This is a genomic window from Bdellovibrionota bacterium, assembly GCA_040386775.1.
In the GTDB taxonomy this organism is placed as follows: domain Bacteria; phylum Bdellovibrionota; class Bdellovibrionia; order Bdellovibrionales; family JAEYZS01; genus JAEYZS01.
This window is the reverse complement of the sequence record JAZKEU010000009.1, coordinates 113,453-194,567: the sequence shown is the minus strand read 5'-3', so window position 1 is coordinate 194,567 and position 81,115 is coordinate 113,453. Positions and strand designations below refer to the sequence as shown.

Annotated in this window: 91 protein-coding genes; 57 read left to right on the top strand and 34 right to left on the bottom strand. The window is 39.0% G+C overall.

Features of this window, described 5'->3' with window-relative positions; genetic code table 11:
• Positions 1–133: 133 nt before the first annotated feature.
• The 8 genes from V4596_05350 to V4596_05315 are packed head-to-tail and all read left to right on the top strand — an operon-like array spanning position 134 to position 4,741.
• Complete coding sequence (locus V4596_05350; protein MES2768555.1) at positions 134–322, top strand: hypothetical protein; 189 nt, start codon at positions 134–136, stop codon at positions 320–322.
• A 30-nt stretch (positions 323–352) separates the two neighbouring features.
• Entirely contained in the window at positions 353–550 is a 198-nt protein-coding gene (locus V4596_05345) for a hypothetical protein (protein MES2768554.1), read from the top strand.
• Positions 551–560: 10 nt separating this feature from the next.
• A complete protein-coding gene (locus V4596_05340; GenBank protein MES2768553.1) occupies positions 561–1,043 on the top strand; it encodes a prepilin peptidase in 483 nt (160 codons plus the stop codon).
• Positions 1,040–1,300, top strand: coding sequence for a hypothetical protein (locus tag V4596_05335; GenBank protein ID MES2768552.1), 261 nt, complete (start codon positions 1,040–1,042; stop codon positions 1,298–1,300). Before V4596_05340 ends, V4596_05335 begins: the two co-directional genes overlap by 4 nt.
• On the top strand, positions 1,297–1,869 hold the full coding sequence (locus V4596_05330) for a hypothetical protein (protein ID MES2768551.1): 573 nt from the start codon (positions 1,297–1,299) through the stop codon (positions 1,867–1,869). Before V4596_05335 ends, V4596_05330 begins: the two co-directional genes overlap by 4 nt.
• A complete protein-coding gene (locus V4596_05325; GenBank protein ID MES2768550.1) occupies positions 1,870–2,355 on the top strand; it encodes a hypothetical protein in 486 nt (161 codons plus the stop codon).
• The gene (cpaB, locus tag V4596_05320) at positions 2,352–3,254 is read left to right on the top strand and encodes a Flp pilus assembly protein CpaB (protein MES2768549.1); all 903 of its coding nucleotides are present in this window, start codon (positions 2,352–2,354) and stop codon (positions 3,252–3,254) included. Before V4596_05325 ends, cpaB begins: the two co-directional genes overlap by 4 nt.
• Entirely contained in the window at positions 3,254–4,741 is a 1,488-nt protein-coding gene (locus V4596_05315) for a pilus assembly protein (protein ID MES2768548.1), read from the top strand. Before cpaB ends, V4596_05315 begins: the two co-directional genes overlap by 1 nt.
• A 37-nt stretch (positions 4,742–4,778) precedes the next feature.
• On the opposite strand, the gene V4596_05310 is transcribed toward V4596_05315, so the two are convergent.
• From V4596_05310 to V4596_05295, 4 genes are all read right to left on the bottom strand, one after another.
• Positions 4,779–5,399: a hypothetical protein gene (locus V4596_05310; GenBank protein MES2768547.1), complete on the bottom strand. Its 621-nt coding sequence runs from the start codon at positions 5,397–5,399 to the stop codon at positions 4,779–4,781.
• Positions 5,400–5,466: 67 nt separating this feature from the next.
• Positions 5,467–5,742: a hypothetical protein gene (locus V4596_05305; protein MES2768546.1), complete on the bottom strand. Its 276-nt coding sequence runs from the start codon at positions 5,740–5,742 to the stop codon at positions 5,467–5,469.
• Between the two features lie 93 nt (positions 5,743–5,835).
• Complete coding sequence (locus tag V4596_05300; GenBank protein MES2768545.1) at positions 5,836–6,015, bottom strand: DUF1328 domain-containing protein; 180 nt, start codon at positions 6,013–6,015, stop codon at positions 5,836–5,838.
• A 17-nt stretch (positions 6,016–6,032) separates the two neighbouring features.
• The gene (locus V4596_05295) at positions 6,033–6,434 is read right to left on the bottom strand and encodes a hypothetical protein (GenBank protein MES2768544.1); all 402 of its coding nucleotides are present in this window, start codon (positions 6,432–6,434) and stop codon (positions 6,033–6,035) included.
• Between the two features lie 311 nt (positions 6,435–6,745).
• Between V4596_05295 and V4596_05290 the strand changes: the two genes are divergently transcribed.
• From V4596_05290 to V4596_05260, 7 genes are all read left to right on the top strand, one after another.
• Complete coding sequence (locus V4596_05290; protein MES2768543.1) at positions 6,746–8,161, top strand: sigma-54 dependent transcriptional regulator; 1,416 nt, start codon at positions 6,746–6,748, stop codon at positions 8,159–8,161.
• Between the two features lie 190 nt (positions 8,162–8,351).
• Complete coding sequence (locus V4596_05285) at positions 8,352–8,591, top strand: CsbD family protein (protein MES2768542.1); 240 nt, start codon at positions 8,352–8,354, stop codon at positions 8,589–8,591.
• 209 nt (positions 8,592–8,800) lie between these two features.
• A complete protein-coding gene (locus V4596_05280) occupies positions 8,801–10,963 on the top strand; it encodes an ATPase, T2SS/T4P/T4SS family (GenBank protein MES2768541.1) in 2,163 nt (720 codons plus the stop codon).
• Positions 10,960–11,835, top strand: a complete 876-nt coding sequence (locus V4596_05275; protein MES2768540.1) for a type II secretion system F family protein — start codon at positions 10,960–10,962, stop codon at positions 11,833–11,835. The genes V4596_05280 and V4596_05275 overlap by 4 nt, the downstream gene beginning before the upstream one ends.
• An 87-nt stretch (positions 11,836–11,922) precedes the next feature.
• A complete protein-coding gene (locus V4596_05270) occupies positions 11,923–13,545 on the top strand; it encodes a DUF6531 domain-containing protein (protein ID MES2768539.1) in 1,623 nt (540 codons plus the stop codon).
• An 8-nt stretch (positions 13,546–13,553) separates the two neighbouring features.
• Positions 13,554–13,778 (top strand): hypothetical protein, encoded by a 225-nt coding sequence (locus V4596_05265; protein ID MES2768538.1) that lies wholly within the window; start codon positions 13,554–13,556, stop codon positions 13,776–13,778.
• Between the two features lie 139 nt (positions 13,779–13,917).
• On the top strand, positions 13,918–14,076 hold the full coding sequence (locus V4596_05260) for a hypothetical protein (protein ID MES2768537.1): 159 nt from the start codon (positions 13,918–13,920) through the stop codon (positions 14,074–14,076).
• A 43-nt stretch (positions 14,077–14,119) separates the two neighbouring features.
• Here the strand turns inward: V4596_05260 and V4596_05255 are convergent, their stop codons facing one another.
• Both V4596_05255 and V4596_05250 read right to left on the bottom strand, forming a co-directional pair.
• Positions 14,120–14,473, bottom strand: coding sequence for a hypothetical protein (locus tag V4596_05255; protein MES2768536.1), 354 nt, complete (start codon positions 14,471–14,473; stop codon positions 14,120–14,122).
• 18 nt (positions 14,474–14,491) lie between these two features.
• Positions 14,492–14,887, bottom strand: coding sequence for a response regulator (locus V4596_05250; protein MES2768535.1), 396 nt, complete (start codon positions 14,885–14,887; stop codon positions 14,492–14,494).
• Positions 14,888–15,046: 159 nt separating this feature from the next.
• On the opposite strand from V4596_05250, the gene V4596_05245 reads away from it, so the two are divergent.
• The 4 genes from V4596_05245 to V4596_05230 all read left to right on the top strand — a co-directional run bounded on the left by V4596_05245 (position 15,047) and on the right by V4596_05230 (position 18,462).
• Complete coding sequence (locus V4596_05245) at positions 15,047–15,574, top strand: DedA family protein (GenBank protein ID MES2768534.1); 528 nt, start codon at positions 15,047–15,049, stop codon at positions 15,572–15,574.
• A gap of 66 nt (positions 15,575–15,640) precedes the next feature.
• A complete protein-coding gene (locus V4596_05240; GenBank protein MES2768533.1) occupies positions 15,641–17,248 on the top strand; it encodes a hypothetical protein in 1,608 nt (535 codons plus the stop codon).
• A gap of 184 nt (positions 17,249–17,432) precedes the next feature.
• A complete protein-coding gene (locus V4596_05235) occupies positions 17,433–17,711 on the top strand; it encodes a helix-turn-helix transcriptional regulator (GenBank protein ID MES2768532.1) in 279 nt (92 codons plus the stop codon).
• A 37-nt stretch (positions 17,712–17,748) separates the two neighbouring features.
• A complete protein-coding gene (locus V4596_05230) occupies positions 17,749–18,462 on the top strand; it encodes a hypothetical protein (protein ID MES2768531.1) in 714 nt (237 codons plus the stop codon).
• Here V4596_05230 and V4596_05225 read toward each other — a convergent pair.
• The gene (locus V4596_05225; protein ID MES2768530.1) at positions 18,459–19,451 is read right to left on the bottom strand and encodes a fatty acid desaturase; all 993 of its coding nucleotides are present in this window, start codon (positions 19,449–19,451) and stop codon (positions 18,459–18,461) included. The two genes, V4596_05230 and V4596_05225, sit on opposite strands and share 4 nt — an antisense overlap.
• Before the next feature lie 106 nt (positions 19,452–19,557).
• Here V4596_05225 and V4596_05220 point away from each other — a divergent pair, with 106 nt between their 5' ends.
• The gene (locus V4596_05220; GenBank protein MES2768529.1) at positions 19,558–20,286 is read left to right on the top strand and encodes a hypothetical protein; all 729 of its coding nucleotides are present in this window, start codon (positions 19,558–19,560) and stop codon (positions 20,284–20,286) included.
• A 58-nt stretch (positions 20,287–20,344) separates the two neighbouring features.
• Here the strand turns inward: V4596_05220 and groL are convergent, their stop codons facing one another.
• The 3 genes from groL to V4596_05205 form a co-directional block, all read right to left on the bottom strand.
• The gene (gene groL / locus V4596_05215) at positions 20,345–21,991 is read right to left on the bottom strand and encodes a chaperonin GroEL (GenBank protein ID MES2768528.1); all 1,647 of its coding nucleotides are present in this window, start codon (positions 21,989–21,991) and stop codon (positions 20,345–20,347) included.
• Positions 21,992–22,052: 61 nt separating this feature from the next.
• On the bottom strand, positions 22,053–22,352 hold the full coding sequence (gene groES / locus V4596_05210; GenBank protein MES2768527.1) for a co-chaperone GroES: 300 nt from the start codon (positions 22,350–22,352) through the stop codon (positions 22,053–22,055).
• Positions 22,353–22,534: 182 nt separating this feature from the next.
• On the bottom strand, positions 22,535–23,005 hold the full coding sequence (locus tag V4596_05205) for a hypothetical protein (protein ID MES2768526.1): 471 nt from the start codon (positions 23,003–23,005) through the stop codon (positions 22,535–22,537).
• 258 nt (positions 23,006–23,263) lie between these two features.
• On the opposite strand from V4596_05205, the gene galU reads away from it, so the two are divergent.
• From galU to V4596_05125, 16 genes are all read left to right on the top strand, one after another.
• Positions 23,264–24,163 (top strand): UTP--glucose-1-phosphate uridylyltransferase GalU, encoded by a 900-nt coding sequence (galU, locus tag V4596_05200; GenBank protein ID MES2768525.1) that lies wholly within the window; start codon positions 23,264–23,266, stop codon positions 24,161–24,163.
• 19 nt (positions 24,164–24,182) lie between these two features.
• Entirely contained in the window at positions 24,183–25,022 is an 840-nt protein-coding gene (locus V4596_05195; protein ID MES2768524.1) for a hypothetical protein, read from the top strand.
• A complete protein-coding gene (priA, locus tag V4596_05190) occupies positions 25,019–27,028 on the top strand; it encodes a primosomal protein N' (protein MES2768523.1) in 2,010 nt (669 codons plus the stop codon). Before V4596_05195 ends, priA begins: the two co-directional genes overlap by 4 nt.
• Positions 27,029–27,101: 73 nt before the next feature.
• Positions 27,102–27,974, top strand: a complete 873-nt coding sequence (locus tag V4596_05185) for a CFI-box-CTERM domain-containing protein (GenBank protein MES2768522.1) — start codon at positions 27,102–27,104, stop codon at positions 27,972–27,974.
• 21 nt (positions 27,975–27,995) lie between these two features.
• The gene (locus V4596_05180; GenBank protein MES2768521.1) at positions 27,996–29,117 is read left to right on the top strand and encodes a hypothetical protein; all 1,122 of its coding nucleotides are present in this window, start codon (positions 27,996–27,998) and stop codon (positions 29,115–29,117) included.
• Positions 29,118–29,325: 208 nt separating this feature from the next.
• Complete coding sequence (gene rpsB, locus V4596_05175; GenBank protein ID MES2768520.1) at positions 29,326–30,210, top strand: 30S ribosomal protein S2; 885 nt, start codon at positions 29,326–29,328, stop codon at positions 30,208–30,210.
• A gap of 53 nt (positions 30,211–30,263) precedes the next feature.
• Positions 30,264–30,917, top strand: coding sequence for a translation elongation factor Ts (gene tsf / locus V4596_05170; GenBank protein MES2768519.1), 654 nt, complete (start codon positions 30,264–30,266; stop codon positions 30,915–30,917).
• A gap of 4 nt (positions 30,918–30,921) precedes the next feature.
• The gene (pyrH, locus tag V4596_05165) at positions 30,922–31,638 is read left to right on the top strand and encodes a UMP kinase (GenBank protein MES2768518.1); all 717 of its coding nucleotides are present in this window, start codon (positions 30,922–30,924) and stop codon (positions 31,636–31,638) included.
• A gap of 25 nt (positions 31,639–31,663) precedes the next feature.
• On the top strand, positions 31,664–32,221 hold the full coding sequence (gene frr, locus V4596_05160; GenBank protein ID MES2768517.1) for a ribosome recycling factor: 558 nt from the start codon (positions 31,664–31,666) through the stop codon (positions 32,219–32,221).
• 11 nt (positions 32,222–32,232) lie between these two features.
• Entirely contained in the window at positions 32,233–32,958 is a 726-nt protein-coding gene (locus V4596_05155) for an isoprenyl transferase (GenBank protein MES2768516.1), read from the top strand.
• Positions 32,959–32,989: 31 nt separating this feature from the next.
• Entirely contained in the window at positions 32,990–33,784 is a 795-nt protein-coding gene (locus V4596_05150; GenBank protein MES2768515.1) for a phosphatidate cytidylyltransferase, read from the top strand.
• 70 nt (positions 33,785–33,854) lie between these two features.
• Positions 33,855–35,516: an RIP metalloprotease RseP gene (rseP, locus tag V4596_05145; protein MES2768514.1), complete on the top strand. Its 1,662-nt coding sequence runs from the start codon at positions 33,855–33,857 to the stop codon at positions 35,514–35,516.
• The gene (gene tsaB, locus V4596_05140) at positions 35,516–36,205 is read left to right on the top strand and encodes a tRNA (adenosine(37)-N6)-threonylcarbamoyltransferase complex dimerization subunit type 1 TsaB (GenBank protein MES2768513.1); all 690 of its coding nucleotides are present in this window, start codon (positions 35,516–35,518) and stop codon (positions 36,203–36,205) included. Before rseP ends, tsaB begins: the two co-directional genes overlap by 1 nt.
• A 179-nt stretch (positions 36,206–36,384) precedes the next feature.
• Positions 36,385–36,963, top strand: coding sequence for a helix-turn-helix domain-containing protein (locus tag V4596_05135; GenBank protein MES2768512.1), 579 nt, complete (start codon positions 36,385–36,387; stop codon positions 36,961–36,963).
• Complete coding sequence (locus V4596_05130) at positions 36,950–37,960, top strand: RluA family pseudouridine synthase (GenBank protein ID MES2768511.1); 1,011 nt, start codon at positions 36,950–36,952, stop codon at positions 37,958–37,960. Before V4596_05135 ends, V4596_05130 begins: the two co-directional genes overlap by 14 nt.
• Positions 37,944–38,636, top strand: coding sequence for a polyphenol oxidase family protein (locus V4596_05125; protein ID MES2768510.1), 693 nt, complete (start codon positions 37,944–37,946; stop codon positions 38,634–38,636). Before V4596_05130 ends, V4596_05125 begins: the two co-directional genes overlap by 17 nt.
• Positions 38,637–39,028: 392 nt before the next feature.
• On the opposite strand, the gene V4596_05120 is transcribed toward V4596_05125, so the two are convergent.
• The 3 genes from V4596_05120 to V4596_05110 form a co-directional block, all read right to left on the bottom strand.
• Positions 39,029–39,376 (bottom strand): hypothetical protein, encoded by a 348-nt coding sequence (locus V4596_05120; protein ID MES2768509.1) that lies wholly within the window; start codon positions 39,374–39,376, stop codon positions 39,029–39,031.
• Between the two features lie 200 nt (positions 39,377–39,576).
• Positions 39,577–40,431 carry a hypothetical protein gene (locus V4596_05115; GenBank protein ID MES2768508.1) on the bottom strand — a complete coding sequence of 285 codons (855 nt, stop codon included), beginning with the start codon at positions 40,429–40,431 and terminating at the stop codon, positions 39,577–39,579.
• Positions 40,432–40,545: 114 nt separating this feature from the next.
• Positions 40,546–40,878, bottom strand: a complete 333-nt coding sequence (locus V4596_05110; GenBank protein MES2768507.1) for a hypothetical protein — start codon at positions 40,876–40,878, stop codon at positions 40,546–40,548.
• A gap of 147 nt (positions 40,879–41,025) precedes the next feature.
• On the opposite strand from V4596_05110, the gene V4596_05105 reads away from it, so the two are divergent.
• Positions 41,026–41,889, top strand: coding sequence for a LysR family transcriptional regulator (locus tag V4596_05105; protein ID MES2768506.1), 864 nt, complete (start codon positions 41,026–41,028; stop codon positions 41,887–41,889).
• Between the two features lie 81 nt (positions 41,890–41,970).
• Entirely contained in the window at positions 41,971–42,417 is a 447-nt protein-coding gene (locus tag V4596_05100; protein MES2768505.1) for a hypothetical protein, read from the top strand.
• A gap of 345 nt (positions 42,418–42,762) precedes the next feature.
• On the opposite strand, the gene V4596_05095 is transcribed toward V4596_05100, so the two are convergent.
• Positions 42,763–43,305 (bottom strand): peptidylprolyl isomerase, encoded by a 543-nt coding sequence (locus V4596_05095; GenBank protein ID MES2768504.1) that lies wholly within the window; start codon positions 43,303–43,305, stop codon positions 42,763–42,765.
• Between the two features lie 146 nt (positions 43,306–43,451).
• Between V4596_05095 and V4596_05090 the strand changes: the two genes are divergently transcribed.
• Complete coding sequence (locus V4596_05090; GenBank protein ID MES2768503.1) at positions 43,452–43,811, top strand: hypothetical protein; 360 nt, start codon at positions 43,452–43,454, stop codon at positions 43,809–43,811.
• On the opposite strand, the gene V4596_05085 is transcribed toward V4596_05090, so the two are convergent.
• Positions 43,803–44,402, bottom strand: a complete 600-nt coding sequence (locus tag V4596_05085; GenBank protein MES2768502.1) for a nitroreductase family protein — start codon at positions 44,400–44,402, stop codon at positions 43,803–43,805. The genes V4596_05090 and V4596_05085 overlap by 9 nt on opposite strands.
• A 40-nt stretch (positions 44,403–44,442) precedes the next feature.
• Between V4596_05085 and V4596_05080 the strand changes: the two genes are divergently transcribed.
• Together V4596_05080 and V4596_05075 are read left to right on the top strand one after the other, a co-directional pair.
• Entirely contained in the window at positions 44,443–44,943 is a 501-nt protein-coding gene (locus tag V4596_05080) for a hypothetical protein (protein MES2768501.1), read from the top strand.
• Between the two features lie 50 nt (positions 44,944–44,993).
• On the top strand, positions 44,994–45,362 hold the full coding sequence (locus V4596_05075) for a hypothetical protein (protein ID MES2768500.1): 369 nt from the start codon (positions 44,994–44,996) through the stop codon (positions 45,360–45,362).
• 17 nt (positions 45,363–45,379) lie between these two features.
• Here V4596_05075 and mltG read toward each other — a convergent pair whose 3' ends face one another.
• The 4 genes from mltG to V4596_05055 form a co-directional block, all read right to left on the bottom strand.
• Positions 45,380–46,417 (bottom strand): endolytic transglycosylase MltG, encoded by a 1,038-nt coding sequence (gene mltG, locus V4596_05070; GenBank protein ID MES2768499.1) that lies wholly within the window; start codon positions 46,415–46,417, stop codon positions 45,380–45,382.
• Positions 46,414–47,916: a succinylglutamate-semialdehyde dehydrogenase gene (locus V4596_05065; protein MES2768498.1), complete on the bottom strand. Its 1,503-nt coding sequence runs from the start codon at positions 47,914–47,916 to the stop codon at positions 46,414–46,416. The genes mltG and V4596_05065 overlap by 4 nt, the downstream gene beginning before the upstream one ends.
• A gap of 8 nt (positions 47,917–47,924) precedes the next feature.
• Positions 47,925–48,944 carry an arginine N-succinyltransferase gene (locus V4596_05060; protein ID MES2768497.1) on the bottom strand — a complete coding sequence of 340 codons (1,020 nt, stop codon included), beginning with the start codon at positions 48,942–48,944 and terminating at the stop codon, positions 47,925–47,927.
• A 77-nt stretch (positions 48,945–49,021) separates the two neighbouring features.
• Entirely contained in the window at positions 49,022–50,419 is a 1,398-nt protein-coding gene (locus V4596_05055; protein ID MES2768496.1) for an aminotransferase class III-fold pyridoxal phosphate-dependent enzyme, read from the bottom strand.
• 89 nt (positions 50,420–50,508) lie between these two features.
• Here V4596_05055 and V4596_05050 point away from each other — a divergent pair, with 89 nt between their 5' ends.
• The 6 genes from V4596_05050 to hpt all read left to right on the top strand — a co-directional run bounded on the left by V4596_05050 (position 50,509) and on the right by hpt (position 55,083).
• Positions 50,509–51,321 carry an SH3 domain-containing protein gene (locus V4596_05050; GenBank protein ID MES2768495.1) on the top strand — a complete coding sequence of 271 codons (813 nt, stop codon included), beginning with the start codon at positions 50,509–50,511 and terminating at the stop codon, positions 51,319–51,321.
• A gap of 12 nt (positions 51,322–51,333) precedes the next feature.
• Positions 51,334–51,924: a cyclic nucleotide-binding domain-containing protein gene (locus tag V4596_05045; protein MES2768494.1), complete on the top strand. Its 591-nt coding sequence runs from the start codon at positions 51,334–51,336 to the stop codon at positions 51,922–51,924.
• Positions 51,893–52,945: an AI-2E family transporter gene (locus V4596_05040; GenBank protein ID MES2768493.1), complete on the top strand. Its 1,053-nt coding sequence runs from the start codon at positions 51,893–51,895 to the stop codon at positions 52,943–52,945. The genes V4596_05045 and V4596_05040 overlap by 32 nt, the downstream gene beginning before the upstream one ends.
• 69 nt (positions 52,946–53,014) lie before the next feature.
• On the top strand, positions 53,015–53,773 hold the full coding sequence (bamD, locus tag V4596_05035; GenBank protein ID MES2768492.1) for an outer membrane protein assembly factor BamD: 759 nt from the start codon (positions 53,015–53,017) through the stop codon (positions 53,771–53,773).
• Positions 53,763–54,536 carry a tetratricopeptide repeat protein gene (locus V4596_05030; GenBank protein MES2768491.1) on the top strand — a complete coding sequence of 258 codons (774 nt, stop codon included), beginning with the start codon at positions 53,763–53,765 and terminating at the stop codon, positions 54,534–54,536. The genes bamD and V4596_05030 overlap by 11 nt, the downstream gene beginning before the upstream one ends.
• A gap of 19 nt (positions 54,537–54,555) precedes the next feature.
• A complete protein-coding gene (gene hpt, locus V4596_05025) occupies positions 54,556–55,083 on the top strand; it encodes a hypoxanthine phosphoribosyltransferase (protein ID MES2768490.1) in 528 nt (175 codons plus the stop codon).
• 500 nt (positions 55,084–55,583) lie between these two features.
• Here the strand turns inward: hpt and rimO are convergent, their stop codons facing one another.
• The 10 genes from rimO to V4596_04975 form a co-directional block, all read right to left on the bottom strand.
• A complete protein-coding gene (rimO, locus tag V4596_05020; protein ID MES2768489.1) occupies positions 55,584–56,993 on the bottom strand; it encodes a 30S ribosomal protein S12 methylthiotransferase RimO in 1,410 nt (469 codons plus the stop codon).
• 15 nt (positions 56,994–57,008) lie between these two features.
• Entirely contained in the window at positions 57,009–58,352 is a 1,344-nt protein-coding gene (locus V4596_05015; GenBank protein MES2768488.1) for an outer membrane lipoprotein carrier protein LolA, read from the bottom strand.
• 25 nt (positions 58,353–58,377) lie between these two features.
• Positions 58,378–59,031, bottom strand: coding sequence for a hypothetical protein (locus tag V4596_05010; protein MES2768487.1), 654 nt, complete (start codon positions 59,029–59,031; stop codon positions 58,378–58,380).
• A gap of 37 nt (positions 59,032–59,068) precedes the next feature.
• On the bottom strand, positions 59,069–60,574 hold the full coding sequence (gpmI, locus tag V4596_05005; protein ID MES2768486.1) for a 2,3-bisphosphoglycerate-independent phosphoglycerate mutase: 1,506 nt from the start codon (positions 60,572–60,574) through the stop codon (positions 59,069–59,071).
• Positions 60,575–60,648: 74 nt separating this feature from the next.
• A complete protein-coding gene (locus tag V4596_05000) occupies positions 60,649–61,119 on the bottom strand; it encodes a 23S rRNA (pseudouridine(1915)-N(3))-methyltransferase RlmH (GenBank protein ID MES2768485.1) in 471 nt (156 codons plus the stop codon).
• Between the two features lie 2 nt (positions 61,120–61,121).
• Complete coding sequence (gene nadD / locus V4596_04995; GenBank protein MES2768484.1) at positions 61,122–62,156, bottom strand: nicotinate (nicotinamide) nucleotide adenylyltransferase; 1,035 nt, start codon at positions 62,154–62,156, stop codon at positions 61,122–61,124.
• A gap of 1 nt (position 62,157) precedes the next feature.
• Positions 62,158–63,192 carry a GTPase ObgE gene (obgE, locus tag V4596_04990; GenBank protein ID MES2768483.1) on the bottom strand — a complete coding sequence of 345 codons (1,035 nt, stop codon included), beginning with the start codon at positions 63,190–63,192 and terminating at the stop codon, positions 62,158–62,160.
• Positions 63,193–63,274: 82 nt separating this feature from the next.
• Positions 63,275–63,553 (bottom strand): 50S ribosomal protein L27, encoded by a 279-nt coding sequence (gene rpmA, locus V4596_04985; protein ID MES2768482.1) that lies wholly within the window; start codon positions 63,551–63,553, stop codon positions 63,275–63,277.
• A 32-nt stretch (positions 63,554–63,585) separates the two neighbouring features.
• Positions 63,586–64,131, bottom strand: coding sequence for a 50S ribosomal protein L21 (gene rplU, locus V4596_04980; protein ID MES2768481.1), 546 nt, complete (start codon positions 64,129–64,131; stop codon positions 63,586–63,588).
• Positions 64,132–64,250: 119 nt separating this feature from the next.
• Positions 64,251–65,792: an Rne/Rng family ribonuclease gene (locus tag V4596_04975; GenBank protein MES2768480.1), complete on the bottom strand. Its 1,542-nt coding sequence runs from the start codon at positions 65,790–65,792 to the stop codon at positions 64,251–64,253.
• A 61-nt stretch (positions 65,793–65,853) separates the two neighbouring features.
• On the opposite strand from V4596_04975, the gene V4596_04970 reads away from it, so the two are divergent.
• Positions 65,854–66,969 carry a type IV pilus twitching motility protein PilT gene (locus tag V4596_04970; protein MES2768479.1) on the top strand — a complete coding sequence of 372 codons (1,116 nt, stop codon included), beginning with the start codon at positions 65,854–65,856 and terminating at the stop codon, positions 66,967–66,969.
• On the opposite strand, the gene V4596_04965 is transcribed toward V4596_04970, so the two are convergent.
• The 3 genes from V4596_04965 to V4596_04955 all read right to left on the bottom strand — a co-directional run bounded on the left by V4596_04965 (position 66,966) and on the right by V4596_04955 (position 68,241).
• Positions 66,966–67,415, bottom strand: coding sequence for a hypothetical protein (locus V4596_04965; protein ID MES2768478.1), 450 nt, complete (start codon positions 67,413–67,415; stop codon positions 66,966–66,968). The genes V4596_04970 and V4596_04965 overlap by 4 nt on opposite strands.
• Positions 67,416–67,565: 150 nt before the next feature.
• The gene (locus tag V4596_04960) at positions 67,566–67,949 is read right to left on the bottom strand and encodes a hypothetical protein (GenBank protein MES2768477.1); all 384 of its coding nucleotides are present in this window, start codon (positions 67,947–67,949) and stop codon (positions 67,566–67,568) included.
• Between the two features lie 4 nt (positions 67,950–67,953).
• Entirely contained in the window at positions 67,954–68,241 is a 288-nt protein-coding gene (locus tag V4596_04955) for an acylphosphatase (GenBank protein ID MES2768476.1), read from the bottom strand.
• 27 nt (positions 68,242–68,268) lie between these two features.
• Between V4596_04955 and deoC the strand changes: the two genes are divergently transcribed.
• Entirely contained in the window at positions 68,269–69,057 is a 789-nt protein-coding gene (gene deoC / locus V4596_04950) for a deoxyribose-phosphate aldolase (protein MES2768475.1), read from the top strand.
• Entirely contained in the window at positions 69,057–70,349 is a 1,293-nt protein-coding gene (locus V4596_04945; GenBank protein MES2768474.1) for a thymidine phosphorylase, read from the top strand. The genes deoC and V4596_04945 overlap by 1 nt, the downstream gene beginning before the upstream one ends.
• A gap of 20 nt (positions 70,350–70,369) precedes the next feature.
• On the opposite strand, the gene V4596_04940 is transcribed toward V4596_04945, so the two are convergent.
• Complete coding sequence (locus V4596_04940) at positions 70,370–71,494, bottom strand: hypothetical protein (GenBank protein MES2768473.1); 1,125 nt, start codon at positions 71,492–71,494, stop codon at positions 70,370–70,372.
• Positions 71,495–71,683: 189 nt separating this feature from the next.
• On the opposite strand from V4596_04940, the gene V4596_04935 reads away from it, so the two are divergent.
• Both V4596_04935 and V4596_04930 read left to right on the top strand, forming a co-directional pair.
• Positions 71,684–72,505, top strand: a complete 822-nt coding sequence (locus V4596_04935) for a purine-nucleoside phosphorylase (protein MES2768472.1) — start codon at positions 71,684–71,686, stop codon at positions 72,503–72,505.
• Between the two features lie 134 nt (positions 72,506–72,639).
• Positions 72,640–73,866 carry a S8 family peptidase gene (locus tag V4596_04930; protein MES2768471.1) on the top strand — a complete coding sequence of 409 codons (1,227 nt, stop codon included), beginning with the start codon at positions 72,640–72,642 and terminating at the stop codon, positions 73,864–73,866.
• Here V4596_04930 and V4596_04925 read toward each other — a convergent pair.
• Positions 73,863–74,420 (bottom strand): GNAT family N-acetyltransferase, encoded by a 558-nt coding sequence (locus V4596_04925; GenBank protein ID MES2768470.1) that lies wholly within the window; start codon positions 74,418–74,420, stop codon positions 73,863–73,865. The genes V4596_04930 and V4596_04925 overlap by 4 nt on opposite strands.
• A 175-nt stretch (positions 74,421–74,595) precedes the next feature.
• On the opposite strand from V4596_04925, the gene asnS reads away from it, so the two are divergent.
• The 5 genes from asnS to V4596_04900 all read left to right on the top strand — a co-directional run.
• On the top strand, positions 74,596–75,885 hold the full coding sequence (gene asnS / locus V4596_04920) for an asparagine--tRNA ligase (GenBank protein ID MES2768469.1): 1,290 nt from the start codon (positions 74,596–74,598) through the stop codon (positions 75,883–75,885).
• A 62-nt stretch (positions 75,886–75,947) separates the two neighbouring features.
• Positions 75,948–77,504, top strand: a complete 1,557-nt coding sequence (locus V4596_04915; GenBank protein ID MES2768468.1) for an acyl-CoA carboxylase subunit beta — start codon at positions 75,948–75,950, stop codon at positions 77,502–77,504.
• An 11-nt stretch (positions 77,505–77,515) separates the two neighbouring features.
• Positions 77,516–79,012: an acetyl-CoA carboxylase biotin carboxylase subunit gene (accC, locus tag V4596_04910; GenBank protein ID MES2768467.1), complete on the top strand. Its 1,497-nt coding sequence runs from the start codon at positions 77,516–77,518 to the stop codon at positions 79,010–79,012.
• Between the two features lie 17 nt (positions 79,013–79,029).
• Positions 79,030–79,554, top strand: a complete 525-nt coding sequence (locus V4596_04905; GenBank protein ID MES2768466.1) for an acetyl-CoA carboxylase biotin carboxyl carrier protein subunit — start codon at positions 79,030–79,032, stop codon at positions 79,552–79,554.
• 16 nt (positions 79,555–79,570) lie between these two features.
• Positions 79,571–81,115: methylmalonyl-CoA mutase family protein (locus tag V4596_04900; GenBank protein ID MES2768465.1), on the top strand; the 1,545-nt coding region annotated here is incomplete at its 3' end.

The following is an 81,115-nucleotide window of genomic DNA, read 5'->3' as shown; positions in this document are numbered from 1 at the left end:
GGTGCGGCTCACCTTTGCAGCTTTTTTACTAAGGTCTAGTTAAGTGGGCTTAAAGTTTAAGAAATCAATGTCTTATTCCGATAAATTAGATGGGAAATAGTATGTAAATTGAATTTAAAGGGAGGATACATCTATGAAAAAACTAATTAATTTCTCTAAGCGTTTACGCAAAAGTGAATCTGGTCAAGGCGCTACTGAATACATTTTGCTTTTGGTGGTGATCGTTGGATTAGTGCTTATGTTTGGACCAAAAATTAAATCCATCGTGAGTGCAAAAGTTGATGCCTTACAAGGTGATATCAACTCTGTAACTTCGAAATAACCTGATCAGTAAAAGGATCCAGAGGATTTTATGACTACGGAACTTGTAATTTTATTGACGCTTTTTATGGTGGTTGTTGTGGGGATTTTTAAAACTCCCGCGCAATCATTTGAAAAATCAGGTCCACGCTTGGGCCTGAGAATCGAAAAGCATCTTGAAACTGGTTCCGGATTCGCAAGTAGAACTCAAGAATCTCCGAATGCTATTCCATGGGCTATAAAACCATAATGGGGAAGAAATGATGCCAACTGCTTTGTTATTGGCCGCGTGCCTAACAGACATAAAGTACAAGAAAATACTCAACTGGTTTGTTGTAATCAGTTTTCTTGTAGTGCTTGGTTATCATCTTGCCTTTGGCCACAAAGAAATTCTTTTCGAAGGATTTACAGGTTTAGGTATGGCGATCGTTTTAACTTTACCAATGTATCTCATGAGAGCCATGAGTAGTGGTGACTTAAAAATATTTGCTGTATTTGGATTTTCGACAAATGTGGATGCTGTGATATTTACTTTTATTGCCTCACTAGTTTGGGGAAGTGTTTTGGGAGTTGTAAGAGCTATCTTTAACAAACAAGGCAATGTGCTGTGGAGTAATTTTATAAAAATCGTAAAATTACAAAAACCAGAACCGCACACATTACATCAAATTCCATTCACTGTAGCGCTGCTCGCTGGATGGTTCACGTATGTTTTGTACACAGGTTATGGGAGAGCACTATGAAGCTCACCCACATCAACAACGAATCAGGCCAAGTCGCAATTGAGTACATACTCCTTATGGTGGTTGTACTTGGAGCGTTCTTAGGAGCAAGAAACTTACTAATCTCCACAAATGCAGTTGGTAACTTTGTACAAAAACCTTGGCAGCTTGTAGCCGGAATGATCGAAACAGGAGTTTGGGGAGAGCCTAAAAAAACCAGAGCCCAACACCCTGGACTACTCTCTAGACACCGAAGCTTTAAGGGAGATGGCGAATGATAAAAAACCAATCAGGAGCCATTGCATTGGATTTTATTTTCGCACTGGTGCTCGTGCTATCTATGACATTGCTACTTGGTGTATTTTCATTCTCGCTTTCGATAATCGAGAGTGTGCAGTATCTGACTTTTAGTAGCTCTCGAGCGTACTTTGCTGGGCACATTAGCCAGGCCGAGCAAAAAAAAGCTGCGGAGAAAAAATTTAAAGAACTTTCCGCAACGGGCTCTTACCAAAAATTACTCAAGAAGGATTGGTTCAACGTAACTTTAGATGAGGTTGGGGATTCGAGAAAAGAATACGATGCAACGGATGAGCGCGATATCCTTGAAGGGGTTAGGACAAAAATTGTAGTTGGTCTTTTGGAATTACAAATTCCTCTCTTCGGATCAACCAAGGGTGATAATCCTTATGAAACTTTTGTGACCTCTTTTTTGGGGAGAGAGTCTTCGACGGAAGAGTGTATGGAAATGGTAAATAGACGATTTAAAGAGATATTGAACTTAGGACCATATAGCGCTGGAACAGTAAATCCCACGGCTTATGTTTCCTTTGATGATAATGGGTGTTGAGTGAAAAATGTAATGAAGACTGAACATTTGAATAATGAAAAAGGAATTGCAACTCTAGAGTCTGCTCTTCTGCTTTCTATATTTGTAGTCTTCATGACTTATTGTGTAGGTACATTTGGCGTCATTCATACAGGAATTTTAAGTTCTATTTCAGCTAGAGCATATGCCTTTGAAACTTTTAGAAATAGAACAAACGTAACTTATTTTAGAGATACAGTAACTGCAGATAAAGATCACACTTTTAAATACGGAGTAAGAGCTCACGGTATAGTTTCAGAAAAAGAGCCTACGGGAAATCAATGGGATTCCACTCCGCGAACACTTTCACAAGGTCGCGAAGTGGCTTCAAGTACAGAGAGAAGTAAACTCACTGTGGAGATGATGAATAAATTAGATAATAAAAGAGAAACGACTGGAGTTAATCCGGTCCATATTAAAGTTTTATACGGCATTTGCCTAAATTACGATTGTGGGGATGAACAATGAATCCAAATCCAACGAGAACATTATGGATATCCATCGGACTTGGCGTTTTCGCTATGTTCTTAATTTATAGTTATTCGCAAGAAAAGAAAGCGGAATACGATAAACGTTATGGAACATCTAAGCGAGTTCTTATCGCTGCTAAAGATATTTTAGAGATGAGCACAATCGATGAAACGATGATTGAATATCAAGAAGTTCCCGTGGACTTCATTCAACCAGGAGCTGTGGAAGATCCAGATTTAGCAATTAACAAAGTTGCGGCTGCTCCATTTAAAAAAGGTGAACAAATTCTTAACACTAAACTTTTAAGCTTAGGCGCGAACACAGGTTTATCGAGTCAGGTAGCTCCCGGTAAAAGAGCTGTATCTATTCAAATTGATGAAGCCAGAAGCGTTTCAAAACTTGTACAACCAGGTGATCGCATCGATATCTTAGCAAGCGTTGAGATTGGAAGAGGCGCAAATAAAGAGAGCGAAGTAAGAACTCTGATGCAAGATGTGGTGATTTTGGCGACGGGTCCAAAGATCACTAATAATATTCCTAGATTATTAGAAAAAAATAATTTTAATAATGAGGCTGTTTATAGAAATTTAAACGGAGATACATCCTTCCAAACAATTACGGTAGAAGCTTCTCCACAGGAAGCTCAAAATCTAGTTTATCTAATGACATCTTCTCCAGGAAGCATCTTTTTTACTCTAAGAAATCCTAACGATAGGATCGTCACTCCAGTTGCGGGAGCAGATGCAAACTCTATATTAGGAAGATCTAATCCACAGTTTCTAAGAACTATGGAACCGCTCGCGCAAGTACCAGCGCCTGTTGTTGCTCCGGTAAAACCAAGACAGCCCTCTTCGCTCCCTCCAAAGCGCAAGGGTCAATTCATAGAGGTTAACTAATGAAATACAGAGTTTACTTTAAAAAATTATCGGAAATAGTCTTATTGATTTCATTGGTAATTCCTGGAGCCCAGGCTCAGGAAAAATCTCCAAAGAAATTCATCAACCTCACCGTGGGTCTGACCTTCGATGAAAAAATGGCGTATGTACCAGAAGGTCCCATATTCAAAGGCGACTTCAAAAAAACGACAAAGCTTTCCTTATCTCAAGAAACAAAAACTCTAAGATTTGAACCTACAACAGAAGGTGTTAGTACCTTGACTGTTATGGACACTAGAGGCCGCGTGATCCAAGAATACGTGATCACCGTTAAAAAAAGCCGTCTTGAAAACGTGGCTCGTGAAATCAAAACCCTACTTGGAGAAATCGAAGGAATTTCCATTAAAATCATCAATAACAAAGTTGTCGTTGATGGCGAAATTTTATTACCAAGAGATATGAATAGAATCATGAGCGTTGTTGGACAATATGGTGAACAAGCTTCGGCGATTGTTACCCTCTCCCCTATTGCGCAAAAGAAAATTTCTGAAATTATCGAAAAAGATGTCAACAATCCAGAGATCACATGTCGCGCGGTGAATGGAAAATTCATTCTTGAAGGTATGGCAAACTCTAAGGAAGAAAAGGACAGAGCCTATGTTATCGCGCAAACCTATGTTCCCGACTATGTAGTTGGTGCGGCTGAAAAATCTGGAGACTTAAAAACTCAAAGGGCAACTCCGGTAATCAATTTGATCGATATCAAACCACCAGGAGAGGCCCCTCCAAAGAAAATTGTGCAAATGATTGTGCATTATGTGGAGTTAAACAAAGACTACAATAGATCTTTCAGATTTCAATTCACGCCTGATATCGCAGACGGTGGTAAATTAGAATTTCAAACTGGTAACAGAGCACCAGGTGGCGTAATTTCATCCATCTCCGGTATCGTTAGTAACTTATTGCCAAAATTAAATTGGGCCAAAGAACACGGACACGCCAGAATTCTTCAAAGCACGAGTATCATCGTACAAGAAGGTCAAACTGGTAAGATCCAATCTATCAGCAAAGTCCCATATTCTACTTCGGGCCCACAAGGACTTGGAGAAACAAGATTTGCAGACGTTGGTATCATTTCTGATATTACGCCTACAATTCCAAATCCAAATTCGGATGCCATAAACTTGTCTATTAACTTTAAGATCAGTTCACTTGTAGGAACAAACTCTAAAGGTGAACCCACAACCGCGGAAAATTCTCTACAAACAGCCGTGGCCGTGAGATCTACGCAGAGTGCAGCAATTGGCGGTCTTGTGAGTAACTCTAGCATGACCAATTATAATAAACTTCCAAAGGATGCGAGTACAAATCCATTGATTTCACTTTATACCTCTAAAGGCTTTACCCGTAACCAATCGCAATTTGTAGTATTTGTTACTCCGGTGATTAAGAACTCAGCTTCTGCCGGATCCGAAAAGATCAAAGCGAAATTTAGACTTCGCGAGTAGAGACTGTCACCCATCATGGCTGACAGTCCTCAATTTATTAAAGTGCGAGTGGAAAGCTAACGCTAGCAATCCAAGATTCACGATCAGCTTCCTGACTGTAAGTTCCTGTAATTGGGCCCGCGTTTCTAATATTTAATTTTTCATAAGTCCCAGTGAGATATTCTAAATTCAGGCTCACTATACCTACTCTAAAACCTGCACCAAGTTTCCACATGTCTGGATCCTTGTAAGTAACGTTAGATTGATTCGAACCACGTCCATCAAGTTCAATTTCTCCGAATGGAATGTATCCGCCCCATACTCTTAAACCAACAACTGGAGTTTGTAGGCCTACCGTAAGACCTGCCGTCCAAGATTTAAGATCATAGTCAAAGTCACCATTTTCATCTGTAAATTCTGGCTCAGAATAGTTAGCGTCTAAGGCAAGAAAGAAAATATCAGACACATGTCCGCCAAATCTCAATCCTACGCCAAAGCCTTCAAGATCACCATCAGGTTTTCCTGCAGCTCCGAAATCCATTTCACCTTTACCCATTTCATAAGTCACAGCGGGTTCTAAAAATAATCCACCACTATCAACACTGTCTTGTGCAGAAGCCTTCTGCCCTATGACTGAGAATGTGAGTAGAACCATTGAGGTCGTTAATAGTTTTTTCATTTTGCTTCCTTCAAAAGATCAGAGGGAAATATTCCCTCTGATCTTTAATTGATTTGATTTGATTTTATTAGTTTACTTTTTTCTTAACATCGTCAGCTTTATCACCGATTTCATCGCCGGCATTTTGCACTTTGTGTTTAGCTTTTTGAGCAGCGCACTCAACATCGCCCTTCATACAAACGGCATCTTTAGTTGCTCTAACACCTTTTTTTGCAACCTTTGCTGTGTCTTGACCTACCTCTTGCACTTTTTCGGTTGTCGTCGTCTCGGCGAAAGATTTCAGAGACACACCTGTCATAATTAAAGATGCGGCTAAAAAAATTGTCGTTAATAATGTTTTCATTTTATACTCCTTGAATTCTGTTCTGTTACTCTGTTTAACCAAGAACTTTCGCTCTTGGTTTTATTATTCCGATTATAATTATACTCTAGTACTCTAGGGCAATGGTCTCGAGCGGCCAGTTAGAAGGCTCACTACGAAACTGATAACTGCCAAAGCCAAGAATACGAATAATAATATTTTTCCAATCTCCATTGATAATCCTGCTAAGTTATTAGCTCCCAAAATAATTGAGATTAATGCTAATACGAAGAAGGCAATTGCTGCTCTTAACATAAGTTACTCCTTTGTTGTTATTGTAAGCGTTCGCTTACTTTATCTATGTTCTTTTCAATTTCGCTTTTGATTTTGTCTACACCAGACATTATTCCTGATCGAATAGAAGATTCTGGTGATCTATTTCTGCCGAGTAAGAAGCCGGCAACAAATCCTACAACTGCTGCGCCACCAACAAATGTCCAAGGCTTCTCTTTAATTGTTTTATTCAGAGAATTGTAGGAAGTTGTTACAGTTTGAAGTATTTTTTCTTTTGAGCCACTCATACTATCCAAAACGTTTTTTCCAAATTCTGTAACTGTAGCCAAAACTTCTGGAGCCGTTTCCAGAGCATTCTCTACCGTGCTCTTAGCATTCTTACCTGCACTGTTAGCTTTAGATTTAAAATCTGACTTCATTTCTGTCGTTGTTTGTTTCATATTTTTTTCTCCTGTTGTTGTTTGCAAACTTAATAAAGCAACTCGCAGGCCAGTTATTTTTCGCATCTAACTTGATTTAATTTGATTTGAAGAAATCAATCGAGGCATTAAGGTTTTTTTAAGGGTAAATGTGCCCCGCAAAATATATGATCGTGAAGATTTCTTCACAAATTTTTAGAGCAGTTAGACCTTAACGTTCTGATATTGCTGACAATTATATTAAAAAACCAAAAAAATTTTAGATGTTAAGAGTCAGTAACATACCAAGGAATAATTGGACATGGGCATTTTATCTTCTGTATATATACTGTATGCAAAAGAAAAAAATTAAATTACTAATCATTGAAGACGATGTTGAATTAATTGAACTCTTGCACCACTATTTCGGCCCACGTGGGTACGAAGTGTCTGGCTTCACGGATCCGATGATTCCTCTAGATCTTCTAGAGAAGCAAAACAACTCTCATTGCTACGAGGTTGCACTCGTGGACTTAAATCTTCCTAATATGTCAGGATTAGATTTTATTAAAAAGATGAGAATGGTTTGTCCAGACATGCCAATTCTACTTATGACGGCCGACAATAGTATTGAAACAGCAATGGAAGCTGTAGAAGCCGGAGCCTATGACTATGTAGTTAAACCGCTCCACTTCACTCAATTGAATTTGACTCTGCAAAGAGCCGTTAGACTCAAGACGATCACTGATGAAAATAAAATTTTAAGAAATTCTGCAGAGCCAAAAAATATTTTAGAAAAATTTGTTTTTAAGAGCCAGAAGATGCTTAATCTCTTGGATGTTGCAAGACGTGTATCAGATAGCACAGCAACGGTTTTAATCCACGGTGAGAGCGGGACAGGCAAAGAAGTTATCGCGAGAGCAATTCACCAACTTGGCAAATATAAGGATAAGCCTTTTATTGCTATCAATTGTTCTGCCATTCCAGAAAATTTATTGGAATCTGAGCTTTTTGGTCACGCAAAAGGTTCATTCACAGGCGCAATTGATAAAAAAATTGGTTTATTTGAAGAGGCCGGAGATGGAATACTTTTCTTAGACGAAATCGGTGATCTTAGTCAGTCTTTACAATCAAAGCTATTAAGAGTTTTACAAGAAAAGAAAATTAAACGTGTGGGTGAAAATGACTATATTGATATTCATACACGCGTTCTCGCTGCAACTCATAAAGATCTAAAGAAGGCCGTTGAAGATGGAAGCTTTAGAGAAGATTTGTACTTTAGATTGAATGTAATTCCTATGACTGTTCCATCTTTAAGAGAAAGACCTGAGGACATCCTCCCGCTTGCTCAACTCTTTTTAAGAAAGTTTGGTAGAGAAAACGGTAGGAATTTAATTTTCTCTAAAACTGCAGTTGATCATATGATGAATTTCCCATGGCAAGGCAACGTTCGTGAATTGGAAAATGCAGTTGAGAGAGCGGTAGTTCTTGCTACCGGAAATGAAATTTCTTCGCAGGAATTACCACAAATTGAAGATACGTTTTCGAACAAAAATAGCGTTGAAAGTCTTTTTCAACCTCTATTGACTAGAACCGAGCTTCCGAGATTGGAAGAAATTTCTAATTCATATATTCAATTTGTAGCAAAAAATATGAAGAGCACCAAAGAACACATTGCAGGAATTCTGGGCATTGACAGAAAAACTTTGTATAGAAGAATGCAAACAAATCCAAATCAACGTGAAAATTCAGAATCACCTCTAATTTAATTTTTTCTATTTAATCTTTTAAAGTCTTTTGCGACATTTTGTCTTTTTGACCGAGGCATTTGTCCTCGAGAAAATGTCGTAAAATTCTCCTTTCTAGTTTATTTACATTTAGAATTCATTTTGGCCGTGGCACTGCCTTTGCTTATATATTTGTATAACGCTATGACAACTAACTATGAAGGAGAATTTTATGAATGAAAATCTTGTTTCAGGAAAATGGAAAGAAATTAAAGGTGATATTTTAAAAACCTGGGGAAAGCTAACAGACGACGAAGTTGAAGAAGCAAAAGGAAATGTGCTTGGATTAGCCGGAACCATTCAGAAGAGATTTGGTCTTGCACAAGAAGAGGCCGCTTCAAAATTAAATAGAATTATAGATAGATACAAAGAAGAAAATAAAAACAATGTCAGCCCCACTGACACTATGTAACGGGAAGCCGTTACCAAATGTTACCTAGACTCAAACTCTATCTCAGAGTTAAGCCCAATTGATTCTGAGCTCTCAACCCAATCCCATACAATCCCCGCTGGACTTTTGTCTTTGCGGGGATTTCTTTTTGGGCTAGCTTACTCTTCATTTCTCTGTAACTAGACCTATCCTTGTCTTCAAAAAAACAACAATCTTTCCGATAGTTATACATGAATTTTCATATTATTTCAATTCTTGGTGGTAAAGGCGGCGTAGGGAAAAGTGTTTTCACCGCAAATCTTGCGCTCGCATTTATGAAGGAATTAAAAACCAGAGTTTTGTTAATCGATCTTGATGCCGAATCTTGCGGAGATCAAAACGTAATTCTTGGATTAAAACCATTAAAAACAATGTCCGAGATTGCATCTTTCACAGGACAAATCAATCCAACGACTGTTTCAACTCTTGTGACAAAGCACTCTTCCGGATTGGGCTTCATCGGCGCTGTAAAATCTGCGATGGAAAAATTAAGCGTTCAACCTGAACTTATGGAAAAACCTCTTTCTGCACTTGGACAAATCTTTCCCTACATCATTGTAGATCTTGGTTGTCATATTGGTGATTTACAAATGAAAGTTTTAGAAAAAAGCTCAGCGGTTATCGTTGTTTCTACCCCTGAAGTTTTAGCTGCTAACCAATCTCTAAAGCTAATGAACCAATTGATCGCAAGTACTTTGCCTACAGATCTTTTTCAAATTGCATTGAACAAATTCGGACCAGGGGCGCTTTCTCCTCAGGCACTTGCACAGACTTTTAAAAAAAATATTATTGGAATCATTCCACAAGACGACACAGCATCTAGTACAGCATTGCAATCAGGAAACCCCGTCGTATTGGCGCAACCTCAATCTGCTATTGCACAAGCTTATCATGAACTCACAAGAAAGCTGACTTCAAACAACTTCTTGAATCGCTTACAGCAAATGCATCGTCCGACAGGAATAAAATCGCCTCAGGCAATAACAGCCGCTCCTGCATCAGTAAATAGCGGTGGAGGTAATACTCAGCCAGATAGAAAAAATAGTCCCAGAAATTTATTTAAAGAACAAATTCACAGAGAGCTCATCAACACAATGAACCTTAAGAAAGGCATAACCGAAACTAAAGGCGATGTTGAAAAAGAAAGACAACTCTTTGCAAAGACTCAACAAACAATTTCCCAACTCGTTGATAAAATGCAACCAGGAATGTCACGCGATGATAGATCACAAATCATCAAAGAAGTTTTAGACGAAGCTTTGGGTCTTGGACCACTTGAAACATTACTAGCCGAAGACTCTGTAACGGAAATCATGGTGAATGGCGCTGATAGAATTTTTGTGGAAAGAGCGGGTAAAATTTCTCTTAGCCCCGTAACTTTCACATCTAATGTTCACTTAAGAAACGTTATCGAAAGAATTGTTACACCACTCGGAAGAAGAATCGACGAAAAAACTCCATACGTGGATGCAAGACTAAAAGATGGAAGTCGCGTGAACGCCGTGATCGAACCCATCGCCATTGACGGCCCATCGCTCACCATCAGAAAATTTGCGAAGAAGCCTATTGTTGCAGAAAATTATGTGCAATGGGGTTCGATGACAGAACCAATGATCGACTTTATGAGAATCTGTGTTGAAAACGGACTCAACGTAATTATTTCTGGTGGTACTGGTTCCGGTAAAACTACTTTGTTAAATGTTATGTCGAGCTTTATTCCATCTACAGAAAGAATTGTTACCGTAGAGGATGCTGCCGAACTCCAACTGAAACAGGAACACGTTGTAAGACTTGAAACTCGCCCAGCAAATATGGAGGGCACCGGCTCTATCACAATTAGAGATTTAGTGAGAAACTCATTGAGAATGAGACCAGATAGAATCGTAGTCGGTGAATGTCGCGGTGGCGAAGCTCTAGATATGTTATCTGCAATGAACACTGGTCACGATGGATCGATGACAACTGTTCACGCCAACTCACCTCGCGAAGCAATCGGAAGACTTGAGACCCTTTGTATGATGGCTGGGATGGATTTACCTGCAAAAGCAATTCGAGAACAAATTGCTGGCGCCGTAGATCTTATTGTTCAAATTTCTCGGTTATCCGATGGGTCAAGAAAAGTGATCAGCATTACAGAAGTCGCAGGCATGCAGGGCGAAACCGTCACATTACAAGAAATTTTTAAATATAAAGAAGAAGGTTTTGATAAAAATAGAAAAATCTTAGGTCAGTTCTTAGCAACTGGTCTAATCCCAACTTTTATTGAAGAATTTGAAAGAAAAGGATTAAAAATTCCTAGAACGTTATTCAGCAATGAAGCAGCCTTCAAGAAAGTTCCTGGAGGCAAACCATGAGTTTCCTCGGAAATGACTTTGTATTTATTGTCTTGATGGGAATTTGCATCTTTGCCGCTTCTTTTTTCTTCTCAGATAAAATTCTAAACTTCCTCTACGAAAAAAGCTTAGGCAGCAGACAATATGTTTTAGATAAATTGGAATTGATGTTTGTGGAAACAAATCCAAAGAAAATCACCATGACGATGCTTTCCTTGAGCTTTGGACTTGGTTTTTTGGTATTCATCGCGGTATTTCCGAACTTGATTACAGGATTTATTCTAGGCGGATTTGTTACCATCGCGGGCTGGCAAGCACCTAAATATTTAGTGGATTATCTTTTTGAAAAAAGATGTAACAAACTTGTAGATCAAATGGTTGATGGTTTAACGATCATGTCCAATGGTATTCGTGCAGGCCTAGGAATTACGCAATCCATGGAAAGAGTTGTAGACAATATGCCCAGTCCAATCAAACAAGAGTTTGGACTCGTGCTTTCACAAATCAAACTTGGTCTAAGCGTTGAAGAAGCTCTTTCTAATTTTGGAAATAGAATTCCGGTGGCCGATGTACAAATGTTTGTTACCGCTATCAATATCTTAAAAGAAACTGGCGGTAATTTGGCTGAGACATTTACGACCATGGTTGAGGTTTTGCGTGAGAGACAAAAGATCCACAAAAAAATCGAAGCCCTTACCGCCCAAGGTGTTACTCAAGGAATTATCATCACGATGGTTCCTTTTATATTGTTAATAGTCTTTACCGTTGTAGATCCAGGATTTGTGAAGCCCTTATTCACAACCACAATGGGAGTTATTTTTTTGATTTTGATGTTAACTCTCCAAGCAATTGGCGGATTTATGATTAGAAAGATCGTGAAAATAAAAGTTTAAGCTTCTAGCCTTTGGTCGAATGGTCAAGATGACTACTAGATGTGTATTATATAAATAAGGACGTCTAAGTATTGGGAGAATAGTGAAATGAAGAATATATTTGCAACACTCATTATGATTTTGTCGACGCAGGCTTTTGCATTAGTAGATATGCAAAACGCCAACTTCACAGAAACATGGGTCGATCTAGAAATTCCTGATACGGGATACAATTTAAAAGTTGAGAGATCATACAACTCAAGAACTTTACACAATGGTTTGTTTGGTTTTGGATGGTGTTCAAATTTTGAAACATCTCTAGAAATTTTGGCTGATGGCAGAGTGAAGAGAGTGGAATGTGGCGCAGGCCAAGAGATCACTTACGCACCAAAGTCATTTGATCAGGGTGACGTACAGGCTGGAATTCAAAAGATTATTGCTGGAATCAAAAAAGAAAATACTAAAATCTCTGCTCGTGAAATTCAAATTCTGACACAAAAATTAAAGGAAGACACTGGTTACAGAGACAGAGAAGCTGCAAGACTTGGAGTTCAAAAAGAAGCAAAAGACGGAACTGTCTTCTACAGTGAGGGCACCAATACAGACAAAGTTGTATTGAAAAAAGGTTTTTACGTTAGAGATCTTGCTGATGGCTCATCAGAGAGATTCAACACCGAAGGGCAATTGGTTTACCTTTATGACAAGAATCAAAACTATTTGAAATTAGATTACAATAAAAAAACTTTAACAAGTATGACAACAAGCTCTGGAAGAAGGTTGTCTTTTGATTATACTCAAAATGGAAAGATCAAACAAATCAGAGGTCCAAACGGTCTGAACTGCGAATATGAATATGAGAAATTAAATGATTTGATCTCTGCTAAAAATGGCAAAAGCGAAGTGACTAAGTATTCTTACGACACCCTTCATAACGTAACCAAAATCACTTACGCCGATAAATCTACAAAAGGGTTAAAATACAACCAAGATAAAGACTGGGTCACTGAACTCACTGATAGAAATAGCTGTTCTGAAAAATATGATTACACACTTTCAAAAGAAGATCCCAAAAATCACTACTGGTCGACAGTTGAAAAGAAGTGCGACGGAAAAATCGTAAACAAAAGTAGATATGGTTTCTGGTTCAAACCAAGATCAAATGGTTCTGGAGTATTCTTAACTAAGCTTCATATAGATAACAACGGCGTGAAATCAGACATCGAATATCACAATATTTTTGAAAAACCGACTTCCATCAAAAAAGACAAGGAACTCACTCAATATTCCTATTACCCGAATGGGTTGCTAAAAACCAAGAAAGTGAATTCTCAAGTTATTAACTTCAAATACAATAACCAGAACAAGGTTGCTGAGGTGTCTGAAGGTAAGGGATCCACTAAGTTCACATATGATAAACTGGGAAATCTAACGTTTGCTTCAAATTCAAGCGGACAGAACGTAAAACTTGAATACGACGTTAAAGGAAGAATCGTTAAGATCTTTGACCAAGCAAAAAGACTTATAAACATCGAATACGATGAGCGCTTTGGAAAACCCAAAACTGTAGAGCGTCCAGGAGTTGGAAAGATCTTTGTCAGTTACAACGCTGAAGGTGTTATTACCAAAGTGGATAGCAAAAACGACGACCCAACGGTGGCTGTTCAGGTGGCGAGTGCTTTTAACAATTTGGTTGAAATCATCACTCCAGCCGGCGTAAACATAGGTTTATAGGAAACTTTATGAAGATAATTCTATTTATAGCTCTCTTATTAGGACCCTTAGCATTCGCCAACGATAGCGAAGCCGATTACTCTGTGAACAACTGGGGAGCCCAATTGGACTGCGACACGAGCGTACCTGGAGCGGTTTGCCCAAGTAAGCCTTCTCCTAATAATCTAACCCTTACGAACGACACGCTTCCCACAGAACAAAGCGACGGGACTCCGGTAAAAGCCAACAAATAAGGTTTTTCACGTGTCAAATGTATAGACAATCTCAATATGAGACCTATACTTAAGTTATTGATTTTACTTGTTTTATTTTTATGCTGCTCTGGATTTTGATGGCATAGGCGTTGCTCTAATAACTGGTATGGAGGCTTATATGAAAAAAGCTGTGATTGTTATGATGGTAGTTCTATTTAGCGGTAACGTTTTTGCTGGCAGTGCTTGTTCTAAGAAAGTTAACGCTGGTTTGGTGAGTTCAACCAATCCGGATGTTTCTTCTTCGTCTGGTTCATCTAGCACAAAAGGTACTAGATAATTCGAGATCAATAAAATTTGAAAAACTAAAGAACAGAAGATCTTTATTGATCTTCTGCTTCTTCATTTTCTTCTGATTGCTCTATCTTTTTTTCCTGATCTTTTTGGTAGGCAAGGCTTCTTTTGATTTCCAAAAGCTTTCTCTGACCCGGAGAATTTTCTGCCCTAAATTGTTTCGTTACAAAAGAATCTACTGTTTTAATACTTGCACGATAGATATTCTTGGAAGCGATAAATGCACCTTCGGCAATTTGTCTGATGGGCTCTAAAATACTCGATTTTCTAATAAAGCCTTCTGCATGATTTTCAATTGATCTATGGCCCACTTCAATTTGCATCACAAGAACAAATAAAAAAGTAACAATTGCTATTTTTAATATATAAAAAATATGACTCATCTCTTTAAATCTCCTTACCTAAAGTTGTTTTATTTTTTCTTGTGCCCGATCTTTTCTTAAGGCACTTTTTATTGTCGCAATTAAATTATCAATTTGAAAAGGCTTCACCACAAAATCCACACAGCCTGCACCGATAGCTCTTGATATCATTGCCTCACTGCCTTCAGTTGAACACGCGATGATCGGCATTTTAGGATTTGTTTTTAAAATTTCTTCAGTGGCTTGAATTCCGCTTTTTACCGGCATTACGATATCCATTAAGATCAAATCCGGTTTTAATGAAGCAGCCATTTCTACGGCTTCGGTTCCATTCTGGGCCTCGCCTATAACTTCAAAACCATGTTTTTGTAGAATCTGAGTTAGTACTTCACGCACGAACGCAGCGTCATCGACGATTAAAACTTTCTGTGACATGTAATCAGTATATTACTGCTTATCAAAAAAGCCCAAATGGTTTATAAATTTTAAATGGAGAACTCGTCCTCGCTTATTCATAAAATTATTGAATTTCTATCTGCTCTAAGCGGCTTTCACGCCTATGGACTAATCCTCGGAGTATTATTCGTATGCGGGATGGGAGTGCCTATTCCAGAGGATATTACCCTCATCACAGCTGGACTTCTGGCGGGTCAAGGCAAAATTTCTTTTGCTGGCGCAATGATTGTTGGATTTTTTGGTGTACTCGTAGGCGATACAATTCTTTTCTTAGTTGGACAAAGGTTTGGGAGAAGAGTTTTTACGTGGCCTGTTTTCAATAAAATTTTTACGGAGGCAAGAATTGTAAAGGCTGAACTTCAAATCATGACTCATGCAAAAAAAATCTGCTTCACCGCTCGCTTTATGCCTGGATTAAGGGCTCCAATTTTTTTAACTGCCGGGATCATGAAGGTTCCATTCAAAACATTTTTCTTTCAAGATGGACTTGCTGCTCTTCTTAGCGTCCCTGTTTGGATTTACTTAGGATATTGGTTCAGCGATAACATTGATGCTGCTCTTGATTTTGCAAAAGATATCAACACCGTTATCATTGCGGTTCTCGTGATTGGTATTGCTGGGTTTTTCTATTACCAATATAAGAAAAAGAACATTCAAGCTCCATAATAGCCTCATGCTTTCCGAGTCTGGCCTAGACTTGTGCTCGATATCAAAAAGTGTGAAAATCTAAGAATGAAAAACACCATCAGAAGAAGTAGCAACGTTTACATTATCTTAGCTCTGTTTTTTTCATTGAATTTGCAAGCTCAACAAGAACAGAAAGTGCAAACTGCTGCGATCTACAAATCCGATATCGATGAGTTACTCACAATTAAAAGTGTTTCTATTTTGCCAACAACAGACAACGTTGGCGGAATCTACTCTCGCGCAGTTGAGGAGGAGTTAAAAAATTATATAGATAAAAACTTTAGATTCAAACTTGTAGACAGTCAGTTTGCTGGAACGCTCATTAGTCCCGACGATCTTGAAGCCAATCCTCAACAAGTAAAAGATGTTTCGCAAAATATAAAGGCCGATGCTGTTGTTGCCTCTAGGATAACAAAAGGTCCCGATGGAATTACAATTCAAATTAGTTTATTTTTAAAAGCTGATGGAAAATTAATTTCAAAAGAAGTTCAAAAAGAAAAAAGCTCATTTGATATCAAACAAATAAAGGCAGCAACTTCAGAAATGTTTGGGAAAGTGATTAGACAAATTCCATACGACGGAATGATTCTTAGTAGGAACAATGCTTTGGTAACGATCAACTTAGGCAAGAAGAATGGATTAGCCCCCGGACAAATGGTTTCCGCAGCTCTTCTTATAAAAGTCAACAGGCATCCAAAACTTAATTTCATTATCAGTTCTGACAAGGAAGTTCTCGGAAAAATAAGATTGGACAAAGTAGATGATACAATTTCTTTCGGACAAATCCTAACTGAAAAGAGCGTCGGCGCTATTCACAAGGATATAAAAATTTCTGGAATTGATTTTGTTCAATACTCAAATAGTCCGCTTGATGAAGCGTTCAAAGAATCTTCTCGTGACAAATTAGAAAAAAATACGACATTCGGAGAAAATCCAAAAGAATGGAGGCCTTCTGATCCACCTGCATTTGGTAAAGTGGGCGTAAGTCTTGGTCTTGGACAAATGAGATACAACACCAATAGACCAACAGGCGGTGGATCTTTAAATGCAGACACGAATCTTTATCCTTCTGTAAAACTCATGGCAGAGCTGTGGTTCACCTCTGAGTGGATCGGAAATTTCCAAATTGAGCAGGGTGTGATGAGCGTTGACAACCCTGGTACAGGCGCTCCGAGCGATCTTTCAATTAACCAATCCAATTATCTTTTGTCTTTCGGCTATAACTTTATGATTCAAGATGATTTTTTTGGACCAAGCATTTTGCTCTCTCTGGGATTTGCAAGTTACAGTCTCGATGTGGATTCTAGCACTCCAATAACATTATCATCTACTAAGTATTCTGGATTTTTCTTTGGACTAAAAGGAACCGTCCCCGTTTCTGATGATAAAAAATGGAATATGGGCGGGTCACTTCAGTACTTTCTGAAATCTGATCTTTCAGAAAGCCCAGAGGATTCCGGCAGTAGCGATAACACCATGACTAGATTTTCAATCCTAGGCTTCTACCAACAGAATACTAAATTGCGATTTACCGGATCCCTAGACTTCTCTTTATTTTCTACAAAGTTCAGTGGGGGCGCCGATGCCAGCGACGCAATTGATGCTTCTCAAAAGTTTACAACTCTCACTGGTGGGGTTGAATATCTCTTTTAACGGTTATAAATTACCGTTATTTTGGGCCATTTATAATTAAATTTTGTACATTTATGCCATGCTGAGGCACACATTGAGACAAAATAGCTGCGCAAATAAGCATTAAAACGCCTAATATAATAAAAAATTTATGCATTTAGTCTTCCTCATTGTATTTTTAATCAGAATTATTTAACATTGGGGCATGGATCAACAAGCTTTTTATGAATTAGGCCAGTATTTAAGACAAAGAAGACTCGACAAGGAGCTTTCACAAGTGGAAGTTGCTAAGAAGTTGGGTTATAGCTCTCAGTTTATTGCAAACTGGGAACGTGGAGTTTCTTCCCCGCCATTGCAAGCACTCAAGAAGATAGTTGATATTTACGGAATCAACCAAAAGGAATTTCTAGAAAGAATCGAGACTATCCAAAAAAGCTATTGGAAAAGAAGTCTGTTCTCAAAGAAGTCATCTGCTGCTATCTAAACAAATAGCGCAGTAACCTTTAGCAATGGGTTTATCTATGGAAAATACAGTTCTTAAGTTAGAATCTGATGGTAGAAAAAATCTTATCAATCAACTCTATGCTCAAATAGATATTGTTGCAGTCCTTGGATCTTTACAAAATATTACAATTAGAACAACCTCTGAAGAAGGAATCAAAAAAATTGATTCTTTAGACTCAGAATCCCTTGTGACGCGCATTACAGATTTAAAAAAACACATCATTGGTATGCAAAATGCAATTTTAGGTAAAGGTCGAGTTTCTAATCAAGAAATGACAAAAAATATTTTAGAGTTCATGAAGTATCGAACTAATACAGATATAATTGATAGCATCTCTGAAGATGATATCGTAGAAATTTATAATCTTGATTGCATTCAAATCTTCAGAAACTTCAAGTTTTATGAAACAACAACGTATAGTCTTTCAGATCTTATTTCTTTTGACTGGAGTGAATTGTACTATCGACCGTCTCAAGTTTCTCAAAAAATTCAAAAACATATCACCGCTGTTTTACAAAATTCAGATGATTCCATTACTTATGATATGAGCGATGTTCCCACTCATATGATAAAAGAAATCAAAGCAAGTCCTATTCAATTGTGTGAGATTCGTTTTAAAAAAATAGCACCTATCACAAACAATATTGGAAAAAGAACTGGTCTCATTGTAACTTGTGAAGCAAAGAGCATGCTTTCTGACTTATCCCACGAAGGAATTGATTTTATTTAAGCCACTTCTCTCTGTGTATCAGATAAGTCTGATTTTTTATTTTCAACTTTGTAAATTAACAATTGTTCTAGATTTTTTCTTCTGTTTTTTAGAATCCATTCATTATTGTTTGAATGGTTATACTTATTCATTAATGCCATTCTTACTTCACTTTGAATTTGATCCAATTTATACCAAGGAGCTTTTGGGAAGATATGATGCTCTGTATGTAGGTTGAAATTATTAAGCACCCACCGAGAAAACCATCGCGGATATGAGCACGATCTACTTATCAAATGCTGCTCCCATACAGGCAGAGTTTCATCTCCACGGTTTTGAGGAAGTTCAAGATGATGAGGAAAGTTAATCACCTCTACCATAATTAAATACATTAAAATGCCTGGCCCTACATTTGAAAAAGTAAATAATCCCATTTTATAAAACCCATAGTAAGTCACAAATGGGACTAAGTAGGACAAAAACCAACTTAATTTTGCTCCGCTTGTCTTAGCTTCTTTTACAAATGCTAGTCCAGCTATCCAAAAAACCGTATGCTGAAGAATCGACAAGAGCGGTATCCAGCTTTTCCATGCAAAACCTATAAAATTATTTTTTAATTTATTATTTGGATCGTGATCTTTTATGAGTTTCATCACGGGATCTTTCTCTACATTTCCTGCCCAGTAGTGGTGCTGCAAATGCATTTTTTTCCACGGATAGTAGGGTAAAAAGCAAAAGCCCCCAGCCAAATAACCAACAAAATTATTCAGTTTAATTTTCTTAACTACCGACGAATGAACTGCCTCGTGCATAAGCGCAAAGAATCTAAAGAATAAAACTGGCCATAGAAGTTGCGCCAAGAAATAAGAAAATATTTTTTCTTGCTGCAATAGAAAATATATTCCAGCTAATATTATACCATCTACAAAGAGATGCAAAAGCAATTGATATACTGATGGATTAAAATCTGTCTTTTTGAGTATAGACTTATAATATTCTGGAGCTGCCATGGCTCTTTATCGACTTGATACAAAATATTTTAAGACTAGTTAATAGTATTAAACTTTATTTGTTGGAGCCTATTAATTTCTTAATTAATTTTACGATGAGTAGTTAATGAGTACTTTAACAAATTTGATTCAAGAAGAAAACTTCAAGTTCGTTTCACTGCCTGGATCTGACCCAGATCCTAAATACTTGGAATACTATAATAGTGCTTATGAATGCTGGTACAAAGTATGGTCAGAGGCCTATAAAGAACTAGATGTAAATAAACGCCTGCACTCTGATGATTTCACTAGGCAAACAGAAATCAATTGCGTTTTTTACGGTTCAAAATGCATTGCTCTTTTGTTTTTAAAATGGGCAGATTTCAAAGCTGATGCAACAAAAAATGATTCTTATTTTAAACTTTGGACGGACAATGAATTCGAACAGCTTACGAAGTATGGCCCAGAAGTTATTATTATTTCCAACACTACTGTTGCAAAAGAATGGAGAGGCACGCAGTCCAAATTGTCCATAAAAGATTTGGTTTTATATTTTACAATAAGAAGATTTTTAACTTCTAGTTCACCGGCGATGACCGCTGTTACAAGAAATGCCCGGGGGGTAGACAAGCTGATCGAAAGATTTGGTGCTGTTATGTTCAAAGAGAACGTGCCCAACTTCAATGATAAAGATCTTGTGAATCTAGGTGCTTTCTACAAAAAAGACATGACAGATGGAACAGATCCCGTTGTAGCAGAAATTGGAAAAAGACTTTGGGATAAAATGATTGTTGTTCCTAGAACTAAATTTGTTATTCCCGCTGAGGAAGAAACTCTCCAAAAAATCGCAGTATAAAAAAACCCGACATTTTCATGTCGGGTCTTACTAATATCGATTTATTTTGGAAATCAAATTACATCATTCCCATTCCGTCCATGCCGCCCATTCCGCCGCCTGGAGGCATTCTGCCGCCGCCATCGTCTTTCTTCGGAGCTTCAGCAATCATCGTCTCAGTAGTTAACATGAGTGATGATACGCTCACCGCGTTTTGAAGAGCAGATCTCACAACTTTAACCGGATCAATAACACCAGACTTGATTAAGTCTTCGTAGACTTCAGTTAATGCGTTGAAACCCCAGCCGTTTGTCTTGCCAGAAAGAACTCTGTCTAAAACGATCGAACCATCTAGACCTGCGTTAGCAGAGATTTGTCTGATTGGTTCTTCACATGCGCGCTTAATAATTTTTAATCCATGTAACTCTTCATCAGAGAAATCTGCTTTTGCCAAGGCTTGAGCAGCTTTTACCAATGCAGTACCCCCGCCAGGAACAATTCCTTCCTCAACAGCTGCTCTTGTAGCATTAAGAGCATCTTCCACTCTTGCTTTCTTTTCTTTCATTTCAACTTCAGAAGGAGCTCCAACATGAATAACTGCTACTCCACCAGCAAGTTTTGCTAGTCTTTCTTTAAGTTTTTCAGTGTCGTAATCAGAAGTAGTTTCTGCGATTTGAGCTTTAATTTGTTTTACGCGATTAGAGATGTCTGCTTTTTTACCAGCGCCATCAATAACTGTAGTGTTGTCTTTGTCGATAACGATTCTTTTCGCTCTACCCAACTCTTCAGCTGTTGTAGTTTCAAGTTTGTTACCCATGTCTTCAGAGATAACTGTTGCGCCAGTCAATACCGCGATGTCTTCAAGCATAGCTTTTCTTCTGTCGCCAAATCCTGGAGCTTTTACTGCACATACATGAAGTGTTCCGCGTAATTTGTTAACAACAAGAGTTGCAAGAGCTTCACCATCAACATCTTCAGCGATGATTAAAAGTGGACGACCTTGTTTTGCTACAGTTTCAAGAATTCCAAGCATGTCCTTCATTGAAGAGATTTTCTTGTCGTAAACAAGAACATAAGCATCTTCAAGAACCGCTTCCATTCTTTCAGAATTTGTAATGAAGTATGGAGATAAATAACCTCTATCAAATTGCATACCTTCAACTACATCGAGTTCTGTCTCAGCAGTTTTGGATTCTTCGATAGTGATAACGCCTTCTCTTCCAACTTTTTCCATAGCTTCAGCGATAAGATCACCGATAACTCTGTCGTTGTTAGCTGAGATAGTTCCAACTTGCGCGATTTCGTTTTTTTCTTTGATTGGCTTAGATTGTTTTTTTAGAGATTCAACTACGATTGCTACAGCTTTATCCATTCCTCTTTTTAGAGACATTGGATTGTGACCAGCAGTAACGAGTTTTGCACCTTCTCTGTAAATAGCTTGAGCGAGTACCGTAGCAGTTGTTGTTCCATCACCAGCATCATCGTTTGTTTTGCTAGCAACTTCTTTTACCATTTGCGCGCCCATGTTTTCGAATTTGTTTTCTAATTCGATTTCTTTAGCAACAGTAACACCGTCCTTAGTGATAAGTGGTGAACCAAAAGATTTTTCGATTACAACGTTACGACCCTTTGGGCCTAGTGTAACTTTCACTGCGTTTGCGAGTGCGTTTACACCACGAAGAATAGATCCTCTTGCATTTTCATGAAATAATAATTCTTTAGACATTGAAACTCCTCTGATTGCAGCGCTTGCCTGAGCAAGCCCTACCATTAATTAATTTATAAATTTAGTTAAGAACGCCAAGAATAGAACTCTCATCCATGATGATGTATTCTTCGCCTTCAAGTTTGATTTCTGTTCCAGAATATTTTTGGAAAAGTACGCTGTCGCCTTTTTTAACTTCAAATGGAATTGTTTTTCCATCATCAGTCACGCGGCCAGTTCCGATGGCTACAACTTTACCTTTTTGTGGTTTTTCTTTAGCTGTGTCAGGGATAAATAATCCACCTGCAGTTTTTGTTTCTTCTTCTAATCTTTTGATAAGAATTTTGTCGCGTAATGGACGAACTCCTAGAGTCGCTGCCATAAAATATCCTCCGAAATAGTTAATTGGGTCAGCAAAATAGCTAACCATTGATGTGCGCACAATATTGATTCGGAGGGCATATAAGTCAAGAGCATACCGGCGAAAAAAATAAGCAGTCGATAATGCCCTACATATGTAAGTATTTAATTTTATTGAAATTTAATAAGTGATGTATTTTTCGATTATTTGTCTATTAAAGACAGAACTTGTGAGGGTTCCATTTTTTTAGGAGTATTGAAACCAAATTTTGCACTATCGAGGGGCAAAAGGTTCTTCTTTCTACGCTCTTCTATCACGCGGTCATAGCCCATAAGGATTTGGGCAATTTCATCTGCTGACATCATTTGTACGGCTTTGGTGTACGCTTGTTGATCATTTTGAAACCTTGGAGATAAGTATAAAACGAAGTAATCCTGAGCATTTAGATCTTTGGTGATTTCAAGGTTGGTTCTCGCCTGCTTAAGCTTTGATTGTGCCTCTGGCCCAAACTGTGCTGGGGAACCCTTCTCCAGAGTTTCTAGTTGTGCAATCACCGTCTGAGACTCAAGGGTTTTTGCTTTTTTCCACTCTTTAAAAGATACAACTTCCTGAGCTAGAGCCGTCTGCGCTAACATCCAAGAAATTCCTAATATTACGAGTAGTATTTTCTTCATAAACAAAACCTTCCTGCACTTCATACACTACAATCTAGGTGCCAGGCCCTACCCTCGTTTAATTCGATTTCAAAATGCCTACCTTATAAAAAAGAAAATATCCCTGCCCCTTTAGGTCCATCCGGAGGCAAAAGGTGAGCCGCACCTTTTCTGAAGATTTGCGTTATATGACGCCGACCTGTGAAAAAGGTGCGGCTCACCTTTTGCTGCTTAACCCAATCAATTGCATTTATTGTATGAGTGCATAATTCTAGTTGGATGAAAAAGGTCACAAAGGCAATTATTCCAGCGGCAGGATTAGGAACAAGATTTCTGCCCGCTACAAAAACAATTCCAAAAGAGATGCTCCCCATCGTGGACAAACCAACAATACTTTACGTTGTGGAAGAAGCTGTTCGCGCAGGTATCGAGGATATTATTCTGATTTCTGGAAGAGGCAAATCTGCTATCGAAGATTTTTTTGATAACTCATATGAGGTAGAAGACATATTAACGAAAGCTGGAAAGACCGATTTGTTGGAAAGACTCGAAAAAGCAAAAGGCCTAGCCAATATTATTTCTATCCGACAAAAAGAAGCTTTGGGCCTAGGTCACGCCGTACTTTGTGGGCAACCTATTATTGGGGATGAGCCTTTCGCGGTTTTACTCGCTGATGAAATCATGATCGGAACACCGACGGTCACTGAGGAACTTGCGAACCAATTTAACATCACAGGTATTTCTACAATTGGTTTAATGGAAGTTCAAAGAAAAGAAGTTGTAAAATACGGAATGGTGAAGGCCAAGCCACTGGAAAATAACCTGCAACATAACAAGCCGAACGGAAAGCTTTTTGATATTTCAGACGTGGTGGAAAAGCCTTCGGAGAAAGATACTCCGAGTACTTTGGCAATACCCGGAAGATATGTTTTTGAAAATGCTTTGTTCAATGAACTTAGAAATTTAAAGCCCGGTAAGAATGGCGAAATACAACTGACCGATGCGATGACAAAACTTGCAATCAAAGGTCGCATGCACGGAATGACTTTCTCCGCAAAAAGATACGATGCGGGAGATAAGCTTGGATTTTTAACAGCGAATATCGAGCTTGGACTTATTCACCCTGAAACAGGTGAAGGTTTAAGGCAGTACATTAAAACCCTAGCTCAAAGACTTTAGACATCAAAAGAGGACACACATGAAAGCTCTATTTTTATTTATAACATTAATTATTTTAAGTGTTTCCACATCTGCTTACATTCCTTCGGCAGATTTTATTTTTACAAAAGTAGTTAAGAACGCAGGCTCTGGCGTTTATCAAGTAAAGCAAGAAGTGAACTTCCCGACGGCTACCAGGAACATCACCGTGACAGAAACTTGGTGGATTCAAAACGATGACCTTATGTTTTTAAAAGCAGAAGGTCCACTCTTCACTCAGTATTTCCTATATAAAAAAGGTAAAAAATATTCTTTTGGTGCAAATGGCGGCCTTCAAGCCTCCTCTATCCCTGCGGACTTTCATGAGGGACTCTTCTTCAAAAGATCTTCTCAAGATTTAAAAGATTCTTTAATTCAAAGAAAAATTATGCCAGCACAAACTCTAAAAAAACGTCCCCTGATTAAATCAGCTAAGGAAATTAAAGATGTTACGCTCATTAACGAACCTTACTTAAAACTCGCAAGACTGGGCGGAACCGTAAACTACGTTCTTGGTTACGCCGCTCAAGAAGAAGGGGCTCCTGGAATCTGGGTGGAACAAGATCACTTTACAATTAAAAAAATCAAGTTCGCTTCAAAATCAGAAATGACCGCCGATACTTTTGCCGAGCTCTCCAGAAGTTTAATATATCCAAAGTCACAAAAGATTTCCTGGGATACTCAGTATGTTCAGATCGAACTGTCTCGCGCCGATGCTTTAAATAAAGGCGTTGAGTTTTTTGATGAAAATCAGTTTGCAAAGTTAGAAAATCAAAATAAAGCGCTTCCACCAGAGTGGGCTCAAAGCGTGGTGGGAGATTTTTACAAGAGGTTTAGATGACGGAAAAGCTGACCGAAAAATTTTTCGAAGTTGCCGTCAATTCACCTCTCGACCAAACTTACACTTACAAACTTCTCACTTCACAAAATGAAGCAAAAGATTATGCCGGCCACTTTGTTAAAGTACCCTTAAGGCGTCAAGTCGCAGAGGGCGTAATCTTAAAAGAAGTTCAAAAGCCTGATGTAAAATACGAAATTAAAGAAATTCATGAGCTCTCCACGGATGCTCAGCCTATTTCCAAAAAATATTTGGATTGGCTCATATGGATTTCTGAATACTATATGTATCCACTCGGACAAACTTTACCGTTGATGTTTCCTCCTCTCAAAAAAGAAGGCGGAAAAACCAGAAAATCTTCACCCCTTCCCGATGTACAAAGAAAAGACTTCGTAAAATTATCTGATGAGCAAAATGAAGCCTTCGAAAAGATCTCAGCACTCGATGGCTTTCAAACTCATTTGCTTTGGGGAATTACAGGTTCCGGCAAAACTGAAGTTTATTTGGAGCTCTTAAAAAAAATTATTGCCGATGGAAAGCAAGCCTTGGTGCTTGTCCCAGAAATTTCTTTAACTCCCCAGCTCTTAAGAAGATTCGTTGAACGCTTTGGGGATGAGGTTGCTGTTATTCATTCTCATTTGACCGAGAGAGAGAAAACAAATCAATGGTGGTCTGTCGTTGATGGAAAAAAGAAAATTCTGATTGGTGCAAGATCTGCTCTCTTTTGTCCATTTCCTAACTTAGGAATCATCATCGTCGATGAAGAGCATGAATCCAGTTTTAAACAAGATGAAAAATTAAAGTATCACGCAAGAGACTGTGCAATTATGCTTGCAAAAAATCTGGGTATTCCAATTATTCTGGGCTCGGCCACTCCCGCACTTGAAAGCTGGAAGAACGTAAAAGATGGAAAATATCATCTTCATCATTTGAAAAATAGAATCTCTAAGGCTCAGCTTCCTGACATTAAAATTTTAGACATGAGAGAAAAAGATAAGGAAAAACATCCAAATCTTCCTCAATGGATGACTCAAGATCTTTATGATAAAATCCAAGAAAGACTTTCTGACAAAGAACAAGTAGCGCTTTTTTTAAATCGCCGAGGCCTTTCTCAAATTGTAATGTGTAGAGAATGCGGGGATACGCGCGGCTGCCCAAACTGTGATGTATCTTTGAGTCTTCATGCTAAGATTCATTTGGTCTGCCACTACTGTGGATATGATGAGGATTTAAAACCAGTTTGCAGTACTTGCAAGCAAGGTGAGCCCAAAGCAATTGGTATCGGCACAGAAAAAATCGAGGAAGAAATAAAAAATTTATTTCCGCGAGCTAGAACTATTCGTCTTGATCGAGATGAAATTTACAATCGAGAAACTTTAGAGCAAGCCATCGAGGCTGTTGAATCTGGTGAAGCGGATATTCTGATTGGTACACAAATGATTGCAAAAGGTTTGGATTTTCCAAAACTCACTCTTGTGGGAATTTTACTGGCCGATATTGGATTTAATTTTCCAGATTTTAGAACTCCGGAAAAAAACTTTCAACTTCTCTCTCAAGTGAGCGGAAGACCTGGAAGACACACCATGAACGGTGAAGTGATCATTCAGACCTACAATCCAGAATACACCAGTCTCGTTTATGCACAAAAAAATGATTTCGCAGGGTTTGCAGATCAAGAATTGAAAAACCGAGAAGAGCTCAACTATCCACCCTATGGACGTTTGGCGAGTGTGAGAATCCAAGGACTGGATGCGAAAAAAGTAAAACAAGCCGCTTCTTTATTGGAAAAAAATTCTATGATCTTGCAAAAAAAATTCCCTAATCTTATGGTCCTTGGGCCTGTTACATCACCTATTTTTAAACTAAAAAACAAATATCGCTACCAAATGCTGATCAAATCAAAGACCTCAAAATCCATTCGAGATTTTTGCAAATATCTTTTCAAAAATACAGACCTTCCCTCCGGAGTTCAGGTCCATATCGACATTGATCCAATGAACACCTTCTAGTCTAGCTTCTCTCCTCGCCGGTAAAGAAATCTCCAATGAAATCCGATTCTTAAAGGAGAGGATTTTTTAAAAAATGGCAGATGCAGCAAGAAAACTTTTACCTTGTCCAAAGTGCAAAAACGAGGTTGAAGATCTTTTAAGAATTGATGCCGGCATGAAGGTTTCGTTGGAGTCCAACGGAAGACCCGAAGCCGCGCTCGCTCAAGTGTGCCCGAAGTGTTACACCGAGATGTCGTCGCTTGTTTCACAAGGCGCAAAGCTTCGCGCTCAAAAAAATACAGTTGAGCACAATAAAAAAGTTCTCTGGAAAAATCGCGTCGACTTTTTAAAACAAGCTAGAAATTTAATGTCTATCAGAGCGTATCCTGAGTCTGCTATTATGTATGAAAAATACATGAAAAGCGTGGCTATAGGATTTGAAATAAAACCAACAGAAATTACTCCTGAAACCTTCAAAGATCCTCGTCATAAAAAAGAACTCACCGTGATGTCTTATGTAATGTGGGATTTATATAAAATTTATGACACGAATACAAAATACGCCGATCGCCAAAAAATGATCGCCCAAAAACTCATTGCCTTTGCGAGATCAAATTCTAACATCCAATCCGACCTAGCTAGAAAACTTGTAAACTACACCAAGTATACGAAAAACAGAGCACTTACAAACGAAGTGCTGAAAAGCGTGGATAAAAACTTAGTAAGATGTTTTATTGCGACGGCGGCCTTTAACACAAACCTCGCGCCAGAAGTGCAAATTCTTTGCGCATTCCGAGATAATTTCTTGAGACGTTATTTCTTAGGCAACCTATTTATTGAAACTTACTACAAAATTTCGCCTCCCATCGCTCGTGCCCTAGATCGCTCACCCACAGCTAAAAAACCTGTGAGATTTGTCTTATCAATAATTGCAACGCGTCTTAATGCGTGGTTGAAACTCTTATAATCTCTCTGCAATACTGACTTTATGAAACAATTCGAATTCATCATTTACGGTGCAACTTTAGAAGGTTTACTTACAGGTTACTACTTACATCAAAAAGGTTTCAAAACCCTTATTCTTGAAAGTACAGACAAAGCTGGCAAATATTTTGCCTCCATTGATCATGCCCAAGCTTCGATCCACAGCTTGTTCACCACTCCATCTTACGATGACAATTCTTTGAGAGTTGCAGAATGGATCAAAAAAAATTTCTTCAATATCGAGGCCGTTAAAAAATCTTTGCCACCCACTACTTTTGAAAAAGGACACTTTGAACCTTTCGTAGGATTTGGAGAACACGCTCCAAAAGAATCCGAATTTTTACAGGATTTCCTCTTCGCAGACAGAATGGAATTCACTCCCAGCGTCAGTGAGTGGATCAAAACCATTTTGACTTCTGGATTAGAAATTCGCTACAACTCTACTCTGACAGCAATCAATGTTGCTGAAGGAAAAATCACCGACATCACAATCAACGACAAAGACACTTTGATACCTAGAAACTTTATCTTTGCAGAAAATCCATCCGACTTAATCGAATTTTTGGATTTAGAAACAACAGCCGGCAAGGCGGTTTCGGCAAAAGCTCTTGCTAGATTATCAAAAGGGAATTTCTGGTCAACGCTGCAACTGAGTATCGCTCATAAAACTCCGATCACAGACAAAGAAGAAATTCATGTGCTTTACGGAACTCAAAAAAATCCCGTTGTAAGTGTTGGTAAATTCCAAGGATCAACTTCTCAATGGATAAGCTTTATCAATTCCGATGTTCCAGACATCAATGAAGAAGGCGTCCACATCCTAAAAGAATTAAAAAGGCAGCTTAAAAGAGCTTATCCTGAAGCCTTAAATGATCATGAATTTGATAAAATCGCTCTATGGCCGAAAACTCATGGCTATATCGATCTTAAATCAAAACGCTTTGGCCAACTTGAGGGTATTGAAAATATTGGACTTTGTTCGAATCACCTGGTGGAACATACCAACCCATTCATTGGCGCCCTAACAGCTGCCCAATACACGACTGAAATCATCAATAACCTCATATCTAATCAATCGAAGGTTCATACGGAAGATCTACCGGCAATCGATCTTGTTAACGCGTAGCACTATTAGATCTCCAATGCATGTATTTTCGTCAATGAATTTGCACCGGTGCGCCCTCCCATGCTACATCTTTTGGACCTTAAAAATTAATAAGGACAATTTTTGGAGTTACTCCAAGAAAATAAACACTTCTCAACACACCTGGTGCTGATCGTTGATAGCGATAAAGTAATCCAGTTGAGAAGGAAGATTAACCAGGGAGGCTATAATGGCTCAAGTTACTATCAAAGAAATGCTTTCGTGCGGTGTTCATTTCGGACATCAAACACACAGATGGAATCCAAAAATGAAAAATTACGTGTTCGGTACACGTTCTGGGATTCATATTATCGATCTACAAAAATCAGTTTTGATGGCACAAAAAGCGGCTGATTTCGTAAAAACAGTTTCTGCTCAAGGCGGAAAAATGGTTTTTGTTGGTACAAAGAAACAAGCTTCAACAGTTGTAAAAGAAGCGGCGGAAAAATGTGGTCAGTACTACATTACAAAAAGATGGTTGGGTGGAACACTTACTAACTTTGTAACTATCAAAGCTTCAATCGATCGTTTGAAAAAATTAGAATTAATGAAAGAAAAAGGCGAGTTCCAATACTTTAGCAAAAAAGAACAGTCTAGAATGGACAAAGAACAAGAAAAATTGACTGAGTATCTTGAAGGTATCAAAGATATGAAAGATCTTCCAAAGGCGATCTTCATCGTGGATTTAAAGAAAGAACACATTGCTGTTCATGAAGCAAAAGTTCTTGGAATTCCTGTTGTAGGCATCTCTGACACCAACGCGGATCCAGATGTGATTCAATATCCAATTCCTGGAAACGACGATGCAATCAGATCAATTCAACTTTTCGCTAACCTTATCGCTGATAGCTACTTAGAAGGTGCTAAGCTTTATCAAGATAAAATCAGATCTAGTACGGATAAAGGTGACGAAGCTCAAGGAACTGCAACTAAAAAAGATTCTAAAGCTGAAGCTGCTGCAAAAGCCGCTGCTGCTCGTAAGCTAGTTGCTGTAGGAACAGCGGACGATGTTGAAATCGCAGCTGAACTTGAACAAGCTGAGACTGAAACAACAACTGACGAAGAAACTAACTAAGAAAGAAGGATAGTGCTTGCCCAAGCAAGCGCTGAAACCGGAGGAGCATTCAAATGAGTATCACTGCTGCTGATGTTAAAAATTTAAGAGAGCGCACAGGCGCTGGTATGATGGACTGTAAAAAAGCTCTAGAAGAAAACTCTGGAGATTTTGATAAGTCTGTTGATTGGTTAAGACAAAAAGGTCTTTCTAAAGCTGCAAAAAAATCTGGTCGTGTGGCCTCAGAAGGTCTTGTTTATTCTTATATCCATGGTGAGGGAAGAATCGGCGTTCTTCTTGAAGTGAATTCAGAAACTGACTTCGCCGCAAAGAACGAAAAATTCCAACAATTTGCTAGAGACGTAGCTATGCACATCGCAGCTATGAATCCACAATATGTTAGTTCAACTGAAATTCCAAAAGAAGATATCGATCGCGAAAGATCAGTTCTTCGCGCTAAGGCGATCGAAGAAGGCAAAAAAGCAGACTTCGTTGACAAGATCGTAGACGGTCAAATCAACAAGTGGATGTCTGAGGTTTGTTTATTGGATCAAAAATTCGTAAAGAACCCAGATCTTTCTATCCAACAATTATTGACTGAGCTAATTGCTACAATCGGTGAAAATATTGTTGTTAGAAGATTCACACGTTTTGAACTTGGTGAAGGTATCGCTAAGGAATCAAAAGATTTTGCTGCTGAAGTAGCGGAACAATTGAACAAAGGATAACATCTTGTCACGTCCAGTTTATAAAAGAATATTACTCAAATTGAGTGGTGAAGCTCTTGCCGGTCCTCAGGGTTATGGAATTGATCCAGAGACGATTCAGCAAATCGCCCTTGATGTGGGAGAGGTCTTTAAAGCTGGATATGAAATCGGAATCGTTATTGGTGGCGGCAATATCTTTAGAGGAATTGCCGCTTCTGCGCATGGTATGGATAGAGCTAGTTCTGATTATATGGGCATGCTTGCCACATGTATCAATGCTCTCGCCTTACAGGATGCCTTAGAAAAAATCGAAGTGGACACAAGAGTGCAATCAGCCATTGAAATGGCGGAGATTGCAGAATCTTACATTCGTCGAAGAGCAATCCGACATCTTGAGAAAGGCCGAATCGTTATCTTTGCTGGCGGAACGGGAAATCCCTTCTTTACCACAGATACGGCTGCCTCACTCCGAGCTATGGAAATCGGAGCAGACGTTATCTTTAAAGCTACAAAAGTTGACGGCATCTATGACAAAGATCCAAAAAAACATTCCGACGCTGTGATGTGGGATGAGTTGACGTACATCGACGTTTTGAACAAACGTTTAGAAGTTATGGATTCTACGGCGATCAGTCTTTGTATGGACAACAAACTTCCAATCTTAACTTTCAATCTCAAAACTAGAGGAAATATTTTGAGAGCTGCGAAAGGTGATAAGATCGGAACTCTTATAAAAACTTAAATATAAATATTTCGAGGAATTTAATATGGTAAAAGAAATCAAATCAAAAGCTGAAGAAAAAATGAAGTTGGGTCTTGATTCTCTAAAAAGAGAATTAGGGAAAGTTCGTACTGGTAAAGCACACACATCAATGCTCGATTCTATTAAAGTAGTCTACTACGGAACTGTAACTCCACTCTCGCAAGTTTCAGCTTTGAGCTGCCCAGATGCAAAAACATTTATGATTGCACCTTGGGAAGTGAGCACATTAAAAGAAATCGAAGCCGCTATCGTAAAAAGTGATTTGGGCATGACTCCAATAAACGATGGCAAAAAAATTCTATTAAAGCTTCCAGAAATTACAGAACAAAGACGTAAAGAACTAGTTAAGCAAATCGGTAAAGTTGTTGAAGACGCAAGAGTTGCGGTAAGACACGCGCGCCGTGATGCTAACGAAGAGGTAAAAGCTGCTCTTAAAGACAAAGCAATCAGCGAAGACGAAAGCAAAAAATCCCAAGAAGAAATTCAAAAATTGACAGATGATTATATTGCAAAAGTGGATCAAACTGCTGGCGACAAAGAAAAAGAATTGATGACCGTATAGGAGCTCGAAGTTTGAAAACTCTCAACCATATAGCCATCATTATGGACGGCAATGGCAGATGGGCGCAGAACAAAGGGCGCCATCGTGCTTTTGGTCATATTCAAGGCGTAAGAGTCGCGAAGAAGATCATCACTGCTGTGAGAGAAGTCGGCGTTCCTCATTTGACTCTTTATGCATTCAGCACTGAAAATTGGAATAGACCGAGACAAGAAGTTGAACTTCTCATGAAACTTCTTTTTAAATATCTCGTGCGCGAAAGAGCACTCCTTGTAAAACAAAATATTAGATTTAGAGTGCTTGGACAAATTGAACGCCTTCCACAAGAAATCGTAAAAGAAATCATTAAAACTGTGGATGCGACAGCCGGCTGCACGGGAATGACTCTCAATATGGCGATCAGTTATGGTGGACGAGAAGATATTGTTCAAGCTTTCAAAAAAGCTCATGAACTTATTCTTTTAGGAAAACTACAACCCAATAATGTGACGGAAGAAACTATTTCTGGCTTGCTAGAAACCGCAGAGCTTCCAGATCCTGATCTTCTCATTCGTACAAGTGGCGAACAAAGACTTTCAAACTTCCTTTTGTGGCAATCTGCCTACACGGAATTGATGTTTACGGATTCTCTATGGCCGGATTTTACAAAAAACGATTTACTTCGTGCCATTGAAGATTACAATAAACGTGAAAGAAGATTTGGAAGAACCTCAGAACAAATGACTTCCAATAATATTTGAACGTTTTATTTGAACCTTTAGAGAGTGGTTAATGGGTCAGACTTTAAAAAGAACAATCACTGCTATTATACTATTGGCCATTGCTATGGGCTGCGCTTTTTTAGGTGCTCAGTATTTTATTTATCTGGTTCATGCACTTGTTCTCTTTATGCAATATGAGACCGCGAAGCTGCTTTTTAAAACTCTGGCTCCAAAGCTAGTTTATCCTTTTATTGTTCAAACATTTGTTTCTACATTAGTGTTCAACTATCTGCCCGCACACTTCTTACCCTTTTTGTTTTTGATCACGGCTCTTTCAATGGCTCTTATCTTGGTTCTTTATTCTGATAAGGAAAACGCAGAACATCTAAAAATTATTTCTTTATATTCTCTGGGCTTTGCTTATGTCGGACTTTTGCCTGCACTAACCACCAAATTATTGATGCTTTATAATGGTGCTTATTGGTTTATCGTTTGTTTGGGTGTCGTATTTGCAGGCGATGTCGCAGCGTATTTTGTTGGTAGGAAATTCGGAAAAAATAAATTAATACCTGCAATTTCTCCTAATAAAACTCTCGAAGGCGCTCTTGGGGGTCTTGCGGCATCAATTATTTTAGGCGCAGGACTTGGTTCATATTTCTTCCCAGAAGCGAATCTAGCTACATTAGGTGTGAGTTGCGCCGTTGCAGGCATTTTAGCCCAGTCCGGCGACTTCTTTGAATCGCTTATTAAACGCGTAGCCGGAGCAAAAGACTCTGGCTCTCTACTCCCTGGCCATGGCGGATTTTTAGATCGTTTTGATGGCATCTTGTTTGCCCTTCCTGTGTTTTATTATATTGCGATTTAGCTCTCAAAATTATAAAATTAAATTCTAGTTTACTTTAGATTATTAATTCAAATCTTGAAGAAGGTATTTCATGGAAGTTCTCATCGGTTATGTACAGCAAGGATTTTCTTTCATCGTTCCCTTGATCATCCTTTTAGGTCTTTTGATTTTTGTTCACGAACTAGGACATTTCCTAGTGGCAAAATATTATGGTGTTCGCGTAGAGACATTCAGCCTTGGTTTTGGTAAAAAATTATTCAAATACAAAAAGGGTGATACGGAATATTGCATTTCTCTTTTCCCACTGGGTGGATACGTAAAGATGTTTGGAGATGATCCAACGGCCGAGGTTCCAGAAAGTGAAAAGCAATTTGCATTCAATCATAAGCCCGTTGGTCAAAGAATCGCAGTGGTCCTTGCTGGTCCATTGATGAACTTCTTCTTTGCCATCGTTCTTTTCACGCTGATCTCTCTTGTCGGCGAAGAAACTATTCAACCAACTCTTGGTGATGTTCCAACGAACTCTCAGGCTTATACTGATGGTTTTAGATCTGGCGATAAGGTTTTAAAGGTGAACGACGCTCCTGTTGCAACCTGGGAGCAAGTCCAAACAACAGTGGAAGACAACGCAGATAAAAATTTAAATTTTGAAGTTCAAAGGTTTAATTCGGAAGAAATTTCCAAATTTTCTTCGCGCGCAAAACTGGCTCCAAATAAAAATATTCTTTCTAGCGAAGATTTTGTTGGTGAGATTGAGGGACTTGGCTTTGCTTCATCTGCAACCACTATAGGTATTATCAGCGAAGATAGTGCTGCTTACAAAGCTGGCTTGAGACTTGGTGATCAAATTACTCATGTAGATGGAAAAGAAGTTTTAAGATTTAAGGAATTGGTTTCTGCAATTCAAGCTTCTACAAATACAAATATTTCTTTAAAAATTCAACCAGTTGAAGAAAAGAAGGAGCCTTACTCAATCGAAATCAGCAAGACTGGCTCGAGCCCTCTGGAGCTTTTAAAGTCGTTTGGTATTGAGAGTTCAGACTTATATGTTTCAAAAGTAATGGAAGATAGCGCAGCTGCCAAAGCAGGAATGAAAGAAGGCGACCGCATTGTTTCTGTGAATGGCAACACTGTTTCTTCGTGGCAAGAGATTGTAAATAACATTCAATCTTACAAGCCTGAAGATAAACCCTTAGCAATCGTAGTGACAAGAGGTGGAAAGAATGAATCTCTTGTGGTAACTCCGGAATTGATCGATCAGACAACGCCGACAGGTAAAGAGAAAAAAGTTTATGCTCTTGGCGTGATCACAGCGATGGCTATTGCTCCTCCATTCACATTTGTGGAGAGAACTTCAAACCCGGTGAAAGCAATCAAAAATGGATTTGTAAAATCTGTGTATTGGACAAAGGCAACAATTATGTCTTTCGTAAGACTCATTCAGAACAAAGTTTCTGCAAAGTCTATCGGTGGACCCATCATGATTGGACAGCTGGCTTCAAAGACTTTTGAAATAGGCATTAGCCCTTTCATGAAAATCATGGCGATCATTTCGATTAATTTGTTTGTATTGAATCTACTTCCGATTCCGATTCTTGATGGTGGACACTTGGTGTTCTACACCATTGAAGCTATCAAGGGTGCGCCACTTTCCATGAGAAAAATGGAAATCGCGCAACAAGTTGGATTGGTTCTATTGTTAGCGTTGATGGTGTTTGCTTTTGTAAATGACGTCACTCGTCTTTTGCAGTAATGCTACTTCTCGGTCTTGAATCCAGCCACTCCGAAGGATCTCTCTCGTTGCAGAGAGATTCTCAAATTCTCGAAACTTTCAGTTGGAAGCAAGAAAAGTCCCACGCAGAACTTCTCGCAGGATTTCTAGTCAAAGCTCTAAAAAATCATAATCTCAAGCAATCAGATATCGATGCCTACGCGGTGAATGTTGGGCCTGGCAGCTTTACGGGAATTCGAATCTCTATCAATACGATAAAGACCCTAGGGTTTTTTACTCATAAACCGATCTACACTTTTAATTCTTTAGAAACCATTGCTCAGGGCGCCTCCCTCGATGATCAAAAGCTTCTTGTCGCAATCAATGCACACAGTGAGCTTTGTTATGTGGGTAAGTTTGTGAGTGCTGGGAATAACTGGATGCCGGCGGGTGAAATCGAAGTGGCTTCTGCTCTCAAGCTCAATGACCTATTAAAACAACCGAACACTCTATTTGTGGGTGATGCCTTTGAATATTACAAAGATAAAATTGATTCCTCTCTAGAAATCAAAAGACCTAAGACTTTTAACGATATTCCCTCTGCCGTTCACCTCAATCAGCTTGCTCTACTCAGCAAAGATTCCAAAAAACCGATCAGCTGGGAAGCCCTAGAGCCTCTTTACGTACGACTTTCTTCCCCAGAAGAAAAACTAAAACCAAAAGGCGCTTAGTCGCTTTTGGTTCTGGACTAGACTATGGTCTTGGCTGGACTTTGGTTCAAAGAGTAAAGTAGTTGTTTTCATTCGTTTTTATAGTGTTAGAATATATCAAGCCCAAGGATTAGGGGCTATAGGTCATGTATAGCAGGCAAAAAAGATTCAGATAAACATGGAATAGTGGGGAAGTAGCTATGAATCAAAGACTCGATTTACAATATTATGAAATTTTAGGTGTTACTCCGTCGGCATCGCTTGAAGAAATTGAACAAGCCTACAAGAAGGCTTGTCAGATCTATTCACCTGAAAATCCGGAGTTCGCAAATTCATTCGGATCCGAAGAAGCCGTAGAATTAAGAGGATGGGTCGAAGAGGCTTACAACATTCTGGTTAAAAAAATGAAAAGCCAAACTCAATTTATCCATTCACTGAAAACTGATGCTCCTAAAGAAAAATTTCAGTTTGAAACAGATGATAGTTTTGATATCGGAGCAGAACTTGAGAACGAACTTCTCAACACTAACTTCTTTGATGGCTTATTGATCAAGAAAATCAGGCTTAAGAAAAATGTTTCCTTAAACTACATCGCCAACAAAACCTGCATTGGGGTTCATCATTTGATCGCGATTGAGGCCAATGACTTTGACGCACTCCCTGCGGCTGTATTCGTACGTAGCTATGTGAAGCAAATTGCACAAATCTTAGAATTAAACACAAAAGAAGTGTGTGAATCATATATGAAGCTATATACTGAATCCCGTGGAGAATTCTAATTCGTTCGAAATCATCATTGGTGAAGATAAAATCAATCAAAGAATAGATAAGGTTTTATCTTCTCACCCACTCATTGGCTCAAGATCCAAGGCTGCACAACTTATCGATAAAGATAAAGTGAAATTGATTGATTCTGCAGGCAGAGAAAAAAATGTTAAATCCTCATACCAAACTCAAAGCGGAGATAAATTTTTAATCTCTCTTCCGCAAGAACGAGTTGAGACAGGCTTAATTCCTTTTGAATTAAATCTGGAAATTCTTTTTGAAGATAAAGATTTGTTGGTTCTGAATAAACCTGCAAATCTTGTTGTTCATCCAGCTCACGGACATGCGCAAGACACACTGGTGAACGCGCTCATCCACCATACAAAAGATTTATCTATGGGCTTTGGCGAGAACAGGCCCGGCATTGTACATAGGCTAGATAAAGAAACGAGTGGATTACTCGTCGTCGCAAAAAACAATCAAACTCATGAAGCCTTAGCAAAACAATTCAAAGACAGAAGCATTCACAGAATCTATTGGGCTTTAGTATTTGGCGAAGTAAAAGACAAAGAAGGGAAAATCACGACTTACCTTGCGAGACATCCTAATGACAGAAAAAGATACGCTTCTGTGAAACACCAAAATCCAGATAACTCTCTAGGAAAAATTGCCATCACTAACTTTAAAAAAATTGAATACTCTCCTCGTGGCTTCACTTTGCTAGAAGTAAAGTTAGAAACCGGAAGAACTCATCAAATCCGTGTTCACATTTCAGAGAAACAACATCCGATCGTTGGCGATATTTCTTATGGCTCAAAGAACAGACAAAGAAATGTAAAATCTCATGCCGTGAAGAGTTTTATCGATAGCATGACCAGGATTGCTCTCCACGCAAAAGAATTGGGATTCGTACATCCCACTACCCAAGAAAAAATGTATTTCACTTCACCTGTTCCGAGCGACTTAGTGCCGCTCTACGAAGAGGCAGGAATCAATGCTCATAAGTCTTAAGACATTTGATAAGAATGGTAAGGTTTACGGACAATACTACGAAAATGATCAAGTTTTCTTATTCTTTGGAAATAAACATTTCGAAAAGGAACACTTTTCTTTTTTCCCAAGCATTCAATTCCAATTCTTAAAGCAAGTCCATGGAAATAAAGTTGTTCATTTTGATAGGTATACCGATGAACTGCACCAAGCCGACGGTCACTATACTGCTACAAAGAACTTGGGCTTGGTGATCCAAACCGCAGACTGCTTACCTATCTTAGCCTATGACCAGCACAATAAATGGATTATGGGACTTCATGCCGGATGGCGAGGGGTTGAGAATAAAATTACAAAGATCGGCCTTGAGCAATTTACCAAAGAGTCTCGTTCACCTTTAATTTCAGTTTATGTTGGGCCACATATTCAATATAAAAGCTTTGAAGTTGATGAAGATGTCGCGATGAAGTTAATAAAATGCACCGAGATCGATCATGGCCAATACATTCACGATGAAGATACTCATAAATATTTTTTCAATTTAAAAAAAATTGTTCATGCGCAGATGCTTGAACTGCCAATTCAAATTCAAGAACTTTATTTTTCGAATATCGATACAATGACAAACGAAGAGTATTCTTCGTTTAGAAGACAGAAGGCCTCTTGTCGTAATTATAGTTTTATTTATTTAAAGTAATAATATTATAAAAACTATCCAAAGGACAGATTTAATAATCCCTAAAATATGCCGAAGAATAACCAACAGTTGTTTTTGTCGTTTATTCATCCGGACCTCCTTTGTTTGTGGAACAAATGAGGTTCATCCAAGGAGGGAACTTGCTAAGCAGGTTTCCTTCTTGCATTTTAAGAGCCTAGGTATAAATCAATGGATTGTTTATGAGAATGAACTGTGTCCGAATAACGAATCAAAATCCGAAAATAAGCAATCCAACAAACTCTTTGTGAAAATAAAAATGATTTCTAAATTCCGAATTATAGAGGAAGCATAGCAACACCACGAAGGTGTTGCTATGCTTAGGAAAAAATAATGTCTTCTTCATAATTTTATCCTAGATCCATAAAAAATTCTTAGTTATTAAAATCAACTCCAACCAAATTTACAGACTGATCATCTGACTTGATCACTATATTTTTTCCGGAATTCGCTTGCTTAGACGATAACTTTATTTTTACTGAATCAGACACTTGTCTCTTGTCAAAGCATCCTTTTTTCGTAAACTCTGTTACTTCGATATATACCTGAATTTCGTCTGCAGTCTCTGTAATTTCCCCATTCATCCCAGTAAAATTGCATGTGGCTAGAGCTTCGAGTTTTAAAGTCAAAGCGCTTGTGCTTTCGGGAAGAGCCAGGTTATTCGCCATTGCAGACAAAGGTAATAATAAAGAAAAGAGAGAGGATAAGATTAAAGTTTTCACATTAGTCTCCTTATAAAAAGTAATCTTTGTTAAAAAACTAGATACTTGGTGATTACAGCTCCCAAGAATCCTATTAAACTTGAGCGAACATAAACTAGTATTTAGTTTTTTCCAAATTTTCATGAAACATATTGGGACAAAAATTGCCCCATAAGAGCTATTTTTACAAAATCAAAATGTCGTTTATTTATATAAAACAACTATAGACATAGATAACAAAGGCTCTTAATAAAATTATCGTATGCCTCGCCAGGCTCAGCATTAAATTTATTATCCCTTAGGACTGAAACGAGGGCGTGAAATGATGGCGGAAGAGAAAGGTCTGCTTTGTCTGAAGAAAATTTTTCTAAGTTTTCAAAATTATTTAATGCTTTTTTCAGAGTTTGATAATGTTTTTCTGAATTATACCAAATGGGTTGAGCCATATCGTCAAGTATCACGCCCATGAGGTAAGCCAAAACCCGCATGATGTTTGGTCTAGAGTGCTCCTGTAAAAGAGCTTTTTCCATTTTGTCATGAATGAGGGCGTAAAAGCTTTGGTTGCGCTCTAACCCAAATCGATTTGCCCCCAAGAGATGATCCGCTAAATCATGTGTACCTTGGAAGGCCAGCTGATTGGTGGCCATGAGTTGAGCCTGAATTAAAGGCGTACCATTGGTCATCTCAAGTTCATTAGTCAGTAGATAGTTGGTTGTATTTTTTGCTTCTGCAAGAAAAGAACTTAAGGCCCATTTTTTGACGATAACCAAATTGATGCCAAGTTTTCTATAATGTTGAGCAATAAGATTTGGAAAAATAATTAAACGACTGAGTTTGTGATTTTCGTCAAGTGAGAGAGGATGAAGAATATATTTAAGATCAATATGGTCAGGTTTAAATTCATCAATCTCAGAAGACCATAAACAAAGACCAATCTCATCTTTAAAACTAATTAGTTTGGATTTCCATAAATTAGAAGCTCCCCCAATTTTTACATTGAGGGGAGCGCTCAACCGGTCCCAATCTTTTTTACCAAGATCAAATTGTATTCCAAGACAGGCTATTAAAGAAGCCAAGAGCGGATCTGACTCAAAAGTGAAGATCTCAGGCTTTCTTTCAAGCTTAGAAATCACCCTTTGATAAGCGGACTCTGACAAATCAAAATCTTCCGATTCTTGGATAACCATTTTTTATTCTTCTCCTAAGATCTCATTTTTGAAATGTTCTAAACAATAAGCGACTTTTTCTTCTTCACCTAAACTGACTTTTTTCAAAACTCCTTCACTGCTCATGTATTGCTTAATTACAGCTAAACATTTCTCGCCGTCCGTAAGTACAGCACAATGTGCGTTGTATGGTCCTGCTTTATCCGTCTGCGGAAATGGCCCAATGGCACAGTTACCAGCCATTGGCTGAATGTCGTGAGCTCGCGGTACCGGCAAATTCTCGGCAAACACCGAAGCGGCACCTAATGTTGTTAGCATAGTGACCCCCACATTCAAAATCGTTTGGCTTTTCTTCATATATCCCCCTTATTGTTATAGTCGATGATCACTCACCGACTTAAACCATTGTTATTTGAATGCGCATTATGAGTAAATTGCAAATAATGCATAACTTTATTGCGATTTTCACAAAATCTAGTACTTTGAGATTTATTAGGGGGCCTCATGCAAAAAAATCGTTTTCCACTTTCCTCTTCCGACTGTGAGCTTCTTTTGGAGCTAGAAGAGGCATTAACTATTGAGGCGACGGCACAGGCTTTCCGCAAAGATGCCTCAGGTGTATCCCGGCAGTTGGCTCGCATCAGCGAGAAATATCCAGCCATAGAAAAAAGAAATGGACGATGGGTACTCACAGAAATTGGCCGAAGACTCAATAGTCAAACACGAGACTCCATCCGCGTTCAAACTCAGCTTGCAGAACTTCAATCTGTTTTAAGAATTGGAACGAACCGTGAGTTTGCAGCCAGAGTCATGGCGCCACAGTTCACGACACTTGTTGAACTCTTTCCAAATACAAAACTCTCTCTTTACACTTTTGAAAACGGAACTGAGGAAGCACTTTTGAATGGCAAGATTGATATTGGAATTGATTGCGACAGACCCTCTGATCCGCAATTAGCTTACAAGCAACTCATTTCAGAACCAATTGTTGCCGTCGCTTCAAAATCGTTTCTTAAAAAATATAAAACTATGATTGAAAACCACGGGCTCTACCAAACCCCTCACTTGGCCTGTGAGCGTCTTTATCCTGACAAGATTTTTTCAGAGTCAGAGAATGAAAATAAACTTAATATTGCAGCGTACTTTAATGACATATCTACTGCTCGCGCCGCCTGCTTAAGTGGTTTCGGTTGGTGCTTGCTACCTCGTTATGTCGTCAAAGACGAAGTGGAGACTAAGCAACTCTACATCATTCGCGAAAAACCAGGAGGCCAGAGTAAATATGGCATTTGGTGGTCACGAAGCCGATTCACGAATAAAGATATTATTTCTAGAATGTCCGATTGGTTGAAAAAACAAATCTTATGATCGCGGGAGCGAGCGGAGGACATTCGTTATGATACTGCAATTTCAAAAAATAAAAAATAATTGAAAGTGGTAAGGGTATACATGCAAACTCCGGATTTCTCCGCATTGAAAGAAATTTCTTCTCGCTTAAAGAAGGCGGGCATTAAGCATGCTTTGGGAGGCAGCGGATTGATGGCTTGCTTAGGGTTGGTAAAAGATGTGCGCGATTGGGACCTTACGACAGACGCAGAATGGGAAACTGTTGAGCCTTTGCTTAAAGGTCTCAATTATGAAGTAAAGCCTCCAACAGAATTATTTCCTTCAAAATATTTATGCGTAATCAAAATAGAAAATACATCGATTGATCTCATCGGCGGCTTTGCGATCCGCACAAGCTCAGGAGTTTTCAACGTCCCAACACTAGTCATAAAAGAATGGGAAGAAGTTCCAGTTGGCAGCCCCGCAGTTTGGGCCAAGGCATACCATCTGATGGGAAGAGTTGAAAAATCAAATCTACTTTTAGAATATTTAAAGCAAAATTTAAAATAATCCAATTACTGCCATCGCAGAGCTTCGCCGCGGGCGAAATGTAACGTCATAAAAAACGCCGATCAATGACCAGCTCTTTTTCAAACAAGTTTTGATCATTGAACAAGTGGCTTTAATCAATACTGTTCTTATATACTTCAGTTAATTTGCAATTAATATGCTAGAAAGTGGAAGTTGTCAGATGTTGTTTAGCCCACAATTAGCTCAGTATCCATGGGGAATGTCTTGGAATTAGGACCGAGTCATTAAAGTTCAGAAAAAATGATCGATTTGATTTCCAAAGACCAAAGACACATAGCAACACCGCCGCGGTGTTGCTATGTGTATAAGAAAAAGTATACGCATTTACTTTCTCTTCATGCTCTCTATAACAATTGCTTCTTGAGGGACATCATCGTATCCATCCACGGAATGAACCGGAGAATTTTCGATGACCTCAATCACTTCGTAACCGCTGATCACTTTTCCAAAGACTGTGTATCCTGCTTTTGTTGAAGAGTAATCCAGTCCCGTGTTGTCTTTAGTGTTTACGTAGAATTGTGAAGTGGCGCTATTAATGTCTGCTGTTCTTGCCATTCCTAATGTGCCCTTAAGATTACTTAAACCATTCTTGGCTTCGCTTGGGATAGGAGCTAATGTTTCTTTCTCCTGCATGTCCGAGGTTAATCCTCCCGCTTGCACGACGAAATTTTTGACTGCTCTGTGGAAGATTGTGCCGTTATAAAAACCTGAGTCTACATACTTTAAAAAATTCTCTGATGAAACTGGAGCTTTCTCATCATTCAATTCGATTTCGAAATTTCCCTTATTTGTCTCTACCAAAACGATGGTTCCCCCAACTGAAAATTGTGCAAAAAACGTTACCGTAAGAACTAAAATATATTTCATAAATCCCCCTTAATGGACTCATTAGAGCGTATATTGATTTACACCACAAGGAACTCTGTAAAGAAATTTGACGTACCTATCCAATTTACAACTCTCGCTATGGAGTCTTTAATTTTTGATATAATAATTTTTAGATGGTGGTGTTTATGAAATATATTTTAATCATTATGATTTCTTTCGGTTCCTTAGCTCAGAGCAAGGAATGTACACTTCCTCTCAAAAGTGAAGTGGGTTCCTTTAACATATTCAAAGCCTCTTCTAATCTAAAGCTCGAGGTTCCAAATGGAAAATGCAAGTTGGTAAATCAAGATTTTTTTCGAGAAAATAATTTCAACTGCGAGCGCGCCCAGGAGACCCTAATTTTAAACAAAAATCTTTCTACAAAATACAACTGCCATCAAACCGCCTCAGGACATTACCGCGGCGTTAGAGATGATGGCGTGCCCTTTTCTTCGTTCTACACGATTTGTTACGTCTGTAAGACCGAAGCGGAAGAATTACCCTAAGTAAGTTACTCTTCCCTCAACCTGTCTTGGGGCCTTCGGTGGTTCATGATCGGGATAACCCAAAACAAGTCCACACAAAAGTTCCAATTCCGCTCCCGCAGGAACAGCAATGTCTTTAATTCCTAAAAATTTATCCACATCATCTTTAATCTCAAGTGGTGCTCCCATGGGACAAGTTCCAAGTCCCTCACTCACCGCCGCTAAAATCATGTTTTCCACAGCCATATAGACACTACCAATACTTGTGTAGTGACGCTCTTCTGGATCATTCAATGAGTAACAAAAGATGTGTACGGGCGCATCTCCAAGAGTATAGAAGAATCTTTCTGTGAATTCATATAGAGAAGGCTTAAGTGTCTTTTGAAGAATATCTTTTATACCTAACCAGCTTTTTTGCGAATATTTCAGGTATTCGTCTTTTTTCTTCCCTTGAACCACAAAGAATCTCCAGTTCTGCTTGTTCTTTCCAGATGGGGCATGCATTCCGGCGTTGAGGATTCTCTCTAGTACATCTTGAGGTACGGGATCTTTTTTGTACTTTCGAATGGATTTTCTAGATTCAATCAGCTTGTAAAGGTCTTGTGGTTTCATATGTCATACAATAAACTTAAGGTACTAAGTGAGACAAGTGATGATTTTACTAAAAATGCTGAAGACAAATATTTTAAAGCTAACCGCTTATAAAAAAACATTCTTTTTTATTGTGGGCTTCTTAATACTTGCTGTTTACATTCTGTCACTCAATTCCGCTTTGATATTTCCGTCACTACAACTGGACAGAAAAGTTCTCTCTATTCTTGTATTCACTCCAGACACCAATTCTGAGCCTTACCAAATTATGAAGGTAAAAATCAGTAATAAAATTATGGTGGAAATCTATAAAATCATTAATCAATACAATTATGAACTTGTGTCTCAAATTGATACTGGCAGTAAATACGAAGGTTATTTTTTACTGGGCGGGAACGCCACTAATCTTGCTTACATCAATATCGATGACGATCCTATGAGTGAAATTATAGTTCCAGGCTTTGATAATAATCTTAGCGCACACTTAAATGTCATAAAGTTCGACAGCAATACAAAGAGCTTTACTCTCGTAAATCAGAAGATTTCTCTCGAAAATCTCTAAAGGTGCTTGAAATCTCTAAAGGTCCTAAGACCTTTGTCCGATCAATATTCATGAAAAACGCTGCTGAACAAAACAAGATCACTATGTTACTTTTTATTGTATCAGTTCTGGGCGTTTATAAATTCTATGAGGTCGGGAAATCCACAGAAGTCGAGAGAGGAATTGCCTCTGTCTCTGCAGCAACCGTTGAAGTTACTCCTGAAGAAATCGCAGAGGGACAATTGGATTTAGAACTTCTCTCTCTTCATCAAAAATTCGGTGGAAACCAAGTTAAAAAATGCTACGACAATAGACTTTCTTGCGGTGGAATTAGAAACCACTCAAAGTGCCTAAGCGATAAAGTATCGCACTTCTTACATTGCTCAAACCTAGACAAAGTAGAAGTCGCCCAAATCAAACAAAAGATGAATATCGAATAACCAAATTTTCTAAAGATTTACTTCTTGAGATTGCGCCAAGATTTGCCTTCGCGCATTCTGCGGTCTTTTTGATATTTTTTTACGGCGTCATCATGCTCTTGGTAGGTTCTCGAGAAATAATGTCTACCTTCGTTCATGCTCACAAAAAATAAATACTCTGTCTTTTCCGGCTTAAGCGCTGCCAAGATCGCATCTTTTCCTGGGTTTGCGATGGGACCAATAGGAAGAGCTGGAACTGTGTACGTGTTGTATGGAGTCTTAGCAAGAATATCAGATTTTCTAATGTTGTTCGACATAAAGCCCTTTTGAACGGCAATGCCATACATGATTGTAGGATCAGACTGAAACTTCATATTTTTTTTCATGCGATTATAAAATACCGATGAAATAGTGGGACGCTCTTCCGGAGCTCCGGTTTCTTTTTCAATCATGCTCGCCAATATTACCATTTTGTGGCGCAAAGCTTTATCTTCTTGAAGTTGTGGCGCAATCTCGGACACAACATTATTGAAATGATCCACCATCATGCGAATGATTTTATCTAGACTCATCCCCTTAGTATAAAAATACGTATTTGGATATAAGTAACCCTCTAGCGATGAAGCTTTGAATCCAATCAATTGCTCTGTGTACTTGGGATCTCTAACCAGTTTTAAAAATTGCTTTGCCGTAGTGATTTTGTTGAGCTCAAAAGTTTGCGCAATTTCAAAGATGTTTAACCCTTCTTGAACTGTAAAAGATCTTTGAACACTCTTTCCACTAACAAGGATGGTTAAAATTTCGTGAGGCCACATATCTGTTGTGATTTCGTACTCACCCATTTTGATTTTTTGGTCCGCTTTTGTAAAAGTCGCAATGATTGAGAACAGGCGTTTATTTTGAATCACATTCTTTTCGTGAAGATCATCGATCACATTTTTGAAAGGACCGGGCTCTACTTCGATAAGAATTTTTTCGGACTGACCCGATCTTGGTTTCAGCTGAAAATACAGATAAGTCGTTACAAACAACGCACCTACAAATACCGTGGCTAACAAAATTTTGATAAACTTCAAGAAATCACCTCTAAGCCCGGAGGAAGCTTAGACGCATCAAATGGAGTTGGGTCCTCCAGATTTGCTACCGGTACCGTGCAATACTGAACGGCAAAGTGAGCCGACGGTCTATCGTTTCCAGACTTGTCCATTCCACCAAACGGTAGGCGTGAGCTTGCACCAATAGTTCCTCTATTCCAGTTCACTAAACCTACACGAGCTTGCTGATTTAATTTATCATAAAGTTCTTTTTGTTTAGTGAAAATCGAAGTCACTAATCCATAGCCCGTAGAGTTGATCAGTTCTAACGATTGATCAAAATCATCGGTTTTATAAACTGCTAAGTTTGGGCCAAAAATTTCTGTTTTTTGATAAACTGATTTTTCAGAAGGCTTATCAATTAGATATATACTTGGTGTCACGTAAGATCCATTAAGCTCTTTATCGAGAGCCTTCCCTCGCATCAAGCATTCTGCTCCTTCTCTAACTGCAATCCCTTGAAATCTTAAATAATTTTCTACTGCAGTATCATTGATGAGTGGCCCCATGAAAGTGTTGTCCTTCCAGTGACCGATCGTTAATTTTTTTGCCGCTTTATAGAACTTATCCATAAATTGATCATAAATATTTTTATGAAGGATCAAACGACTTGTACAAGAACATCTTTGTCCCGTAGTTAAGAACGAAGCTTGAAGATTCTCATAAATTGCCTTATCAAGATCCGTATCATCCCAAACTAATGAAGCATTTTTCCCGCCCATCTCAAGAGCTAAAATCTTCCAGTAATGAGTCATGGTTTCTTGTTTGATTTTTAATCCTGTATCGTAGGAACCGGTAAAGAGAATTCCATCCACAAGTTCATGCGCCACCAATCTTCGGCCAGTTTCTCCCAAACCTTGTACCATATTGAAAACACCATGCGGAAAATCTGCCTGGTGAAACATTTCTGCCATAATCTGGCCAACAAAAGGAGTTTGTTCGGAAGGTTTGAATACAACTGTATTTCCCGTAATCAATGCTGGAATAATGTGTCCATTAGGTAAATGTCCTGGAAAATTAAAGGGCCCAAGAACCGCCATCACTCCGCGAGGTTTAAAACGAACAACACCTTTTACTCCAGGTAGGGCATTTTCAAATTCTTGAGTCGCTACAAGCTTCATAGACTCATTCAGCGTAATATCAATTTTCCCAATCATAGCTTGAGCTTCCGTCAGCGCTTCCCATAATGGTTTTCCCATGTCTCTTGAAATAGCTTCTGCTAAATCATTTTTTCTAGCTGTGTAAACTTCTTTTAGTCTTGTTAGATAGTGCGTGCGCTCTTGAAGCGAAAGCCCTGCCCAATGCGGGAAAGCTTTCTTCGCTGCCTCTACAGCTTTATTCACATGATCAAAAGCATATTCGAATGTCATGATCAGGTCTTTTTTATCAGACGGAGAAATGTCTTTCACTTCGCCATCAGGCTTAGCCGGAATCATAAATTCTTTGTTAATGTAATCGCCGCGGTAAAGATTCTCTGACATAACTCTTCCTATACTATTTCAGTTAAACAAACTTTATCATTTGCGCTAAGTTTTAAAATTTCTTTGGTTGTTCCTGGTAACACAATACGATCACCATCTAGATGATAAGCGGTATGCTTAGCCAAAAATTTCCCGTCTCTCATAAATCCAACTAAGCCATAATTTTTAAATTCCGCTTGATCACGAGAAGACACTTCCAAATGTTTTGCATTTTTAATGAGTGGAACCTCATTGGTAACCACTCCAAAATGCGGACCCCCATCAAATGGATCGACTTCGTTTAAATATTTAAATCCTAGTTTTTCCAATAGATGCTGGGCAGGTCTTGTCTCATCACCCACTCTGCCTAAAACAAATCTTGCAGCAGATGAAAGAACACACGTGTAGATTTCTTCTTTCGGAAACAAGCTATGAATAAATTCTTTATATCTATGACTGAGTTTATCCGCCTCTTGGTATGGCAGCCCAGTAAATCTTCTTCCCATCGCTTCCCAGAATTCACTTTTACCTTGGGCCATTTGTGGCGGAGAGAGTTCACATAAAATTTTTGATTCGAATCTTTCAGGATACATTGCCATAAACAAAAATCTCACCAGAGAAATTTGTTTACCAATTTTTTCGGGATCCCTCCGGTACTCACTGTCCACCAAAAGACCGCCGATCTCCGTAGGTCCGTTGGCTTCCTCTTCGAGTTTTAGAACTTGATGCACAAATCCGATTCCTAAGTCACTCGAGAAATGTTCTTTCTTTGTCACTTTAAAATAAAAGTGTGGCTCCTCTTTGGTTCCATGCTTTGCAAGAATTAATGAACTCCCAACAACTCTTTCTGTTTCTGTGTCTTCTACCACAAAAATATATTCTGCTTCCGCATTATTTTTAATAAGTCCCGCAAAAGAATTTTGGCTCTTTTCGATTTTTCTCGCCAACACCTTTGCATCATTTGGAAGATTGATCATCGTAAATTGCGAACTCAACACTTGCAAATCACGAACGTCGCGCTCTTCTACGCTTCTTAGGATATAGGACATAAACACCTCGATCAGTTATCGTCTCACGACGAGTTATTATTACCGGCCACCTAGCGCCGCCCACGAACGACAATGTATTAGGAGGAGGAGGAGGCACACTCTAAGATGGATTTTTCTAGAATTTTCTTTGCTACCTCGATGTCCTTATCTTGCATTACCGCAGGAATTAGGAACCTCAATCTCAATGGATCTTTTCCACACCCAAAACTCATAAGACCGTTTTTGTAGAGAACTTGAAGTAGTTTTCCTACTCTATCTTTATTGCCATCAAGCGGCGTCACAGCAATCATCAACCCTAAACCACCTGCATCTCGCAATAATCCTTTGCACGTTGTTTGATTTAAATCATTCAACATCGCTATAAATTTCTTGTGGATGCTTGCAATCTTCCCGTTTGGTCCTAAATAATTTTCTTCTGTTAAAATTCTTAAGATTTCATTTCCTGCTGCTAGAGATCCCGAGCTAGAAGCAAACGTTCCCGCTATCAAACCCGGTTGCGGATTGTATTCCGCCGTGTAAAGTGTTGCCGCCACTTGTGCAGTCTTTGCGATTGTACACAGATCTATATATTTCCCGATGCCTAAAGTTTCGTAAGCGAATAATTCTCCTGTTCTCGTGAAGGTTTGAACTTCATCAGCCCAGATTGCAATTTTCTTTTCTTTTAAGAATTCAAAAATTGGAATGAGGAATTCTTTTGGAGCGTAAATATATCCGCCCTCACCCAGCATGGGTTCAAAGCTAAATACAGAAATGTTTTTTTCATGCTTTGCTACGTGATCTTTTACGACTCTCAGTGCCTCTTCAGAACTTTCTTTTGGGTTTTTTGCATCGTAGTAAGGAACTCTTAGAACTTCATTGTAATCCGGAAGACCTTGCTTGTAGGCCGGGTTATCCGTAAGTTCTGCCATCAATGTCGATCTTCCAGCAAATGCATTTTTAAATCCTAAGATCATTCTCGCTGGAGAATTTTTTTGGCGAGCCATCTTGAGAGCATTTTCATTGGCCATTGTTCCGCATGTTGTAATCCAAGCGTGCTTAAGATTTGAATTTTTTGCGGCTAGCTTTGTGATTCGATCATGGAATTCCACGTATTCACGATTTGGCTCTAAATGACCTTGCATAACGATATCGCTCAAAGCTCCTTTAAGTGTGGCTTTGATTACGCCTGGATGCGAATGTCCCATCAGATGAATCCCAATACCATTGATCAAATCCAGCTTAACGCTTCCGTCTTCAACTTCTGTGTAAGGACCTCTTCCAATCCCGCTTCCAATGTAGGGATAAAATAATGGACGGCCTCTCATTTGGCCTACGGTATCCATAGTTTTTTTTGCGCTCTCTGTAAATTTGGGATTAGGTTCTCTGACGCCATCAATCTTTTCGCTGATAGCAGAAACTTCCTTCACTGCTTGATTCAATAAATCGTCAATTTTTTTTGATTCCCATAAATCATTCCCTAATAAACCGCCCGACATAGCCTCTGTCCTTTCCGATAAAAATTCATTTATTTTTCTGTACCTAATACTTCTTGATCACAGAGCCGAAGCCCTTTTAAAATGTGTGAATGATGAAAACAACTTTGATGAAAATTGCGTTCGTATTATTTTATCTGACAACATCAGCAGGCACTTCCAATATTTGTTTTGCAGCAGAGGGTGATCCAAGTTCTGCTTTCAATAATTATCAGAAAAGTTATCAAAGTAATGACTTTGAAGCTGCTCGAACCACAATCGAGGAGGCTCTCAAATCCCACACTCACAACAGTTATCTAATATACAATTTAGGTCTGACCGAGTACAAGCTGGGAAAAACAGGTCTAGCAATAGGTCTTTGGCGCAAGGCGCTATCGATTAATCCGCAATTAAATGAGGCTAGGCAAGCAGTTGATTTTGCTGTGAGTCAAATGTCTGCAAAGCCTTTAGCAAAAACTACTGATTCTACTTGGGTCTGGTTGGAAAAGCTCATCGTGGACCACCTTTCATTCAACATGATTTGGCCGTTCTTTTTGCTCAGTCTTTTTGTTTCTGGGTTTATGTTTATTAAGTTTTTGGGCGCAAAAAGGAAGGCCTTCGCAAACGACGAGGCTACTCCTATTTTAGGAACAAAGCCGATTCTATTTTTGGTGATTACTGTTTGTTTGGGCGTTGTGAGTTTCTTTAGTTTTAAGGATCTTGTTACAACAAAGGCAACCACAATTGTAAAGCTCGCTGAAGTTAAAACGGGTCCTAATGCAGAATATGGAACTCTATTTGAAATCCCAGAGGGAACAGAAGTGTTGATTCGTGACAAAGAAGCTGAATGGTATAAGATAGAAGATCCAACGGGACGCGTGGGATGGGCTGCACGCGATCAACTTTTTGTGACAAATACATTTTGAGGCAAACGCTTTATGATCAATCTCCTTTGGGAAAATATTTTTAAGAAAGAAGAGAAATCTCAAAAAATTTCCAATCTTCTTCATCAAAATAAAATTTTTAGCTCTTTAACTAAAAAAGAAATTCGCATTGTCGAAGAACTAATTCATGAAAGACACTACAGAGCGGGTGAAACTGTTTTCAGACAAAGTGAAATCGGGATCGGAATGTACATCATCGCAAAGGGTGCCGTAGATATTTCGGTCGTGGAACTTGAAGATGTTACAGCAAGTGCTAATGATAAATTCAGTGAAGTTCTGATTACAAAACTAAAAAAAGGCGATTTTTTTGGAGAGCTTTCTCTGGTGGAAGATCACGGAAAAAGAACCGCTCATGCGACGGCATCGGAAGATTCCGTATTGATTGGTTTCTTTAAGCCTGACCTCAATGTTATCTTGCAAGGTCATCCTTCCATCGGCGCTAAAATCACAATGAGTCTCGCTGAGGTCGTAGGAAAAAGACTTAAATCTACAACAGAGAAAATTTCGCAACTTAGAAATGAAATGAAGATGCTTACGGAGCTACATAGAGGAAATGAAAGCACTACCCACACTAATAAAGCGTGAGCGCCTACTAAGGCTTGCCGCTGTCTTATTCACATTGGTTTTACTTTCTACAGTTGTTTTAATTGTTGAGAACATGCTTATTTCTTTTGTGCTGGCTTTTGGTGCGACCTATCTCATCACTCCGATCGTAAGATATCTTGAGCGCATGGGGATGAGCAGAAATTCTGCTATTCTTATTCCCTATTTTACTTTATTGGCTTTAACGACGGCACTTGTTTTCATTACGATTCCTCTCGTTGTAGAACAAATTCGTGAACTACGATTGGAAATGCCTAAGTATGTTGAGGGTGTGACTTTTCTTATTCAAAAATGGGAAAATCAACTGAAGGACTTTATCCCTTACGTTTTCAAATATGATATTGGTGAAAATATCGCAAGGCTTGCCGAAAGTGGTGTCACTGGATTTTTACAAAATGCTCCAAAGTTTGCTCAACAATTTTTGACTGTTTGTTTACTAGGTCCGATTTTTTGCTACTTCATGCTTAAAGACGGCAGAAAAATCTCTAGAAATTTACTCTCTCTATTTCCAAATAATGTTTTCGAAATGGCGCTTTCTCTGAGTCATAAAATTAACCTTCAACTTGGAGATTTTATTCGCGCAAGATTGGTGGAAGCCTTTATTGTGGGAATTGTTGTTTGGATTGGCTTAACGATACTTCAATTTCCTTATGCCTTATTCTTGGCAATCTTTGCCACGGTGATGAACCTCATTCCTTACGTGGGCCCATTCATTGGTGCGGTTCCTGCTTTTATTATTGCCATTATCAATCAAGAACCTTCCTTGAATGTACTTTTGATGTCGATGGTTTATTTTATCGCGCAACTAGTAGATATCGTATTTATCATCCCACTTGTGGTAGCTAGAACTGTGAATTTACACCCAGTAACTGTGATTGTTGTGTTCATTATTGGAGCAAATGTCATGGGTGTTTTGGGCATGATCATCTCTGTTCCTGTAGCTAGCGTTCTCAAACTCATCTTCTATACAATTTATGATCAATTGATCAAATTTAGGGCATAAGATTTGACATTAAAAACTCATCGCGTATAAAATCGTTACGTCGAATCGGTACCGAACAATTGGAGTTTTATGCGACTGAACTTTTTCAAAGTATTTTTAACAACATTATTGTTATCGCTAGCAGTAGTTTCCTGCTCAACTCCAGATCCCATCGATGTGAATTCAGCAGAAAAAGCTTTCAAAGAAGCCAAAGAGTATGAAGACGATGAACGCTACGAAGAAGCTCTTAGACGTTACGACGAAATTAAAAATAAATTCCCTTACTCACAATATTCAAAAGAATCAGATTTAAGAATCGCTGATATTTATTTTAAAAAAGAAGAGTTTGCATCAGCGGCGCTTTCTTATTCGAACTTTAAATACTTATATCCGAATCATCCGCAAATTCCTTACGTGAGTTTGCAATTGGCACTTTCTTACTTCAATCAATTGCCAACGACGATTGATCGCGATTTGTCTAAAGGTGTTCAAGCTATCCAAGAGTTCAATATAGTTCTTGATAAGTATCCGGGAACTGATTTTGCAAAAACTGCGGCTGAAAAGAAAAAAGCCACCCAAGATATGCTTGCTAAAAAAGAATCGTACATTGCCAATTGGTATTTTAAAAAAGAAAAGTACTTAAGTGCGATGAGACGCTTTGAGAATCTCACGAAGATGCCTGCTCCTGCAGAATTGACTTCGGAAGCTTACCTCAAAGGTGCCATCAGTGCTTTGGAAATTGGTGAAGTGGGAAAAGGAAAGAGCTTATTGGAACAACTTTCTAAAAAGTTCCCAACGAGCGATAACAACGACCAGATTAGCGATGTGAAGAGTAAATATGGCATATAGTGATAACCGCACCGGATATCGCGAGATGATGGCGCAAGCTAAAGAAAGCTTTATTGAGGGCGACTATAGAACCGCAGAACCTCTTTTGCAGCAAGCTATTCTTCAAAACAACAAAGACCCAGAAGTTTACCAGATGCTTGCGACTCTTTTCTATGACAAGGGCCAATTCAATAAAGCCATCAAGTCTTTCAAAAAAGCTTTAGAAATCGATCCCTCTTATACGGATGCGAGTGTTGGTTTATCAATCATTTTAAATGATTTGGGCAGATATGAAGAAGCAAAAGAAGTCTTTGAAGAAGCCCAAGAACGTTTAAACGAAACAAAGATGCAATCGGATCCATTCATCGAAGACAGGATCACCCAAAAACACATGGAACTGGGAGATTTGTACCTTCAAATCGAGAAGTTTGAAGATGCTTTAGAACAATTCATGAAGGCTAAGAAGTTATCGAACAATCCTGGATTATTGATCCTAAAAATTGCCGAATGCTTTATGAAGATCCATAAGGAACAAAGAGCAATTCAAGAGCTTCAACTTTTCCTAAGAGACTACCCTCAAAATATCGAGGCTAGAGTTCGCCTTGGGGTTTACTTATACCAAATGAACCGCGTTTATGAAGCCGTCGAAGAGTGGGAAAAGGTTCAGATGAGAGATTCTCAGAATGCTGATGCAAAACACTATTTGCAGTTGGCTCGCGAGACACGCTTGACAGAAATAGCCTTAGACAGTCATTTATCACATAATAACGATCAAGAATATTAGACCTCATCCAGGAGACCATATGTCACAAATTAAAGACGACATGATTCCATACCTAAAAGCTGATGAAATCGACGAAATCGTCGGAAGAATCGCAGAAGAAATCGAGCATGACTACAAAGGCAGACCGATTGTACTTGTTGGGGTTCTGAAGGGGTCCTTACCATTCATCGCAGACCTTTCCCGTAAGATCAATTTGGCTCAAAGAATAGATTTTGTATCCCTCAGTAGCCAAAAAAGCAAAAGCGGGGAGTACGTTATCACTATCAATCAAGACATCACGACTCAAATCAAAGACAAACACGTAATTATCGTTGAAGAAGTTATCGATGCCGGCAGAAAACTGACTTTCTTGAAGAATAGAATCCTGTCTTCCGATCCTGCATCTCTGAAAATTGTTACCTTGTTGGATAAGCCCGCAAGAAGAGTTATCAACATCAAAGCCGACTACATCGGAAAAACCATCGAAGACAGATATGTGGTTGGTTACGGATTAGATGATAATGGGCTTGGCAGAAACTATCCGGACATATACTATCTAAGACATTGATACATTTTAAAGACACACAGCTAGATTTATAGGACAACAACAATGATTTTCTCTGCTCGCGCAACCATGATGTTTATTTTTTCGGTGCTTCTTTTTTTCGTATTCCAAGCGCTTGTAAGATAGTAGTGCTTTAAGACGAAGACCCACGTTTTTTTAAAACAACCAGTGGTCTAGGGTTTAAGCCCAATCCTTTGTCTTTGAATACGCTAGGACTTCTCTTTTAAATTTCTAAAATTGATTCAAAATCTGTAACAAAAGCCACAAAATTCTTAAAACGATTAAAGTAAAACTCAAAATCTGACGAATTAATACCTGTGTAGAGGTTTTCATTCGTGTTGCTCCTTGGTTTCTAAGACCTAGGAGTTTCATCCAAATAGGATCTTCGCTTAAAGCAAAGATCCTATTTGCATTTTTAGAATCATATTCATGTTTTATTTATTTCGTTTAGAGTCTAAATAATATTCGAAATTCGAATTTAATCCGGTAATTCAACGTGGGGATTAATTTTCGGAAATAATTTTTCCAATCAAATCGTATTCCATGGCGTCGGTGATTTCTACTTTTACGAGGTCACCGATTTTTGCGTCACCTTCGTTAATGTAAACAATGCCATCGATGTCTGGGGCTTGTTGTGATGATCTTCCTTTTAATAAAAGTTCTGATTCTTCACTCACGCCTTCTACGATCACGTCTATTACAGATCCGATCATTGATTTGTGTTTCTTTTTGGAAATTGGAAGCTGGAGTGACATCAATCTGTGAAAGCGATCTTCTTTGATATCTTCATCAATTTGATCTGTCATTTTGCCGCCGGCAGTGCTTTCTTCGGGAGAATATTTAAAGCAGCCAACGCGGTCGAATTTTTGTTCTTTAACAAAGTCTAATAATTCTTGGAAATACTCTTCTGTTTCACCTGGGAATCCAACGATGAATTGAGTTCTGATCACAGCATCTGGAATTTCAGTTCTGATATTTGTGATCGCTTGTTGAATTTCTTCTCTAGTCATTTTGCGATTCATTCTCTTCAACATTTCATTGTTGATGTGCTGAAGAGGCATATCGAAATACTTAACCAAATTATTTTTTTCTTTTACCAATTTTACCATTTCGGGAGTGATGCCATCTGGATATAGATAAAGTACTCTCACCCAATCAAGTCCTTTAATATCCGAAAGTCTTCTTAAAAGCTCTACTGGGCTTGTCATATTTTCTGGATCTTTTCTACGAAGATCCCAACCGTAATCTGTAAAGTCATGAGAGATCACATTCAGTTCTTTTACTCCGCCAGCGACCAGAAGCTTCGCTTCGTTCACCACATTTTCTATAGTTCGTGACTGAAGGTTTCCTCTGATTTTTGGAATTGCACAGAATGCACATCTTTTTAAACAACCTTCAGAAATTTTTAAGTAAGCTCTATGAGGCATTTGTGAGTTCACTCTCGGAGTGTTTTCTTGTTGTAAATAAGTTGGAAGATTGAAGAATCTTTTCTTCGTCGCATCCAATCTGTTTTCGTCTAGGATTTTTACGATGTTTTGGAATTCCCCAGATCCTACGAATACGTCAGCTTCAGGAAGATCATTCACTAGATCTTCTTTGTATCGTTGCGTGAGGCAGCCCGCCACTACGAGCTGTTTTAGCTTTCCATCTTCTTTCATGCGAGACATTTCAAAGATTGTAGAAAGAGATTCTTTTTTTGCGTCTTCGATAAATCCACATGTATTTACGATGATAGTTTCTGCATCTTCCGCGCTGTCTGTGATCACATAATCTGATTGCGTGAGGGAACCAATCATCATTTCTGAATCCACTAAATTCTTAGGACAACCCAAGCTAATAAAGTGTACTTTTCTTTTTTGGGCATTTTTTTGCGTCGAAGTGTTTGATTCCTGTTCTTGGCTATTTTTTATCATTAAATTATCTCGCAGCTAGAGGTAGGTAATGGCAGCGTCCTTCGGAGGCTTAAATTTGAAGATTTCTTTGTCCACTTTTTCACTGAAGTCTTGTTCGCTAAACCTGAGCTGTGTTTTATTGCCCAATGAATCCCAGAAAGTGATGCTGGAGATGAGCTCAGCTTGAACGTCAACTTTGAGTTCGACTCGCTCAATTTGTGCATCTTTTTCTTTTGGAATAAGTTTGTATGTAATTTCATCATTTTTTTTATCTGAACTCTCGATTTTAAATCTTTTTTCTAAACTGCCAACGCCCATAAAAATATCTAAAAAAGCTTGGTTTTTCAGGTTCTTGGCTGATTTAGAGTGTAGTATTTGAACTTTATCCTGCGTCTCGTCAAGAGGATAATCTACCACCCAGATATTTTTACCATTCATAAGCAACATATGCTTATTGGGCTCCTTCATATCCATCTTAAAACGACCTTCCGGAGCCATATAAAGCTTCCCCGTATAGGTTTTTGTACGCTCTAAAAGGGCCTGGGTAACCTCAGACTTTACATCTATTCTCACAAAGTGAGTGATGTATTTGGTTTCGATCTTTTTAAGGATTTTTTTAGGATCTTCCTTCAACGAACTTGGACCGCGCTTATTTTCTGTGGCTTCGCCTTCTATGACCACCGCACGCAACATCTCTTGCTGAAGCTCATCTTTGACTTCCGCATCTGTTAAGGGTGCCTTATCTTTATCTGTTTTAGATTTTTTCTTTTCTTTGAGTTCGGCTAATTTTTTTTCAGCCTTCTCTAGTCTCTCGAATTTCTCAGAATTTTTTGCAGCGATTTTTCTTTTTTCTTGAATGGCATCTTCTACGTTCAAGAATTGCTCTGCGGTTTGCATTACAGGTTTTGCCGGTGGAGGAGGAGGTTTTGGTGTTCTTGCAATTTTTGCCTCAGAGACATTTACCGCTATAGAATTCGCAACTGCTGCTGGAATAGATGCTAAGGCACCCGAAACGCCTGATGATGTTTTTTTCTTTTTAAAAAATGCTTCACGAGTTGTATTGAAATACTTACGCTCTTTTTCGTAAATGGCATCTAAATTTTCTTCGTCAAATTCTGTTTTGGAGGGAGCTTCTTTAATCAAAACTTTTTTTCTCTTAGCCTTTTTTCCTTTCCCAACTTTGATGTATTTATATTTGGGCGCAGCTTTCCTGAGGGTTATGACTCCTTCTTTTTTTTCTTCCTTGATCACAGGAACTTCTTTAGATGCAGATGCTTCTGCTTCTTCAGAAATCTCCGGTTGCTTTTTGTCCTCGACTCCTGTTTTTGGGACAAGAACGACGGTCGCAACTATAAAAGGTGCAATAAAGGAAAAAATCATATCTGTTAATTTTATCAGTAATCTGTCAAATCCTGCAAGCAAGTGCCCAAACTTCAATTTGATTTAGACTTTTGATGGCTTTGTAAGCAGCCGTCGCCGTAGCTCCCGTTGTCACCAAATCGTCTATGAGAATCACTTGTCTGGTGGGCGGTAATCTTTCGGTCTTTGTCATGGTGCTTACGAACCTCTCGGTTTTCTTCAGGAACTTTTGATTCGTGCTTTTATTTTCCCATCGAAGACCGCACCATAGCCGCAATCCCAGTTCCTCAGAAATGATATTTGCGATCTGATAAGCATGGTCTTTTTCCCCGACTTTGGACGAGGGAACCGGCACAATAATAGCGTCCTGCGCCGGAGATTCCCTGGCAATGATTTCTAAGGAAAGCTTACGGATAATCTCGAAAGGTGTTCCACCCTTCAATCCGTGGATCAGATTTCCGACCTCACTTTCTTTTTCATCCCACAAAAATAGTGGCCTGACTAAAACTTCCGGAGATTTGTAGATTTTAAATTGAGTCGGTGTTTTGTATTTTTCCAATTCAAACCAACACTTCTTACAAAAGAAATCTATGGGATTAAAATCATTATGGAAAAAACTGAGTCCGCAATTTTTGCAATTTCTAAAATAAGAATTCATTCCCCATATCACTGCAAATATGCCAAGTGCGAGAAATCGCATACCTACGATCTCACGTAAATTTTTGTCCGAGATTCATTTAAAAAAGAGGATTTCCAGACATATCCGCCGGTTTTTCCCAATTGAATAGCTTTAATATCGTTGGGGCCACATCGCAGAGGGCTCCGTCATGCATTTTTACGTTTTTATGTTTTTCAGAAACCAAGATACAGGGAACCGGATTCATCGAATGCTGGGTCATTGCCTCGCCAGTTTCCGAAATCATTTCTTCGCAGTTCCCATGGTCCGCCGTAATGATCACATCGAAATTTCTTGCTTGAGCTTTACTTACCAACTTTTCAACACACTTATCAAGAGTCTCGACAGCCTTAATTGCGGCCTGCTCGTTTCCTGTGTGGCCAACCATATCGCCGTTCGCGTAATTCACCACGATCAATTTATAATCTTTGTCCATTCCTTCAAGAAGTTTATCTGTAACCTCAAACGCGCTCATCTCGGGTTTTTCATCGTAAGTTTTTACTTCTTTAGGAGACGGAATCAAAATCCGATCTTCGCCATCGAATGCTTTTTCTAATCCCCCGTTAAAGAAATATGTTACGTGCGCATATTTTTCTGTCTCGGCAACGCGCAGTTGTTTAAATCCTTTTTGAGAGACAATTTCACCTAAAATATTTTTGAGAGAGTCTTGATCAAATAGTGGTCTAAATGGAAAATCTTTTTGATATCTTGTCATCGTTACCCAATTTTCTGAAAAAACTTTGACTGGCGTTGTGAATTTATCAAAGCCTGGACCAGCGATTGCTAGAGAAATTTCTCTGGCTCTGTCGGCACGGTAGTTAAAGAACATCACCTGATCTTGCGGAGAAATTCTCACGCCTCCGCGGATTTGTCTTGGTAAAATAAACTCATCTGTTTCTTCTTTTTTATAAGCATCCAGAACTGCTTCTTCCGCAGAATCGAATTCTTCTACTGAGCCCTCTTGAGTCAGAGCTTTGTAAGCTATTTCCACTCTTTCCCATCTTTGATCTCTATCCATCGCATAGAACCTACCAACAACGGTTGCAATTTGCACATTTGGCAAGAGATCAACTTGATGTTGTAGTTCTTTAACAAAATCTATTCCACTTTTCGGAGGAGTATCTCTTCCATCCGTGATGACATGAATAAAGATCGGCTTATCTTTGGAAAGAGTTCTAACCGATTCAACCAATTTCAATAAATGCTTTTGATCCGAATGCACTCCTCCGTCTGAAAGAAGCCCGATAAAGTGTAAAGCGCCCATAGGGTTTTGTGCAATTCTTTGAATATCAGGAAGAGTGTGAAAACCTTTTTCACGAATGAATTTATTAATTCTGGTAAGTTCTTGATAGACCACTCGACCGGCACCAAGATTTAAGTGACCTACTTCTGAGTTTCCCATAATTCCCTCAGGCAAGCCAACAGCCTCGCCTGAATTCTTCAGCAAGCTATGCGGATACGTCTTCATCAAACTATCTATGGTTGGCGTCTTAGCCATATAAATAGCGTTGTGTTCGTGTTTTTCAGAATGACCGAAACCATCAAGGATAATAAGAAGAGCTTTCATAAACTCAAAAATAAATCAAAATGTACTCTTTGTTAAGAATTATGATGTCGATTCTCGTCGGTTTGTCCGAAGTCTTAAGAATTATGGTAGGGGATGCCTTTTAGGATTGTGAAAGTGCGGTAAATTTGTTCTAAGGCCATAGTGAGAGCGACGTGATGATTCATTACCATCTTTGAAAGTGAAAGCTTTTGATTCGCTCTCGCCTTTACCTCTGTTGAAACGCCGAAAGCACCACCGATGAGGAAAACTATTCTCTTAGGATTTGATTCTTGAATTTTCTTAAAATTCTGCGCAAAGGCAATTGAATCGAAGATTTTTCCCTCTTCATCAAAAAGGATAAAATAATCATCACTCTTTAGTTTTCCAAGAATCATTTTGGATTCTTCTTCAATTTTATGTGCTTTATTATCTCGTGCGATGGATGGGCTTTTGATTTTAATGATTTCAAACTCGGAAAATCTTTTTATTTTCTCCGTATAAAGAGATTGAGCTTCTAAAGCCCAATCTTCTTTCTGAGATTCGATATATAAAAAGATAACCTTCATGATTATTTTTTCGGCGGGGCCGCTGTGTCTTTGAGCTGTAAATCGATACCTTCTCTCCACAATTCTTCTAGGCGGTATTCATTACGAACATAATCATAGAATACATGAACAATGAGTGCTCCATAATCCACTAGAACCCAGCGACCTTCATCGAGCCCTTCTAAGCTGATCGGTAGAACATTGTATTCTTCTTTCACATAGCGAACGAGAGAGTTCGCAAGTGATACCGTTTGCTTGGTACTTGTTCCTGAGCAAACCAATGAGTATTCACTTGGAGCATTCATTTTTCTCAAATCAAAACCACGAACGGCAATGGCTTTTTTGTCAAAGAGAACTTGGGCGCAAAGCTTTGTGAATTCTTCGAAATCAGGAATTTTCTTGTCGAGGGGCGCATAAAGATCGTGTTCTTTAATGTATTGCTCAACTTCAAAGTTTAAAAATGAATCTACGCTTCTTCTTAATTTAAATCTTTTTCTAATTTGAGTTGCCGAAACATCCAGGTCTTCAAGTTGTGTGTAGATAATTTGTCTTCCAGATTTTAGCTTCGCCACGCCATTGGGTTCAAAATTCTTTACTAATGGCTGAAGTCCTTTTGGAAAATCCTCAACTTCGAAAGGAAGTTCCGAGTGAGGTCTGGTTGTTACAATGAGGTTTGAAGCTTTTAAAATGTCTTCATAATTTTTCCATTGATCAAAACTCTCAAAACTATCCGCTCCCATGATAAAGAAAATGTTTTCTGATCCATATTTTGATTCGTAGAAACGAATTGTTTCGATGGTGTAGCTTGTCCCGCCACGATTGACTTCTTGCTCATCTACAGAAACATTTTTTTCATCTTTTAATGCAAGCTTAATCATATTCACGCGATGATCGCCAGAAGGCATATCTTCACTTGCTTCTCTTAATGGATTTTTGTTATTGGGGACTAAAAAAACTTTGGAAAGTTTATTTTTCTTCATCACATAACGAAGGCTATTCAAGTGTCCTGCGTGGATTGGATTGAAACTTCCGCCAAATATTCCTATTTTTTCTGCCATATTATCCTTCTGCTGCTTGCAAAGCTTGTTTATCGATTAATTTTTTTAAAGCAAAAACCACGTCTTTCAGTCCGTAGCCGCTAAGGCCCGAAATCATAAATACCTTGTAACCTTTTTTCTCGAATGATCTTTTAATTCCTTGGAGTTCATCAGCATCTACAATGTCACACTTGTTGAGGGCAACGATCTGCGGCCTTGTTGCCAAAGGCTCTTCCGATTGCTTGGTGTCATCGTAGGCCTTTAATTCATGATTAATAAGCTCAAAACTTTCCATTGGCTTGTATTCGTTGAACTGACTCACGTCGATTAAATGTAAAAAGCATTTTGTTTTTTCGATGTGTTTTAAAAATTTCACTCCTAAACCAGCACCTGCATGCGCTCCTGGAATTAACCCTGGAATGTCCGCCACCACAAATGTGGTGTAATCTCCAGAATCCACTACACCAAGATTGGGAACAAGAGTAGTGAACGGATAGTCTGCCACTTTTGGGCGAGCCGCGGAGATTTTAGAAATGAGCGTAGACTTCCCTGCATTCGGGAATCCAATAATGCCTACGTCTGCTAGAAGTTTTAATTCAATTTTGATTTCTCTTTTTTCCCCAGGCTCTCCAGGTTGAGCAAACATAGGTGCTTGGTTGATGGAGTTTTTGAAGAAGTTGTTTCCTTTTCCACCACGGCCACCCTTAAGGTAAACGTACTCTTTGCCGTGCACAGTAAGTTCTAATGTATCGTCGGAATTTTTCTCACGAATAATAGTGCCGATTGGAAATTCTAGAATGACATCTTGACCATCTGGTCCTGTGTGTCTCGAGGCTCCTCCGGGTTCACCGTCGCTAGCTCTAAAAACTTTTTTGTATTTTAAACCCAAGAGGGAATTCAAGTGAGAGGTTGCTTTAAAAATGACACTGCCTCCACGACCGCCATCACCACCGTCGGGTCCGCCACGCGCAACTAATTTATCTCTACGGAAACTGACTTTGCCCGGGCCCCCTCTCCCTGACTCGACAGTTATCACTGCTTCATCTACAAACTTCATCTTTATCCTAAAATAAAAAAAGCACGCTTTATGGGCGTACTTTTTTTATGTGTTGTCTTATGCTGATCGGAAAGCTCTTAAATTAAGAAGCTTTTCCCGCTGCTACTGTTGTTGGAACAACTGAAACTTTAAGTTTCGTTTTGTTTACACGTTCAAAAAGAACAGTTCCTGCTGCTACGGCAAAAATCGTATGATCTCTTCCAAGACCTACATTTTTACCTGGCTGAACTTGTGTTCCTCTTTGACGAATAATAATCATTCCTGATTTTACAGTTTCGCCACCAAATTTCTTTACGCCTAATCTTTTACTTTGTGAGTCTCTACCGTTTCTGGTACTACCGCCCGCTTTTTTCGATGCCATGATGTCTCCCTAAATTACTTACTTTTTCTGAATTATTTTTTTGTTGTTTTCTTTTTCTTCGCTGGTGCTTTTTTCTTAACTACTTTTTTAGCTTTTTTCTTAGGAGCAGTTACTTTTTTCGCGATTTTCTTTTGAGATTTCGCAGTCTTCTTCGCAACTCTTTCTTCTCTTGATAGAGCTTGAAGTTTTGCTTCGTGAGCTTCCATTCTCTCTAGTTTTTTCATTGGATCAATGACGTGTGCTTTTGTTTCAGCTTTAACTGTTTGTCCGCCAGCAGTGATTGATAATACGAATAATTGAGTGAAAGGTTGTCTGTGACCATTCATTCTTCTGTAACCTTTTCTTCTTTTCTTTTTTAAGATTAGAATTTTAGGTCCACGATCTTGTTGAGTTACAACAACCGTAACTTTTGCGCCTTTCAAAGCTGCTGGCCCGATCAATGGTTTATCACCACCAACCATAAGAACGTCATTTAAATCAAATTCTTCACCAAGATTCTTGTCAATTTTTTCTACAAGTAATTTTTGTCCGGCCTCAGCGCGATATTGTTTTCCACCGGTTCTGATAATTGCGTACATGTATAACTCCTGTCCTAACTATTTCGGTCTTCTAAATCTTAAATAAGACCGAATAAATGCCACATGGCATTGGTTACTGTCAACGGATGATTCCAAGAAAATGCTTAAATTTTGGAGGCTTACATCTCAATTTCAAACTGCTCAACGTGGAATTCTGATTCTACTTTAAAAATAATGCGCTTCATTATCTTTTTCTCCAGTTGTTCCAAGGAGATAGACTCTTCATCATAAATCCAATCGGCCACCGTCGGGTGACAATGAACCAGGATCGAATCCGAATTGCTCTTTAACATATAGATGTCGCGCTCGATTTGTCTAAAAATTTCACCACTGACCGTGTTTTTATTCTTAATATAGCCCTTCCCGTCGCAATAATTGCAGGGCTCGCAAAGAGCTTTAAGAAGCGAAGGTCGCACCCTTTTTCTGGTCATTTCCACTAATCCCAGGGAAGACATACCGGTGATGCTTGTCTTTGCGCGGTCTTTCTTGAGTTCTTCTTGAAGCGCCTCTAGAACCTTTTCACGGTTCAGCTCTTTTTCCATATCGATAAAGTCAATGATTACGATACCACCGCAGTTTCTGATTCGTAATTGATGGGCGATCTCTTTTACCGCCTCGAGATTTGTCTTTAGAATTGTATCTTCGAGGTCTTTTTTGCCGACGAATTTTCCTGTGTTCACATCGATCACAACCAAAGCTTCAGCCTCGTCAATGATGATGTATCCACCAGATTTCAGCCAAACTTTTCTGCCCAATGACCTTGATACTTCTAGATCGATTTCGTACTTATCAAACAGCGGTTGGGCTGCGCTATAGAGCTCCACTTTGTTTTTAAGTTTTGGCATAAATTGCGAAATGAATTTTGATACTTTTTTGTAAACTTCGGCGTCGTCAACGATCACTCTCGTTACGTCTTCGTTCAAAAGATCTCTCACCGCTCTCAATTCTACGTCAAGATCCGAGTGAATAAGACCAGTGCCTTTTTTCTTTTGATAGTTTTTTTGTACCTCTTGGCTAAGCGAAACTAAGTATTTCACATCGCTTTCGATACTTTCTTCCGTTGCACCTTCGGCAGCTGTTCTGACGATAAACCCGCCTTGAGCGGGCATGTGTTTTTCTACGATTTTTTTAAGTCTTTCTCTTTCGCCTTCGTCTTCGATTTTACGAGAAACTCCGAGGTGATTGAGCGTTGGCATAAAGACAACGTGTCTTCCGGGAAGTGATAAATGCGTTGTGATTCTCGCACCCTTTGTGCCGAGAGGATCTTTTGCCACTTGCACTAGAATATCTTGGCCTTCGCGAAGTAAATCCTGAATCGGAGGACGAGTTTCATCTTCTTTTTGTTCCGTTGAATTTTCGTCAAAAAGAATTTCGCCGGATTTTTCTTGGTTTTCGTCTTCATCCCAAATGAATTCAGAGTTATTGCCGCTGATGTCTTGCCTTACATCACCTACATACAAAAAAGCTGCACGATCTAGACTAACGTCCACAAACGCTGCCTGCATACCTGGTAAAACTCGCGCGACTTTTCCTCTAAAAATAGAGCCTACTAGACCTCGAGACTGAGTTCTCTCGATCATTAGGTCCGTGAGGACGCCGTTTTGAATGAAGGCGACTCTAGTTTCGTTGTGTCTGACATGGATTAATATTTCGGATGACATGGATCACATGCTAGACGTTTGTCGGTGTTTAATCAATCCGATTTTTCGCCGATAGGAAGTTATGGCAAAGCTTGATGATTTATTCAAAATCATGAGAGATCAGAGCGCATCTGATCTTCATATCACAACTGGTGCGCCTCCATACCTTCGTGTTCATGGAGAAATGGTGAAATTGAACTATCGTGATTTGTCTGCTGACGAAACTCAGGCACTTCTTTTTGAAATTCTGACTGAGAGACAAAAGAAAAATTTTGTTGAAAATTGGGAGCTCGATTGCACCTATGCTGCTCCCGGCGTAGGCAGAGTGCGCGTGAATATTTTTATGCAAAGAAAAGGGCTCGGCGGATCTTTCCGTTCGATTCCAGATGAAATTTTACCAATCGAAAAATTAAATTTACCAAGATCAATTCTAGATATGGTTTCTGTGGACAGAGGCTTAGTACTTGTCACGGGTCCAACGGGTTCGGGGAAGTCGACAACGCTTGCTTCGATGCTCGATTACATCAATCAAACAGAAAAAGGTCATATCATTACGATTGAAGATCCAATTGAATTCGTGCACCAAAATAAAAACTGTCTCGTGAATCAAAGAGAAGTTTCTTCTCATACGAAATCTTTCGCGAAAGCTTTAAAGGCTGCACTGAGAGAAGATCCAGATGTGATTCTGGTGGGTGAAATGAGAGATTTAGAAACTATTTCGTTAGCGATGACTGCTGCAGAAACGGGTCACTTGGTTTTAGGAACACTTCATACTAACAGTGCTGCTAAAACTGTGGATAGAATTATTGATATTTTCCCTTCAGAGCAGCAAGCGCAAGTGAGAACGATGCTTTCTGAAAGTTTACGTGGAGTGGTTGCTCAAACATTATTTAAGAGATTCGATAGACCGGGCCGTGTGGCTGCCGTTGAAGTATTGTTAAATAACCCTGCGGTTTCAAATTTGATTCGTGAGGGTAAGACGTTCCAAATTCCTTCGATGATGCAAACTGGTAAGGCGCAAGGCATGGTGAACTTTGAAGGCTACATCCAGGATTTAGTTAAGGATGGCAAAGTGTCGAAAGACGATGCATTGAAATTCTTAGGTAAGGCCAAGGCGCAAACTGCACAGCAAGTTGCTGATGCCAATCCAACGCCCGTACCTCCAGGATTAACTCAAGTTATTAAGAAGCCGGCTTAGGGATTCAAAGCATCTATTCTAGAAGCTACTTCGTTACCAATTAGACGAATTTCTTCAACGTTTCTTTTACAAGAATTTTTCATCCCCCTATGAGAACCTTCTTCATGAAAACTAAAGCTTTGACGAGTTAAAAGATGTGCATCTACTATAGTTTTATCGGTTGTCATGGCATCGTAGGATTCTTGGGATAAAGTTTTTAATGCTCCAGCCACTTGTCCAGCCATATCCGCAGTAGTTTTTGCTACATCAAAAGAACAATAAAGTTCGGCCGCCGCCACATTCCAAGTCAATCTTACGAGAAGAAATCCTGCTGTTTCAATTCTTAAGGCATGACCATAAGCAACTTTGTACTCCTTGCTTGTACTAGTATTAAACTCTAAGCGATCTTTTGCTTGCGCGGCAAAAGATAAAGATAAAGCTATAGCCAAAAACAATGATTTTTTCACGTAACCTCCGGGTTTAGATAATTTATATACGAATACATAGCAATTTTCGTACCCAAGGAAACACCTTTTAAGTAGATGCTGATATTGGAAGCGTGAATATACTTCAGCTTTTTAGATTTTTGTGAGCATTTTTCCGTGTTATATTAAACACTAAAAAGTTAAAGTGTAAGAAGCAAGTTGTGGCACTGGCTTAAAGTCAGCACTCTCTCTGTTTGTAGGGCTGAAGTACAAGGGATCCAATGTTTCCCCAAGATATTCTTTGGGCTTAGTCGCCGTATTGTAAGTCACATATATAGTTCCAAACACTACGCCAACAGCAAATCCAATAGCAATATTTCCTAGATGATCTTGTGGTCTACCGTGAAAAGACAAAGTGCTCAGACCAAGAACTGCGCCGCCGAGGCCCGATAAGAAAATCATCGTGAGTTGTTTTTTGGGACCAATTTTTGATGTGCTTTGATTATTGTTTTGAGCAAAACTTTGTGTAGAAACTAAAAGCACTACAATCATTGAGCATAGAATATTCTTGGTCACGCGTTCACTCCCCGTCAGGTTCAATAGTAAAAGTATCGCAATGGATGGATTTAGAATCAACATCAATAATCTCTATATTATTTACTTTTGAACGAGCTGGCCCTTTTTTCAATTCTACGAGGAATTTCTGAAATACCGACTCTTCAGCGTAACAAGCCAGGATCTCAACATCGGAACTGGAAAGATTACGCGCCCACCCAGTGATTTCGAGCGCCGACGCAATTTTCATGGTGTAATTGCGAAATCCTACGCCCTGAACCTTTCCTGATACAAATATTTGTTTTGATTTCATAGAATTTTAATCTATATCTTAAGACACATGAGCATGCATCGAAATATTTTGCCTAAAGACATTTTAAACACCGAATTGAAAGCTTTAACTGAAAAGTTATTTTCAGATTCTAAAACTATTTTTACCAAAAAATATGATATCGCTCATCCACTTAACCATTATATCGATCAAACGCTTTTAAAAGCAGAGGCCACACAAAAGCAGATTGAAGAGCTTTGTGTGGGAGCCAGACGACATGCTTTCAAAGCAGTCTGCGTTCAGCCTCATTATTTAAGTAAGTGCAAAGAACTTTTGCGCGGAACCAACGTACTGCCGATCACTGTGGTGGGATTTCCTTTGGGTGCTAACAACACTTCTACAAAAGTTTTTGAAGCTCAATATGCCGTAGGCCAAGGCGCCAAAGAGATCGATATGGTGATTAATATTTCTGCGCTTAAGAGTGGAGAATATGACTTTGTTTTTCAAGACATCCGGCAGGTCGTGCAAGCTGCACAAGGAACTCCCGTAAAAGTCATTGTTGAAACTGCGTATCTTACTCAAGAGGAGAAGATCTTCTTGTGTGCCGCAGTTCAACTTTCTGGTGCAAAATACATTAAGACTTCTACTGGCTTTGCACCGACTCATGCACAAATTGAAGATATAAAACTATTCAAATCTCTTCTGAATGAGAAAATCAAAGTTAAAGCCAGTGGCGGAATTAAAACTTTAGAGCAAGCCAAGGCCTTCATTGAAGCCGGAGCCGACAGAATCGGCACCAGCTCTGGTATAGAAATCATTAAATATGAATCCGGTGATTCTGAAAATAAGGATTACTGATGCTTGCAGTTGAGATTCTGACTAAAAAAAGGGAAAAGAAAGAACTCACCCAAGAAGAAATCAATTTCTTTATCCAAAGTTTTGTAGAAGAAAAAATTCCTGATTATCAAATGTCTGCATTCCTCATGGCGGGATATTTGAATGGATTTACTTCTCAGGAAACTTATTATCTTACAGATGCAGTCATGAATTCTGGTAGCCTTCTGGATTTTTCGAAAGAAAACTTCCAAACTGTAGACAAACATTCCACTGGGGGCGTGGGAGACAAAACCAGCTTAATAATAGGTCCTATTGTTGCTGCTTGTGACATTGGAGTTCCGATGATCGCAGGTCGTGGACTTGGTCACACTGGCGGAACGATTGATAAGTTAGAATCTATTCCTGGATTCAACTGTCACTTGAGTTTAGAAAATTTTAAAAAACAAATTCAAAAAAATAGACTTTGCATTATCGCGCAAACAAATGAAATTTGTCCGGCAGATAAAAAAATGTATGCGTTGAGAGATGTCACCGCAACCGTGGAATCCATTCCTTTGATTTGTGCCTCTATCATGTCCAAAAAATTGGCCGAGGGAATTTCTTCTCTTGTTCTTGATGTGAAATTTGGAAACGGCGCCTTTATGAGCACCTTAGAACAAGCGAAGAGATTGGGCCTCAAGCTTAAAGAGATTGGCGTGAATGCAGGAAGAAAAATAACTGTCTATTTAACCTCAATGGATCAACCTCTCGGAGAGTATGCTGGAAATTCTTTGGAGATTGAGGAATGCCTTTCGATTTTAAAGAATGGACGCTCGCCGATGTTCGAAGACACGCGTGAGCTATCATTAATTTTGAGCGCAGAGATGCTTCTTCTTTCTGGGAATGTAAAAACTTTTGAAGACGGTTATAAAAAGGCCACGCAAGTTTTAGAGAGCGGAAAGGCTTACGAGAAATTCGCGGAGACTTGCAGAATGCAGGGCGGGAATCTTTATAAACTTCCAAAGCCCACAAAGTTTTTAGAAATCAAAGCGACAGAAGAAGGCTATGTGGAAAGCTTTGACACAAAAAGTGTCGGATATGCTGGAATTATTCTTGAAGCTGGAAGACAAAAATCTTCGGATAAAATCAATCCTGTGGCAGGAATTCGTATTCATAAAAAAATTGGAGATAAGGTTTCTAAGGGCGATGTACTTTGGACACTTACTAGCAATGAAACAACGTATTTCGAAGAATCGAAGAAAAGACTGGAAAATTCTATTCAGATTGATGATACACCGTCCACAAATTTTTCTTTGATTGGTGAAAAATTATAAACTAAAAATCATGCTCTCTTCTACTCAGTTTTTGCTTTCGAGGCTAGAAACTCCTCGATTCTAAATTCCTCAAATTGAGTTGAGGTTTTGGAAAGAGCGCTATTTAAAATTTCTAAATACTCTTGCTTTGTTAATATGATATCATATTGAGTATTCTTTAGTGGATTAGCCAAGTCTTCGTATACCTCAGAAATCTCTTTTTCATGTCCTTTTTTAATTAATCCTGCTCGTTCTCCATAGAATTCTTTTAGCATTTCCTCAAGCGTGACCTTCTCATGTCTACGTTTAAAGACGTATGCATACAGCAAAACAGTTTCATCGTGAGTCAGCTTCAAGCCGGGAGATGACAAGAACTTCTCAAATTTGACATATCTTGCTCTGTCGGCAGGGCTCAACCTGCTCCAAGCTGCCAGCAGCTCTTGTGCATGCAGTAAATCGTGTATAAAATAGTCATGCGCATCACGTCCTCCTCTTCCATCAAAAGTAGACCTCGCATTCAATGTCATTCCCAGAGGAACTAACTCTACACCTAAATCAATAAAATCTTTTGGGGTTAAGTCTGCAAACAATGGAAATAACTGCAACCCCTCTTCTTTATAACCCTCGAATAAAAAACGATAAGCAATCAAATCTTCTTCGAAATTTTGTTTTATTTTCTGAGGCACAGTGGAACCCTTCTGTGCTGATATTTTTTTTATCAATGCATTTCCAATAAACGACTCAGAATTTTTAAGTGCGATGAACTTCGAAATCGCGTAATTGATTCTAATGTAATAGTCATGGGTTACTTTATGCTCTGCTTGATGCAAACTAATGTTTTGTAAGATGGCTTCCAAATAGAAACTTGCGCCTTCGATTTTTTTTAATTCTGAATCTTTTTGATGAAAATCACGTTTTAATATCTTTATAGTCTCTGAAAGCATATTGGATAGAAATTCATTATGATCTCTAAGCGCATCCGATTTCTTGAGCTTCTCCATCTCGCCATCTTTAAAGAGTTTTTTCTTTAGCCATTCTATATTTTGAATATGCGAAATTCTCTTTGTGGCCGAAGGTTTTTCTGTAATTTTTGAAGAGCTTTTCGTTGAAAACAATGATTCACATTGATTTCCTGCAAACGCATGAGGGTAAATCAAAAACGTCATAATTAAAAGAATTTTGAATGGCCTCAAAGACATCATAATCTATGATATTTAAAAGCAAAAAGAGGGCCAGCCCCTAGAATGATGTTTGATTTAGGACTTTAAAAATTTGTGATGACCGAGAATTGTTCATCACTATATAGTGTTTGTACGAACGCAACATTTAGGCAGCTATTGCCATAAGGAATCTTTATGAATCTTCAGGAAACAGTTCAGTACATCGAGAGTAAAGTTGGGGTAAAACATCCAGCAGAGAAACCAAAAATTGGTTTTATTTTGGGCTCAGGTTTGGGAGAATTTGCTGATCAACTGGCATCTAAAAAAGTGATTCCTTTTAAAGATATTCCGCACTTTAAAAAGCCAAATGTCGCTGGTCATTCTGGCGAAGTGGTTTTTGGAAAAATTGGAAATATTCCTGTTGTTGCTCTCAAGGGCCGTATTCATTTTTATGAAGGACATTCGACGGAAGAAGTGGTTTATCCGATTCGCACCCTAGCAAAACTTGGAATTGAAACTCTCGTGGTAACAAACTCATCAGGTGGACTAAAACCAACTATGAGACCGGGTGAATTTATGGTGATTTCTGATCACATCAATCTCACAGGCCAGAATCCTTTGATCGGTCGTAACGATGATTCTCTCGGACCAAGGTTTCCAGATATGACAGAGGCCTACGATAAAGAATTATCAAAAGAAATGATGTCTGTTCTTAAAAAAATGAAAGTGAAACATTCTAAAGGTATTTATTGTGGCGTCCTCGGCCCTTGCTATGAAACTCCAGCAGAAGTAAAATTCTTGCAAAAGATTGGTGGCGGAGCCGTAGGTATGAGCACCGTTCTAGAGGTAATTGCAGCAAAACACATGGGTTTAAAGGTGGTGGGATTAAGCTGTATCACCAACGCCGCCTCTGGAATTTTGGCTAAACCTCTCAATCATAAAGAAGTCACTGATGCCGCTCAAAAAGCCGCAAAAAATTTCATCAGAGCATTAACCGATTTTACAAAGTCGATTTAAAAGGTACCTATCTTTTAAATCGACTTTCTTTTGGTCTAAGGTCCTGTGCTGTCTCAAAATGATTTTACCGAAAAGTGTATGTGAGACGTCTCATACATGGAGCTCTTTGCAAGAGTTCATTGGGAAGGTAAAGCATGGATCGCTTTTTAAGGATTTACTCTATATTATTCATTCTGATCGTTATTTTTGTTGCGACAGGATGCTCGAAGCAAAAAACTGGCGAACTGAAAGTATTTCAAGAAAACCCTGCGAACTGTGAATCAACATCTCACAAAACAAGATATGTCGTTAAGAAAAAAGACGGAAGCATTGTTCGGGTTTACGCAAAATCTCGAGAAGAAATGTTAGAAAAGTATGTTCGCCCAAAATTGGAAGAATTAGAAATTGTTGAAAGCGATCAAATCATTTACGCCAATGATTTGATTCTGGGCAAAGGAGAAATTACTCCTAACGCTCAAGAAACTTGGGGCGCCGAAAGAATTCAAGCCAGTGCTGCTTGGAATAGCGGAATCAAAGGTCAAGGTGTCATTGTTGCTGTGATTGACTCCGGAGTTGAGCTCACTCATCCATCTCTTTCTTCAAAAATATATACAAACATTGCCGAACAAAATGGTGCACGTAATGTTGATGATGACGGAAATGGCCTAATTGATGACATTCGTGGATGGGATTTCGCGGTGGAATCACCAACCAATCACGACACTTCTGGACACGGAACTCACGTGGCCGGAGTAATTGCCGGTTCCCACACAAGTGGTCCAATGAAAGGCATTGCTCCTGATGTAAAAATTCTTCCTTTGGATTTTATGGATGGAGCTAGCGGTTACACAAGTGACGCTATTGAATCTATCAATTACGCAAAAAAAATGGGTGCAAAAGTAATCAACGCAAGCTGGGGATCATCCTTTTGCTCAAAAATTTTAGAAGACACAATCAACTTGCTCGTCCTAGACAATGTACTCTTTGTAGCAGCTGCGGGAAACAATGGAAATGATATTTCTAGATACCCAGAATTCCCTGCTGCTTTCCAAAGCTCTGCGCAGATTACTGTCGGTGCAATCACAAAACTTGGATTTATGCCTTCATTTTCGAATTGGGGCCAGCTCGTAGACGTGATGGCTCCTGGCGACGAAATTTTAAGCTCTTACCTCCATAGTGATTACGCATATCTCTCTGGAACAAGCATGGCAGCTCCCTTTGTGAGTGGCCTTGCCGCACTTCTTATTGGAAAAAATCCAAATCTCACCGTGGGACAACTAAAAAGTATAATCCTAAATAGTGTTACAAAAAGAAATTATATTGTAAAAACCGAAGGTGAAATCAACGTTCCACAAGCTTTGACTGTGCTTAACAATCTTTAGATTTTCTTTGTGATATAAAGATCATCGTGGAATTTGCCATCGATAAATGCAAATTCTTCTTTGGAGCCCGTGATTTTAAATCCGAAATTTGTGTAGAGTTTTACTCCGCGATCATTGCTTGCGCGAACTTCTGCGCGAATGTGCGTATAACCCATTTTCTTTGCTTCACTCTCGAGAACTTCTAAAAGTTTTCTAGCCAATCCTTGCTGCCAGAATTCTTTAATCACTGTCATTCCAAAATAACAATTGTGCTTGAGCCATGGATGATCTTCGATCGAATGAACGGGCCAGAAATCCATCTGCGCAATAAATCTTCCCTCAAACTCAACATCCACACACAGGCTTTTGCTCGAATCTGCAGCTTTTTGAATTCTCGCACGCGTAGCAGTTTCCTCAAGAACGGGCTGTCCCGGGAATTGAAATGTATTTTGTGATTCCATCTTGATGAGATTAATAAAATCTCTCATCTTTACCCATTCATCAGGGATCGGAGATTTCAACAAAACTTCTCTGCCATCTTTGAGTTTAAATTTTTCTGGAATTAACTTTGCCATCTGAGAACGAATTTATTCGATCTGTTGCATAGACACAACAGGTTTTTTGTTGCTGCGCGCAACAATCTTTTTTCGTTATTACTTTACCCTAAATTTCCATTCGAATTGAGGTTGAATCTCGCTTGAGCATAGGACCGAAACTCGATATACATTTAAGCTTCAAAAAAGGATAACTATGCGTACATATATCAGCGATCTAAAAAACTTTGTGGGCGAAAAAGTAACCCTCAAAGGTTGGGCCTACAATGTCAGGTCTTCTGGAAAAATTAAATTTTTGCTTTTAAGAGATGGCACCGGCCTTTGCCAATGCGTTTTCTTTAAAGGCGGATGCACGGAAGAAGCTTTTAATAATTTTGAACAGATCACTCAAGAGACTTCTGTGTTCGTAACAGGAACCGTGAAAGCAGATCCAAAACAACCCGGTGGCTATGAATTATCAGCAGAGAGTTTTGAAATTTACGGGAAATCTGTAGACTACCCGATCACTCCAAAAGACCATGGGACAGATTTCTTAATGAACAATCGCCACCTTTGGCTGAGATCAAAACGTCAAGTCGCAATTTTAAAAATTAGACACACGATCATTAAAGCCATTAGAGATTTTTTTGATAATGATGGATTTACTCTTGTTGACTCTCCAATCTTCACACCCAGCGCGTGCGAAGGAACATCAACGTTATTTGAAACAAAATATTTTGATTTAAAAGCTTATCTTTCTCAATCAGGACAACTTTACGGCGAAGCAAGTGCTGCCGCTCTTGGTAAGGCTTATTGTTTTGGCCCAACATTCAGAGCAGAAAAGTCTAAAACCAGAAGACACTTGATTGAATTCTGGATGGTTGAACCTGAAGTTGCGTTCAACGATCTTTGGGATAACATGGAGCTTGCTGAGAAGTTTGTGGAATACATTGTGCAAACTGTGGTTAAGCATCACGAAGAAGATTTAAAAACTCTAGAACGCGACATCGAAAAATTAAGAAAGATCAAAGCTCCTTTCCCAAGAATTCACTACAAAGAAGCTGTTGCCATGATCAAAAAAGAAAATCCAGACTTTATCGATGGTGATGATTTTGGTGCTCCGGATGAAACAATTGTTTCTTCAAAGTTTGATCAGCCTGTATTCGTTCATCACTTCCCTGCGCCGATCAAAGCTTTCTACATGAAAGAAGATCCGAATGAGCCAGGATACACTATGAGTTGCGATCTTTTGGCAACAGAAGGTTACGGCGAGATGATCGGTGGCGGTCAGCGTGAAGAGAGTGGCGAAGTTCTTATGAAGAAAATCGCTGAGCACAAGCTCAATGAAAAAGATTTTGAATGGTATTTGGATTTAAGAAAGTACGGGACATTCCCTCACTCAGGATTTGGTCTTGGCGTTGAGAGAACGGTTGCTTGGATCTGTGGATTGCCTCATATCAGAGAGTCAATTCCTTACCCAAGAATGTACGGCAGAATATATCCGTAAACTTTATTTATAAAATATTTTAATTTTAGGAGTCGCCACAGCGACTGCTGCAAGAGGATAAAATGGAATTAACTACGAAAGACAAAATTCTTGAATTAGAAAAGAAAAATGAGATTGCCTACAGGGGCGGCGGCGAAGAGCGCTTAAAGAAACAAAAAGAAGGCGGAAGACTTTCTGCTAGAGAGCGCCTTGATGTTCTTTTAGATCCAGGAAGCTTTGTTGAAATGGATCGTTTTGTTACACATCGTTCGACAAACTTTGGAATGGCCGATAAAAAGATTCTCGGGGATGGTGTTATCACTGGCTACGGCAGAGTGAACGGAAAACTTGTTTATGTTTACTCTCAAGACTTCACGGTGTTCGGTGGTTCACTTTCCCAAACTCAAGCAAACAAAATCTGCAAAATTCAAGAGATGGCTCTAAAGAATGGCGCTCCGATGATTGGGATCAACGATTCGGGTGGCGCAAGAATTCAAGAAGGCGTTGAGGCTCTTGGTGGATATGCTGATATTTTCTTAAACAACACGATGGCCTCTGGTGTGATCCCACAAATTTCTGCAATCATGGGACCATCAGCTGGTGGCGCGGTTTACTCACCTTCAATTACTGATTTCGTATTTATGGTGAAGGACACAAGCTATATGTTTGTGACTGGCCCTGATGTTATTAAAACTGTAACTCACGAAGATGTAACTAAAGAAGCACTTGGCGGAGCATTGACTCACGCTTCCAAGTCTGGCGTTGCACACTTTGCAACGGATAACGATAAGCACTGTCTTTTGATGATCAGAGAACTTTTAAGCTTTATTCCATCAAACAACTTGGATGATTCGCCAATCATTCCCACAAAAGATTCTCCAACAAGAGTTGAAGAAAAATTAAATACCTTAATCCCGGATTCTTCTAAAAAACCTTACGACATGAAAGAGCTAATTAAACTTGTAATGGATGAAGGTTATTTCTTTGAGGTTCATGAACACTACGCTAAAAATATTTGCGTTGGGTTCTCAAGACTCAATGGTAAGAGCGTTGGTATAGTAGCCAACCAACCGCAAGTTCTTGCTGGATGTTTGGATATCGAAGCTTCTAAAAAAGCTGCGAGATTCATCAGATTTTGTGATGCTTTCAATATTCCAATCATTACTCTCGTCGACGTTCCAGGATTCTTGCCAGGAACAAATCAAGAGTGGAACGGAATTATCACTCATGGAGCAAAACTTCTTTATGCCTATGCGGAAGCAACAGTTCCAAAGATCACACTGATCACAAGAAAAGCTTACGGTGGCGCTTACTGCGTGATGGCGTCTAAACATTTACGCTCAGACATCAATATGGCTTACCCATCTGCAGAAATTGCGGTGATGGGTCCAGAAGGTGCCGTGAACATTATTTTCAGAGAAGATATTAAAAAATCTAAAGATCCAACAAAGACTAGAAAAGAGTTAACAGATAATTACCAAGAGACTTTTGCAAATCCATACAGAGCCGCGGAGCTTGGTTATATTGATGAAGTCATCGAACCTTCAGTGACCAGAGTGAGATTGATCCAGTCTTTAGAAATGCTAAAAAACAAACAAGAAACAATGCCAAGAAAAAAACACGGCAATATTCCACTGTAAGGGAGCAAAGTATGTTTAAAAAAATATTGATTGCTAACCGTGGAGAAATTGCTCTGAGAGTAATTAGAGCTTGCCGTGAATTAGGAATTAAATCCGTAGCGGTATTCAGTGAAGCTGATAGAAATTCTCTTCATGTGATCTTGGCAGACGAAGCTTATTTCGTAGGGCCTGCTCCATCTAAAGAATCTTACCTGAACGTAGATAACATCGTAAAGGCTTGTAAAGATTCAGGCGCAGAAGCTGTTCACCCTGGTTATGGATTCTTATCTGAGAACACGGACTTTGCAGCTAGACTTAAAAAAGAAGGAATAGCTTTTATTGGCCCTTCTCCAGAATGTATCGACATGATGGGTGATAAGATCACTGCAAAAAAAACAATGCAAAAAGCAGGTGTACCAACAGTGCCTGGAAGTGCGGGATTGGTTCCGACGGCTGAGGATGCAATCAAAGTTGCAAAAGAGGTTGGCTACCCAATTCTCATCAAGGCAACTTCTGGAGGCGGTGGAAAAGGAATGAGACTTGTGCACAAAGAAAGCGAAGTGAAAGCTGCTTTTAAGGCCGCACAAAACGAAGCTAGGAATTTTTTTGGTGATGATCAAGTTTATATCGAACGTTACGTCCAAAATCCTAAACATATTGAAATTCAAGTTTTTGGAGATAAACAAGGAAATGTCATTCATCTTTACGAAAGAGAATGCTCAATCCAAAGACGTCACCAAAAAATTATCGAAGAATCTCCAAGTCCCTCTGTACCAAAAGATGTTCGAGAGAAAATGGGAGATATTTCTGTAAAGGCTGCAAAAGCCATTGGGTATTACAGCGCAGGAACCTTCGAATTTATTTTTGACAGCATCACAAAAGAATTCTTCTTTATGGAAATGAACACCAGGCTCCAGGTGGAACATCCGATCACTGAGATGGTGACAGGAGTTGATTTGGTAAAAGAACAAATCAATGTGGCTTTCGGAAAACCCTTAAGCGTAAAGCAAACTGACATAGTACAACGTGGCCATGCGATCGAGGCACGTATCTGCGCTGAAGATCCCGTGACGTTCACTCCAAACCCAGGATTAATCAGACGCTGCCGTCACCCTCAAGGTCCTTTTATTAGAGTGGATTCTTATGCATACCCAGATTACGAAATTCCAATTCATTATGATCCAATGATCGCAAAACTCATTGCTTGGGGTCATACAAGAGAAGAGGCCATTCAGCGTTTGAATAGAGCTTTGGATGAATTCACTTTGACTGGAATCAAAACCAATATTCCATTACACAAATCAATCTTGGATCACAAAAAATTCCTAGATGGATCTTATACAACTCAATTCATTGAAAAAGATTTTGGTGATTTGAAGGATATGTTCAGGTTCTTAGACGATCGCGTATTCCTGATCTCAGCTGCTATTGAAGCCTACAACGGTTACAAAGAGCGTGGAAGCTGGAAGCACAATGAACTTCCAAGCAAATGGAAAAATGTTGGCCGCGATAAAGCACTCAGAGGATAAATTAGGAAGGGTTAATCATGGATTTTCAAGCGAAACTAAAAGGTAAAGACTATCTCATCCGAGTTGACGAACAACCGAAGTACTGGGGAATTACTCTTCAGGAAAAGGGTCAAAAGGAAGAGTTTCATAAGATTCCAAAAGAACATTTCAAAAGAATGGACCAAGGCGTGAGCTTTCTCTTCGACGAATCATCTTACATGGTGGACGTTGTTGGCGAAGGAACTCAATACACTGTCTACACAAGGGGATCTTATAGAGAAATTCCTCTTTACAACGACGAGAGCTTGCTCCATGAAAGCTTAAAGGGCGGCGGCGCGATGGGCGCTTCTGACAGTTTAAAATCAGGAATGCCCGGCAAGATCGTAGATATTATGGTTGCCGTCGGCGATAATGTGGAGCCAGGACAACCTCTCCTCATTATGGAAGCAATGAAAATGGAAAACGAAATGAAAGCCACTCATCCATGTGTCGTAAAAGAAATTCTTGTGAATAAGGGTGACTCTGTAGAATCAGGTGCGCTCCTTATCAAATTTGAAAGTTAGACGAATGTCTCTAAAGGTGAATAAAAATTTTAAAACATCATCAGAAATCGAATTAAAACCATTCTACACTTCTGATGATACAAAAACCCTACAAGAACCTCCGACGCCAGGAAAATATCCTTTTACACGCGGAGTTTACGAAACAATGTACCGTGGTCGTCCGTGGACAATGAGACAATATGCAGGTTTTGGTTCTGCAAAAGAAAGTAACAAGCGCTATCATGAGCTTCTCAAAAAAGGTCAAACGGGCTTGAGCGTTGCCTTCGATCTTCCTACGCAAATGGGTTATGACTCTGATCATATTATGTCAACAGGTGAAGTTGGAAAAGTGGGAGTGGCTATTTCTTCGATTGAAGATATGGATTTACTCTTAAAAGACATTCCTCTCGATAAAGTTTCCACATCGATGACAATCAATGCAACCGCCAGCATTCTCCTTGCCTTTTATATTGCCACCGCAAGAAAACGCGGAATCGATATGGATAAAATCTCAGGCACAATTCAAAATGATATTTTAAAAGAATACATTGCTCGTGGAACTTATATTTATCCAGCAAAGCCTTCTTTAAGAATCATTACAAATATTTTTGAATATTGCGCAAAGAACGTTCCTCAATGGAATACCATCAGTATCTCTGGCTATCATATTAGAGAGGCTGGAAGTACTGCGGCTCAAGAAGTTGCCTTTACAATAGCTAACGGGATCACTTACGTAGAAGCGGCGATCAAAGCAGGCTTAAGCGTAGATGAATTTGCTCCAAGATTATCTTTTTTCTTTAACGTTCATAATAATTTTTTTGAAGAAATCGCAAAATTCCGAGCTGCTAGAAAAATGTGGGCTGAGATTATGAAAAATCGCTTTGGCGCCAAGAGTGAAAAATCTATGATGTTGAGGTTCCATTCTCAAACTGCAGGATCAACTCTCACCGCACAACAGCCTGAGAACAACATCGCAAGAGTTACTCTTCAGGCTATGGCTTCAGTTCTTGGTGGAACACAAAGTTTACATACAAACTCTATGGACGAAGCGCTGGGCCTACCAACTTCAAAATCCGCAACTATTGCACTCAGAACTCAACAAATTATCGCTTATGAAAGTGGTGTGACTGCTGTTTCAGATCCACTTGCGGGCTCTCATTATGTTGAAGCCCTAACAGCTGAAGTTGAACAAAGAGCTACGAATTACATTCAAAGAATTGAAGATTTAGGTGGAGTTTTAAAATGTATTGAGAGTGGCTGGATTCAGAGAGAAATCCAAGAAGCAGCTTACAGATTCCAAAAGGACTTTGAGTCAAAAGAGGCCATTGTTGTCGGCGTGAATGAATTTCAAATAGAAAATGAAATGCCCCCTGAAATAATGAAAATTAAATCTGCTGTCGAGAAGGAGCAAGTTTCTCGCCTAAAGGCATTTAAAAAGAAACGTAAATCACTTGGCGTAAAAACAAAACTAGAGCAGCTAGCTAATGCTTCTAATACGAATGAAAATTTAATGCCGATCATCATAGATTGCGTCGAAAACAAAGTTACGCTTGGCGAAATTTCCGACACTTTAAGAAAATCT

Coding starts and splice junctions, on each gene's coding strand:
- V4596_05350 (MES2768555.1), top strand. CDS start 134: ATGAAAAAACTAATTAATTTCTCTAAGCGTTTACGCAAAAGTGAATCT.
- V4596_05345 (MES2768554.1), top strand. CDS start 353: ATGACTACGGAACTTGTAATTTTATTGACGCTTTTTATGGTGGTTGTT.
- V4596_05340 (MES2768553.1), top strand. CDS start 561: ATGATGCCAACTGCTTTGTTATTGGCCGCGTGCCTAACAGACATAAAG.
- V4596_05335 (MES2768552.1), top strand. CDS start 1,040: ATGAAGCTCACCCACATCAACAACGAATCAGGCCAAGTCGCAATTGAG.
- V4596_05330 (MES2768551.1), top strand. CDS start 1,297: ATGATAAAAAACCAATCAGGAGCCATTGCATTGGATTTTATTTTCGCA.
- cpaB (MES2768549.1), top strand. CDS start 2,352: ATGAATCCAAATCCAACGAGAACATTATGGATATCCATCGGACTTGGC.
- V4596_05315 (MES2768548.1), top strand. CDS start 3,254: ATGAAATACAGAGTTTACTTTAAAAAATTATCGGAAATAGTCTTATTG.
- V4596_05310 (MES2768547.1), bottom strand. CDS start 5,399: ATGAAAAAACTATTAACGACCTCAATGGTTCTACTCACATTCTCAGTC.
- V4596_05305 (MES2768546.1), bottom strand. CDS start 5,742: ATGAAAACATTATTAACGACAATTTTTTTAGCCGCATCTTTAATTATG.
- V4596_05300 (MES2768545.1), bottom strand. CDS start 6,015: ATGTTAAGAGCAGCAATTGCCTTCTTCGTATTAGCATTAATCTCAATT.
- V4596_05295 (MES2768544.1), bottom strand. CDS start 6,434: ATGAAACAAACAACGACAGAAATGAAGTCAGATTTTAAATCTAAAGCT.
- V4596_05290 (MES2768543.1), top strand. CDS start 6,746: ATGCAAAAGAAAAAAATTAAATTACTAATCATTGAAGACGATGTTGAA.
- V4596_05285 (MES2768542.1), top strand. CDS start 8,352: ATGAATGAAAATCTTGTTTCAGGAAAATGGAAAGAAATTAAAGGTGAT.
- V4596_05280 (MES2768541.1), top strand. CDS start 8,801: ATGAATTTTCATATTATTTCAATTCTTGGTGGTAAAGGCGGCGTAGGG.
- V4596_05275 (MES2768540.1), top strand. CDS start 10,960: ATGAGTTTCCTCGGAAATGACTTTGTATTTATTGTCTTGATGGGAATT.
- V4596_05270 (MES2768539.1), top strand. CDS start 11,923: ATGAAGAATATATTTGCAACACTCATTATGATTTTGTCGACGCAGGCT.
- V4596_05265 (MES2768538.1), top strand. CDS start 13,554: ATGAAGATAATTCTATTTATAGCTCTCTTATTAGGACCCTTAGCATTC.
- V4596_05260 (MES2768537.1), top strand. CDS start 13,918: ATGAAAAAAGCTGTGATTGTTATGATGGTAGTTCTATTTAGCGGTAAC.
- V4596_05255 (MES2768536.1), bottom strand. CDS start 14,473: ATGAGTCATATTTTTTATATATTAAAAATAGCAATTGTTACTTTTTTA.
- V4596_05250 (MES2768535.1), bottom strand. CDS start 14,887: ATGTCACAGAAAGTTTTAATCGTCGATGACGCTGCGTTCGTGCGTGAA.
- V4596_05245 (MES2768534.1), top strand. CDS start 15,047: ATGGGAGTGCCTATTCCAGAGGATATTACCCTCATCACAGCTGGACTT.
- V4596_05240 (MES2768533.1), top strand. CDS start 15,641: ATGAAAAACACCATCAGAAGAAGTAGCAACGTTTACATTATCTTAGCT.
- V4596_05235 (MES2768532.1), top strand. CDS start 17,433: ATGGATCAACAAGCTTTTTATGAATTAGGCCAGTATTTAAGACAAAGA.
- V4596_05230 (MES2768531.1), top strand. CDS start 17,749: ATGGAAAATACAGTTCTTAAGTTAGAATCTGATGGTAGAAAAAATCTT.
- V4596_05225 (MES2768530.1), bottom strand. CDS start 19,451: ATGGCAGCTCCAGAATATTATAAGTCTATACTCAAAAAGACAGATTTT.
- V4596_05220 (MES2768529.1), top strand. CDS start 19,558: ATGAGTACTTTAACAAATTTGATTCAAGAAGAAAACTTCAAGTTCGTT.
- groL (MES2768528.1), bottom strand. CDS start 21,991: ATGTCTAAAGAATTATTATTTCATGAAAATGCAAGAGGATCTATTCTT.
- groES (MES2768527.1), bottom strand. CDS start 22,352: ATGGCAGCGACTCTAGGAGTTCGTCCATTACGCGACAAAATTCTTATC.
- V4596_05205 (MES2768526.1), bottom strand. CDS start 23,005: ATGAAGAAAATACTACTCGTAATATTAGGAATTTCTTGGATGTTAGCG.
- galU (MES2768525.1), top strand. CDS start 23,264: ATGAAAAAGGTCACAAAGGCAATTATTCCAGCGGCAGGATTAGGAACA.
- V4596_05195 (MES2768524.1), top strand. CDS start 24,183: ATGAAAGCTCTATTTTTATTTATAACATTAATTATTTTAAGTGTTTCC.
- priA (MES2768523.1), top strand. CDS start 25,019: ATGACGGAAAAGCTGACCGAAAAATTTTTCGAAGTTGCCGTCAATTCA.
- V4596_05185 (MES2768522.1), top strand. CDS start 27,102: ATGGCAGATGCAGCAAGAAAACTTTTACCTTGTCCAAAGTGCAAAAAC.
- V4596_05180 (MES2768521.1), top strand. CDS start 27,996: ATGAAACAATTCGAATTCATCATTTACGGTGCAACTTTAGAAGGTTTA.
- rpsB (MES2768520.1), top strand. CDS start 29,326: ATGGCTCAAGTTACTATCAAAGAAATGCTTTCGTGCGGTGTTCATTTC.
- tsf (MES2768519.1), top strand. CDS start 30,264: ATGAGTATCACTGCTGCTGATGTTAAAAATTTAAGAGAGCGCACAGGC.
- frr (MES2768517.1), top strand. CDS start 31,664: ATGGTAAAAGAAATCAAATCAAAAGCTGAAGAAAAAATGAAGTTGGGT.
- V4596_05150 (MES2768515.1), top strand. CDS start 32,990: ATGGGTCAGACTTTAAAAAGAACAATCACTGCTATTATACTATTGGCC.
- rseP (MES2768514.1), top strand. CDS start 33,855: ATGGAAGTTCTCATCGGTTATGTACAGCAAGGATTTTCTTTCATCGTT.
- tsaB (MES2768513.1), top strand. CDS start 35,516: ATGCTACTTCTCGGTCTTGAATCCAGCCACTCCGAAGGATCTCTCTCG.
- V4596_05135 (MES2768512.1), top strand. CDS start 36,385: ATGAATCAAAGACTCGATTTACAATATTATGAAATTTTAGGTGTTACT.
- V4596_05125 (MES2768510.1), top strand. CDS start 37,944: ATGCTCATAAGTCTTAAGACATTTGATAAGAATGGTAAGGTTTACGGA.
- V4596_05110 (MES2768507.1), bottom strand. CDS start 40,878: ATGAAGAAAAGCCAAACGATTTTGAATGTGGGGGTCACTATGCTAACA.
- V4596_05105 (MES2768506.1), top strand. CDS start 41,026: ATGCAAAAAAATCGTTTTCCACTTTCCTCTTCCGACTGTGAGCTTCTT.
- V4596_05100 (MES2768505.1), top strand. CDS start 41,971: ATGCAAACTCCGGATTTCTCCGCATTGAAAGAAATTTCTTCTCGCTTA.
- V4596_05095 (MES2768504.1), bottom strand. CDS start 43,305: ATGAAATATATTTTAGTTCTTACGGTAACGTTTTTTGCACAATTTTCA.
- V4596_05090 (MES2768503.1), top strand. CDS start 43,452: ATGAAATATATTTTAATCATTATGATTTCTTTCGGTTCCTTAGCTCAG.
- V4596_05085 (MES2768502.1), bottom strand. CDS start 44,402: ATGAAACCACAAGACCTTTACAAGCTGATTGAATCTAGAAAATCCATT.
- V4596_05080 (MES2768501.1), top strand. CDS start 44,443: ATGATTTTACTAAAAATGCTGAAGACAAATATTTTAAAGCTAACCGCT.
- V4596_05075 (MES2768500.1), top strand. CDS start 44,994: ATGAAAAACGCTGCTGAACAAAACAAGATCACTATGTTACTTTTTATT.
- V4596_05065 (MES2768498.1), bottom strand. CDS start 47,916: ATGTCAGAGAATCTTTACCGCGGCGATTACATTAACAAAGAATTTATG.
- V4596_05060 (MES2768497.1), bottom strand. CDS start 48,944: ATGTCCTATATCCTAAGAAGCGTAGAAGAGCGCGACGTTCGTGATTTG.
- V4596_05055 (MES2768496.1), bottom strand. CDS start 50,419: ATGTCGGGCGGTTTATTAGGGAATGATTTATGGGAATCAAAAAAAATT.
- V4596_05050 (MES2768495.1), top strand. CDS start 50,509: ATGATGAAAACAACTTTGATGAAAATTGCGTTCGTATTATTTTATCTG.
- V4596_05045 (MES2768494.1), top strand. CDS start 51,334: ATGATCAATCTCCTTTGGGAAAATATTTTTAAGAAAGAAGAGAAATCT.
- V4596_05040 (MES2768493.1), top strand. CDS start 51,893: ATGAAAGCACTACCCACACTAATAAAGCGTGAGCGCCTACTAAGGCTT.
- bamD (MES2768492.1), top strand. CDS start 53,015: ATGCGACTGAACTTTTTCAAAGTATTTTTAACAACATTATTGTTATCG.
- V4596_05030 (MES2768491.1), top strand. CDS start 53,763: ATGGCATATAGTGATAACCGCACCGGATATCGCGAGATGATGGCGCAA.
- hpt (MES2768490.1), top strand. CDS start 54,556: ATGTCACAAATTAAAGACGACATGATTCCATACCTAAAAGCTGATGAA.
- rimO (MES2768489.1), bottom strand. CDS start 56,993: ATGATAAAAAATAGCCAAGAACAGGAATCAAACACTTCGACGCAAAAA.
- V4596_05015 (MES2768488.1), bottom strand. CDS start 58,352: ATGATTTTTTCCTTTATTGCACCTTTTATAGTTGCGACCGTCGTTCTT.
- V4596_05010 (MES2768487.1), bottom strand. CDS start 59,031: ATGCGATTTCTCGCACTTGGCATATTTGCAGTGATATGGGGAATGAAT.
- gpmI (MES2768486.1), bottom strand. CDS start 60,574: ATGAAAGCTCTTCTTATTATCCTTGATGGTTTCGGTCATTCTGAAAAA.
- V4596_05000 (MES2768485.1), bottom strand. CDS start 61,119: ATGAAGGTTATCTTTTTATATATCGAATCTCAGAAAGAAGATTGGGCT.
- nadD (MES2768484.1), bottom strand. CDS start 62,156: ATGGCAGAAAAAATAGGAATATTTGGCGGAAGTTTCAATCCAATCCAC.
- obgE (MES2768483.1), bottom strand. CDS start 63,192: ATGAAGTTTGTAGATGAAGCAGTGATAACTGTCGAGTCAGGGAGAGGG.
- rpmA (MES2768482.1), bottom strand. CDS start 63,553: ATGGCATCGAAAAAAGCGGGCGGTAGTACCAGAAACGGTAGAGACTCA.
- rplU (MES2768481.1), bottom strand. CDS start 64,131: ATGTACGCAATTATCAGAACCGGTGGAAAACAATATCGCGCTGAGGCC.
- V4596_04975 (MES2768480.1), bottom strand. CDS start 65,792: ATGTCATCCGAAATATTAATCCATGTCAGACACAACGAAACTAGAGTC.
- V4596_04970 (MES2768479.1), top strand. CDS start 65,854: ATGGCAAAGCTTGATGATTTATTCAAAATCATGAGAGATCAGAGCGCA.
- V4596_04955 (MES2768476.1), bottom strand. CDS start 68,241: ATGAAATCAAAACAAATATTTGTATCAGGAAAGGTTCAGGGCGTAGGA.
- deoC (MES2768475.1), top strand. CDS start 68,269: ATGAGCATGCATCGAAATATTTTGCCTAAAGACATTTTAAACACCGAA.
- V4596_04945 (MES2768474.1), top strand. CDS start 69,057: ATGCTTGCAGTTGAGATTCTGACTAAAAAAAGGGAAAAGAAAGAACTC.
- V4596_04940 (MES2768473.1), bottom strand. CDS start 71,494: ATGACGTTTTTGATTTACCCTCATGCGTTTGCAGGAAATCAATGTGAA.
- V4596_04935 (MES2768472.1), top strand. CDS start 71,684: ATGAATCTTCAGGAAACAGTTCAGTACATCGAGAGTAAAGTTGGGGTA.
- V4596_04930 (MES2768471.1), top strand. CDS start 72,640: ATGGATCGCTTTTTAAGGATTTACTCTATATTATTCATTCTGATCGTT.
- V4596_04925 (MES2768470.1), bottom strand. CDS start 74,420: ATGGCAAAGTTAATTCCAGAAAAATTTAAACTCAAAGATGGCAGAGAA.
- asnS (MES2768469.1), top strand. CDS start 74,596: ATGCGTACATATATCAGCGATCTAAAAAACTTTGTGGGCGAAAAAGTA.
- V4596_04915 (MES2768468.1), top strand. CDS start 75,948: ATGGAATTAACTACGAAAGACAAAATTCTTGAATTAGAAAAGAAAAAT.
- accC (MES2768467.1), top strand. CDS start 77,516: ATGTTTAAAAAAATATTGATTGCTAACCGTGGAGAAATTGCTCTGAGA.
- V4596_04905 (MES2768466.1), top strand. CDS start 79,030: ATGGATTTTCAAGCGAAACTAAAAGGTAAAGACTATCTCATCCGAGTT.